Genomic DNA, 115,343 nt, shown 5'->3' with positions numbered 1-115,343 from the left:
TATTGCTGACACCAATCGCATTTGCGTTCAATATTCCATACATTATTCCAATCGCATTAGGTCTGGTTGCAACACCGATCAGTCTGGTAGCTGTAATTTGTGGAACGATTGTATATTATATGATGGCATATGTGAAGAAAGCAGCTCCGGGAATGGAAAGTTCCGGGAAAGCAAAAATGATGACAGAGATTACTGCTTATGTAAAGCAGGTGTTTCAGAATAAGGAAATGTGGATTGCAATTGCAGCATTTATCATCTGTTTGTTCCTTGTATATACGATTCACCGTCAGGCGGCAGATCATGCATGGAAGATTGCAATTGCTGCCGGAGCAGTAGCGAATATTATCGTGATTGCAATCGGAGATGTGGCACTGGGAGTTCATACTTCTTATGTAGGTTTGATCTTTGGCAATATATTTGCGGTGATCATTGGACTGATTCTTGAATTGTTTTTCTTCTCTGTGGATTATGCAAAAAGTGAGAATTTGCAATATGAAGATGACGAATACTATTATTATGTAAAAGCAGTTCCGAAGCTTTCAGTGGCAACACCGGAGAAGACCGTAAAACGGATCAATGAAAGACATGGAACGGAGATCATGGATACAAATAAGATCCGCAAGAACAGACAGCCTAAGAATGACAGAGCTGAAAAAGTACATCCGAATCAGAGGCAGAGCAATCAGGGACGGAAGAGACCGACAGCTAAAAAAGGTCCTTCTGCAAAGAAACATGATATTGATGAAGTAAATAAACTGCTTTTGACACAGAGTTTGAAAAAAGATCTTAATATGAAATAAAGAATGCGATAAAAAAAGAAGGAGGTGACAGAATGGAACAGCGTATTTCTCATTTTTTGCAGAAATATGTAACAGAGGTGTATTTTCCTAATATAAGGATTACAGATATTGTAGAAGTATTGATTCTTACATTTCTGATCTATCAGTTGATGATCTGGGTAAAGAATACAAAGGCATGGATGCTGATGAAAGGAATCCTTGTGCTGGCTGTGTTTATTCTTGTTGCCGCAATTTTCCAGATGCATACGATTTTGTTCCTTGCCAAGAACGCAGTTACGGTTATGGCGACGGCAGCAGTTGTCGTTTTCCAGCCGGAACTTCGTAGAGCTTTGGAAAAGCTGGGAGAAAAAAGTGTACTTTCTTCTATGGTTCCGTTTGATACGACAAGAGACAGAGTGCGGTTCAGCGAGGATACGATCACAAGTATTGTAGAAGCTTCTTATAGTATGGGAAGTGTGAAGACAGGTGCGCTGATCGTAGTAGAGCAGGCAATCCGTCTGACAGAGTACGAGAGTACAGGAATTCATTTGGACTGCCTGATTTCCAAACAGGTTCTGGAACAGATTTTTGAACATAATACACCACTTCATGACGGTGCGATTATTGTGCGTGGAGACAGAATTGTGTCGGCAACCTGTTATCTGCCGTTGTCGGACAACATGGAACTTAGCAAAGATCTGGGAACAAGACATCGTGCAGCTGTGGGGATGAGCGAAGTCAGTGATGCAGTGATCATTGTTGTTTCTGAGGAAACAGGTGCTGTTTCAGTTGCGCACAGTGGAAAACTTCTTCGTGATATTACACGAGAGGAATTAAGAGCGAGTCTGGAACAGATCCAGAACCGCAAGGTGGAGTCCGGTAAATGGTATTCTTTGCGGAAAGGAAGGCGTAAGAATGAGAACAAGACTGTCGAATAATTTTAGTCTTAAGATATTAGCCTTTCTGGCTGCAGGTTTGTTGTGGCTTATAGTGGTTAATATTGATGATCCGATCATGGATCAGAATTTCAGTAACATTCCTGTAACAGTGATCAATACAGAAGTGCTTGCTTCAGAGGATTCTCCAAAGACGTATCAGATTCTGGATGATACACAGAATGTTACAGTTACGGTAAAGGCAAAACGTTCTGTTTTGAGTAAATTAAGTGCAAATGATATCACTGCTGTTGCTGATATGAAGGAACTTACATTGGAGACACAGATACCGATTGAAGTTACGGTGAAAAATTATAAAGTAGCGGATGCATATGCGACACCACGCAATATGCAGGTGAAACTGGAAGATGAGGAGACAAAGAAATTCCCAATCGTTCCAAAGACAACAGGTACGGTACGTGATGGATATGTTTTAGGACAGATTGAGGCTATGCCGGAGAAAGTATCGATCCGTGGACCGAAAACCGTAATTGATAAGATCAGTAAAGTAGAAGCTACAGTCAGTGTGTCTGGTTTATCCAAGACATCAACGCTGGAATCTGAGCTGAAACTATATGATGAAGATAACAATGAGATTGACCAGAATCTCTTGAGCAATAATCTTGGTACAGAAGGTGTAGACATTCACGTTGAACTGCTTCGTACAAAAAACGTACCGTTGAATTTTGACACTTCAGCGATCCAGGCAGCAAATGGTTATGAATTTTCAAATATTAAATACGAACCGAAAGAGATCAGTGTGTCAGGAGATGTTGATAAGCTTCAGCAGCTATCAGAGATTCAGATTCCGGCGTCAGCGCTGGCAATGGAAAATCTGAAAGAAAAGACAGAAAAGGTTATAGATGTTTCGGAGTATCTTCCGGATGGAATCGTACTGGCTGATGAGAATGTAAATTCTGTGGCAGTAACGATCCTGATAGAAAAGGACGGAACAAAATCTTTCGAAATATCAGTAGGTTCTGTATCGGTTCTGAATCTTGACAGTGATTTGTCTATCAATTATGAATCCGCAGATGCACTGGATATTCAGATTCGTGGACCGGAAGATGCGCTCAATAAGATAAATATCGATGAAAGTGTAAGTATTGATCTGGCAAAATATACGGAACCCGGAACTTATAATGTTCCAATTCAGGTATCACTTCCGGAACATTGTACGTTGGAGAAGAGTATGAGCATTAAAGTAGTGCTTGAAAATAAAGCGAAGGCGAATGTCAAGGACGAAGAAAAAACGAAAGAAAACAATTAAGAGAAAGGCAACAATATGTTAAAGCAGGAAGTAACGATCAGTAATCCGACGGGGCTTCATCTGAGACCTGCGGGGGTATTCTGTAATACGGCGAGCTATTATAACTGCAAAGTGCTGTTTCAACATGAAGAGACAGTAGCAAATGCAAAAAGTGTGCTGAGTGTGCTTGGAGCATGTATAAAAAAAGGGGATAAGATTGTCTTAATCTGCGACGGCGAAGACGAAGCTGATGCAATGAAAGCGATGGTCAGCGCTGTAGAAGACGGATTGGGAGAGTAAAAGTAAAAACAGTTTTTCCAACAGGAAAAACTGTTTTTTGTTAAGGAACTCGGATATACAGAAGGGAGATAAATAATGGCTAAGGATATAGATGAATTGTATAATGAATTAGATCATTTGCCAAATCAGGAACGAAAATACAAGAGAAGCAGGAAAGGATACAGTGAAGATCTGTATGATGAATATAGCAGACGGTCTGGAAAACAGAGATATTGCGATACGGATCCGTATACAACAGGACGGAGATACCGTGATGCAGATCCGTATACAGCAAGATCCGGTAATCAGAAGAGAAGAAAACGTAAAAAACGCCGGGATGACTGGAGACCGGTAAAGATTGGTGCAGTTTCTCATTTGTTGTGGATTCTGCAGGTTCTTGCTTCCATTGCAGCTTTTGGTTCCATGATTATTCTTGGAATTTTACCGGTGCCATATATGGTGGGATTTGCAGCGATATTGCTGATATTTGCATGTATCGTTAAGATTATGCAGATGCGGGCTGTGCGTTACGGGAAACGCAGAGTGAATGGCAGATGGAAAAAGAAATCAACCGGAAAATGGATTTCTCTTGTGACGGCGGCGTTGATGTGTATTCTCTGTTTTTATGGATTAAAAGTTAATTCGGCGCTGGATACGATCGCAATTGGTGAAGAAAGCGGTAAATACACGGAAGAAAAATCAATTGATGTAATACAAAAGCCGTTCAACGTTTATATCAGCGGTATTGATGTTTATGGTAATATTAATAAAAAGAGCCGTAGTGATGTGAATCTGATTGCAACTGTGAATCCGCAGACACATAAGATTCTTCTTACGACAACACCGAGGGATTATTATGTGACGATTCCGGGGGTGTCCGGAACACAAAAGGACAAGCTTACGCATGCAGGAGTATATGGAATCGACACATCGATTGCAACTTTGGAAAATCTATATGATATAGAGATTCCGTTTTTTGTACGTGTAAACTTTTCTTCGGTAGAAAATATCGTGGATATTATGGGAGGAGTAGATGTAGAATCCAAGCTGGCATTTACAACAGGAAAAGAATCCGGAACAGTAGTGGATGTAAAAAAAGGAGCGAATCATTTTAATGGAAAGCAGGCGCTGGCGTTTGTAAGAGAACGACATGCCCTGGCAGCGGGAGATAATCAGAGGGGGAAAAACCAGCAGGCGCTTCTGACTGCACTGATTCATGAAGCGATGTCTCCGGAGATCGTCTTACATGCAAACAGTATAATCAACAGCGTGGCAGGAAGCGCAGATACGAATATGTCTGAGAATCAGATCAAGTCGCTGATCCGCATGCAGCTTGGCACAATGAAAGGCTGGGATGTTCAGTCTGTGGCGGCGGAAGGAGATTCCAGCGGAAAACAGTATTGCTATTCTTATAAAGGAAAAGCGTTATATGTAACTGTTCCATATGAAAGTTCTGTGTCAAAAATTAAAAAGAAAATGAGGAGGGCTTTGCAATGAAAAATAAGAAAATAAGGCAGATGTTTGCAATGACATTAACAGGTGTGATGCTGTGTACTTTGCCGGTCTGTGCGGCAGAGCCCGCAGAAAATACAGAAACGGCGGAAACTGCGGAAATGCAGAGCCCGGATTCGGCAAAGACGGAAACATCAGAAAAAACGGAAGAGCCTGCGAAGCAGGATGAAGAGACAAAAGAGCTGGTACAGGAGTATACAGGCTGGCTCAAGGAGAACAAAGCAAGAGCGGTGACAGGAACTTACAGCAGTGAACTGAAGAAATTTCCTGCTGATTATCAGAAGCTGCTTGCCACACTTCATAAAGCACATCCAAACTGGATGTTTATTGCGAAAAATACAGGGCAGGACTGGAATGAAGTCGTGGCTAAGGAAAGTATTTCTGGTGGAAAGAGCAGCACGAATAACAGTCTTCTGCCGAAGACAGCAGGAAGCCTTCTGCTCAGTAAAAAGAGTACAGATTATAATGCTTCTACAGGAGCCTACATAGGAAAGGATGGACCAAACTGGGTATCGGCAAGCAGACCGGCAGTTGCTTATTATGCAGATCCAAGGAATTTTCTGACGGATCGATATATTTTCATGTTTGAAGCGTTGAATTATAATTCCAAATATCATACATTGACTGGTGTGGAAAATATTTTAAAAGGGACAGATCTTTATAAAAAGAAGATCAGTTATCTGGACAAAAAAGGAAAAACATTTAATTTGAAACGGACGTATGGCGAGACGATTCTTGCTGCCGGTGCAAATGCGGGCGTCAGTCCACTGTTCCTGACATCCAAGATCCGGCAGGAGACAGGCGCTAAGCTGACAAATGGAAGTATTTCCGGCAAATATTCCTATGGCAGGAAATCTTACCGTGGATATTATAATTACTATAATATAGGTGCAGTGCCGGGAGGAGCTACCGGTTCAGCGGTTGCCAATGGTCTTATTTTTGCAAAGGGCGGATCGAGCGGGAAGAACACTTCCTATACAAGACCGTGGATGTCTCCGGTCAGTTCCATTACCGGAGGGGCGCAATGGATCGCAGAAAAATTCATCAAGCGCGGACAGAATACGATTTATTATGAACGCTTTAATACAATTGTAAAACCATATTACAGCCATCAGTATATGCAGAATCTGACGGGAGCGGCAGCGGAAGCAAATTCTACTTATAATACATATAACAATATGAATATTGTCAATGATGCTTATGTATTTTACATTCCGGTTTATAAAAATATGCCGTCACAGGGAGCGACCGTGACGATTTCCAAATCTGTGAAGAGTGGAACTGTTACAACGAATGTCACGCTACGCAAAGGCGTTTCGTCCAGTACGCCTTCACTTGGCACGATACCGAAAGGAAAGAAAGTGACAGTCAGTGGCGGAAAATATACGGACAAGAGTTTGGCGGTTTCCACGCAGGAGGCAAATCCGTACTGGATGAAAGTAACGTATGCCGGAAAGACAGGTTATGTATCCAGCCGTTATCTGCAGATGAATACGAACACGAAGATTGTGGCAGGTAATACAAAACAGCTTAGCGCAAAATCTTCAAAAGCAGGAAAGATTTATTATGAGACAAGTAATCCGGCAGTGGCAACTGTGAATGACAGTGGTAAAGTCACAGGAAAGAAAGCCGGAAAATGTATGATCTATGCAGTGACAAGTTCCGGAAAAGCAGTTGATGCTATTGGAATTGAAGTGACGAAAAAGAGCGGTTCTTCGAATGACAAACCAACGCCAAAACCAGATCCAAAGCCTGCACAGGCAAAAACATATTCAACATACCAAGCAACAACAAACGTTAACTACCGGACAGGAGCCGGAACAAAGTATGCGACGAAAGGAACACTGAAAAAAGGACAAAAGATCAATGTAGAAAACGGCTATTCCAAAAAGGCGGACGGTTATACGTGGTATCGCTTTAAGATGAACGGTAAAAAATATTATGTTGCTTCAAAATACCTGAAAAAGGTAACAGCGGCAAAGAAAACATATACAAAATATGTGACAACAACAAGTGTCAATTACCGGACAGGAGCCGGAACGAAGTATGCGACGAAGGGAACTTTGAAAAAAGGACAGAAGCTCAACGTAGAAAACGGCTATTCCAAAAAGGCAGATGGATATAAGTGGTATCGCTTTAAAATGAATAGCAAAAACTATTACATTGCGTCAAAGTATTTGAAAAAAGCATAAAAATATTTACATAAAAAAAGGAATGAAACGGCATCGTGTAATCCCATGGGAGAGCGCGGTGCCGTTTGTCGTGCCGATAAACCTTGAAATATCGTACATATTCGTATATAATGTTACAGGTATATTAAATATATGCGTATTTTGAGGTGGCTGAATGAAAAAACATTTGCATAAATTTGAGACAACATTGTGGTTATTTATAAAATTTATTTTCTATATATCTTTAATGATGGCGTTTGTCCGTATCATGGGAAGAGAGAGTATCGGACTGACCAGATTGTCCCGTACACTTGGAATTACTGTATCAACATTCGCGATTGTTGGATTGCTGTTCCTGTCTGTATACGGGAAATATGATGTGGGGCGCAGAAAGAGTAAGCCGATCATCTATTCACTGACACTTGCCGTGATCTGCACAGATATTGTTACTTATCTGCAGTTAATGATCATGAGAACCAATGTACCGAGCGTATGGCAATTCCGTCTGAACAGTCTGGGACTTTTAGGACTCGCTCTTTGTGTACAGCTTGTTCTCATTATCTTTTTTTCATATGCGGGAAACTGGTTGTTTTTCCTGATCCACAAGCCGGAACAGTGTTGCGTGATCACATCTTCACAGCGCAGGCTGGACGAGCTTGTATTTTCTATGCAAAAATTCAAAAAGCAATATCAGATTTCGTCTGTTGTGGATTATCGCAATCCGGATAAGCGAAAGTATATCAAAGAAGCGCAGACTGTATTCGTATATGATGTACCGGTAGAAGCGCGTACAGATATTATGCGCTGGTGCTATCAGTACAATGTGAATCTTTATTTCAATCCGGAGATCGAAGATATTATGGAACTGAATGCGGAACAATATGTGTTGAATGATGTATATCTGCTGAATAAGAATGTAAAAGCACTTACTATGGAGCAGAGAATTGTAAAACGGAGCATGGATATTGTTCTGTCGCTTGTGCTAGGAATTTTATCTTCCCCGTTCTGGATCCTTGGAAGTCTTGCAGTGAAACTTAATGATGGAGGGCCGGTTCTTTTTAAACAGGAGAGAGCGACCATTCACGGCAAGCGTTTTGAAGTGTATAAGCTTCGCACCATGAAGCCGAATAATGATAACCATTCCGTTACAAAGGATGATGACCGTATCACGAAGCCGGGCAAGTTTCTTCGCAGAACAAGAATTGATGAACTTCCACAGCTTTTAAATGTATTAAAAGGTGATATGACATTTGTTGGTCCGAGACCAGAGATGATCAAAAATGTAAAGGAATATACCGAAGAACTTCCGGAATTTGAGTACCGTCTCCGCATGAAAGCCGGTTTGACCGGGTATGCGCAGATCCGAGGCAAGTATAATACGACACCGAAAGATAAGCTGATCATGGATATGATGTATATTGAACAGTTCAGTATACTGAAAGATATCCAGCTTATTTTCCAGACGGCAATTGTATTACTGAAATCAGACAGTACAGAGGCGTTTGATAAGAACAACAAACACTGTCCGTATAAATTTGAAAAATGGAAAGAAAAAAAACATGGTAAAAATAATTAAAATAGGTACGGCAGGGCTGCAGCTTTTATATAATGGTATGAAATTATTGCCGACACAGAAAAAAATTGTCATGCTCAGCCGGCAGAGTAATGAGCCATCGGACGAATTCCGTATGGTGGAACATGAACTCTTAAAACAAAACAAAAGTGTTAAGGTTGTGTTGCTGTGTAAAACACTGGATGGGGGCGTGGATTCCAGCCTTTTCGGAAAGATTCGTTATGGTTTCCATATGCTGACGCAGATGTACCATCTTGCAACCGCACAGGTAGCGGTGCTGGATACTTACTGTATTCCGGTCAGCCTGCTAAAACATAAAAATTCGCTGACGGTTATCCAGATGTGGCATTCCATGGGAACAATGAAAAAGTTCGGCTATACAGCACTGGATACAGCAGAAGGCAGCAGACGCGAGATAGCCGAAGCAATGAAGATGCATCAGAATTATGATTATGTATTTGCGAGTGCAGATGCGTACAAGGATCATCTGGCAAAAGGATTCCGCTGTGAGATTGAAAAAATCGTCACTATGCCGCTTCCAAGACTGGATCTGCTAAACAGCAGGTCTTATCAGGAAAAGACAAAAGAGAAGATATATGCAAAATATCCGAAACTGAAAGAAAAGCCGGTGATTTTATACATTCCGACATTTCGGAAAGATGAGACAGCATTTGGTCCGGCACTTGAAAAATTGATTCATGCAGTCGATACAGACAGATATAATCTGGTTGTGAAATTACATCCGCTGTCGAAGATGAAGCTTCAGAATGAGACCATGAGCGCTGACGGATTTTCAAGTTTTGAGATGCTGTCCGTAGCAGATTATGTAGTCAGTGATTATTCCTGTATTATATACGAAGCAGCAGTACTCGGCATTCCGCTGTATTTCTATGATTTCGACATGGATTTTTATAAAAATGGCAGAGGACTTGCGATTGACTATGAAAACGAACTGCCGGGTGTGATATCCGAAGATGCAGCTGAGATCGTGCGTGCGATCGAAGAAGACTCTTATGATAAGAAAGCCTTAAAGCAGTTTGCAGATAAATATGTAACACCAACAGAACATGCAACAAAAGACATTGCAGATTTTATATTTCGATTTATTAAATAAACGGAGGAACGAAGATGAACAGAGTTTTAGAAGACGATTTAAAGACAATTATTGCAGAAGATCTTTCATGGGAGAAACTGAAAAATAAAACCGTAATGATTACCGGTGCAAGCGGTATGGTAGGTTCTTATATGTTATATGTACTCCTGATGCTCAACGATGAGAAGCATTATGGTATTAAAGTGGATGCTGTTATGAGAAATGTAAATAAACTTCCGGAAGAGATCAGAAACCGTGAAGATGTGAATGTTGTAGTAGCTGATGTGACAAAAGATATCCCGGATGTCGGAGATATTGATTATATTATCCATGCAGCAAGTCCGGCAAGTCCGCTTATTATGCAGAACCAGCCGGTGGAGACAATTGCCGCAAATACAATCGGAACATTTAAAACACTGGAACTTGCAAAAGAGAAAAATGCAGAAGGATATCTCTTTATTTCATCCAGAGAGATCTACGGACAGCCGGATGAAGGACAGGAATTCTTCTATGAGAATACTTACGGATTTGTAGACCAGTTGAATCCAAGATCCTGCTATTCCGAAGGAAAGAAAGCAGCAGAGACGATGTGCGTATGCTTCCATGAAGAGTATGGCTTGAATACAAAGATTGCCAGACTGGCACACACATACGGACCGGGAATGTCTATTTATGATGGACGTGTACAGGCAGATTTTCTGAAAAATGTATATCATAATGAAGACATTGTATTGAAGAGTGAAGGAACAGCAGTCAGAACTTATACTTATATTGCGGATGCTATCGCAGGTATGTACCGGATTCTGTTAGATTCGGAAGATATTGTATATAATATTGGTAATGAAGCAGGAAAAGTTTCCATCCGTGATCTGGCAGAGATTCTTGTAAGCATTTATCCGGAGAGAGGACTGAAACTTGTATTTGATATTCCGGAGGGCGGAACAAAGGGAACTGCGCCATATACACTGGGAATCTTAAGCAGTGAGAAGCTCAGAAAACTTGGATGGAACCCAAAGTATTCTGTAAAAGATGGATTCAAGAGAACTCTGGAATATCTGGAACTGGAAAACGTTGAATAGCTAATATAGAACAAAAAGAAAAACAACAGGTAAAATAAGGAGAAAAGACATGAGTAAAAATATTGCAATTGTATTCGCAGGTGGAGTGGGAGCCAGAATGGGTTCCGGACTTCCGAAACAGTTTATCGAAGTAAACGGAAAACCAATCATTATCCATACACTGGATATTTTTGAAGAGCATCCGGACATTGACGAGATTTACGTGGCATGTAAAGAAGAGTATATTCGCAAATTACAGAAGATGGTACAGCGCCATATGATCGACAAAGTGAAAAAAATCGTTCCGGGCGGCGCAACCGGACAGGATTCCATCTACAATGCATTACAGGCAGCAAGAGAGAACAATACACCGGATTCAATTGTACTCATCCATGATGGTGTACGTCCATGTATTTCAAAGGAAGTCATTGATGATGACCTGGCATGCGTAAAAGAACACGGAAATGCGATTACATGTACACCGTTATTTGAGACACCGGTCATCAGCGAGGATGGAAAAACAGTAGATGAAGTTCCACCGCGTTCCAAATTCTATACAGCCCAGGCACCACAGTGTTTTTATCTGGGTGATGTGCTGGAAGCACATGCACAGATGCGTATGAATAACCCGGGATATGAAGGCGTCGTAGATACATGCAGTATGATGAAAATGCTTGGAAAGAAGGTTTCACTTGTAGCCGGCCCAAGAGGTAATATTAAAGTTACAACGCCGGAAGATCTGTATACATTCCGCGCAATGATTCAATACAGAGAATCCGAACAGATTTTCGGATTTGCCAACAGAGAAGTTCCATCCGGATTAAAGAAATAAAGAAAGTTTTGACAAACGATACCTATTTGATTATAATAGGTGAGGTGTGCGTAAAAAGCACAGTGACATGAAAACGAAAATAGGGTCTAAATATCTAGGAGGAAAAACGGTGTTTACAAGTGTTAGATACGTGATAAGAGAGAATACGCAGAATATGTATCGTATTTTTTCTATCGCAAAATATGAGCTGCTGGCAGATATGCGTGACAGTAAGCTTGGATGGTTCTGGAATTTTGCCAATCCGGCGATTCAGGTAATGACTTATTGGTTTGTATTTGGTTATGTATTTAATAGAAAAAGCGTAGGGCATATTCCTTATTTGCTCTGGATGCTTGGCGGAATGGTTGTATGGTTTTTCATCAGCCCATGTATTACGGACGGATGTAATGCAGTCTTTAAAAAGATAGATGTAATTACGAAGATGAAGTTTCCGGTCAGTGTTCTGCCGATGACAGTTGTTTTACAGAAATTGTTTGATCATTTTTGCCTGATGATTATACTGATTGTAGTATTTGCATTATATGGTTATTATCCAACCTGGCACTGGATCGGGTTGATTTATTATCTGCTGTGTGCGATTATATTTGCAGTATCGCTTTCATTGACGACATCTGTATTAAATATGCTTGCACGTGACACGAGAAAACTGATTCTTGCATGCATGCGTCTGCTTTTGTATTTAACCCCTATTTTATGGGATATTGACAAATTAGGACATGGACGTTTGATGAAACTGATGACGTGTAATCCAATTTATTATGTAGTACAGGGATTCAGAGACTGCTTTTTCTACCACAAAGGTATTATGGCATATAGTTGGTCTATGGGATGGTTCTGGGGAATTACTTTAGTACTCTTCTTTTTTGGAAGCTATATGATGTATAAATTTAAAACACGTTTTATTGATCTGATCTAATTTACGAGGAGAATATAAGTGATGGGACAGCAGGATATTGCAATTGAATTTAAAAATGTATCAAAAATATATAAATTAAAACGAAAAGATAAAGAAGTAAAAAAGGATGAAAAGACACAGTTCTTCTATGCATTGAAGGACTTGTCTTTTCAGGTAAAAAAAGGACAGGTTCTCGGTATACTGGGAACGAACGGTTCCGGAAAATCTACAATGGCACTTGTTTTATCCGGAATTGCATCTCCGGATGAAGGAGAGATCATTGTCAATGGTGAACAGGCACTGGTCGCCATTAATACAGGACTTAATAAGCAGCTTACAGGTCTGGAAAATATAGAACTGAAAGGTGCTTTGCTTGGTTTATCAAAAAAAAGAGTGCAGGAAATTGTAGATGGAGTAATTGAATTCGCGGAGATTGGAGATTTCTTATACCAGCCTGTCAAGAAATATTCCAGTGGTATGAAATCCAGACTTGGATTTTCAATTAACCTTTGTCTGAATCCAGAGATTATGATTATAGACGAAGCATTGTCTGTTGGTGATAAATCTTTTGCTAAAAAATGTCTGGATCGTATGCAGGAATTAAAAGAAGATGGAAAGACAATTGTATTTATTTCACATTCACTTCCACAAGTGCAGGAATTTTGTGATTCAGCAATGTGGTTGGAAGGTGGAAAAATGAGAGAATATGGTGACATTGACACAGTGTGTGAACATTATGCTGAATACATTGAAACTTATAATACACTTACAAAGGCACAAAAAAAAGCAGAGCGAGATGAAAAGTTTAAGGAACGTATTATAAAAGACAGAAAGCCAGGATTATTTGACAGACTTTTTGGGTAATTTTATCTGTGTTATTTACATGGAAAATGGAGTGTAGGAGTAGGAAGAAATGAAGATAGGTATTATTTCGATTAATATGTTCTCGAAGGGATTAAATTTTGCTTGCCCTTTGCATAATTTTGCTTTTCAGCAGTTTTTGTTAAAAAATAAAATTGATAATACAATTATCAGTTATACACCTGTATATTTTAATGATTTTAATCTCAGACATCCATATGAGTATTATAAAAAAATATGCGATAATATGGAAAAAAACGGAAAAAAAGAATTGGATCCGGATAATTGGCAGCGTTTTACTGAATTAAGGGACGAATATCAGGCGCTATATAATGAACGTGAAAGAAGATATGATAAATTTCAGAATTTTATTGATACCAATTATATTAAAACAGATAAAATTTATGATGCAGATTTGTTAGAAGTGGAAGATCCGGGATTTGATTGTTATATCTGCTGTACAGATGTTATCTGGAAGAAAGAGCCGGGTTTTGGTTTTGATCGCGGTTTCTTTTTGGCGTGTTCTTCTTTGGAAAATAAATGGAAAATCTCCTATGCGGCGAGCAGAGGTGTATATCATAGTGAAAATGAAGAGGATGAAAAGACATTTCTTCATTATATTGACGACATTGATGCTGTTTCCGTCCGTGAAAAATTTCTGGCAGAATATTTAAGAAAGAATATAAGCCAGGATGTTACGGAAGTGCTGGATCCAGTACTGTTACATGAAAAAGAATTTTATTATGATTTTATGAAAAAACCGGAAGAAGAACATTATTTGTTCTTATATTATGTACAGGAAAAAGCAGAGGCTACGATTGAACAGGCTGTAAAATATGCCAGAGCACATAATTTAAAGATTGTCGAAATTACAGATCGTCCAATTAAAGGCGGACGTCTTCAGCAGTATACTGATGTAGAAGTTATTTATAATTATGACATGGGAATTGAAGAATGGCTGGGGTACATCCGCTATGCAGATGCCGTGTTTACAAATTCATTCCATTGCTGTTGTTTTAGTATTTTGTTTGAGAAAGAACTTTTCGTTGGCTTTCGTATGGGAGATAAAGTTACGCATGTATTAGAAATGTTTGACATGTTAGAACGTAAATTTGAAAGGGAAAGTGATTTGATTAATAATCCACTGCCTAAGACAGATTACGAAAAAGTAAAAAAAATTATGGCTGAAAAGAGAAAAGAATCATCTGAATTTATTTTAAATGCAATTCATGCGATGGAGAATAAAGAAAAGCAAAAAAAAGATTATGGATGGTGGAAGCGCAGACAAACATATCCAATTCATTATAACAGCGGCGTAAAAGATGAAGTAAAAGTTGGTACATTTGCTTCGGTACCGGGAGAAACCAGGAGATTTTCTTCGGGAAGTACAGAATTTACTCCTGAAAGATATGCAGAGAATGATGGAATGTTTAAATTACTTTTCAATGGATTCGGATATCATAATCACGTTCCTGCAGGATGGAGGATTCGTTTCCGAATAGGAAAACGCTGGTATTGGTACTTAGAAGATCATACGTATGTTGAAAGAACGGAATATAGTGAAAATAATGAAAAATATAGTCCATTAAAAATTTTCAGAGAAGGTGAACGGATTCCGTTTATCCCACTTAATGGAATAAAGGGAATTGTAGCAGAGGCAATCTGGGAAGAAGGAATGAATTCTTTTGATGTTGTTTATAACGGAGGCAGGAAATCCCGAAAATTACAATATCAGTTCGATGAGTCAAAAGGAACAGTATTTGCCAGAAATGATCTTTCTGTTGAATATCGAATGTCAGAAGCAGGCATTAATGATGGTACATCAGAACTCCTTAATGAACATTATTCTATCCCACATTATAAATGTTTAGGTAGAAAGATGCGTATAAAGGATAATGATAAATGGTATTGGTACATGGCGGATGGTTCTTTAAAATTAATTGAGCCAGGAACGCCGGAAACAGGTGAACGTTATATATTTAAAGAAGAGTCAAAGATTCCATACATTCCGGCAGGAAATGTAAGTGTTGTTGTATTTGAATCTATCTGGCAACCGTCTGTTTCAGCAAAATGCTGGCATAAAGTTAAGAAGCTGGTTCGTCCTGCGAAAGGAAAAGAAAATGAATAAGCCAGATGTATTTTTTGAAATTTGTAATTTAAAATGGGAAAGAATTTTCCTGTCACTTGAAGTGCAGACAAATTGTAAGGATAATGCTACATTCAGTCTGGAAAGAATTGGAAAAATTATACATGAAGAACAGGAAGGCACAGAGAGTGTCCGGGCGGAGGTTCTGGAAAAAATCCCGGTTTCCTATGAAAAGAAAGAGAATGGATGTTATTATTTTTTCTTGAATATTTCCGCGATGAATGACAATGCATTTCTCAATAATGGAAAATGGAGGATCGTGGCGCATACAGCAGATAGTGATTATGTATGTGTTACGTCTCATAAAACGGGGTATCTTTTAGACGATTATTCGAGAATATTCCGTTATGGAAAAGGAAAGTATGCATATAATATTTCGTTCAGCTCTTTGGAGGACGAAAAGAATTTCTGGTTTTTGATGAATTCTTATTTTATGATACAGAATAAGCATTGGAAAACCCGCCGTTATGTGCAGGAAGCGATGACTTTAAAGGGTAAATTCAAGCGTTTGAATATGTATACTGCGATTGTTCTGATGCGGGCATTTTACGTTGTATGGTCGCATATCTTTCCAAAGCGTGGAAAAAATATTCTGTTGATGAGTGAAACGAAAGATTATTTGTGGGGCAACCTGAAGTCAATAGATGAAAGGCTGCATGCAAGAGGACTGGATAAGCAATTTCATATTTCGTATTCATTCAGAAGAGCTGTTGGATCCCATATGAGCATACTTAGCTGGGCAGGGCTGATATTCAAGATCGCAAAACAGGATTATATTTTTGTTGATGATTATGTACCGGTATTCGGTTTTTTGAAATTATGTAAGAAAACGAAGTTGATTCAGGTGTGGCATGCAGGTGTAGGTTTCAAATCAGTTGGGTACAGCCGCTTTGGTAAAAGTGGCACACCGTTTCCGGCAGGTTCCTGCCATAAGCAATATGATTATGTACTGGTAGGTGCTCCAAAACTGGTTGAGGTATATGCGGAGGTATTTGGACTTCCGGAAAATCGTTTTCTCCCGGTTGGAATGCCGAGGCTGGACGGATTTTTAGATGAAAATAAGATCCGAAATTTCAAAAATGAATTTTATAAAGAATATCCAAATCTGCAGAGTAAGAAAATTATTCTGTTTGCACCGACATATCGTGGCGACGGACAGAAAACAGCAAATTATAATTATGACTGGCTGGATTTGAAAGAGATTTATGATTTTTGTGGAGAAGAATATGTATTTTTAGTAAAGATGCACCCGTTTGTAGATGATCCGATTCAGATTCCGCAGGAATATCAGAACCGAATCATAGATTTTGCATCTTATCCGAATATTAACGATCTGTATTATGTGACGGAGATTCTGATCACAGATTATTCTTCAAACTATTTTGAATATTCTTTAATGGAGCGCCCGATTTTGTTTTACACACCGGACAGAGAAGTTTATGAATTGTCACGCGGTGTGCACAGAAGTGTAAAGGAATGCGCACCTGGAAAAGTGTGTGATACATTTGAAGAAATGATGCGTGCACTTCGAAATAAGGATTATGAGATTGAAAAGGTACATCAGTTTGTAAAAGATAACTATGATGAATATGACGGTCATGCGGCAGATAAGGCAATTGATGCTATCTTATTAAAAAAGTAGAAAAAGAAATGACAGAGGACTGAAACCAAAAATCCTTTGTCATTTTTGATTTTCTAATGTATCTTAATATATAATTCATAAAGTTGGTGTGGAATACAGATGAGATTATGGTATAATCATAGTAATATGCATAAATTATTAAAAAGGAGAAGAAAAGATGCAGATGAAAAAACAATTAAAACGTATTTTAGCGTTTGTTATGGCGTTCACTTTCATAGTGTCTACACAGGTACACGCCGCAGATGGCGAAAGTAGCGCACTGATGGATATCAAATCTGATGGATATGAGATTCAGATTGCTGATTCCGCCAGTATCACATATACTGGTAAAGAAGTCACACCGGCGATTAAAGTTGTGAGAACAGATGAATCAAAAGAAGAAACAGTTCTTGATGAGAACAAATATGAGACTGCATATTCTGATAATGTGAATGCAGGAACTGCCAAAGTTACTGTAAAGGGAAAAGAAAATGAAGGCGTTACCGGAGAATTAACAAAAGAATTTACAATTTCTCCGGCATCTTTGAAAGATGCAGCGGTTACAGTGGCAAACAAGTCAGCTACATACACAGGAACAGCCGTGAAGCCTGCAGTTACAGTAGAACTTGGTGGTAAAGTGTTAAAAGAAAATACCGATTATAAAGTGTCTTATGCGAATAATAAGAATGTCGGAACTGCGGAGATAACCGTAACCGGAATCGGTAATTATACAGATACTGCCAAAGCAACATTTTCGATTGTAGTTGGAACTTCTGATATCAAGACAAGTTCTGTATACAATAAGGTTAGTCTTTCGTGGGGAAAGGTTACAGGAGCTTCCGGATACAAAATCTACCGCAGTACATCAAAAGACAGTGGATATAAAGCAATAAAAACAGTTAAATCCGGAGCAACAGTAAATTATAATGATACGAAGGTTACTTTTAATCAGACGTATTATTATAAAGTGCGTGCATATCGTATAGTTGGAGATAAAGCAGTATTTGGAGAGTATTCACCAGTTTCGAAGCAGAAAGTAAAAGTAGGAACTTCTTCAGTAAAGCGTACTGCATCTGCATCTACGACATCTTACAATGCAGTTACTGTAAAGTGGAGTAAAGTCAATGGTGCAAATGGCTATAAAGTATATAGAAGTACATCTGTAAATGGAACTTACAAGGCATTAAAAGTTATAGCAAATGCAACCTCATATACAGATAAGACAACAACATGTGGAACTACTTATTACTATAAGGTGCGTGCATATCGTCTTTCAGGAAAGACAAAATGTTACGGTGATTTATCAAAAGCAAAATTCGGTCGTGCACTTCCGGGAACAACAACGATTAAGGCAAGTTCTGAGTGCTTTCAGACAAAGGTTAATTTAAAGTGGGTAAAAGTATATGGCGCGAGTGGATATGAGATTTACAGATCTACGTCAAAATCAGGGAAATATACACTTGTAAAGAATATTAAAAGTGGACGTACTGTAAAATGGACTAATTCGGGACTGAAAAAAGGACAGTATTATTACTATAAGATTCGTGCATATCGTACAGTAAATGGCAAGAAATTATATGGCGGATATTCTAATCGTTTCCGTAAAGGAACGGCAGGATGGAAATATATAAACGGATTAAAATTATATTATGATGCGCAGGGAAAACTTGTAAAAGATGTCAGCAAGATTATCGGAAAACAGTCCTCTTATGTGATTAAAGTTAATAAAAAGATGAATGTTGTTACTGTTTATGCAAAAGACGGAGATAACGGCTATATTATTCCGGTAAAATCATTTGTATGTTCAGGCGGTGCGGCAACACCGGTAGGTACATTCTATACACCGGCAAAATATCGCTGGCAGACATTGATGGGACCATGCTATGGACAGTGGTGTACAAGAATTCATGGCGGTGTATTATTCCATTCTGTGTTCTACAGTACAAGAAGCAATTCTACATTAAGTGTGAATGCTTATAATAAACTGGGAACAACCTGTTCGCATGGATGTGTAAGATTAAGAGCGGGAGATGCAAAATGGATTTATGATAACTGCCGGTTGAGAACAAAGGTAATTATTTATAACAGCTCTTCGGTTGGTCCGTTTGGAAAACCGAAAGCAGCAAAACTTGCATCATGGCATACATGGGATCCGACAGATCCGACAGCAAGAAGCAAATGTAAAGCTCGTGGATGCCACTAAAAGAATCAAAGAAGAATATGAAAATGGCTACAGACTATTGAAAGTTTGTAGCCATTTATATTATAATACAAAAGTATGTGCAGAATCATTTCTAATGAGAAATAATTATAGAAATAACAGGAGATGCTTTATGAACGAAATAAGATATGAAATAATTATCACATTTCTTGAAAATGCAGATAAATTAAAGAAAACGGTACAAAGCTGTGAAAATCAGATATTAGAGAATGACAGAATTATAATTGTTGGAACCGGTAATCTGGAACAGATAAAATCATTAAAAGAGATTAAGAAATATAAAAAACAGATTACATTCAAACAGACAGCCACCGTTGCGGATGCTTATAATGAATGTGTGAGAGAAAGTGAGTCACAGTATACAATTTTCATGAAAGAAGGAGACTGGCTGGGTGAAGGGTTTCTGAAACATGCAGCCAGTGTAATGGAAGATGAAAAAGAACAGCAGATAGAAGAACCGGAAGCGGAATCAGAGTCACAAATTGAATCAGAGGATGAACATGAGGAAGAACATAAGACGAAAGGTGTAGTATTACAGAACGAAATCATGAATCCGGGAGAAGTATCTGTTCTGCTCCCTGTACAGTATTGTGATAATCTGCTGGTTTCTGAAAAGCCTAAAAAACATATTTTAAGTAAAAAAGTAATTAAAGGAACTTATGGAGTAGATATCACAAAGAATTACTGGGCACTGCAAACTGCTTTGCCAGGTGCGGTAATACGGACAGCATGTTTAAAAACATATACCTTTAATACTGAAATCATGTTTGAATATGACACGGATGTGTTGCTGCGCATTTTGAATAATGAAAAAAAATATCTGGTAACAGACAGGGCAGAGTATTATTATTTTGATCCGAAGGAAAATCAGGTATTATATCACATTCCTGCGCATTATTCACAGTGGTATGAAGAATCCGCAGAAAAATATTTATTGCCATTATTAAGGGATTCGGAAGATAGCCTGTTTATACAAAATTATGCGGTATATTATGTTCTGAACCGTTTCTTATGTAATCTTGATAATCGCAATAAAAAACAGCTTCTTGGAAAGAAGTTTGATAAATACTTAGAGGTAGTAAAAGAAATTTTCGGATTTGTTGATGATTATTATCTTACGAATCAGGATCTGCATAAATATTTATCAAAAAACCCGCAGATTTTATGTATGTTCCTTCGAATCAAATATGGAATTGATAATGTGAAATATGAGTATCGACAGGAGATTGATCCGGAGACAGAGGAAAAGGATCTTGTGATGTACTTTAATGGAAATCGTATTTCTTCTGTAAACAGTCATTATTTTTCAATCGGAATGATGAATTATGTAGATGGAAAAGTCTGGCTGGATGGTTCTCTGATCAGCATATTTGCGCAAGGAGGAATTGATTTTTATGCTGAATTTAACGGAAAGATGATAAAGGTAGAGGATACAGATTCTTATTCCCTTACAAAATATTTTGGAGTTCCGGCTTACAGAAGAATTACTTATCATCTGGAATTGCCGTTGAATCCAAATAAGAAAAATCAGGCAGTACGGTTTTATGCAAAAGATAAAAATGACAAATATCAGTTGAGAATTACATTTTCGGATCACTGGGCGAAATTAAGTAAAATACCAAGATATTCCTACTGGCATTTTAATAAATATTTATGCCATCATGCGGAAAATTCGATTGTATTTAAAAAAGCAAATATTGTAAATGTTTTGAAAAGAGAGATACAGTTCCAGTTGAATCTGCTGAAGATCAATTCTAAATACAGCCGCCATGCATTGGCACTCCGGTGGTTATATTGGATTACAAGACCATATTTTAAAAAGAAAAAAATCTGGTTGATGTTAGACAAATTATACAAAGGAGGAGACAGTTGCGAATATCTGTATCGCTATTCGGCAAAATTAGAAGATGGTGTTACAAGATATTATGTAATTGATAAGAAAACGCCGGATTATAAAAAATTGAAAAAAGACGGATATAAGCCATTGGCAACAAATTCGCTGATGCATCAGCTTGCATTTTTAAATGCAGATCTTGTATTGATCACAAATTCACATTTGTTCCCGTTTAATGGATTCCGTAAAGAAAAGTCCAAATATTTCAGAGGACTTTGCAATTTTTCATCTATGTGTCTGCAGCACGGATTATCTGTGCAGAAGTGTGCAATGGCACAGAGAAGGATTATTGATAATACGACAGGATATTTCCTGGCATCGAAATATGAATATGAAAATCTCTCCAAACATGCATATGGATATCAGAATTTTGATGTGTTGAAATTAACAGGAATCGGACGATATGATGGATTGATCAGTAATGATCAGAAACAGATTTTGCTTTCACCAACCTGGAGAATGTACAATGCACTTCCGGTAACAACGAGTGAAGGTGATCAGAGGGGATATAATCCGGAGTTTAAAAACTCTACATATTACCAGGTGTATAATAATCTGATCAATCATAAACGATTGATTGACTGTGCAAAGAAGACTGGATATAAGATTAAATTCTTACTGCATCCGATTTTGAGTTCACAGGCAGATGATTTTACACCGAATGAAGAAGTAGAAGTAATTCCATCTGTTGGAGATTTAAGCTATGAAAAGATATTGACAGAATCTAGTTTGATGGTTACGGATTATTCAGGAGTTCAGTTTGATTTCGCTTACATGAGAAAGCCGATTGTTTATTTCCACCCGGAAGAACTGCCACCACATTACGAAGATGGAATCTTCTTCTACGATACAATGGGATTCGGTGAGATTTGCACGAAGACAGAACAGCTTGTGGACCTGCTGTGTGAATATATGCAAAACAATTGTGTTATGAAAGAAAAGTATGTAAAGCGCGCAGATGATTTCTTTGTATATAAAGATCATAATAACTGTAAGAGAATTTACAAAGAGATAATGAAGAGTCAGAAACAGATTGATATAGACAAAATGCGAAAGTAACAGGTGTGTATTATGAAAAAACATTATTTTGCATATGAAATGTTCTCGAAATACAGAGGAGCAATTATGGGAATACAGATTTTATTGATTGTGTTTTTCCATTTTACAGAAGATTGCAAGGGATATAACGTCAGATATTCTGGTATAGTTTACTGGTTTTATAATTATGTTAAAAGTTCCGGAGTAGATATATTTCTTCTGGTATCAGGTTTAGGACTTTATTATTCCTGGAAGAAGAGGGCAGAGCTGAAATCGTTTTATCAGAGGAGATTTGTAAAAATACTGATTCCATATTTTCTGGTTGCGGTACCGGCATGGATATGGCTGGATCTGATTGAAGAACATAATGGATTAGTACAGATGTTTTCGGATCTATTTTTTCTTACATTCTTTGTTGGAAAAAATAAATGGTTCTGGTATATATTATTATGTGGTTTTTGTTACCTTATTTTTCCATATATATTCGATGTGATTGAGAAAGTCCGGGATCATACAGAAGCAAAGATGCGTGTACTTGTATTGTGCCTGACAGCTACAATTGTTACAATGATGTTGCAATTGTATGCAAAAGATCTGTATATGAATATCAGTATTGCAACAAAGAGGGTTCCGGCATTTATAATCGGTGTATATATTGGAAAATTAGCCTGGGAAAAGAAGGGAAAACCCATATGGAGCGTCTGGTTACAGCTGATACTTTTATGTTGGATGATGATTCCATTGCAGCTATATAACAAAAAGATAATGGGAGTATATTTACTTGCATTGATGAATTTGACAATCTGCGAGATTCTAATGTTGCTCTTTGAATGGACAGAGAATAAATCTTCTGTGATTTTAAAGTTGAGAAATGGTATTTTGGCAATATTAAACTGGTTTGGTAAATATACGATAGAGATTTATTTGATACATGTTGCATTCAGAAAAGTATTTAAGACTTTGGATTATCCTACATATCGATTAAAATATGAAGGAAGTATGCTTTTAATTTCATTTGTTCTTGCAGTTGCCTTGAAGTATTTGGATCTTTTCATGGAGAAAAGAGTACTTCTGAGTTTACAAAAAAAATAGCTTGAGAATTACGAAAGACTTTTTGACGAAAATTAATTGTCCAAAAAGTCTTTTTTGTCATAGCATCCGGAGGAAGCTGCCATTGGCAGGTTCTATAGGTTATAACCACAAAATGAGAATAAAAATATGTTAGAATATACTAACAGAAAATATTATTCTTAATATTTTCTGAAAATCAAAAAATATATAGAGGGTTTGTGTTAAAATGCTACAATGGATGTTTTAGGAGAAAGGAAAAGTGGAATGAGTAATTATAAAAAAATATTTTGTATGAGTGTTTATAAAATAATTACGATTATAACATTTTGCGTGTTGTTGATGATAGGGAGTGGAACGATTTTTCATGCTCATAACAGTGTGTTTATGTCTGTTTTACAGCCAGCGGTAAGGATAGCATTTTTAATAATATTAATTTTGACGGTTATAGGCAGTTATGTTTTATTGTTTCGTTTTTTTCAAAATGCTTCAAAAAAGTCAATTATAATAGCTACGCTGGTAATTGTATTCATGATGTTACTTGTGTATGGAATAATTCTGTATAATATTCAGCCATTTGCTTCATCGGATGCTTATAATGTACAGGATCTTGCACTTTATTTGGCGAAGACCGGGAAACACCGAGTGTCTGCGGATGCGCCTCATGCAATGGAATATTTTGGATATTATGCTAATAATTATTTTTTAACAATTTTATTAGCAAAATATTTCAGGATTTTGTTGTGGCTTGGAATTCAGGATATATATATTCCATTATATATATTAACAATTGGAGGGATGCTTGTTGGAACAATGTTCTTGTATTTGACAGGAGTATATGTGAAGGGAATTCGTGGTGGAGCAGAGATTTTGGCACTTTGTGCAGGTAATCCACTATATTATATATTGCCGCTGTGGGCATATACAAATGCACTTTCAGTACCATTTACTGCTGCTACAGTATACTTTGCTATTCGTCTGTTGCATGAAAAGGGAAGAAAGGGCAGAGGTATATCTGCAGCTTTATTTGCAGGAAGTCTTGCAGTTGGATATTATATACGACCGACCGTTGTGATACCGGCTATTGCTTTTTTAATATGCCTTATTGTAGAGCTGATTGCAGGAAAACGTCAGTGGAAAGAGGTAGGAGAATGTGTTGGAATTGTAATCGTGGTTTCAGCGATTACAATAGGTGGAATTTCAAAGATAAATCACAGATATTTTTCGGAGGTATCTGATCAGAATATTCCAATTACACACTGGATGATGATGGCATCTCATGGAACTGGTGAACTTGATATTGCAGATTATAAATATACGATACAGTTTCCGTCAAAAGAGGAGAAACAGAAGGCTGATTTAAAGCGGTTAAAAGAGAATTATGAAGCATATTCGCTATCGGAGCTGTTTGATTTTATAAATAAAAAATTAGATATTTCCTGGTGCTATGCTGATGGAAATGATCTTTTGGAAAAGGTTTCACAGAACCGGAAAAATACAGTTATTTACAACTGGATTCTTGGAAGTAAATCGGATTTATTCCGAACATATTGTTATGCTTTTCGTATTGCGAATATAGGGATGGTTCTGCTTGTATTATGGAAGATGCTGAAAAAAAGAAATCAGGATGTAAATCAGGTGTTTTATACATTATCATTTTTAGGTGGCGTATGTTTTTACAGTATATGGGAAATAAAAGCGTCTTATGGAATGCCATTTCTTATGTTTCTTTTGCTCCTTGGAAGTTATGGAATGGAATATTTAGCAGAGCAGATGAAAGAAAAAAAGAAAAAATGTATTTGTATAAATGAGGGAGGCAAAAACTTCTGGCAGAAAACAACAATAATTATATTTATCGTGAGTGTTTCAGTAATGATGTATGCAGAAATCAGTCAGTCTGTAACGGTACATAAAGAATGGGAAGTCCATTGTGCAGATATAGGATCTGTAAGAAAAATAAAAGGATATCAGAAACGATTTCGTCTGGAGCAGATTTTTTATGCGGACAGACCATATAACAGAATCGTTCTCATGGCTGGCGCAAAGGGAAAAGCCAAAGAGAATAATGCAAGTATATATGTGAAATTGACGGACACTTCCGGAAAATTGTTATATCGTGGAGAAATTGCAGCAAAAAATCTTTCCAGGCAGCAGGAAGTTGTATTAAAAATTCCGAAAGTTTTACCAGAAGGTAAAAGAAAATATAAATTAACAATATGGAAGAAAAGTGAGTACGCAGGAAATTTAAATATCTGGAAACGGAAAGAAGGTGTGCTCCATAGCTATAAAGGAGTAATGAAAATTTCCGGCGATAAAATGAAGTCAAAGCTGTATCTGGGTGTTTATCTGGAAAAGCAGGAAGCATGGTGTTCTGGAAGAACGGCTTTTGTTATATGCTTATGTTTTTGCGTGCTTGCATCTATGGTATTTTTGTGTTGCCCGGAAGCATGCCTGAATAAAGTGAAAGAAAACGGATAATGTTAAATGATTTGGGAGAAAAAGATTATGTCTGGAAACCGACATATAAATTAGAAAAATCTGAACATCCAAATGGATTGAGTTATTATAATTCATATATTTATTTAGATATTACTATTAATGTAATAAAAAGGGAACGGAACGATTAAGTCGCTCCCTTTTCCACAATTTCTGAAGATAATATTAAGAATTGTTGAAGCTTTACAGAAGATGGACATATAAATGGAAAAAGTGTGCTAGACTACGAAAAGAACAAATCATAGAGGTATAAAATACGAGAGTAGAAAGATATGCATACTTTTAGAATGAAATTACAATTGAATCTATATAAAGCCGTTATGGCATTGACTTTATTTTTTATTGTATTTATAGAAGCAGGGACAATCGTGACAGCACAAAGCCAGGTGTTTGCAGATATTTTGTCACCGGTAATGCGGTTGCTGCTTCCAATTCTTATTGCATTGTTGCTTGGCAGTTCTCTGCTCATCCTTTTCAGATGTTTGGACAAGATGGGAAAAAAGGGACTCTGGATATACACGGGTATATTATTTGTGATATTATTAGCTGGTTTCGGAGTTATTCTTAGTAATTTTCTTCCATTTTCGTCTACAGATGCATATAACATGCAGGATATGGCAATGTATCTCGCAAAGACAGGAGAAAAGCCGATTTCTGATACAGCACCGCATGCATCTTATTTCGGAATGTTTTCCAATAATTATTTCCTGACTGTTATATTTGCAAAATTTATCAATATGTTGTCCCGTGCCGGTATCACAGAAGTACAGTTTGCTCTGTTAGCTTTATCTGTGGCAGGAATGATTATTGCGACAATATTTTTATATTTGACAGGAATTCGTATCGGAGGTTTAAAAGGCGGAGCGAAAATTCTGACATTATGTGTGTTGAATCCGATTTATTATATTTTGCCAATGTGGATATATACCTGCTCATTTTCCATCCCTTTTACGGCGGCAGTAATCTATTTCGGAGTCAGACTTTTGAAAGAAGAGTCATGGAAAGACAGAGTTATTTCTGCAATATTGTTTGCTGTATTCGGAATAACCGGTTATTATATCCGTCCAACGGTAGTGATCCCGATGATTGCATTTGTTTTCTGTTATATTTTGGATCAGCTTATTGGAAAAAAGAAAATAAAAGAAAGTATACAGAGCTTTGGAATCGTACTGCTTATAGGAATTGTAGTTTCGCATGGCATATCGGGATTAAACCAGTCGTATTTTGAAACAGTCTCAGCACAGAATTATCCAATTACACATTGGTTAATGATGGCGTCACATGGAGACGGAGAGCACAATAAAGAAGATTATGCTTATACACATCAGTTCAGGACAAAAGAAGAGAAAACACAGGCGACAGTTGACCGGATGATAAAAAATTATAAAAGTTACAGTTTCAGTGAACTGATGGCTTTTGAACAGAAGAAACTTATGGTTTCGTGGTGTTATGCGGATGGAGGAGACCTGATAGAAAAAATTTCGCAGGATCAGAAGAATACACCGCTGTACACATGGATATTAGGAAGCAGATTCGATCTGTTCCGGGCATACTGCTATGGATTCAGGATCTCTAATATGGCTTTTCTGTGTCTGGCATTATGGAGACTGCTGAAAAGGAAAAAAGAAGATATCCTTCAGGTATTCTGGGCAGTATCTATATTAGGTGGAATTCTTTTTTATTGTATCTGGGAAATAAAAAGCTCTTACGGTATGCCATTTGTGATGCTGTTTCTATTATTGGGAATGGCAGGGATTGATGAGAGTAAGGAAAAGTTATTTCAGAAAAGGAATGAGAAATATGCATATAAATGTGGCTGGACAGAACTGGTGCTTCTTGTGTGTGTGATCTGTATCTGCCTTGTAAGTGGAGAACAGATGAGAAAATCTAAAATTCCTGTGTATCAGTGGAGTGTGCACTGTATTAATGGAACATCTGCAAAGAAGATGGAAGATGTAGGAAAAACAGTCCATATAAATCAGAAGTTTGAGGCATTACATTCATTTAACAGAATTGGATTGATCGTAAGTGCCGGAGACCGTGCAAAAGAGTTTAATGATATTTTGCAGGTACAATTAACAGATGAGAAGGGAAACCGGATTTACCGAGGAAAAATACAGGCTGATAAGGTGGGAGAGCATGGAAGTGTCATACTTAAATTTCCAAAAGTAACACCAACAAAAGAGAATAAGGATTATCATTTACGAATCTGGAATAAAAAACCTCATAAAGGCAAATTACGGGTGTGGTATAGAAAAGAGTTTTATATGCATAGTTATAAAGGAAAATTGGAAGTAGATGGAAGGAATCATTTTGAAAATTTGTATCTGCAAGTGTATAAAGAGACAAAAGAGCCGTGGTGTGACAAAAAACAGATGCTGGTAATAGCAGGAATCTTTTTACTGTGGACAGCAATTGTTCTGGTAATAATACCAAAAAAACGCTGCAATGAAAATGTTGAGAGAGGAGAGCGATAGCAGATGAGGGCAGAAACAAATATGGAGAACAATATAGAAATAAAGAATATCAGAGAGAAAACACCAACTCTTTATATTGTAATTCCGTGTTACAATGAAGAGGAAGTACTGCCGATTACCAGTAAGCAGTTTCTGGCAAAGATTCAGCAGTTAGTAACAGAAGAAAAGATTACAGATGACAGCCGGATATTATTTGTAAATGATGGATCAAAAGATTCAACATGGGATATTATCCGGAAACTCTCAGCAGAAGATCTGCATTATATTGGAATCTGCCAGAGCCGGAACCGAGGACATCAGAATGCTGTACTGGCAGGTCTTATGGAAGCAAAAGACCAGTGTGATATTACAATTTCGATTGATTGCGACGGACAAGATGATATTAACGCCATGGATCGTATGGTAGATGCGTATCTGGATGGCTGTGAAGTTGTGTATGGCGTACGTTCAAAACGAGATACGGATACAGTTTTTAAGCGGTTTACGGCAGAAGGGTTTTATAAGTTATTAAACTGGATGGGAGCGGAGGTTGTTTATAATCATGCAGATTATCGCCTGATTTCCAGTCGTGTATTACAGGAATTTGCGAATTATAAAGAAGTAAACATTTTCCTTCGTGGCATGGTTCCACTTGTTGGTTTTAAAAGTACGTCTGTATATTATGAAAGAGCAGAGCGTATCGCCGGAGAAAGCCATTATCCGTTAAAGAAAATGCTTGCGCTTGCCTTTGATGGAATTACCAGTCTGTCAGTAAAACCGATTCGTTTGATTACTTCCTTTGGGTTGCTTGTTGCAAGTCTGAGCTTTATCGGAATCCTTTGGGCAGTGATCGGTGCGCTGGTTGGAGAGACGGCACCGGGATGGGCGAGTGTAACCTGTATTGTATGTTTTATCGGAGGAATCCAGATGTTATTTCTTGGTGTGATTGGAGAATATATTGGAAAGATTTATCTGGAGACTAAGCATCGCCCACGTTATATTATCAGTGAGCGTACTTACAAAGATACAGATGCCAAGCAGGATATGGGAACTGATAAAAAGTAAAATGAGAGAAAATAAAAGGCAATAGAAAAAGAAAACAAAAGAGGGAAGAACGAAAATAAGATGAAGAAAGTAATTGATTGGGTAACAATAAAATTTTTGATCGTTGGAGTGATCAATACACTGGTGGGATCAGCGGTAATGTTTTTGCTGTATAATGGATTCCATACCGGATACTGGATTGCTTCCGCGTGCAATTATATTATAGGAAGTATTGTAAGTTATTTTCTGAATAAACATTTTACGTTCCGGAGTAAAGAAAAATCACTTCGCGAAGTGATAACATTTGCTGTAAATATTGTAATCTGTTATGTTCTGGCATATGGTATCGCAAAGCCATGTGTATATCAGATCTTCAGCGGGTATGGCACAAAGATACAAGATAATATTGCCATGTTTGCAGGAATGTGTCTGTTTGTGGGACTGAATTATTTTGGACAGAGATTTGTAGTTTTTAAAGGTGGAAAAGAATAAATTCCACCTTTTTCCTATAATTAAAATATTTTATAGAAAATGCCAATACAGCTTCCTGAAATTTGACAATAACCGCATTGTTACGGTATTCTGTTTTAGTAAAGCTATTATCTGAAAGAAATTGTTAGAAATAGTTTCTGCAGATGATTTGGGTGTAGGGAAATAGAACAGGAGATAATAAATATGAAGAAACGGAATATACTTGTAGCAATGATGACAGCACTGGCACTTTGTGTGGCCGCAGTTCCGGCATCTGTATATGCGCAGGATGCGACGGCAGAAACAACAGTAACACAGGAAACGGAAAATACAGAAGCTTCTAATGTGAACGGAGCAGACGATCCGGGAGCCGGAAGATTAGCCGGACATATTGCACCGGAATTTTTTGGTGGACAGTCAATGACAAGAACAACGGCGAACTATAAGCATGCAGATAAGTTCAAGAGCGGTTATACAATCCAGACCGGAGTCGATGTATCCAAATGGAATGGAAAGATTGACTGGGGCAGAGCGAAAAAAGCCGGTGTTCAGTTTGCGCTGGTGCGTATGGCTTACCGCGGATATGGCTCTGCCGGATCCATGGGAATCGATGAAACAGGTGTGACAAATCTGAAAAACGCGCTTGCAGCAGGAATTCCTGTAGGGGCATACATATTTTCACAGGCAACGACGGAAGCAGAGGCAAAAGCAGAAGCAGATCTTCTGATTTCCCAGGTAAAAGGATATAAGATTACACTGCCACTGGTGATGGATTTTGAATATTACAGTGATAGCGGAAAGAATGAAGGACGTCTCTATGATGCCAAATTAAGCAAATCAAAGGCAACTGCCATATGCAATGCATTTTGCGCGAGAGTGGCATCTAAAGGCTACACACCGATGGTATATGCAAATGCTGATATGTTGAAAAATAAGTTAAATGCATCCGATATCAGCAAAAACTATATGATCTGGCTTGCCAATTATACATCTAAAACGACGTATACCGGAGATTATAATTTCTGGCAATATTCTGCGGCCGGAGCTGTGGATGGAATCAGCGGAAGGGTGGATATGAACTTCCGCTACATAAAAAAAGATACTTCAGACACAACAGCATCCGGAACATTGAAGACTCCGGCTCTTAAAGCATCCGGAAAGAATTTTTATACGGTAAAATTATCCTGGAGTAAAGTGAACGGAGCAAGCGGTTATAAGATTCAAAAATACAATAGCTCAAAAAAAGCCTACGAGACAATAAAGACGATTAGCAATGGTTCTACAGTGTCCTACAATCATACAGGTTTAAATGCAGCAACGACATACAAATATCGTGTCCGTGCATATAAGAAAGCAAACGGAACAACAGTGTACAGTTCCTATACTTCGGCTGTGAAAGCGACTACGAAAAAAGCGGTTTCCGGAAAAATCAAAGGCAGCAATGTAAATTTCCGTAAAGGCGCATCAATTTCTAAAGCAAAGATCGCGCAGTTGAAAAAAGGAAAAAATGTTACTCTGACTGGGAAGAGCGGAAGCTGGTATAAAGTAAAAGCAAGTATAAACGGAAAGAGTAAAACAGGCTATATTTTAGATGATTATGTGAAGATCACATCGCGTCAGGCAAAAGTAAATGCAACGAATGTCAATGTGCGTAAAGGTCCGGGAACTTCTTATAAAAAAGTGAAAACTCTTACAAAAGGAACAGAGATTTCGGTGATAGGAACAAAGGGAAGCTGGTATAAAATCTCATTTTCTGTAAAAGGCAAGAAAAAGACAGGCTATATGTTGACAAGTTATGTAAGTATATTGTAAATTAAAAATTAGTTTAACTTTCATGGAATGACAGGCAATACCAGAATATGAGGAGATTATAAAAGGAGAATGAAAAAGAGAACAAGAATACTGGCGGCGCTTTTGACAATGTGTGTAAGTATTTCCATGCTTCCGTTTTGTACAAAAGCCGCAGAGATACCTGAAGATGGTGACCCGGGAGATTACCGTCTGAACGGAAAGATTGCACCGGAATTTTATGATACACCTGCTTCGGCAAAAGCAAGAGCAGTGATCAACAATTCGAAATATCAGCATGCGTCTAAGTTTAAAGACGGATATGAGATCCAGACCGGAATTGATGTATCTTATCATCAGGGGAATATTGATTGGAAGAAAGTAAAGGCTGCCGGTGTGCAGTTTGCGATCATCCGTGCGGGATACCGCTCTTACGGAGAAGGAAAATTATATCCGGACAAGCAGGTAGATAATTATATTCCGGCAGCGATCAATGCGGGCATCCCGGTTGGCGCTTATATTTTCTCACAGGCGATCACAGAGAAAGAAGCGAGAGAAGAAGCGGATTATATTATTTCAAAAGTCAGCAAATACAAATTAAAGCTTCCGATTGTCCTGGATTACGAATATGTAACGCCGACGCTGGGAAGACTGGCAACTGCGAAACTCAGCAGAACGAAGAAGACGAAGATCTGCAATGCGTTTTGCGCAAGAGTTGCATCCAAAGGCTACACACCGATGGTTTATGCGAATCGTTCGATGCTGACAAATGATATGTATGCAGATCAGATCGATAGTAAATATAAGATCTGGCTGGCACAGTATAATACGAAAGTTACTTATGGAAGAACATACGAATACTGGCAGTATAGCCCGACTGGAAGAATAAGCGGAATCAATGATAAGAATGTAGATATGAACTTCCGTTATGTAAAACAGCAGGAAACTTTGAAGATAAAAAAGACAACACAGGATAGTATTACGATACAGTGGGAGCCAATCGAGCATGCATCCGGCTATGAAGTTTTCAAGAAAAATATAGCAGATAAATATGTAAAGATTGCAACGATCGAAGATGCGGATGCAACAACTTATACAGATACCGGACTTGGAAAAGGCGAGGCGGGAACTTACAAAGTGCGTGCATTTTTAGAGAAAGATGCAGGGGAAGATTACAGTTCTTTCACACCGGTAGCTACAGGTGTAACCGGAATTGACGGCACCGCACTTTCAGCAAAAGGAACAGCACTGGATCGGATTTTACTTGGCTGGGAACAGGCAGCAGACGCAAGCGGATATATTATACAGCGTTATGATTCTGCGAAGAAGTCTTATACTACGATAAAGACCGTTACAAGTCCGAAGACGTTATCTTATACAGATGCGGATCTGGATGCTTCTAAGACCTATACATACCGGATTCGTGCATATAAATCGGTAAGTGGCGTAAAAGGATACAGCGGGTATACAGAAGCAAAAGCGGTAACGAAGAAAGCAGAGACAGGAAGAGTCAGCGTTTCAAGTGTGAATTTCCGCAAAGGACCATCTACTTCTTATAAGAGCCAGGGAACTCTTACAAGAGGAAAAACAGTATCGGTAACAGGAGCACGCAGCGGCTGGTATAAAGTTACAGCGAAGCTGAACGGAACGAAGAAGACGGGATATGTAATGAAAAGCTACATAAAGACCGGTGCGGGAGCACGCATTGGTTTTCCATCTCTTAAGACACAGGCCGTTTCAAGAAGTAAAATAAAACTAAGCTGGAAACAGATTATAGGTGCGGATGGGTATGAGATTGTCCGCTATAATACGAAGAAGAAAGCGTATAAGAAGATAAAAACGCTCACGAATCCAAAAACTGTTTCTTATACGGATAAAGGACTGAAAAAGCGTACAAAGTACAAGTATAAAATACGTGCATATCAGAAGAACGGGACGAAAAAGGTTTATGGATTTTACTCGAATCCGAAGAATGGCATGACAAGATAAATTTAAGAAGAAATGAGGTACAACATGGCAGGAAAGAGGCGCAGAAGACGCAGAAGAAGAGCAGGAAACTGGTTCTCGCGTCTAAGCATAGAAAAGAAGATTGCACTCTGTATGGGAAGTTTGGTGCTTTGTCTTGCGGCAAGCGGCGTGATATTTGTGGCAGCCAAGCTTGGCAAACTTGACACGGAGGAAATCGATGCGGCAGATATTCAGGTGAACAAAGAAGCAGAAGAGACCGGGGAAGGTTATACGAATGTAGCACTTTTCGGAATCGATTCCAGAAGCGGTGAGCTGGAAAAAGGAACCAGAACAGACTGTATTATTGTAGCAAGTCTGAATAATAAGACAAAAGAAGTACGTATGTCCAGTGTTTACAGAGATACTCTTCTGGACATCAAAGACGGACACCTGCAAAAATGTAATGCAGCATATAGTTTCGGTGGTCCGACACAGGCAATCAATATGCTGAATAAGAATCTGGATCTGGATATTGAAAAGTTTGCAACTGTGGATTTTGCAGCTATTTCAGAAACGATAGACTTACTTGGTGGTCTGGATATAAATGTGAAAAAAGAAGAGATCCAGTATCTGAATAAGTTTGTTGGTGAGACAGCCAGAGTTGCAAAGAAAAAGGCAAAGAAAGTTACCAAGCCTGGAAAACAGCATCTCAATGGCGTGCAGGCGACAACCTATGCACGTATCCGTTCAACAGCGGGCGGGGATTTCACACGAACGGAGAGACAGCGTCTCGTTATCCAGAAGATCGTTGAGAAGGCACAGAAATCAGATTTTGCTACGATCAACAAGATCATTGATAAATTACTTCCGACAATTAAGACAAACTTTTCAGCAGCAGAGATCCTCTCTTATGCGAAAGATTTTACAAAGTATAAGATCGGTGCCTCATCCGGATTCCCATTTGAAAAAACGACAGATACGATTTCCGGACTGGGAAGTATCGTTATTCCGGTAAAACTGGACAACAATGTAAAAGAACTGCATAAGTTTCTGTATGATGATGAAAATTACAAAACATCCAGTGAAGTGAAGACAATCAGCAATGCAGTTGTTGCAAGAGTCGGACAGAGACAGGCAGAAAGCAGTTCGACGTTGAACAGTAAGACATATAAGACAGCGCCGGAAGATAAGGCACAGGAGTCGAATAAGTATACACCGACAAGGTCTTATAAGAATAACAACAGCAGTTACCATAATAATACGAACAGTAATCGTAACAACGGAAACAGCGGTACAAACAGTAATAAAAATAACAACAGCAATAAGAATAACAATTCGGGAAATCATTCTGGAAATACCGGAGGCAGCACAGGTGGAAATACCGGAGGCAGTACAGGCGGAAACTCTGGAAGTAATACCGGAGATGGAAGCAGTGAATCCGGAGGCGGAAGCAGTGAATCCGGAGACGGCAATACCGGAGGCGGAAGCAGTGAAAACGAAGCAGAATAAGTAAAATAATAAGGAAAGGGTGTACATAATTGACATGTACATCCTTTTTTTGTTAGAATAAACACAAAAAAATGTAGAAAAACGGGTGGAAAAATGATGTATGATTATTTAATTGTCGGATCTGGTTTATTCGGATCCATTTTCGCGTATGAAGCGGGAAAAAAAGGAAAACAATGTCTGGTAGTGGAGAAAAGAGATCATATTGGTGGAAATATTTATACAAAAGAAGTTGAAGGAATTCAGGTTCACCAGTATGGAGCGCACATTTTCCATACAAGCAACAGAGAAGTCTGGGAGTATGTACAGCAGTTTGCAGAGTTCAACCGTTATACGAACAGTCCGGTAGCGAATTATAAAGGAGAAATCTATAATCTTCCATTTAATATGAACACATTCAATAAACTGTGGGGTGTTGTGACACCGGCAGAGGCAAAAGCGAAGATTGAAGAACAGGCAGCAGCTTATCGCACAGAGCATCCGGCGAATTTAGAAGAACAGGCACTCAACCTGGTCGGAAAAGATATTTATGAGAAACTGATCAAAGGATATACAGAGAAGCAGTGGGGGCATCGCGCAACAGAGCTTCCACCGGAGATTATTAAACGTCTGCCGGTGCGGTATATTTATGATAATAATTATTTTAATGATATTTATCAGGGAATCCCGATTGGTGGATATACAGCTATGATCGAGAAGATGCTTGCAAAGGCAGAAGTAAGACTTGGTGTGGATTACCTGGAACACAAAGACGAACTGGATGCACTTGCAGAGAAAGTAGTATATACCGGCCCGATCGATGCATATTATGGATATCAGTTCGGAGAACTGGAGTACCGCAGTGTTTCTTTTGAAACGGAAGTACTGGATCAGCCGAATTATCAGGGAAATGCAGTTGTAAATTATACGGAATACGAAGTACCGTACACAAGAATCATTGAACACAAGCATTTCGAGTTTGGCACACAGGATAAGACGGTCATCTCTAGAGAATATCCTGCAGCATGGAAGAAAGGTGATGAGCCTTACTATCCGGTAAATAATGAGAAGAATAATATGCTGTATCATTCTTATGAGGAACTTGCAAAGGAAGAAAAGAAAGTCATTTTTGGAGGAAGACTTGGAACATATAAATACATGGATATGCACCATGTCGTAGCAGAAGCTCTTCGGGTTACGAAAGAAGAGTTAATTTAGGTTGCACTTTTTGCGAAAATATAGTAATATATTGTAGTATTTTGTATAAAAAGAAAAGTGAGGCTTGATATGGCAAAGAAGAGGAATCAGAGAAACCTTAAAGCAGTGCAGGCTGCCAAGGCCAGAAAAAAGCGAAGGAACAGAAGAAGAAGGCGTGCAATCGTACTGGCAATCGAAGTGATCATATTGCTCGCATTGTCCGCAACAGCTTTTGTCATGGCGAAGTATGACAAGTTCCAGCGTGTAGAGATTAACTCAGATGATATTAAAATCAATTCCGGAGTGAAGAAGGAAGGATATACAACAGTAGCGTTATTCGGAGGCGACTCCAGAGAAGGAGAACTGGAAGCCGGTACGCGCACGGATACGATCATAGTTGTAGCGCTTGACCACAAAGAAGGTGTGATCCGTATGGCGTCCATTTACCGAGATACGCTTCTGCAGCAGGATGATAATACCTATAATAAAGCGAATCATGCATATTTTTCAGGCGGTCCGAAAGCAGCAATCAACATGCTGAACAAGAATCTGGACCTGGATATTCAGGATTATGCAACCGTCGATTTCAAAGCAATGTCTGATGTGGTAGATATGCTTGGCGGAATTAAGATACAGGTAACCGATCCGGAAGCGAAGATGCTGAATAAGTATGTCGGTGAGACAGCAAAAGCATCCAAGAAGAAGGCGCATAAGTTAAATGGCGGTGGTGTCTATACACTGGATGGACCGCAGGCTGTAACATATGCAAGACTTCGTAAGCTGGAAGGCGGAGATTACAAGCGTACAGAGAGACAGCGTCTTGTGATTAAGAAGTTGTACGAGAAAGGTATTAAAGCAGACATTGGTACACTTAATAAGATTGTGGATAAGATATTTCCGCAGGTATCTACGAGTTTTTCGCTGAAAGAAGTACTTTCGCTTGCGGCGAGTGCCTCAAGTTATAAGCTGGGTGACAGTCAGGGCTTCCCGTTTGAGAAGACGGATGGAATTATCTACAGGACTGCAGGAGATGTTGTTGTACCGCTTGGACTGGCTGAGAATGTAGAAGAATTGCATAAGTTCCTGTACCCGAACGAGACAAAAACGGTATCTTCTACAGTGCAGATGATTTCAACAGAGATTTCCAATCTGACGAATGTTGTACGTCCGGCGAATATGAATACAGAAGAAGAGACGAATACAGATAATAACAGTAATAGTAACAATAACAATAACAATAACAGTAATAAACCGGTGATTACAAACTCAACCAGTGACTCCGGAAATAGTAAAAGTAATAATAATACAACTGGTGGCGGGACAGAATAAAAGTTGATTTAGGAGGAATAGAAAGAACATGAAAGCATTTAAGAAACTCAGTGCAGCTTTATTGACTCTCTGTCTGTGCGTGTCTTGTTTTTCTTTCGTTGCACATGCAGCAGATGGAAGAATCTCTTTTACAGATCCAAGCACAGCAGTTGGAGATGAAGTAGAAGTGAAATGTGTAGTACGCTCCACAAGTTCAAGCCTTGGAAATATGGAAGTGAAGTTGAGCTATGATACGGCTTCATTGAAATTTGAATCTGGAGATGGTGTGAAGGAAAATGGCGGAGCACTGACTTATACAGGAACCGGCGGCTCTACAGAAACTTCTTTTACAATGAAGTTTCAGGCGTTAAAAGAAGGAAGCACCAAGGTTGAAGTTTCCGGCGCAACGATTGCGTCCGATGTCGGTACGACACTGACACTGGATCAGGGGAATTCAACAGTTAAGATTGCAGCGGGTGATCCATCCAAGATAAAAAGTGATTCCAAGAGCAGCAAAGCTGGAAATGCAGCAGATAAGACTGTAAAAGTAAATGGAAAGTCTTATACGCTGACAGATGAATTTTCAGATAATGATGTTCCGACGGGATATTCCAGAGTGACTGTTTCACTGGACGGAGAAGACCGTCAGATGGTGAAGAATGAAGACAGTGGCATTACACTTGGTTATTTGATGGACAGTGATAAAAAAGGTGACTTTTTCATGTATAATGAAGAAGATGCAACTTTTTCTCCATATGAGGAAGTCAGTATTTCTGACAGTACATCTATTGTTGTGCTGAGCGATACGTCCAAAGTAAAGCTTCCATCGAATTATCAGGAAGCAAAGCTGACTTTAAATGATAAAGAATTTCCGGTATGGCAGAATAGTGACAGTACAGATTATTATGTCCTGTATGCAATGAATGACAAAGGCGAGACCGGATATTATCAGTATGATTCCCAGGAGAATACTTACCAGAGAATGGATGATCCGTCTGAGACTTCTAAGACAGATACATCCAGTAAAACTACTTCCAACAAGCTTCCGGCATTTGTAAATGATCATTTACAGATGATTGTTCTTGCAGGAGGAATCGGAGCAGTTGTTCTTTTACTGATCCTTATTATTCTTGGTATCAAACTGCATAACCGTAACGCAGAGTTAGATGAGCTTTATGATGAGTACGGTATTGATGTGGAAGAAGAGCCGGTACCGGTAAAAAACAAAAAAGAAAAGAAGAATAAAAAAGAATCTCGTTTTGGTAAGAAAAAACAATCAGATGAAGATGATTTTGAAACTTACGACGGAGAAGATTTTGATAATGTAGATGATGGAGATGCATTTGAAGAAGCATATGTAGAAGATGATTATGATGCATATGATGCAGAAGACGCGTATGAAGATGCTTATGACGAAGATGATTTTGAAGACGAATACGATGCTTATGACGAAGACGAATTCGGAGAGATTACTTATGAAGAGGATGATTACGGCAATCTGGATAAAAATGTATTTGCCGGATATACTCCAAGAGAAGAACTTACGATTGATGATTTAGATGATCTTCTCGGAGAGACACCGAAAAAGAAGAGAGGGCATATGGAAGATGATGATACCTTTAAGGTGGATTTCATTGACCTTGATTAATTGTGAAGCTCTGGCTGTTCCTGGGTTTGGAAGAGCTGGAGCTTTTGAGCAATGTTAATATAACGGATGATATATTGTATGAAGGAGAGAAAATCATGAAATGGAATCAATTCCGATTAAAAACAACAACTGAAGCAGAAGATATTGTTAGCAGCATGCTGGCGGATCTTGGAATCGAAGGCGTGCAGATTGAAGATAAGATCCCGCTTACACAGCAGGACAAAGAGCAGATGTTTGTGGATATATTACCAGATATTCCGGAAGATGACGGAGTTGCCTATCTCACATTTTATCTTGACCCGGATCTGGATGCAGGAACGATCCTTGCACAGGTAAGGGAAGAAATGGAACAGATGCGTGCATATGTAGATGTAGGAGATGCAACGATTGAGGAATCCGAGACAGAAGATGTGGACTGGGTAAATAACTGGAAACAGTATTTCCATCAGTTCTATATTGATGATATCCTTGTAATTCCATCCTGGGAAGATGTAAAAGCAGAAGACAGTGATAAACTGGTGATCCACATTGATCCGGGTACAGCTTTTGGTACAGGAATGCATGAAACAACACAACTTTGTATCCGTGCGCTGAGAAAATATGTAAAAAATGGAGATCTTGTTCTGGATGTAGGATGCGGAAGTGGTATCCTGGGTATGCTTGCACTGAAGTTTGGTGCAGGACATTCCATCGGAACAGATCTTGATCCGTGTGCGCTTGATGCCACCCATGAAAATATGGAAGTAAACGGTATAGCAAAAGATCAATATGAAGTTATGATCGGTAATATTATTGATGATAAAGACGTGCAGGATGCTGTCGGATATGAAAAATACGACATTGTACTTGCTAACATCCTTGCGGATGTTCTGGAGTCACTGACTCCGGTAATCGTACACCAGATGAAACCGGGAGCTGTATATATTACAAGTGGTATCATTGAGGACAAAGAAACAGTTGTAACAGAGGCTGTAAAGGCGGCAGGACTGGAAGTCCTGGAAGTGAACCACCAGGGGGAATGGGTTTCTGTTGTCGCACGTAAAAATGCATAAATAAAAACAGGCAGCTCAGACAGGAGAAAAAAGATGCAGCATTTTTTTATTGAACCGTCCCAGGCAGAAGGTGAGTGGATACGTCTGAATGGTTCGGATGTGAATCATATGAAGAACGTTCTGCGTATGCATGCGGGGGAACGTGTGACAGTCAGTGACGGAGCCGGAAAGACATACCAGTGTGTGATTGATTCTTATGAAGATAAGGAGGCCGTACTTAAAATAGAATCGCAGGAAGAGAGCAGTACAGAACTTCCATCCAGAATTTATCTGTTCCAGGGACTGCCAAAGCAGGAAAAGATGGAGTGGATCGTGCAGAAGTCGGTAGAACTTGGAGCTTATCAGATTGTTCCGGTTTCCATGAAGCGCTGCGTTGTAAAATTGGATGCGAAAAAGGCAGCAAAGAAGCAGGAACGATGGCAGGAAATTTCCAAAAGTGCGGCAAAGCAGTCCGGTCGGAGTGTAATCCCGGAAGTTATACCGGTGTGTACATTTAAAGAAGCACTGGAACAGGCAAAGCAGCTGGATGTCATTCTCGTACCGTATGAATGTGCAGAAGGTATGAAAGAGACAAAAACACTTCTTGAGAAAATATGGCCGGGGCAGAGCGTTGGGATATTTATCGGACCGGAAGGCGGATTTGAAGAAGCAGAGATCGAACAGGCACTGGCGGCAGGCGCACATACGATCACACTGGGAAAGAGGATTTTAAGAACGGAGACAGCGGGACTTACAACGTTGTCGGTACTTATGTTCCATTTGGAAGAATGATACATAAGCTAATAGTGAAAATAAGCAGGAGAGAAGAACATGAAAGAAGTTTATCTGGACAATTCAGCAACAACCAGAGCTTACGACAGTGTCGGAAAACTGGTTGCGCATGTGATGTGCGAAGATTATGGCAATCCATCTTCTCTGCACAGAAAAGGCGTTGAAGCAGAACAATATATAAAAGATGCAAAAGAGACATTTGCCAGACTTTTAAAAGTACAGGAAAAAGAAATATTTTTCACATCTGGAGGAACAGAGAGTGATAATCTAGCGCTGATCGGAACAGCAATGGCAAACAGACGCGCAGGTAATCATCTGATCACGACAGGAATTGAACATCCTGCGATCATCAATACGATGCGCTATCTGGAAGAACAGGGATTCCGGGTTACATTTCTTCCGGTTGACCGTTATGGAAGAGTGCAGTTAGAGGCATTGAAGGAGGCACTCTGTGATGAAACGATACTGGTGTCTGTGATGTATGTAAATAATGAAGTTGGTTCTGTACAGCCGGTCGCAGAAGCGGCAAGTATTGTGAAAGCATATAATAAAAATATTCTGTTTCATGTAGATGCAGTACAGGGATTTGGCAAATACAGGATCCATCCGAAGAAACTGGGTGTAGATCTCTGCTCCATCAGCGGTCATAAGATTCATGGACCGAAAGGAACGGGAGTGCTGTATATTGACAGCAAAGTGAAGATCAAACCAATTCTGTTTGGAGGAGAACAGCAGAAGAATATCCGCTCCGGTACGGAAAACGTTCCGGGTATTGCAGGACTGTCTCTTGCAGCGAAGACAATTTACGAGGATCTGGATGAAAAAGTGCAGAAGATGCGTAAGCTGAAAGAGCATTTCATCGAAGGAATTGCCAGGATTGAAAATACGACGATCCATGGGCTTTATGATGAGACGAGTGCGCCGCATATTATCAGTGTCGGATTTGCAGGTATCCGAAGCGAAGTGCTCCTGCATGCACTGGAGGAAAAGGGAATCTATGTATCCTCCGGATCTGCCTGCGCTTCCAACCATCCGCAGGTGAGCGGCGTGTTAAAAGGAATCGGAGCAGGGCAGGAATTTTTAGATGCCACACTTCGCTTCAGTATGTCGGAATTTACTACATCAGAAGAGATTGACTATACTTTGGATACCCTTTATAATATAGTACCGGTGCTTAGAAAATATACCAGACACTAACCGGTCCGGAAGCGAAAAGGAGACATAAGATGAGATTTCATACTTTTTTGTTAAAATATGGAGAGATTGGAATTAAAGGAAAGAACCGTTATCTTTTTGAAGATGCACTTGTAAGACAGGTGCGTTACGCTTTAAAAGATGTAGAAGGAACTTTCACTGTTTATAAATCACAGGCACGTATTTATGTGGACTGTGAAGGTGAATATGATTATGATGATACAGTAGAGCATTTAAAAAGAGTGTTCGGACTGGTAGGTATCTGTCCGGTTGTCCGGATGGAAGATCAGGGCTTTGACCAGTTGAAAAAAGATGTTGTTGCATATATGGATGAAGTATATCCGGATAAGAAGCTTTCTTTCAAAGTGGAAGCAAGAAGAGCGAGAAAATCTTACCCGAAGACTTCCATGGAGATCAATTGTGATCTGGGAGAGGCAATTCTGGATGCATTCCCGGAGACACATGTAGATGTGCACAAACCAGATGTGATGCTGCATGTTGAAGTACGTAATGAGATTTATGTGTATTCACAGATCATTCCGGGAGCAGGCGGAATGCCGGTTGGAACAAATGGAAGTGCCATGCTTCTTCTGTCAGGCGGCATTGACAGCCCGGTTGCCGGCTATATGATCTCCAAACGTGGAGTTGGACTGGAAGCAACTTATTTCCATGCACCACCGTATACAAGTGAACGTGCAAAGCAGAAGGTTGTAGACCTTGCAAAGATTGTAGCAAGATATTCCGGACCGATCAAACTTCATGTGGTAAACTTTACAGATATCCAGCTCTATATTTATGATCAGTGTCCGCATGATGAGCTGACGATCATTATGCGTCGTTATATGATGCGGATTGCAGAACATTTTGCAAAAGCAGACGGATGTCTTGGAATGATCACAGGAGAGAGCATTGGTCAGGTCGCAAGTCAGACAATGCATAGCCTTGCAGCGACAAATGATGTATGCACACTTCCGGTATATCGTCCGGTCATTGGATTTGACAAACAGGAGATTGTAGATATTTCAGAGAAGATCGACACTTATGAGACATCGATTCAGCCGTACGAAGACTGCTGTACGATTTTTGTGGCTAAACATCCGGTTACAAAGCCGAATATAGAAGTGATTCGCAGATCAGAGGAGAAATTGGCTGAGAAGATCGATGCTATGGTTCAGGAAGCAATCGATACAGTAGAAGTGATTGAAGTAACACCGTAAAACAAAAAAGAATGTGCTCCGGCACATTCTTTTAAAGGTTAAAAATAATTACTCTACGATGTATGGTTTTAATGTTTCGAGGATCTTGTCGATTTCGTTGTCATCAGCATGGATGTTGAGGTCAATGCTCTTAGATAAATCCAGACTGAAGATACCCATGATGGATTTGGCATCGATCACGTATCTGCCGGATACTAAATCAAAATCATAATCATATTTTGTGATTTCATTTACGAAAGATTTTACTTTGTCAATGGAATTCAAAGAAATTTTAACTGTTTTCATTGAATATACCTCCTTGGTTTCATTTTTTCTACACGTTTATCTTAGTTTTTTGTAGTCAAAAAGTCAAGGAATAATTTGTAAAGAGAGGAAAAAAGAAAATTATGAAGAAAGCAGCATTGCATAATCTTGGATGTAAAGTAAATGCATATGAAACAGAAGCCATGCAGGAGCTTCTGGAAAAAAACGGTTATGAGATCGTGCCGTTCAAAGAAGGTGCAGATGTTTATGTAGTCAATACATGCACAGTTACAAACATTGCGGACCGTAAGTCCAGACAGATGCTGCACAAGGCAAGAAAGATGAATCCGGATGCAATCGTAGTGGCAACCGGCTGTTATGTGCAGACTGAGAATCAGGAAGTGGACGATTGCATTGATATTGTGATTGGTAATAATAAAAAGAAAGATATTGTGGAGATCCTCAAACAGTACGAAGAGGAGAGAGAAAGAACAACCGATCTTATTGATATCGGACATACAAAGGAGTATGAGAATCTTCATCTGAGCCGTACAGGAGAGCACACAAGAGCGTATATCAAAGTACAGGACGGATGTAATCAGTTCTGCTCTTACTGTATTATTCCGTATGCAAGAGGAAGAGTGCGAAGCCGTGCCAAAGAAGATGTGATCGAGGAAGTAAAGACACTTGCTGCAAATGGTTATAAGGAAGTCGTACTGACTGGAATTCATCTGAGCTCTTACGGAGTAGATATAGAGGATAGCCTGCTTTCTCTTATTCTGGCTGTACACGAAGTGGATGGAATCCACCGTATCCGTCTTGGCTCACTGGAACCGGGGATTATCACGGAAGAGTTTGTCCGGACGATTTCCGCACTGCCGAAGGTGTGCCCACATTTTCACCTGTCTCTGCAAAGCGGATGTAATGCGACACTTCGCAGAATGAATCGTAGATATACGGCAGAAGAATATGCTGCAAAATGTCAGCTCCTGCGCAAATATTTTGCACATCCGGCACTTACAACCGATGTGATCACTGGATTTCCGGGAGAGACACCGGAAGAATTTGAAGAGTCCAGGGCGTTTGTAGACAGCATGGATTTCTATGAGACACATATTTTTAAATATTCTAGAAGAGAAGGTACAAAAGCTGCCGTTATGCCGGATCAGGTACCGGAGCAGATCAAGGCAGAGCGAAGCAAAGTACTGATTGCATTAAGTGAAGAAAAACAGAGCCGCTTTGAGGAAGAACTGATCGAAACCACACAGGAAGTGCTGATGGAAGAAGCTATAGAGAGAGAAGACGGAATCTGGCAGATCGGGCATACGAAGGAATATGTAAAAATTGGATATAAAACAGAAAAAAATCTGGCAAATCAGCTCATAAATGTAGAAATTGAGAGCCGTTTGCAAATAATACATTGAATTTTCGGTGTTAATAAGTTAGAATAAAATGAAAAGTATTTTTGAAGGACGTGAGTATATGAAAGATTTAAGCAGTACACAGTTTTTCCAGGTAGAAAGCGGCCCGCAGATTCAGGCAAAAGATATTCTGGAAATTGTCTATCGGGCATTGGTTGAGAAGGGATACAATCCGGTCAACCAGATCGTTGGATATATTATGTCAGGAGATCCGACTTATATTACAAGTTATAACGGAGCCAGAAGCCTGATCATGAAGATGGAGCGGGACGAACTGGTGGAAGAGATGCTCAAGACGTATATTGAGCACAACAAGTGGGTATAATATCTATGAGAATAATGGGACTGGATTACGGCTCGAAGACGGTGGGCGTTGCAATCAGCGATCCACTTGGCATTACTGCGCAGGGAATTGAGACAATTACACGCAAAGATGAGAACAAGCTGCGTAAGACCTGTGCAAGAATTGAGGCTCTGATCGAAGAGTATCAAGTGGAGAAGATCGTCATCGGGTTGCCAAAGCATATGAACAATGACATTGGAATCAGAGCTGAGAAGTCAATGGAATTCGCAGAGATGTTAAAAAGACGGACAGGTCTGGAAGTGCAGATGTGGGACGAAAGACTTACAACAATGGAAGCGGAACGTACCCTGATCGAAAGCAATATCAGACGAGAGGACCGCAAAAAATATATCGATAAAATTGCTGCAGTATTTATTTTGCAGGGATACTTGGACTCGGTAAAGTCGTGAGGTGTTTTTTGTATGGAAAAAATAAGATTTACATCGGATGAACGGCAGGAAGAGACAGAATTCTTTGTGCTGGAACAGACGAAATTAAATGGAGTGTCTTACATTCTTGTGACGGATTCAGAAGAAGACGATGCAGAGTGTTTAATTTTAAAAGATACATCAGCGGAAGAAGAAAAAGAGAGCATTTATGAGATTGTAGAAGACGAGAAAGAATTGTCAGCAATTTTAAAAGTGTTCGAGGAGTTACTGGAAGATATTGAGATTGAAAGGTAAGAACTTTATGTCTATCAGTCAGGAAAAGTTTAAACAAATGCTGAAAGAAAAAGGTTTGAAAGTTACAAACCAGAGATTGCTCGTTCTGGAAGTCCTTGCCGCACATCGGGACAGACACATGACTGCGGAGGATATCTATGAACTTGTAAAAGAAGACTATCCGGAGATTGGACTGGCGACGATATACAGGACAGTGCAGCTTTTGCTCGAGATGCAGTTGGTGGATAAGATCAATCTGGATGACGGATGTGTGCGATATGAGATTGGTGAGGCAAATGACGGAGAGGGTGAGCCACACCATCATCACCATCATCTGATCTGTAAAACATGTGGAAAAGTGTTCCCTTTCAGGGACGATTTGCTGGACGGACTAGAACGTCATATTGAGGAAGAGACAGGATTCCATGTGTTGGACCATGAGCTGAAATTCTACGGACAGTGTAAAAAATGCCGGAAAAAGTAGTACGGAGAGGCACATGGAGGTGTTAAATTGAAAAGAGAAAACAACGGAAAATTGCGTATCATTCCGCTTGGAGGTCTGGAGAAGATCGGAATGAACATTACTGCCTTTGAGTTTGAAGACAGTATTATTGTTGTGGACTGCGGTCTTGCATTCCCAGAAGATGATATGCTCGGAATCGATCTCGTTATTCCGGATGTGACATATCTGAAAGAGAACATTCAGAAAGTAAAAGGATTTGTGATCACACATGGACACGAGGATCATATTGGAGCATTATCTTATGTACTTCGTGAGATGAATCTTCCGATTTATGCAACGAAACTGACAATGGGAATTATTGAGAAGAAGCTCTCAGAGCATAATCTTCTCCGCAGTACGCGCAGAAAAGTAGTCAGACATGGACAGTCTATTAATCTTGGCAAGTTCAGGATTGAATTTATTAAAACAAATCACAGCATTCAGGATGCAGCAGCGCTTGCAATTTACTCTCCGGCAGGTATTGTTGTGCATACTGGAGACTTCAAAGTAGACTATACGCCTGTATTCGGAGATGCAATCGATCTGCAGCGTTTCGCAGAGATTGGCAAAAAAGGCGTTCTGGCGCTGATGTCAGACAGTACGAATGCAGAGAGACCGGGATTTACTCAGTCAGAGCGTACGGTCGGAATTACATTTGACCATATTTTTGCAGAGCATCAGAATACGAGAATTATTATTGCTACATTCGCTTCAAATGTAGATCGTGTTCAGCAGATCATTAACTCTGCATGCAAATACAACCGTAAGGTTGTTGTAGAAGGACGAAGTATGGTAAATATCATTCAGGTTGCACAGGAATTAGGTTATCTGAATGTGCCGGACAAGACATTGATTGAGATTGATCAGCTGAAAAACTATCCACCGGAGAAGACGGTCCTGATCACGACAGGAAGTCAGGGAGAATCTATGGCAGCACTGTCGCGTATGGCGGCAGATGTGCATAAGAAGGTTACAATTATGCCGGGTGATACAGTTATTTTCAGTTCTAATCCGATTCCTGGAAATGAAAAATCTGTTTCCAAGGTTATTAATGAGCTTTCTTCCAAAGGTGCCAATGTTATTTTCCAGGATGCACATGTATCCGGGCATGCCTGCCAGGAAGAACTGAAGCTTATTTATTCTCTTGTAAAACCGAAATATGCGATTCCGGTTCATGGAGAATACCGTCATTTGAAGGCCAATGCGGGAGTAGCAAGATCCCTGGGTATTCCGAAGGAAAATATTTTCCTGTTACAGTCCGGAGATGTGCTGGAAGTCAGTGAGAATGAAGCAAAAGTTGTGGATAAGGTTCACACAGGCGAGATCCTTGTAGACGGACTTGGCGTTGGAGATGTTGGGAATATTGTGTTGAGAGACCGTCAGCACCTTGCTGAAGACGGAATTTTGATCGTTGTACTGACGCTTGAGAAAGGAAGTAATCAGTTGCTTGCGGGACCGGATATTGTATCCAGAGGATTTGTATATGTAAGAGAATCTGAAGGATTGATGGAAGAGGCACGCAATGTTCTGACAAATGCCGTGGAAGATTGTCTGACACATCAGAGAAATGCGGACTGGAGCAAGATTAAGCTTGTGATCCGTGATACAATGAATGAGTTTATCTGGAAGAGAACAAAACGTAAACCGATGATCCTTCCGATCATTATGGACGTATAGAAGAAAAAGGACGTAGTAGAGCAGTCTTTACTACGTCCTGTATTATGTCAGAAGGAGGAAGACTTTGTGATCGTAGATGACAGAATTACAACCTACCTACATTCTCTGGAAATGCCGGATATTCCGGTGATCGAAGAGATTGAAAAAGAAGCGCTGGAAGCTTATGTGCCGATCATCCGAAAAGAGACACAGAGTTTCCTGAAAGTATTATTGACGATACAGAAACCGAAAAGAATTCTGGAAGTAGGAACCGCAGTAGGTTTTTCGGCTGTCTTAATGAGCCATTATATGCCAAAGGACGGACATATTATCACGATTGAGAATTATGAAAAAAGAATCCCGGTTGCCAGAGCAAATTTTGCCAGAGCGGAGAAAGAAGATAAGATCACATTGCTGGAGGGAGATGCTCTTGAAGTGATGAAAACGCTGGAAGGACCGTATGATTTTATTTTTATGGACGCAGCGAAAGGACAGTATATTCATTATATGCCGGAAGTACTGCGTCTGTTGGCGCCGGAAGGAGTACTGATGTCAGACAATGTACTTCAAGACGGCGATATTACACAGTCAAGATTTGCTGTTGAAAGAAGGAATCGTACAATTCACAGTCGCATGCGGGAATACTTGTATGAACTGAAACACCACGAAGGACTTCAGACATCCATTCTTCCACTGGGAGACGGGGTGGCACTGAGTGTGAAAAAGGAGGAAGAAAAGTAAGATGAATGGTAGACGACCGGAATTATTAATTCCAGCAAGTAATCTGGAAGTACTCAAAGTGGCGGTTATGTTTGGAGCCGATGCTGTTTATATCGGAGGAGAGGCATTCGGATTACGTGCAAAAGCAAAGAATTTTTCAAAAGATGATATGGCTGCCGGAATCCGTTTTGCGCATGAACATGGTGTACGTGTGCATGTTACCGTAAATATTCTGGCACATAATGATGATCTGGAAGGCGTGCGGGAATATCTCTGCGAATTGAAGGAATTAAAACCAGATGCGCTGATCATTGCAGATCCGGCAATCTTTGAAATGGCAAAAGAAATCTGCCCGGACATTGAACGCCATGTCAGTACACAGGCGAATAATACAAATTATGGTACTTACAATTTCTGGTGGAAACAGGGAGCAAAAAGAGTAGTTTCGGCAAGAGAACTGTCCTTGAAAGAGATTTCTGAGATTCGTAAGCATATTCCGGAGGAGATGGAGATTGAAAGTTTTATTCACGGTGCAATGTGCATTTCTTATTCCGGAAGATGTCTGCTCAGCAATTTCTTTACCGGAAGAGATGCGAATCAGGGAGCCTGTACACACCCGTGCCGTTGGAAATATGCAGTTGTAGAGGAAAAAAGGCCGGGACAGTATATGCCAGTATATGAAAATGAAAGAGGAACTTACATTTTCAATTCCAAGGATCTTTGTATGATCGAGCACATTCCGGAGATGATCGAAGCAGGAATTGACAGTTTCAAGATTGAAGGACGTATGAAGACGGCGCTGTATGTCGCAACAGTTGCAAGAACATACCGCCTTGCGATTGATGACTATCTGAAAGATCCGAAGCTGTATGAAGAACATATGCTGTGGTATCTGGATCAGATTTCAAATTGCACATACCGGCAGTTTACAACTGGATTTTACTTTGGAAAACCGGATGAGACAAGTCAGATTTACGACAGCAACACTTATGTAAGAGAATACACATATCTTGGAATTATTGGCAAAGAGTCAGACGGAAGATACCGCATTGAGCAGAGAAATAAATTCTCGGTTGGCGAGACGATTGAGATTATGAAGCCGGATGGAAAAAACATAGAGACGGTTGTCCGGGCGATTATCAATGAAGACGGGGAAACACAGGAGAGTGCCCCGCATTCCAAACAGGTTCTCTATGTCGAACTGGATAAAAAAGCAGAGAAGTATGATATTTTAAGAAGAGCGGAAGACATAGAGGCTTAAAAACAGATGATTTGAGAATATGGGATGTCAGACAGAGAAACCTATTATATGCGGACGCTGTCTGGCATTCTTTTCTATGCCAGAAAACTTCGTCCTAAAGCGCTTTTATAAAAAATGATTGTATTTTCGGCAGAGATACAGTATACTATTAGCCACATAAGAAAGAGAGTCCGGCAGATCTTAACCGGAACATCTATAATCTGAAATTGTCACATATGCGTGATGGTTTTCATAAACAGATCTTATAATTTTTCAACAAAGACATAAACAGATACGATCCAACAAAATACCAGAAAAAGATCATAACAGATGGAAAAGCACAAAAAAGAATACTCTTACATAAACTATAAGCAAATACCCTGAGAGGTGCGTTCCTTGAAATCATTTCCGAAACCCCTCACTGCAGCAGAAGAAGCTTATTATATGCAAAAGTATACAGAGGGCGACCTGAAAGCAAAACATATTCTGATCGAACGGAATTTGCGCCTTGTTGCACATATTGTGAAAAAATATCCATCCAGAGAGGAGGATGTGGAAGATCTTTTGTCGATCGGGACAATCGGGCTTATTAAAGCAGTTGTAAGTTTTGATCCGGAAAAACGTGTGCGTCTGGGAACATATGCGGCGCGGTGCATTGAAAATGAGATATTGATGCATCTGCGTGCGAAGAAAAAAATGTCCCGGGAAATTTCACTGTACGAGCCGATCGGGACAGACAGGGAAGGCAATGAAATCCAGCTTTTTGATGTGATCGAAACAAAAGAAGAAGATGCGCACAGACATGCGGAATTAAAAGAATCGGTCCGGATTTTGTATGCAAAAATGGAGTCGGAATTATCTCAGAGAGAACGGCTAGTTCTGAAAATGCGATACGGACTTTATGGGGAAGAGGAGTATACGCAGAGGGAGATTGCCGGACAGCTTGGAATTTCTCGTTCTTATGTATCACGGATTGAGAAAAGTGCGATCGAAAAACTGCGTACATTTTTTTAGCTGTTATAGCAGCCGGAGGAAACTGTCGCTGGCGGAGTTTTGCAGGTACAGCAGTAAACGCATGGAATAAGCAGGAAGAAAGAGGTGGATACATGGGAGTTTGTATAGTAAATTCAGCAGTGATTCAGGGTGTTGAAGCGAAGATGATACAGGTGGAGGCAGATGTCAGCAATGGTCTGCCTGTGTTTCATATGGTGGGATATCTGTCCGGTGAGGTACGGGAGGCAGCAGAACGTGTGCGGACAGCGATCCGTAACAGTGGTATTGTGCTGCCTCCGAAGAAAATCATTGTAAATCTGGCGCCCGGCTCAATAAGGAAAAAAGGAACAGCGTTTGACCTTCCTATTGCATTAAGTATTATGGCAGCACTTGAAATATTTCCAGAAGAACGATTGCGAGATGTAATGGTTGCCGGTGAACTGGGGCTGGACGGAAGTGTACAAAAGGTCTCCGGAATTTTACCAATCGTACAGAAAGCAGGAAGAGAAGGCTTTAAATGCTGCATTGTACCGGAGCAGAATGCGGCGGAAGGTGCACTGGTAGAAAAGATCACGGTATATGGTGTGAATTCACTGGAGGAAGTGTGCAGTTATCTGAAAGGAGAAAAAAAGCTGGAACCGGCGATGTGCAAAGATGCCAGAGAATGTGGGAGACTGTTGGATTCGGAACTTTTGGATTACAGTGAGATACAGGGACAAGTAATTGTAAAAAGAGCTGCGACAGTGGCGGTTGCCGGTGGACATAACCTGCTGTTAGTTGGACCACCGGGAAGTGGAAAGACGATGGCTGCAAAGAGAATTCCAACCATTTTACCGAAGCCTTCATTGGAAGAATCGATGGAAGTTACAAGTCTCTACAGTGTCGTTGGAAAAGTGGAGGAAACCCATCCGTTGATGTTAGGAAGACCGTTCCGGGAGGTGCATCATACGGTTACAAAAGCGGCATTGATCGGTGGAGGGAATTACCCGGTTCCGGGAGAGATCAGTCTGGCACATGGAGGCGTCCTCTTCCTGGACGAGCTTGCGGAGTTTAAAAAGTCTGTTCTGGAAGTGCTCCGCCAGCCTTTGGAAGAGCAGAAGATCCATCTCGCCAGGAATCAGGCAAATTATACATTTCCGGCAGATTTCATGCTTGTTGCGGCAATGAACCCATGTCCCTGCGGAAATTATCCGGCTCAGACGTGTACATGCACACCACAGCAGATCCAGAATTATCTGGCAAGGATCAGTCAGCCGTTTTTAGACCGGTTGGATATCTGCATCGAAACACCGCGCGTGGATTATGCGGCACTCCATACACAGCAGAAGCAGGAACGCTCAGTAGATATACGTGCACGCGTGTGTGCAGCGAGAGAAATACAGAAAAAGAGATATGAAGGATTGCCGTTTTCGGTAAATGCAAGGCTGGGAGCAAAGGAAATCCGAAAACACTGTGTGCTAGACGCTGTGACGGAACAGATTATGGAGCAGGCATTCTGTACACTTGGTCTGACAGCGCGGACATATCATAAGATTCTGCGTGTGGCACGGACGATCGCAGATCTTGCCGGAAGTGAGGTGATCACTCCAGCACATATTAAAGAGGCAATCGGATACCGTACGGTAGATAAAAAATACTGGGGGAAAGGCTTATGATTTATGAATATTGGTATGCGGGGATTTCCGGGCTTAACTGTATGAAAAAGAAAAAACTGCGTGAAATTTTAAAGACAGCAGAAATGATTTATTATATAGAAGAAATAAAATTAACAGAACTGGGGATACTGACGGACAGAGAAATCCAGGCACTTATAAAAGCAAAAAAACAGCAGGATATAAAAGAAAAATGGGAGATGCTGGAAGAGAAAAATATCCGTTTTATTCCGTATTTTTCGGAAGAATATCCAGTGCGCCTTAAGAATATTCCGGCGCCTCCATATGCACTCTATGTGAGAGGCAGGCTGCCGGACAGTGACAGACCTGCGGCTGCTTTGGTGGGTGCAAGAAACTGTACGCATTATGGCGAGAGAATGGCATTAGAATATGGAGAAAAGCTGGCAGAAAACGGGATTAGTATTATCAGCGGGATGGCAAGAGGAATTGATGGCGCCGGACAAAGAGGTGCATTAAATGCCGGGGGAATGACATATGGTATATTAGGATGTGGCGTGGATATCTGTTATCCGGGAGAACATCGCGGACTATATCAGGATCTGATCAAAAAAGGCGGTGTGATTTCAGAACAGAGTCCGGGAAGCCCGCCTCTTGCCAGGTACTTTCCTGCGCGTAACCGTATCATCAGCGGGATGGCAGATATCGTACTTGTAATAGAAGCAAAAGAAAAAAGCGGCTCTCTTATTACGGCAGACCAGGCGCTGGAACAGGGGAAGGAAGTTTATGCACTTCCGGGACCTGTAACAAGCCTTTTAAGTCAGGGGTGTCACCGGCTGATCGCGCAGGGTGCAGGGATTTTGCTAAGTCCGGAAGACCTGATGGAAACGATGGGAATTTGTTTGTCAAAAAGCAGACAAAATAAATCATCGGAGAAAAAAGTACTTGAAAGTCCAGAAAATATGGTGTATAGTTGTGTCGGTTTGTTTCCAAAGGGACTTCAGGAGCTTGCGCAGGAGACAAAACTGGCTCCGGAGATACTTATGGAAGAGTTGATAACGCTTGAACTGCAAGGGTTTGTCAAAGAAATATCGAAGAATTATTATGTGAAAATGCGCTGAAAAGCGGGGCGGATTTTATGGAGGAAATCATATATGGCACGTTATCTTGTGATCGTGGAGTCACCGACGAAGGTGAAGACAATTAAAAAATTTTTAGGAAGTAATTATGTAGTCGTAGCGTCTAACGGACATGTGCGCGATCTGCCGAAGAGCCAGCTTGGTGTCGGACCTGAGAATGACTATGAACCAAAGTATATAACAATCCGTGGCAAGGGAGAGATTCTTGCAAATCTTCGAAAAGAAGTGAAAAAAGCAGATAAAGTATATCTTGCAACTGACCCGGACCGCGAAGGAGAAGCGATTTCCTGGCATTTATGCAAAGCCCTGAAACTGGAAAACAAGAAAACGTACCGAATCAGTTTTAATGAGATTACGAAAAACGCAGTCAAAGCATCTCTGAAAAATGCCAGAGAGATTGATATGGATCTGGTAGATGCCCAGCAGGCGAGACGTGTCCTTGACCGCGTGGTTGGATATAAAATCAGCCCGGTACTCTGGGCGAAAGTAAAAAGAGGTTTAAGTGCGGGACGCGTACAGTCTGTAGCACTTCGTATCATTGCTGACCGTGAAGAAGAGATCAATGCATTTATTCCGGAAGAATACTGGAGCCTGGATGCGAATCTGAAAGTCAAAGGTGAGAGAAAACTCCTGAATGCCAAGTTTTACGGAACAGATAAGAAAAAGATGACGATTTCATCCAAAGAGGAACTGGATAAGATTTTAAAAGAATTAGAAGGTGCATCTTATGAAGTCGCTGAGATTAAAAAAGGGGAACGTACAAAGAAAGCACCGGTTCCATTTACAACCAGTACATTACAGCAGGAAGCATCCAAAGCATTGAATTTTGCTACAGGAAAAACGATGCAGATCGCACAGCAGTTGTATGAAGGTGTCGATATCAAAGGAAATGGAACCGTCGGTCTGATCACGTATCTGCGTACCGATTCTACTCGTATTTCAGATGAAGCAGATGCAAATGTACGTGCTTATATCGGAGAACAGTACGGAGAAGAGTATGTTGCAGTTGGAGAAACAAAAGCAAAGACAGGCGGCAAGATCATCCAGGATGCGCATGAGGCGATCCGTCCGACAGATCCGGCAAGAACACCGGCGGCAATCAAAGAATCTCTGACAAGAGATCAGTTCCGTTTGTATCAGCTTATCTGGAAGCGTTTCCTTGCCAGCAGAATGCAGCCGGCAAAATATGAGACAACATCTGTGAAGATCAGTGCAGGAAAATATCGTTTTACAGTAGCTGCTTCCAAGATTGTATTCCAGGGATTCCGACTGGTTTATACAGAAGCAGGAGAAGAGAAAGAAGAAAAATCTGTATTGATGAAAGGGCTGGATATGGATTCAAAGCTCACAAAAGAAAGTTTTGATACGAAGCAGCACTTTACACAGCCACCGGCACATTATACAGAAGCAACACTTGTAAAAGCTCTTGAAGAACTGGGCATTGGACGTCCAAGCACGTATGCACCGACAATTTCAACGATTATTGCCAGAAGATATGTTGCAAAAGAGAACAAGAATCTGTATCTGACAGAACTGGGAGAAGTTGTAGATAATATCATGTTACAGTCCTTCCCAAGCATTGTAGATGTGAATTTTACAGCCAACATGGAAAGCTTGCTTGATGGTGTGGCAGAAGGTAAGGTAAAATGGAAGACGATTATCGAGAACTTCTATCCGGATATTGAAGCCGCAGTGGAAAAGGCACAGAAAGAATTAGAGACAGTCAAGATCGAAGATGAAGTGACTGACGTTGTCTGTGAACAGTGCGGACGCAACATGGTCATCAAATACGGTCCACACGGAAAATTCCTCGCATGTCCGGGATTCCCGGAGTGTAGAAATACAAAGCCTTATCTGGAAAAAATCGGTGTTTCCTGCCCGCTTTGTGGAAAAGATGTTGTGCTCCGTAAGACAAAGAAAGGCAGAAAATATTACGGATGTGAAGACAATCCGGACTGTGAATTTATGTCATGGCAGAAACCGGTTCAGAAAAAGTGTCCGAGATGTGGAAATTATATGGTCGAAAAGGGAAATAAGATCTGTTGTAGTGACGCTCAGTGCGGATATGTAGAAAATAAGAAAAATTCTGATAAATAACAATAATATTCGTTGAATTATAGTGAATTGTATGATAATATAACTTCATAGGATGGAGGAGTGCAAATGAGCGTACAATTATTAGACAAAACTAGAAAAATCAACAAGTTACTTCACAACAATAATTCAAGTAAAGTGGTCTTTAATGATATTTGTGAAGTTCTGACAGAGATTCTGTCATCGAATGTACTGGTGGTCAGCAAAAAAGGAAAAGTTCTCGGAGGAAGCAAATGTACAGGCGTTCCGTATATAGAAGAACTGATCCAGAAGGAAGTAGGCAGACATATTGATGATATGTTAAATGAACGTCTGCTCAGCATTCTTTCGACAAAGGAAAATGTGAATCTTGAGACTCTTGGATTTTCGGAAGAAGCCTCAAAAGGTTATCAGGCTATTATAACTCCAATCGATATCGCAGGAGAGAGACTCGGCACATTATTCATCTATAAGAAAGACGAAGTATATGAGATTGATGATATCATTTTAAGTGAATATGGAACAACAGTTGTTGGTCTTGAGATGCTTCGTTCTGTAAATGAAGAAAGTGCGGAGGAAACAAGAAAAGAACACATTGTACAGTCAGCCATCAGCACACTTTCTTATTCTGAACTGGAAGCGATCATTCATATTTTTGATGAACTGGATGGTACAGAAGGAATCCTGGTTGCAAGCAAGATTGCAGACCGTGTAGGAATCACTCGTTCTGTGATCGTGAATGCGCTTCGCAAGTTTGAGAGTGCCGGAGTTATTGAATCCAGATCTTCCGGTATGAAGGGAACTTATATCAAAGTTGTGAATGATTATGTATTTACGGAACTGGATAAGATCAAAGCAGAGCGCAACAATTAAGATGAAGTATAAGGGTATCGGGAGACTGGTACCCTTTTCTTTGATTGAAGATGAGATGAATTTTACTGGAGGATATAATGGAAAAATTTCAGGACGATACGGTGAAACTCGAGATGATAAAAACGATTCTTGACGGGGGATATTTTAACGATAATATCTATCTGTGTAAGATGATTAAGTATAATGAAGAAGAGGAATGCATATATCTGTTAACGGGGAAGACGGAACTGTCAGAATTTTCTTTGGACAGTATCTATGAGTGCACGATGACGGATGAGGAAGAAGAGGTCAAATGCAGAGGAAAGATTGTCGAACGGTACTGGGATAAGAGAGGAAAAGTACTTGTTTTCCATGTGGAAAATGGATTTTATAAAAATACTGTAAACTAAACAAAGGCGGTTGACAAAATATTAAGAGAGTGCTATTTTATATCTAGAGTTTCTTAGCACTCTCTTTTTTCGAGTGCTAACAAAATAAATAAGTATATCATTTAAGGAGGAATAAATATGAAATTAGTACCATTAGGAGACAGAGTTGTATTAAAACAGTTGGTTGCAGAAGAGACAACAAAATCAGGAATCGTAATTCCTGGACAGTCTAAAGAAAAACCACAGCAGGCAGAGATCGTTGCTGTAGGACCTGGTGGAACAGTTGACGGAAAAGAAGTGAAGATGAATGTCACTGTAGGACAGAAAGTTATTTATTCTAAATACGCAGGAACATCTGTAGAGCTTGATGATGAAGAATATATTATCGTAAAACAGGACGATATCCTTGCAATTTGTGAGTAAGATGTAGATGTAAGAAGAGAAACAAAGATTATAGGAGGCATTTGATCATGGCAAAGGAAATTAAATATGGCGCAGAAGCAAGAGCAGCATTAGAAGAAGGAGTTAATAAGCTGGCTGATACAGTCAGAGTTACGTTAGGACCAAAAGGACGTAACGTAGTTCTTGACAAATCTTTCGGAGCACCGCTTATTACTAATGATGGTGTTACAATTGCAAAAGAAATTGAATTAGAAGATGCATTTGAGAATATGGGTGCACAGCTTATCAAAGAAGTTGCATCTAAGACAAATGATGTTGCCGGAGATGGTACAACAACAGCTACAGTACTTGCACAGGCAATGGTACATGAAGGAATGAAGAACCTGGCAGCAGGAGCAAACCCGATCATCCTTAGAAAAGGAATGAAGAAAGCAACAGACAAAGCAGTTGAGACGATCGCTAAAATGTCCAGCAAAGTAAAAGACAAAGATCAGATCGCAAAAGTTGCAGCTATTTCTGCAAGTGATGAAGAAGTTGGAAAGATGGTTGCAGATGCAATGGAAAAAGTTTCCAATGACGGGGTTATCACAATTGAAGAATCCAAGACTATGAAGACAGAACTTGACCTTGTAGAAGGTATGCAGTTTGACCGTGGATATGTATCTGCATATATGGCTACAGATATGGATAAGATGGAAGCAAATCTGGATGATCCATATATCTTGATCACAGACAAGAAGATTTCTAACATTCAGGAGATCCTGCCAGTTCTGGAGCAGATCGTACAGTCCGGAGCAAGACTCCTGATCGTTGCAGAAGATATTGAAGGTGAGGCTCTTACAACACTGATTGTAAACAAACTGCGTGGAACATTCAATGTAGTAGGTGTTAAAGCGCCTGGATATGGTGACAGAAGAAAAGAGATGTTAAAAGATCTTGCAATTCTGACAGGCGGTCAGGTAATTTCAGAAGAACTCGGTATGGAATTGAAAGATACAACACTGGATCAGCTTGGACGTGCAAAATCTGTAAAAGTTCAGAAAGAAAATACAGTTATCGTTGATGGATGCGGAGACAAACAGGCAATCGCAGACCGTGTAGCACAGATCAAAGCACAGATTGAAGAGACAACATCTGATTTCGACAGAGAGAAACTGCAGGAGAGACTTGCAAAACTTGCAGGCGGTGTAGCAGTTATCCGTGTAGGTGCTGCAACTGAGACTGAGATGAAAGAAGCAAAACTTCGTATGGAAGATGCACTTGCAGCAACAAGAGCAGCCGTAGAAGAAGGAATCATTGCAGGTGGCGGATCTGCTTATATTCACTGTGCAAAAGAAGTTGCCAAGATCGTTGCTGATTTGGATGGTGATGAGAAGACAGGTGCGAATGTTGTACTGAAAGCTCTGGAAGCTCCACTGCTCCGCATCGCTGCAAATGCAGGACTGGAAGGCGCAGTAATCATTAATAAAGTATATGAGTCAGAACCAGGAATCGGATTTGATGCATTAGCTGAGGAATATGTAGACATGGTTGAACATGGTATCCTTGATCCGGCTAAGGTAACAAGAAGTGCTCTGCAGAATGCAACAAGTGTTGCATCTACACTGCTGACAACAGAGTCCGTTGTTGCTAATATCAAAGAAGAGACACCGGCTATGCCTGCAGGTGCAGGTGCCGGAATGGGCATGATGTAAGAAAAAGTTAAGAAAACTCCCTGCATGGGGAGTTTTCTTTTTTCTTGTTTTTGTGCTACAATAGACACATTGAGAAAAGCGGAGGATGTAAGACATGAATGACATATGTACAGAACAGCTTATTAAAAGGAAGAAAAGCAAAGGTCAGTGGTTTCTGGAAGGAATGGTGCTTGCAGCGACTTTACTGAGTGTATATGGTGTCGTACATTGTCTTTTTTTTATAGTGCTTACAGTTATATTACTTGTAATGGATATATATTTGTATCTGGAATTTGATGCAGAATATGAATATTTATTTGTGAATGGGGAACTGGATGTTGACAAGATCATACATAAGTCGAGAAGAAGACGAATCTGTACAATAAAGTTAGAAGAAATAGAGGTCCTGGCTCCATTTGGAACAGGTGAACTCAGACAGTACCAGCGGGCAAAGAAAAGCGATTATAGCTCGGGCAGACGCAATGATCAGACTTATGTGCTAGTTGTTTCCAGGGCAGGAGAATTAAGAAAAATTATTTTTGAACCGAATCAGACGATTGTAGACGGGTATGCCGGAATGATTCCGGGAAAAGTTACATACAAATCTGCAAAATAGTCAGAAAAATGTATTTTGTATGTATAAAAAAACAAGTTGACAAACGATAGCAAAGTTCGTTATGATACCAGTTAATTATAGGAAAGAGCAAAACGGAGTTTTTACCCCGATAAGCTATAAATAAGGATAAGAGTGAAAGGAGTTTACCATGGGAAAAATTATTGGAGAAGGAATTACATTTGATGACGTGCTGCTTGTACCGGCATATTCTGAGGTGATTCCAAATCAAGTAGATTTATCCACGTATTTAACAAAAAATATTAAATTGAATATACCGATGATGAGTGCAGGTATGGATACGGTTACAGAACACCGTATGGCAATTGCAATGGCTCGTCAGGGTGGAATTGGTATCATTCATAAGAATATGACGATCGAGCAGCAGGCAGAGGAAGTTGATAAAGTAAAACGTTCTGAGAACGGTGTTATCACGGATCCATTTTATCTGTCTCCGGAACATACGTTGGAAGATGCCAATAATTTAATGGCAAAATTCCGCATTTCAGGTGTACCAATTACAGAAAACGGAAAACTGGTAGGCATTATCACGAACCGTGATCTGAAATTTGAAGAAGATTTTACGAAGAAGATTAAAGAATCAATGACTTCTGAGGGACTTATTACAGCACAGGAAGGAATTACGCTGGAAGATGCAAAGAAGATTCTTGCAAAAGCCAGAAAAGAGAAATTACCGATCGTAGACAAAGATTTCAATTTGAAAGGTCTTATTACGATTAAAGATATTGAAAAACAGATCAAATATCCACTGTCAGCTAAAGATTCCCAGGGAAGACTGCTCTGTGGTGCAGCACTTGGAATTACCGCAAACTGCCTGGAACGTGCACGGGAACTTGTGAATGCACATGTAGACGTTGTTGTTATGGATTCTGCACATGGACATTCTGCTAATGTACTCCGTACCGTAGATATGGTCAAATCCAAATTCCCGGATCTGCAGGTTATCGCAGGAAACGTTGCAACAGGAACAGCAGCAGAAGCGCTGATCAAAGCAGGAGCAGATGCAGTAAAGGTTGGTATTGGACCTGGATCTATCTGTACAACACGTGTCGTTGCAGGTATCGGTGTTCCACAGATCACAGCAGTTATGAATTGTTATGAAGCGGCAGACAAATATGGAATTCCGATTATCGCAGATGGTGGTATCAAATATTCAGGAGATATGACAAAAGCAATTGCAGCCGGTGCGAATGTATGTATGATGGGATCAATCTTTGCAGGATGTGATGAGAGCCCGGGAACATTTGAATTATATCAGGGAAGAAAATACAAAGTATACCGTGGCATGGGATCGATTGCTGCAATGGAGAACGGAAGCAAAGACCGTTATTTCCAGACAGATGCGAAGAAGTTAGTACCGGAAGGTGTAGAAGGACGTGTAGCATACAAAGGAACTGTAGAAGATACTGTATTCCAGTTGATGGGAGGTCTTCGTTCCGGTATGGGTTACTGCGGAACTCCAACAATTGAAGAACTCAAACAGAGAGGACAGTTCGTAAAGATCTCATCTGCATCTCTGAAAGAAAGTCATCCGCACGACATTCACATTACGAAAGAAGCTCCAAACTACAGTGTAGATGAGTAAAAGAGAATAATACCAGAGAAATTTGGCGTTATAATAGACATTACAGCAGGAGGCAAGATATGAAGCGGGCATTTGGAACATTGAAAACAAAAGAAAAGGCAGAATTGTATCTGTTGAAGAATGAAAAAGGGATGGAAGTTGCTATTTCCGATTATGGCGCAACGATTGTAAATGTGATCGTACCAGATAAGGAAGGACATCCGACGGATGTTGTTCTCGGATATGACGATGTCAGTGGTTATGAAAAAGGCGACCGTGTATTTGGCGCATTTGTAGGACGTGTGGCAAACCGTATTGCAGGAGGTTCATTTACATTAAATGGTAAGACTTATGAACTGACAAAGAATGATGGGGATAATACACTACACGGTGGTAGAGATATGATGAATAAGCGTATGTGGAAAGTTGAAGAATCTACAGATAATAGCGTGACTTTATCACTTGACAGCCCAGATGGAGACCAGGGATTTCCAGGAAATCTTAAGCTGACAGTAACTTATACGGTTACACCGGAGAATGAACTGGAAATTGTTTATAGATCAACAGCAGATGCAGATACACTGCTGAATCTTACAAATCACAGTTATTTTAATCTCGCCGGACAGGGAAGTGGCGATGTACTGGATCAGAAAGTAACGATCAGTGCAGATTATTTTACTCTTGCAGATGCCCAGAGTATTCCGACAGGTGAACTGACACCTGTAAAGGGAACACCGATGGATTTTAATGAAGCAAAAGCGATCGGACAGGATATAGAAGCGGATTACCAGCCGTTGATCGATGGAAAAGGTTACGATCATAACTGGGTGATCAGAGGTGAAGGATTCCGCAAAGCTGCCTCCATGTATTCTGATAAGACAGGAATCCATATGGATGTATATACAGATCTTCCGGGTATGCAGTTGTATACAGCAAACTATGTTGATTATGAGAAAGGCAAAGGCGGAGCTGAATACCGTATCCGCAATGCTGCCTGCTTTGAAACACAGTTTTTCCCGGATGCCATTCATCATTCGGAGTTTGCGCAGCCGGTTATCAAGGCGAATGAACTATTTACATCCAAAACGGTATATCAGTTTTCTATTCAATAAGAATTTACAAAAGGCATAGAATATATGCCATATGAATAATGTGTAGTATGAAGAGAACAAAAAAGATTAAAAACAGAAAAAAATCATTCACAACTATACAACAGAAAAAACAGGCTCAGCGCAGGATGCGGCTGGGCCTGCTTTTATTGGTGATTGTTATGGTTCTGGCAGCAGGAATCAGGATTTTACATCCGGAATGGCTGTCTGGAAAATACAGTGAAATAGACAATGCACAGGTTGATGCATCTAAACCTGATATTACAGTGAAACTTCTGACGCCGAATCCGTATTCCAGACCGGGGATAAAAACCGGTAAGATTAAGGGAATTGTTGTGCATTATACGGCAAATCCGGGTGCAACAGCAATGGGAAACCGAAACTACTTTGAGGGGCTCAAAGACAGTCATGTGACAAAAACGAGCAGTAATTTTATTGTAGGGCTGGATGGAGAAATCGTGCAGTGTGTGCCGACATGGGAAGTGGCGTATGCTTCCAATAACCGGAATAAAGATACGGTATCGATTGAGTGTTGCCATCCGGATGAGACGGGGGAATTTAATAAAGCGACTTATCGCTCAGTGATACATTTGTGTGCCTGGCTTTGCCTGAAGTTTGCTCTGTCACCGGATGATATTATTCGGCATTATGATGTCACCGGAAAGAACTGTCCGAAATATTTTGTAGAACATGAAAATGCCTGGAAACAGTTCCGGAAAGATGTAAAAAAAGCACTGGAAAAATCAAAGTGATATTGTTATAATATATAAGCGTATGTATATTTATACATAATTAAGGAAGAAATCGTAAGGAAAACAGGAGAGGCAAACATGAACGACTTGGAACTGTACAGAGAGCAGTTAGCTCTGTGTGATGATAAAATTATTGATGCCCTTGTGGAAAGAAGCATGATCATAGAGAAAATCATGGCATACAAAGAAGAATATGGTATGCCGATCCTTCAGCCGGGACAGGAAGCAAAGCAGAAAAGAAGACTGGAAGAAAAGCTTTCGGATAATCGTTACAAGGATGAGATCTGTGACATTTTCCATTATATCCGCAAGAACAGCAAGCGGATTCAAGCAAGAAAACTGTTTGATTACAATATTGTACTCATTGGTTTTATGGGCGCAGGCAAATCTACGATCTCAGATTATTTAAGTACGATGTTTGCGATGGAAATCGTTGAGATGGATCAGGTTATCGCAGAGAGAGAAGAGATGAGTATTCCGGATATCTTTGAAACGTATGGAGAAGAATATTTCCGTAATCTGGAAACCAATCTTCTTGTGGAAATGCAGGAGAAGAAGAATACAGTTATTTCCTGCGGAGGAGGAGCTGCCCTTCGCAAGAATAATGTGCAGGAGATGAAGAAGAATGGTAGAGTTGTACTTCTGACAGCAAGTCCACAGGTAATCTATGAACGTGTAAAGGACAGCAATGACCGTCCGGTTCTGAACGGCCGCAAGAATGTTGAAGGCATTTCCGAACTGATGGAGCAGAGGCGTGAGAAATATGAAGCGGCTGCAGATATTGTTATCCAGACAGATAATAAGACTGTTCTGCAGATCTGTGAAGAATTGGTACAACGATTAATGGAGATGGATGAATAGACATGTTTGACAGATTTTTCCCGGATGCATATGTTGCATCTACTTATGTAATAGATTTTGAGAAACTGTATGAAGAAGGAATACGTGCCGTAATTTTTGATATTGACAATACGCTTGTTCCGCATGGTGCACCGGCAGATGACCGTGCGAAAGCACTTTTTGCGAGACTTAAAAAGATTGGTTATCAGTGCTGTCTGATCTCCAACAATCAGGAGCCACGTGTGAAGATGTTCAATCAGGATATCCAGGTGAATTATATCTGTGATGCGCATAAGCCTTCAACGAAAAATTACAAAAAAGCAATGGAGATTATGGGAACGGATGTTTCCAATACAGTATTTGTGGGAGATCAGCTTTTTACGGATGTCTGGGGAGCAAAAAGAGCCGGAATCAGAAATATTCTTGTGAAGCCGATCCATCCAAAAGAAGAGATACAGATTGTATTAAAACGTTACCTGGAGAAAATCGTTCTTTATTTTTATCAAAAAGAGCGAAAAGGACGGTAAAATGGGGCTGTACAGATAAAAAATAGTTGAAAAAAACGCTCAGATATTATAGAATGGAACAAGTGAGTAGAATTGATAAAGTGTGAAAACACATAATTTAAGGAGGATAAAAGTATGGCAACAAAGTCAGCAGGTGAATTTAGAAATGGTATGACACTGGAGATTGATGGTAAAGTATGTCAGGTTATTGATTTCATGCACGTTAAACCGGGAAAAGGTGCAGCATTCGTTCGTGTTAAATTAAAAGATATCATCAACGGTGGTGTAGTAGAGACAACATTCCGTCCTACAGAGTCTTTCCAGGAAGCATATATTGAGAGAAAGAAAATGCAGTATCTGTACAATGATGGAGATCTGTATTATTTCATGGATAATGAGACATTTGACCAGATCGCTGTAGGGACAGAAGATGTTGGTGATTCTCTGAAATTCGTAAAAGAGAACGAAGAAGTTACTGTAAGTTTATATCAGGAGAAACCTTTCGCAATCGAGCCACCGCTTACTGTTGAACTGGTTGTTACAGAGACGGAGCCTGGATTCAAAGGTAACACAGCTCAGGGAGCAAACAAACCGGCTATTGTTGAGACCGGTGCACAGGTTGCAGTTCCGTTATTTGTTGAGCAGGGAGAGAAGATTAAGATCGATACACGTTCCGGAGAGTACTTATCCAGAGCAAACTAATCTTTTCGAGTTAAAAGAATATTAAAAAAGCCTTGCATTTTCTGCAAGGCTTTTTTATAATAATAAAACCATAATATTTATTCTAAATTTCTACAAGATGTAAAAAGCGGATTTTCCCGCATCAATTTCCGGAAGATAACTACAACAATGGCCAAAGAGGAGAAATATGACTTATCATCAATTTACTGAGGCATTGGAAAAAAGTGTGAAAGAAATGGCAGGATGTCTTTTGTCTGTCGAATTATGCAACAATAAAAAGAATAATGGAATTATCCGGAGCGGTCTGGTGATTTCAGAACAGCGTGTGAATGTTTCGCCGACGATTTATCTGGAAGGTTATTATGAACAGTACCAGTCTGGAAGCCAGGTAGATGAGCTGGCAAAAGAAGTTCTAAATGTATATGAAAAAGTGAAATTTGATCAGTCATGGGAAGAGCCGGAGATTTTTAATTATGAAAAGATAAAGAATAAGATCGTATTCAGGCTTGTCCAGAGAAGTAGGAATGAAGAATTTTTGAAAGAAATTCCACATGTGCCGATTCTGGATCTGGAGATTATTTTCTACATACTTTTAGAGATAACCAAAGACGGCATGGCTTCCATGCAGATCAGCAATGAAACAATGGAAAAATGGAACGTAGATGAAAAGGAACTTCTTGCAATTGCAATGATGAATATGAAAAAACACCTTCCGGCAAGATTTCATTCAATACAGAATGTGCTTTCCGAAGAAGGAATTGCTGTAGATAAAGCTGCAAGAATGTATGTACTGACGAATGAAAAGAAAAGTTTCGGGGCAGCAACTATGATATATCCAGGATGTTTAAATCAGATTGGTACATATCTGAAGGAAAACTTTTACGTCTTGCCAAGCAGTGTGCATGAAGTGATCATTGTTCCCGAAAAGGAGACCGATGACTGCATGAATCTGAACGAAATGGTTGCAAGCATTAATGCAGCCTGTGTACTGCCGGAAGAAATTCTTGAAAATCATGCCTATTATTATGACAGAATAGAGGACCGGCTTGCAATATGCTGATATGAAGGCATAAAAGAATCCAATGTATAAATTGGCTGTAAAAAAACATTTATTAGTTGTTGAGATTGTAAAAAGAATCAGGAAAAGTAGAAATGATAAAGTAAAGGAAATGTACGAAATGTCTATAGCATTTCCTTTACTTTAAAAGAAAAATATGGTAGTATAAATAATGCAGTTTGAAGAAAATTGTCATGCACCCGTAGCTCAGGGGATAGAGCACCGCCCTCCGGAGGCGGGAGCGGCGGTTCGAATCCGCCCGGGTGTGTATTTTAAAAGTGCATAGTATGTGGAGGTACTCTTATGAAAGGTGCGTTAGGAGCGGGCTTCACAGACAGGAATATTCAGAAGAGAAAAAGCAGAAGATGCCTGCTTTTCTTATTTTTTATCCTGATCTTGTTGAGCACCGGAATCGGACTTACAGGAGATAACACACAGAAGAAAGCACAAAAGATAGTAAGAGAAAAGCGCAGAACAAGAAATATGGGATGTAAAGTTGAACAACTGAATCCTCTGCGTAAGAATAGATCGCCGGAATTAAGACAGGCGGTAAGAGATTATTACAGATGTATAGCAGAGAAGACGGACTTTGTAGAAACATACAATCATCTCCAGATTTATATAAAAGATGGAGAATATGCAGATACATATGTAGCATTTGTAATGTACCGGATGAAGATTAAGCAGGTCTATACAGAGCTTCCGGGAGTAGGGACCTTGTATATTACGGAAAAGGATGGAAAGAATTTCCAGGTCAGGGTGAAACAACTGGATAGGCAGGAGATTGACCATATAAAATTGCTTGCCGGACAACATGATGTGAAAGCACTGCTTGAAAAGAGCCGCCGACAATATCAGACGGCACTGAAGTCGGATGCATTACTTGAGGAATCGGTAAAGGAGTTACAGAAAGCACTGAATCATTCTTGATAGAGAGCGAGAAGCCAGATCTTTGCAAAAGGATCTGGCTTTATGTATAGCATTACAGTGCCGGAAGTTTACCTGTGTCTATACAACGAAGAAAACGGCATTTGGATACATAAGATGAAAAAGGAGCGAGCAATAAGATGAAAGGATACAGAGAGGCATACAAAAAAGCATTCCCATATACGATTCCGGTTTTGACCGGATATATATTTATCGGAGTAGCATTCGGAGTTATGTTTGCAGAAAAGGGATATTCATTTTTATGGGCTGCGCTTATGAGTATTCTTGTATATGCAGGTTCCGGACAGTATCTTGCTGTGAATTTTTTCGTTCCCGGAATATCAATTTTCCAGGTTGTCTTTATGACATTAATGGTTAACATCCGTCATGTTTTTTACGGAATTTCCTTATTGGAACGATTTAATGGCATGGGAAAGAAAAAATGGTATATGATTTTCAGCCTGACAGATGAAACATATTCCCTTTTGTGTACGACGAAGATTCCGGAAGGCATTGATGAAGGAAAATTCCTGTTTGCGATTGCTTCACTGGATCAGGTGTATTGGGTAGCTGGTTCGATCATTGGTGCAGTGGCGGGAAGTGTACTGCCATTTAATTCAGAGGGAATTGATTTTGCAATGACGGCATTGTTTGTTGTCATTTTTATTGAACAGTGGCTGGATAAAAAGAACCGGATTCCGGAAATTATCGGAGTGGCAGCAGCATTTATTGGATTGCAGATTTTCGGGGCATCCAGATTTGTACTGCCATCCATGTTATTAATTGTAATGATTTTATTTGTATCGAAAAAACAGCTTCAGAAGGAGGTGAACCTGTCATGCCAGTAAATGCAACGTTATCAGCAATTATTATTCTGGCAGTTGCATTGACAACTTTTGGAACAAGAGTATTTCCGTTTCTCTTGTTTCCAGAAGGAAAAGAAATACCGCCAGTGATCCAGTATCTGGGAAAAGTACTGACTCCGGCAGTGATCGGGATGTTAGTAGTTTACTGCCTAAAGAATACATCGGTTTTTGTATCGCCACATGGCATACCAGAATTTCTTGCTGTGGCAGTGACGGCAGGACTTCATGTATGGAAACGTAATAACCTGTTAAGTATTGGCGTTGGTACGGCATTATATATGTTTTTGATCCAGGTTGTTTTTTAAGGTTTAAACATAGTTTTATCACAGTTTAAACACAATTATAGATTAGACTACTTAGTATAAACGAAGTAGTGAAAGGAGTAATGATTTATGGAAAATCAATATACTTATTATACACCGGATCAGGATGATCAGAATCAAAATGGACAGGGAGGTTATCAGTATCAGCCGCAGGATGAGAAACCACCGAAAAAGAAAACATCACATTGGGTAAAAGCAGTATGTTTCGGACTGGCATTTGGTGTGGCAGCAAGTGCGGCTTTTCAGACAAGTAATCTTGTGGGTAGCAAGGTTTTCAGCACATCAGGCAGTAAGACAAAAGAAGTTGCAACTGTAAACAGTGCAAAGATTTCAACAAGTTCAGACAGTAGTTCAACAAGCTCAGATATTTCCAAAGTTGCAAGTAATGTAATGCCATCGGTTGTATCAATTACCAATTTAAGTGTACAGCAGGTTCAGAATTTCTTTGGTGGAGTGCAGGAGCAGGAAAGCAAGAGTGTAGGCTCTGGTATTATTATTTCCCAGACAGATTCAGAACTTCTGATTGCAACGAACAACCATGTAGTGGAAAGTAATAAAACGCTGACAGTTTCTTTTGTTGACAATAAGAGTGTGGAAGCACAGGTAAAGGGAACAGATTCTTCCAGAGACCTTGCAGTTATCGCTGTAAAGCTCAGTGATATCAAAGATTCTACATTAAATAAAATTAAAGTTGCAACGCTTGCAGATTCAGAAAAAGTGCAGGTCGGAGAGACGGCTATTGCAATTGGTAACGCACTTGGTTACGGTCAGTCTGTAACAACAGGTATTGTATCAGCAACCGGACGTACACTGGATGGAGTTAGTGGCAAACTTATCCAGACAGATGCAGCAATTAATCCGGGTAACAGTGGTGGCGCACTTCTGAATGCAAAGGGTGAAGTGATTGGTATTAATACTGCTAAGGTCGCGACAGATGCAGTAGAAGGCATGGGATATGCGATCCCAATTTCCAGCGCAAGTGATGTAATTAAAAATCTGATGAATCAGAAGACAAAAACAAAAGTAGCAGAAGGCAAACAGGGATATCTGGGAATTGAAGGCGTGGATGTGACTTCCGACAGTTCGCAGATGTATAATATGCCAACAGGTGTGTATGTATCTAATGTTATCTCTGGCGGAGGAGCAAAAAATGCAGGGATCACAAAGGGATGCGTGATCACAGAACTGGAAGGAACAACAGTGGACAGTATGTCTGCATTAAAAGAAGAACTGCAGTATTACAAAGTTGGCGAGAAAGTTAAAGTGACGATCCAGGTTCCAAATTCAAATGGAAGTTATAAAGAGCGTACCGTGAAAGTTACACTTGGAAAAAGCACACAATAAGTAAAATACACAGTAAGAGAAATGTTTTTGCCATTTTTTGTGATTTGTAGTATAATGCTAAGTAGATTACGATATGAGGAGGCAAAATATACCAATGAAGTGTCCGATTTGCGGCCAACAGCTCCGGCCGGGTAAAAAAGATCCAAATTACCTGTTATGTTATAATTGCAAGAAGAAGTTCAAAGTACCACAGAACAGGAAAGAACAGAAGCATGCTCCGGAAAGAAGAGAACCGGCAACGCAGGAAACATTGCACAGATCTATTAAGGAAGCATCTATGCAGCGTCAGGAAGAGGAAGAGCAGGAACAGAAGTATTCGAATATTCCACCAAAGAGCGTTCGTAAGAAACGTGAAGATGAGATGCGCAAAGCATATGATGAACTGTTAGCAGTAGAAGATGGCAGAAAGAAAAAGAAAAAAACTGCAAGAGTAGAAGAAGATTATGATTACGATGATGTTTATGAGGAAGAAGAGAAGCTTTCCAAAGCGCCTGTAATCATTCTTGGAATTGCAATCGTAGTTGTAGCAGCAGTAATTGTATATATGCTATTGAAATAATAAAAAGGATTTCCGGAATTTTTCCGGGAATCCTTTTTCTGTTTAGTTTTTGTTTTTGAAACATGCCCGGAGGTCAAATTCCGGGTTAAACGCATAGAAGTTTTTACTGTCCAGATGATCCTGTACGATGCGCAGACTTTCACCGAAACGTTGATAGTGTACGATTTCGCGTTCACGCAGGAAACGGATTGGTTCGCAGACTTCCGGATCTTTGACAAGGCGCAGAATGTTATCGTAGGTTGTACGTGCTTTTTGCTCCGCAGCCATATCTTCGCTTAAATCGGTGATGGGATCACCTTTGGACTGGAAAGTAGTGGCGCTCCAAGGAACACCGCCGGCAGACTGTGGCCAGAGTGCAAGCGTATGATCTACATAATATTTATCAAAACCGGATTTTTCTAATTCTTCCATTGTCATATTTTTTGTAAGTTGATAAACAATAGCACAGACGATTTCTAAGTGAGCCAGTTCTTGCGCCCATAAATGTTGTCGCTAATGAAAAAGCCCCTAAATACGCGGGATTCGGGGCTTTAAATTCAGTGTAAAAGTAGGATTATCCTTATCTCCCTTACGATTTCGCTTCGTTTTCGTGTATTCGACACTTTCCAGGAGCATTTTCAGAGCTTTGTTCCGGTCCTGGACGGATAAGTCCCAGTAGCAGGAAAGAAGTTCCTTGCAGGAAGGAATGAAGTTCTCTATGTTTGCTATTTTCTCTTTTTCATATTCCAGATCTTTTTTTAGAATTTCTATATGTGCTTCCGATTCTTTGATACGTTTCTGTAATTCGTGGGAACGTTCCAGAAAGATCTCGGTGGTGTAGACTCCCTGTTCCAACAGATCGTATAAGTTTCCATTTTGTTTTAGTAATAAATCGTGATTGCTGACAGCGGAAGAGAGAAGCTGTTCTTTTTCCGGAACTTTGTTCTCGACTTCGAGCGTTGGATCTAACTGGTATCCAGCTACCCAGTCGGATAACGCCTGTATGAGCTCACGCTCTACCAGATCAAGCGTTGAACCGATGGTGGGACAGCCTCTGGTATTACACATTAAAACGTCATAAGGACATCTTCCGGAGCCATCCTTAGAAGCCGGTCTTCGCTGCATTTTCTTTCCACAGCAGGAGCAGACCAGTATTCCGGCAAGAGGATTTTTAATTCCATAGGATTCCGGCAGCTTATGAGAGTTTTTGGAAAGATATTCCTGCGCTTCGAGGAATACATCATGATCAATCAATCGTGGCTGCAGCCCCGGGGCGGTAAAATCATAATCACTGTGAGGACGCACCTTACTGACAGAACCGTTCTGTACTTGCTTTACAACCTTTCTTCGCCCAATGCCGACTCGCTGATCATTGACAATGTTCCTTAAGATTCCCATAACGCTGCATTCCAGCCAGGCATCTCCGTTCCTTGGCTTGATTCCCCGGTTGTCCAGATATCTGCAGATGTGGGTAATTCCGATGCGATCGGGGCCGGTATAGAGCCGGAAGATAAGTTTCACGACCGGAGCTTCGTCCGGATCCGGAGCGAGAACCCATCCACGCCCATGTTCGAGCTTCACGCGCTGCCAGCCGTAGGGTGCCTGATTGAACGGCCATTTTCCTTCCTTCACGGCAGCAGTCACACCGGCGCGCATCCGGCGGCGGATTGTCTTGTATTCCCTCCGGCTCATGAAGAGTCCGAACTCAAAGTATTCTTCGTCAAATTCATTATTTGGATTATAGGTCTTTGTTGGAGTGATGATCTTCGTTCCGGAATACTGGAAAGCTCTTTGAACAATTCCCTGATCGACAGTATCACCTCTCGCCAGACGTTCCACTTCCATTACGAGTACACCTTCCCAACGTCCGGATTCAACTTCAGATAAAAGCTTCTGCATTTCCGGACGCGCGGATATAGACTCTCCGGAAACGACTTCACGGTAGATCCCGCCAATGGATAAGTTCATTCGTTTGGCAAGATCAAGTAAGATCTGCTCATGCCGTTCCAGGACATCCACGCCCATAGCTTCCAGAGAAGCATCACTTCGGGACTTCCGGAGATAGATAAGATATTCTTCGTATTGCATATGTATCACCTTTCCTTAGTATATGTGTGAGGTTGCTTAATTTTGCGTATAAAAATAACACCTATACGGTGCCGGATTTTTGTGATACAATAATCTTTGTGAGGGAGAGAATTGTACTGTGTTCCAAACACCCTATAGTTTTCTCGTTTTCCCTGGTGCTGGTAACACCGGGGATTTTTTTGTATTTTACTGTAATTCTAATAATTTGTTTGTAATGTTGTTGGTGAACTTGTTTTGTTGTGTAGCTGTTAATTTGGTTGAGGTTCGGATTACGATAGTACCTAAAACTTTGTGAGATCCGGAATTTAACATTCCTGCACCATCAAAGCTGGCAAGATACGAATCTCTCTTTTCGGCATCTTCTTCTGATGCATAAACTTCGATAGCTCCACCGCATTCAGTTCCTTTATCTACAATGTCATTTCCATATACACTAGATTGGTCGATAAGAGGAGTAGAAAAATAAACTGTGGAAGTGTAGCCTCCCTGTTTATTTAGATTTCCGTTTGGATCATGATCTTCTGTGACTGCCTGATATCCGGAAATATTTGGAATTCCCTTTAAGCGCTGAATAACGAAATCTTCATTAGGATTAGTGATTTGCTTCATCTGCAGAACGCTGTTCTGATAAGCTGTTTGTTTTTCAGAAATAGCATTAATTACAGAGGAGTAATCCAGTGGTTCAGAAAGCTTTTTCGTTTCAGCATTGATGTCTGCTGTCTTTTTTGGTAGATCTGGTATTTTGCGCTGTGCTGCTTTTGCATCGGAAAGAGCAGTAATAAAGGCTTCTTTAGTAGTGTTATCATAAACTGCTTCCTTTTTGTCCAATATTTTCTGAGCATCGTTCATTGCAGAGGTAAGTTCAGTATTCTTGGCTTCTACTTCTTTGACTGCAGCATTAAACTTTGTTTCTGCAAGATCATGAGGCTTTTTCACCTGAAAGTACCAAACACAAATACCGATGACAATGATCGCAATGGCAGCAATCAATCCTAGTAGTGTTTTTTTCTTTTTCATATGTCCTTTCCTTTCGTTTTTTTCAGAGTTTTTTTTTCAGAGTTCATTTATTCAATCAGATATCTCCGCCATATAAATACTTTCGTATCAAGAGGGCAGTGTATTTATGGTTAGAGATACTGGATGAATCGTTATTAAAGGACTTTCTGATTATTCATCTTTAATTTTGTTACTTTTGTTAGACGTTCTTTGAAACGTGTTAATTTGATAGAACGATCTGAACGGCTAGCAGGGACGTCATGTGTAAAAACATCAATTGCTGTTTCAAGAACACGGATTTCATTATCATAGTCTTTTTTCTTTCTGTAGATAATGGCAAGTCTATCATAAGGACAATTGCCGTCGAAACGATGGGATACATTCTTTTCGTAGAGCGTTATGGCAGTATCTACATCTCCCTGCTTTTCTAATTCCAGTGCTTTTAAGTTAATGTCGGCAGGATCTTTTAATTTACTTAAATCAGCATTATCTGATAAATTTACTTGAAAATTCGAATCATGTTTAACAATGACATCTTGATGAGTGTTAATTGCAAGCTCGCCTTTGTGGGTAGGCTTGGAATTTTCCAAATAACCGTTCTGAGTTAAGAACTCTTTTTCTTTATAAAAATCTATACCGTATTTATATTCGAAGTACGAGGGTACCCTTTTGTTGGTATATTTCTTTAGCCAGTACAACATATAAATATGACCAGGTAACAGACCATCTGGATAACGTTTCATCATAGCTTCAGATACGAGCGATTGATTAGGAAACATTTTTGATTGTTCAATCCAATTGGTATTAAATTCTCTGTCTTGAGAAATAAAAGGTTTTTCTGAATAGTCTTTGTAATACAAATCATAAATAGTTTGGCAATAAGTATCACTTGCTTTGAACTGTTGCATGGAATTTATCTGATTAGCAGGTATTTGATTTCTTGGCATACTTGCAGTGCGAGGAGCGCTCGTGTAAAGATAATTATAATATTCAATACAAGAATCAGGTAGTCGTGAGTCGTAATTAGAAAGAGAACTTTTGAAATTTTCAAAACAATTATTTTTCCCTTTTTCAGTTTTTAACTTTTGGGATTTAGAACAAGTGGAATCCCAATAACGTTTTATAAAAGTATTTATTTTATCAGCTTTTGCGGTTGGAGTATTTAGCTTTGAATATTTTTTTGCTATATTATCTCCTTTTACAACAACAATTTTACGTTTTTGGGCGTCAGCAAGTATAGATAGTTTTTCATAATATAAATCAAATCGAGAGAAAAATACATCAGGATTGACTGTTTTTTCAATTAAACTGGCGCAATCATTAAGTATTCGTAAGTCATTTTGTAATTCAATAACGGATAAAGAAGGTTTTTTGTTAAAAAAATTAAACAATCCCATATGATACCTCCATATTATATTAGTTCTGCAATTGTAAGGTGTGGAATAAAGTAGATTATATAATTATCTACAATAGTTAGTATGCCATATTTATCTCTATAGCACGCAATGCAGTTTTCTAAAAATTCTTCTGTAACATCCAAATACTCTGCAATTTCATATTTATCTTTACAACCATGTTCGTAGGCTCTGATCAGACCGAATAATCCGATACTGCGGTTGTATCCCCAAAGCCTTGCCTGCCGTTCCTGTTTTCGATTACCGGTATATTCCATGTCGATAATATTTCCAACAGAAGTATAATGATGACCGAGTTCTTCTGCCAGAACGCAGGCTTTTTCTGTGGTTGTAGCTATATTATCTCTGATAACGATAGTGCCATCACAGTATAATCCTTTAATTCTTTCGCTTTCAAAAGGATAATCAACAACTTCTATACCGTCTTTGCAGGCTTCGTCCTGTAGCTTCTCATATGTATTCATACAAACACCTCCCGCTTGAGTATATCAGATAAGCTGTCCTATAAATTACTTAGCTCGTTTGTTCTTTACAAATTCAGCAAACTGGCGAATTTCGTCAAGTTCGTCTTCTGTATATTCATCGCCATCGAAGTGGGCGGCAAGGGTAGTTGGCTCATCTATATCCCAGCCCATAAGGTAAGCAGGTGATACCTGTAATGCGTTTGCAATTTCTTCTAATTTATCTACGGGCATATTTTTTATATAGCCAGTTTCATATCTTTGGAGAGTAGATTTACTAATTCCTACCTTTTCAGAAAGAGTTTGGTATGACATATTAAGTTCTTCACGTCTGTTTCTCATTCGCTTCATAATATCTTGCATTTTTTCGCTTATTTCTTTTTCGCTCATATCAATACCTCCGTATAAGGTAATTATAAACTATTTTTTCATATTTGCAACAAATAATTAAAGAAAATTAAAAAAATGTTGCAAATATGGGTTGACAATAAGATTTAGCGAGCGTATTATATAAACATCCCAAATATGCAACGAAAGGAAGTGAGATAATGTCATTTGATAAATTGAAAGGGAAGATGACAGAGGCACATGTGTCGCAAGCTAAAATGTCGGAATATTTAGGCATTACAGTGCAATCTCTTAATGCTAAATTAAATGGAAGGACACAATTCACTTTAGAAGAAGCGGTTAAAATTACTGACTTTCTAATGTTGAATGATCCTATCGATATTTTTTTTAGACCAAGCGTCCCAAAAATGCAACGAAACAAACCGGACAAGACACAAACATAAAAGAGGACTTCTTGGACAAATCATTAGATTACTTATTCGCAACAGATGAAACAGGTTCAGAGAAAGGAGAGTGATGAAAGTGGATAAATATATAAAGGCTTTGAGAGGCATTTCATATTGTGAATGGGTTAAGTTGCGAGAAGGCATCGATTCTGAGTTTGATCGGCAAATCGGTGAATCAAAGAGAGGTCTTCAACTCACCGATTCTGAAAATGTAAAAAAAGCTATCCGTTCACGATTTGGAGGTAAATTGGATTAATTCTCCAATCATTACCTTTATAGCTAATATGAACATAATCTAGTCCATAAAAGCTATCAAGGAGATCAGAAGGACGTTTTCCAGGTGAATAAATGGAAGCGTTTTCTTCCCACCAAACACTAGGAGATTTCTTGTTTTCACCGATCGTGCAATCAGGATCATCGGTAAGACAAACCCAATCACCAGCGAGACAAGCATAAATTTTAAGCATACGCATACTCCTTTCTTTATTACTTAGGTACTGGCATACCCTGTAAGAAAAGTATAGGAGGACAAGGGAGAAAAGACAATGCCTGGATATAATTTAAATCATTTTACTGGAAAGACAAAAGGTAAAACTTCGAGAAAGAAAAAAATTCGAGTGAAACGAAATCATAAAAATAAGTATGAGAAATATTCCAATAACAGAGGAATAGTGAGGTAAGTATAAGAGTGAAGAAAATTATATTTGTATTATTTGCGTGCTTAATCCTCTTAACAGGGTGTAGTCAGAAAATAACAGAAGGAGAGATATATGAAAAAGAATTTCTTCCAGAAGAAACAAGAACAATTATAATACCGATGATTCATACGAATGGGAAATCATTATACACGACATATGTGCCGGTAACACATCATTATCCAGATAGATGGCGCATTTCTATTAAATCGATAGAGAAAAATGACGATGGCGATTATGATACAGCCGACTACTATACGACGGAAGAAGTATATAACAGCTGTGAAGTTGGAGATATGTTTTCCTACGATGAAAATAGGGACTGTGAAGAGGAACCGGTTGAGAAGAGTAAGTAATGTAGGAGGTGCAGAGTGCAAGGATATTACGATTCAGAACATAGCGGAAAAGGATTGGAAACGCCAACAGGACAATTAAATATTAACGTTAAAAATCTACCAGAGTTTAAAGAATTGGTAGAACAGGCAAAAGTATCAAGCCGACCAATTGCAACGAACAATTAATCAGCTTAGTTACTTTGAATTGAAAATCGATTTTAGCTGTGGTGAAGAAGTTACTTCGGAGTAATAGAAGATACACTCTTGGTGACTCATTTGATAGGAAAATTATACCAGAGAACCGCAACAAGTACAAACCATACCACATAAAATGCAATAAGAACACAGGAGGGCAGGAAGATGATTGTAGAAACAATGAACAACAATGGCTGCACCTGCCATATCTCCGATGATGCATACCGGGATAAGACACCGGAAGAGGTGAACCGGATTGTCCGGAGCTTTTCGGATTTCATCGTTGGAAGATTAAAGGACTTAAAAGAGAAAACCGCTTAGGCGGTTAAAGTAAGACAAGCTTTAAATAAGGTGATACAAGGTTTTAAACAAGATCTGTATAAGATCAGAAAGGAGATAGAGCATGAGAAGAAAGAGAAAAATGAGCGAAGCGACGCAGAGTGCACTGCTGATCTGTCTGTCCTGTTACGCGGCAGCAGTTTTGATGTTTCTCCACTGGCTCTTTATTGGGTACTGATGAAAACAATGAGAGAGCAGGGAATTAAAAGATACAAAAGAAGAAAGCAGATGGCGTACAAAGTATTCTGCTGGATTCTCGGAATCCTGGTGGCGCTGATTGGCGTGTCAGTAATTGGATTCTGGGTGGTGATATTTATGACATTTTATTAGAGAGAAGGTGAAAAAGTGCAGAGCATGAAAGAAAAATGGCTTGGATTTGCTACAGATGAAAATGTAGTCCGGGCGCTGAAAGATATCCGGAGAGTGGCTGCAAAGCATGGCATCCGGCATGTGTCGGTGCAGATTCTGGACGGTGATGTGTATGGATATACCAACGATGCAGCAGCCGGTCCGTACAATCTGGAGATCGGAACTTCCGGATTAAGAGTCGAAGCCGGACAGGCACAGTATTTTAAAAGCATATAAAAAGAGTGCCAGAAAGGGAAGAACCCGAATCCGGCACAAAAGAAATTAGTCAATTGTATTTTAAACGAAGAAAGGAAATTAGTCAAATATGAAAACACTGAAAATCACAACAGATAATAAAATCCGCATGATCGACATCAATATGAGTGATTATAAAGCCATCCAGAAAGAACTCGGAGGGCATTTCGAAACAGTACATACAAAGCTCATGTATGAGTATTATAAGGCGCCGGTGATCATGCTGGTGGATGAGGAAGGACTCTGGAAGCAGCTACCGTTAAATGTAGTCGGCAGCTACTTTTACGGTACACAGGAGCATGGCAATCCAATCGCGGGAGATGTCCTTCTTGCGCTGGTAGTCGGTGAGGATTTTACCGGATTTACGGAAAGTGATGCAAGGCAGTGGATGGATAAGCTTTTGAATGATTTTCCAATATTGGAGGAAGGAGAAGAATAAATGTATTACAATGAATGTCCTTTTTGCGGGGCGAATCTCGATCCGGGCGAAAAATGTGAGTGCCAGGAATGTAAAGAGCACAAGAAAGAATTACAGGTGAAAGGCAGATCAGGAAGCAAGCATGAATGATATTTTTAAGATCTACGATTTTGAAGATGAAGAACATTGGCTGAAAGGCAGAATGAATGGAATAGGCGGCAGTGATGCCAGTGCAGTTATGGGAAAGAATCCATATAAAAGTAATATCGATCTGTTTGAAGAAAAAACTGGAAGGACAGTACCGGAAGATATATCGGACAAGCCTTATGTGATTTATGGAAAAAAAGCGGAGGAGTATATACGTGAGCTTTTCAAACTGGATTATCCGGAATACGAAGTGGAGCATCACGAATTCCGGATATTGCAGAGTAAGAAATATCCATTCATGCAGGCTTCCTTAGATGGAGAGCTGACAGACCAGAACGGTCGAAAAGGAATATTAGAGATCAAGACCACCAATATTTTACGATCTACACAGTACGAGAAATGGAAAAAGCGTATCCCGGACAACTATTACACACAGGTACTGCATTATTTGCTAGTTACCGGCTGGCAGTTCGTAGTCTTAAGAGCACATTTGAATACAGACTGGGGCGGCGAAAGGCAGACCGCAGTCAGGCATTATTTTATAGAACGCTCAGAAGTGGAAGAGGATCTTGCCATGCTGCTTCGGGAAGAAAAGAAATTTTGGGGATTCGTGGAGAGCGACAGGATGCCTCCGCGGACCATCCCGATAATATAGGAGGTATTTTATGTTGGAATTAAAGATTTTAAGTCCGCAGGAAGATGGATTCGTGCGGGAAATCGAATGGAACCATGAGGAAATCAAAGCCGGAATCGCAACCATGATGGAAGACTACAGAGGACTTGTATTTACAGAGAACACTATCAAAGAAGCAAAACAGGACAGAGCAAACCTGAATAAGCTAAAGGCTGCATTTGAAGACGAGCGCAAGAGAGTCAAAAAGCTGTGTATGGAACCGTATAATCGGTTTGAAAAACAGTTAAAAGAAGTCACTGTACTGATCGATGAACCGGCTAAGCTGATTGATGTGCAGATTAAAGAAGTCGAGCAGATGAAACGGGAAGAAAAGCGAAAAGAAGTACAGGAATTATTTAAGACAATCGGTTTTCAGAATTTTGTAACAGTCGAAATGATCTGGGATGAAAAATGGCTGAATGCATCTGTGCCATTATCCAAGGTAGAAAGCCAGATGAAGGATATCATGTACCGGATCGGCGAAGAGGTTGGAACGATCAATCATCTGCAGGAGTTCAGCTTTGAAGCATTGGAAGTTTACAAGAAGACACTGGATCTTACGCAGGCAATTCGGAAAGGACAGGAGCTTGCAGATATCCAGAAGCGTAAAGAGGAAGCGCGTATTGCTAGAGAGAAAGCAGAGGAAGAAAGAAAAGCTGCAGAACTGGCGGAGCAGAATGCAGAGCCGGTTGAGACAGCAGGCGCAGCAGAAGCTACAGCAACAGAAGATACGGCACCGGGAGCCCCGGCAGTAAACACTGAGGAAGAAAATGTGATGTATTTGGACTTCCGTGTATGGGGAACAAAAGAGCAGTTAATGGCACTTCGCGATTATATGAAAGAAAATCATTTAAAATTTGGAAAGGTGGAATAAAAATATGGCAGTAAGTAACAGTTTGGTAAAGAAAACGGCAAAGACTGGCTTAACAGCTTATCTGACGCAGGATGCTGTTAAGAAGCAGATTAACAGTGTGGTTGGTGGAAAGAACGGAACAAGATTCATTTCCAGTATTGTATCTGCAGTCCAGACAACTCCGGCATTGCAGGAGTGTACGAATCCAAGTATTTTATCAGCAGCATTATTGGGAGAGGCCTTGAATCTTTCGCCGTCGCCACAGCTCGGACAGTTTTATATGGTGCCTTTTGACAATAAGAAAAAGGGATGCAAAGAAGCACAGTTTCAGTTAGGTTATAAAGGCTATATTCAGCTGGCTATCCGATCCGGATATTATAAAAAGCTGAACGTCCTGGCGATTAAAGAGGACGAGCTGGTACATTATGATCCGTTAGAGGAAACGGTCGAAGTGAACTTGATTGAAGATGATATCGTTCGAGAAGAAACGCCTACGGCCGGATATTATGCAATGTTTGAGTACGAGAATGGTTTCCGCAAAACGATGTACTGGTCTAAGAAGAGAATGCTGGCTCACGCTGAAAAGTATTCCTTCGCTTTTTACAAAAACGGTGGAGCAAAGTCTTTAGAATTATTAGAACAGGGGAAAATTCCGGAAAAAGATTTATGGAAGTATTCTTCCTTCTGGTTTAAAGATTTTGATGGCATGGCGCTTAAGACTATGCTCAGACAGCTGATCAGCAAGTGGGGAATCATGAGCATTGATCTTCAGAAAGCACTCGATAAGGACATGGCTGTTATTCAGGAAGACGGATCTGCAGATTATGTAGAAAATAATACAACCGATGTGGAAACAAACGATGTGGTTGCGGATCAGGATCTGCAGGAAGTACATATAGACGCAGAAGAGGAACAGGGAGAATCTTCCGATATTGAGTCGGAGTTTTTCAATAATTAATGCAGGAGGTAATAAGCAGTGAAACATGTAGATTTAGAAAAGTTTGCAAACGGAGCGTTTTCGGCGCAGGTAAATAGGGCTATTGAAGAAGTGACTGAAAATATCCAGAATCCAAATACGGATTCGGGAGCAACGAGAAAGATAACGGTTACGATTGCATTTAAGCCGAATGCAGAGCGGAATTTTGTAGCAACAGGGGTACAGACGAAGACAACGCTTGCTCCGGCACTTGGAGCTGTCACAGCATTTAGCATGGGTAAAAACCTGCAAACCGGAGAAGTAGAAGCCGTTGAAATGGGAAACCAGATTCCGGGGCAGATGTCTGTAAATGACGTGCCAGGAGTTGTTCCGGAGAATGTAGTAGAAGTGGATGGAAGTAAAGTAGACACCACTACAGGCGAGATTGTTGAAAATAAAGTTGTAGATTTGCGAAAGAAAGCATAGGGAGGAGTTAAAAAGATGATGGAAGGATTAAGAGACGCTTTACAGTATATTACAAGTCTGAAAGAAAAGAGTATGGAGCCGAAAATTGTGGAGATAGAAGGAAATACATATTGCACAAGGGAACTTACCAGATATCATAGATTTCCCATGGCGAGCAGCCTTTCAGTAAATACGTTGACAGCATTAGTGGACTACATTAAGGGAAAACCGGAAGAATTAAGGGAGACATCTATTCTCCACGTAGTAAGTCCAACCAGAGTGAGCTTGTATTCCGGATTAATCGATGAGAGGAAAAGAGAAAGTTTAATGGCTGCAGAAGCAATTGTAAATGAATTTGCGTTTGACAATTATTATGATCAGGAGCGCTTCCTAATAGAGTTGCAATCTAACTTTTTGCAGACAGCAGATTTACTTACCATTATGCAGGTGTCCGGAAACATCAAATCCGGAACAACCGCAAACTATTCAGATGATGGCGTATCGCAGAAGACAACGATTAAGGCAGGGGTGGAACTGAGTGATGTGATTGTGCCAAATCCGGTAAGACTTAGACCATATCGTACATTTGCCGAAATCGAACAGCCAGAGAGTTCTTATATATTCCGTATTAAAGATAGTGATAGAGGACCGGTATTTAAACTGGTAGAAGCCGACGGCGGTTTGTGGAAAAATACAGTTATGAAGAAAATCAAGAATTATCTTGAATATGAATTGAGCGATCAGATTAAGGAACGTAAAATCACGATAATTGCTTAAGCTTGCAACTTCCTATGGAAGTGTATCACAAAAGTAACTCGTAAATGAAGTAAAGTTCCTGCAGGTGTCGGGAAACATTCCGGTATCTGCAGGGAGAAAGGAGCAGCCAGTGAAGTCAGTAACATTTCATGTCCCGGGAAAGCCGCAGGGCAAGGCAAGGGCGAAGACAGTCCGGAATAAACATACCGGAAATACAATGTCTTACACGCCGGAGAAAGATCTGCTGTATGAAAATTATATTAAGAACCAGTTCTTAAATGCATGTGGCGGAATGTTCCTGGAACAGGGAAAGCCGGTAACACTTCGGATCGTAGCCAGATTCTCCCCTCCGAAGAGTACAAGCAAAAAGCGTGCTGCACTTATGTTGGAGGGAAAAGAACTTCCGCTTAAGAAGCCAGATGTGGACAACATCGTAAAGGTTGTAGCAGATGCGTTGAATGGCGTAGCTTACCACGATGACACGCAGATTGTTCTGGTGGCAGCTAAGAAAGCATATTCGGCAATAGAAGGACTGGATGTGACAGTGGAGGAATATGCGAATTAGGAAAGAAGGTGCGACATGGCGAGACCGAGACTAAAAGGCCTTCTTTACTTTCCATTTGATATAGATTTTTTTGAAGATAATAAGATTCGGATTTTGAAAGCAAGATACAAATCCGATGGAGTATTGATTTATTTATTCTTGCTGTGCGAGATCTATCGTCAGGGATATTACATCAAGGTGGATGATGATTTTGAATATATCATTTCCGATGAACTCGGGATAGATCAGAATAAGGTGAAGCAGGTCTTGAACTTCCTGCTAAAACGGTCACTGTTTGATAACACACTTTTTAGTTTGGACAAGGTCTTGACCTCTGCCGGGATACAGAGGCGGTATCAGCTTGGTATTAAAGAAAGAATGCGAAAGAGTAGAACGCCGTTAGAAGTAGGCAGGTACTGGCTTCTAAATGAAGAAGATACAGAACCTTTTATTAAGTGCACACTTTTTGAAGAAAATTCCGGAAAATACAAGGGTTTTTCCGGGAAAAACTCATTAAATTCCGAGAAAAATGACACAAAGAAAAGTAAAGTAAATAATAAAAATAATAATATAGCATTTCAACATCCAGAACTTGAACAGGCTTTTCAGATGTACCTTCTTGTCCGTGAACATAATTATGGAGAAATCCTTCCGGAACAGATACAGGCTCTGAGGGATGATCTGAAAACACTGAGCGACAAGGCAGAGGAACAGATCGCTATCGTTAAGAAGGCTACGGCGGGAGGATATAAAGGATTCTACGAACTGAAAACAGGAAAAAGAAAGCCCGGATCCAGACAGAAGAATAAGGCAAATAATTTTTCGGGGCGTGATTATAACATGGAGAAACTGGAAAGGGGACTGTTGGGTGTACCGGAGAAAGAAGGTGATGCAAAGTGAAAAACACGCAAAGACAGCCTTCCGAACTGCTGCAGGGATTCTTAAATTATATTGATCAGGTTAAGTCAGAGTATGAGATGGCTCGTGAAGCTGTTGGAAAAGAAGACAAGAGGCTGCAGGACTTTTTACACGAATTGGAGTTTGCAGAAGATAAGGCTGAAAGAAATAAAATCGCCACGAAGTTCCAGCGAAGTAGACAAGAGCGAAGACGACAAAAGGACGAGGTGCAACGGTTAGAGCTACTGGTAGAGTTCTTTAACAGCCAGAACCATAGGAATACATTCAACAAGATGCGGCAGTTGGTTGGAAACCAGAGGAAAAGAGAAGCGTATTTGAATGGAGAGCGGCACTATAACAAAAGAGTGGAGGAATAGAAAATGCATAATGGAAAAGAATATGCAGATAAAAGTTTAAAGGAAGCACTGCTTGCTTTTTCACAAGGGAAGAAAGTCCTGGTGCTTACTGAGTATGATGATGGAAGCATGAACATAGACAACATGGAAAAGTATTTTACAGAAAATACAACGTTTTTCGTGGAAGTTCCGGCAATTGAAAATCCAGAGTTCGCCAAAGCACTGGCGGATATGGTAGAAACAGGAAAGAGGCAGAGGCCAGTACCGGAGCTGAAAGATCTTCCGGAAGATGAACCAGAAGAGGATCTAGATGAAGAACCGGAAAAGAAGTCAGTCGATGTGGAAGAGCATGCTGATCCGGGAAAGGCATGCCCCCCCCCTGCAGAAGCCGGAAGACAGGATGGAAGAAAAAGAGGTAGATCTTCCGGCGGACAATATCGATGAGAAGAAAGAGAAAATCCGGAAACTGGTAGAGGAAGGATACACCAATCGTGAGATCGCTGATCAAACCGGTATCCCGTTCGGAACAGTCGGGTATCATGCAGCGAGATTCCGGAAGAAAGAAAAAGAGCCTACAGTAGACAATTCGGATCGGCATCTGTGTAAGAGTTGCAAGTTCCGGAGCAATCGACCGGAAGTAAATAATTGTGATTACGTGGCGATTACGAAACACAGCAGAGGATGCAAGGTAGAAGAGTGCACGAAGTACGAGAAGGGCAACAGGGTGCGAGCAAAGGATGTGGAGGAATAGATCATGGAAAGATTAACACATAAAAGAGAGAACGGTATAAAGCGAGGGTACTGGTCTCCGAATAAGAAACAGGAGCTGGTGGATAGACTGGCGATGTATGAGGACAGGGAAGATGCCAAGGACACAAATGTCCTTAGCAAATGGATTCCGATAAGCGAGAGATTGCCGGAAGGTGAAAACTACATATTGGTATCATTTGAGAATGCAACAATGCTGGATATCGCAAGATATGAAGAAAATGATGAAGGCGGTATATTCTATCCGGGAGATGATGAAAAACCATATTCAAGCTATGAAATATTTGTCAATGCATGGACGCCATTGCCGGAACCATACAAACAAAACGACGAAGGAGCTGAGAAATGATTGAACAGAGGAAGTACAAAGAAACAAAGACTAGAAGGTCAACAACATTATGATGAGCTGGAATCGGATATCGATAAAAAGGCAAGCGAGAGATTCCATACACCACCAGCTTATCGGAACTATACGGTGGATGATTATCTAAAGAAGGTGGGAGTAAATGTAAATAAGGAGGTTGATGCCGGTGGAGCAGATGACAAGGGAAAGACTTGCAATGTACCGGAACAATAAAGCAGAGATTCTGGAACTGGATTACATGCTTCAGAACCGATGGAAGTCCGATACGATGATCGGAAACAATGTGATCTTCGACTACAGCAAAGGCTATCCAATGCCGCAGAGTGTAGTCGGATTCGATCAGGAGAAATACGAGAGACTGCAGGACCGGGATCTTAAGAGAAAAGAGAAGTTAGAAGCAGAGTGTGAAGAAATCGAGCGTTTTGTGGAGAATATCAAAGACAGCCTGACGCACAGAATCTTCCGAATCTATTACATCGATGGAAGAAAAGATGTGACACAAAGGGAAGTTGCAAAACGGGTGCATCTGGATCGTAGTCGTGTGAGCAGAAAAATTGATGATTATTTGAAAAAAGCACAAAAAGCACAAAAAGCACATGTATAATAACACTTGAGCCAATGGCGAAAACCGGAGGCTCTCCATCCTACTTTAAAACCTAAAACTATGAGAAGGCGATCTGAGGTGTCAGGTCGTCTTTTCGTTGCGCAATGTCGAGAAATGGGATATTATGGGAGTAGGTTTTAAAGATGGAGGAAAAAGGGTATGAAAAAAACATCTGTATTAAATTTTAATCTAGTTTTTTATTCAGGAGATCGAGAGGAGCCATTATTAGAGCATTTGGATACAGTAGTTATGCCAGCTCTTACAGAAAATATTATACGTGGTGATGGTGATACAAAATATTTTCTTATGGATACAAAAATAAGAGAAGATTCAGATGGAGAATACATATTAACTGGGTTATTAATAAAAAAGACTATTTTAGAAGTTAAGTCAGATATTGATGAGCAAGGCAAACTAATCGAAAAAGATGATAAATATCCAACAGCACCTTTTTCTATGTTTATTATATATCTGAAAAATCACAGAATGCTATATATAGAAAATCAAAAAGGAAGTCCAGATGTAAGAAGTTTTAAAGCAACGATAAAGTATATATTAAATACATACGTGAAAAAAAGAAACAAAGAGTTAGAAAAAGTTAATAAAGAACTGCCAATACCTATATTAAATGTGACAGGAATTCCAATGCGGAGAAGGATTGATGAAGCATTAAAAGATGTAGAAAAAATAAATGAATTAAAGCTTAGATTTTATCCACTTAATGGTGATATCGATTATACTGGTCTTTTGGAAGGAGTAGCAACAGATTTAAGAAGAAAAGTAGGGTGTAAAAACGGAGAAATTATATTGAAATCACCGTCAAATATAAGTGGAGTAATAGAGGTATTGAGCAAGTCTGGAGGAACTGTAGATCCTATTTTTTCAGTTCGATATGCTGATAAGAAAAAAGGAAAAATAAAAAATGAGGAAATTTCTGAAAAAATGGAAATAGAACTTTCGGGGAATGATCCGAATGAGGAAATAGAAAATGCGATAGAGAAAGGAAAGAAGATTTCAAGTATAGCTTTTGTAAGTAAAGAAAATAATGATATATATGAAAAGAATACGAAAAAAATAATTTCTTTTGTAAAGAGAGATTAAGGGGTTAGAGTTAATGAAAGCAGAAATTAATATAGATGCCATATTAAGATTTTTAAAACCAGAATCATCAAATCAATTAATAAAGAGATCTTTAAGAGTATTTGAAATATCGAAGAAGAATAGAAAAAAGATAGTGTGTCTATACATTATTTCTGTATTTATAGCAACATTTGTTGGATTTTCCCCCAATACAGCATCTATTGTTTGTGATACGGCTCAAACTATGATAGATATAATGCTCGGAATGTTTGGAATAGTGTTTACGGGATATGCTCTTTTTCAAGCATTAATGAATAAACAATTATTAATTAGAATGCTTTCTAGCGATGAAAAAAATGGTAAGGATAAATCTAAAAGTAAATTGCAAGAAACTAATGAATCATTTGTGGAATATATGATGCTGAATTTAATTTCGATAATTGTAAGCTTGTTTTTAAAAATAATTGCAAGCAGTATACCTAATAAGGCAGTTCTCTTTTCAAAAATGTCAACAAATAATATAGTAGCCACATTATTAATATCATTATATTTTTATTTTATATTGATAATAATGTGGGAAGCGAAAAGTTTTATATTTAATGTTTTTCAAGTATTCAATATGCATGCAGGAACCAGAGTTTTGGAATTGCTTGGTGATGATGATAAAGACGACTAGTCAGAACTAATATTAGCACCCTCCGGGGTGCTTTTCTGATGCAATAAAACAGGAGGTGAGGTTATGGTAAAACGATGGGAAAACATTGAAAGAGCAGATTTTTTAGGCGTGGGAGAATATGACATACCTACAATCGAGCCGGTTGAATTTTCTGGAAATACAAAGTTTATCCCATTTAACTATGCTGCCTCCTGCAAGAAGAGAGAAGATAAAAGCATTCATTTCTTCGTGGATGATTATCAATTTACCAGATTGTGGAATGATCCAGACAGGTATATGCCTATGCTTAGAGAATATCAGTATGTACTGACGCCAGATTTCAGCGTCTACACTGATTTTCCAAAGGCATTACAGATTTACAACCATTATCGGAAACACTGGATTGGAGCATATATGCAGATGCATGGAATTAATGTCATCCCGACAATCGCATGGAGCACACCGGATTCGTATGAATGGTGCTTTGACGGAGAGCCGACGCATGGGACAGTTGCGATATCCAGCGTTGGAACACAGAAAGATAAAATCGCAAAAGAGTTATTCTTGAAAGGATACAAGGAGATGATCAGGCGGTTAGAGCCGGAAAGCATTATCTTTTACGGCAACGTACCGGAAGAGTGCAAAGGAAACATTATCAGAGTCAAAGCATTTCAGGAAAAATTCAGTGAGGCGAAGTGCGATGGGTGGTAGAGGATCGTCAAGCGGGATGAGTGACAGTGGGAAGAAATATGGAACGGAGTATACAACATTGTATCAATCTGGAAATATAAAATTTGTTAGGTATAATAATGGCGCTGCAACGACTCCGGCAGAAACAATGACGAAAGGTCGAGTATATGTTACGGTAAATGCTAAAGATAAAATAAAAAGCATAACCTATTATGACAAGCACAACAAACATTATAAACAGATTGATATAGGACATTCGCACAAAGTTCAGGGAATAAAGAAAGATCCTCATACTCATAAAGGATATATACATGATGAAAAAGGAACATATGATGTTAGTCCAAAAGAAAGAAAAATGATTGATAGGGCGCAAAAGGCATGGTATTATCATAATAACAGGTAGTAGTTTAGGAAGGAGAACGCGTAGCAATACGAGGCTCCGGTGGTCAATCCGGACACCTGTTTAGAAGAGATCTAGAAAAGGGTCTCTTTTTTGTATGCAATAAATACCCAGGATCATTAGTTCAGAGGTAGAACGTTCGCCTCATAAGCGAAATGTCACAGGTTCGATTCCTGTATGATCCATTAAGAATAAACCAGAAGTGGAGGTGAGTCTGAGTGACTGAAAAACAGAAAAGATTTTGTGATGAGTACCTGATTGATTGTAATGCCACTCGGGCTTACAAGGCAGTTTATAAAAATATAAAAAATGATGGAGTAGCAAGAAGGAATGGAAGTAGATTGCTGACAAATGCTGACATCAAAAAATATATAGATGCCCGAATGGAAGAACTTCACAATGAGAAGACGGCAGATGTTCAGGAAGTAATCGAGTATCTGTCTGCTGTCCTTCGCGGAGAGAGTACCGCACAGGAAATTGTAGTTGTGGGAACTGGTGACGGCTGTAGTAAAGCAAAGACTGTAGAGAAAGCGCCATCAGAAAAAGAACGATTAAAGGCTGCGGAGCTTCTTGGTAAGCGGTATGCGCTATTCACCGACAGGGTTGACATGGATACCGATATGGATCTGAATATCACAATTGATTATGGAGAAGAGGGAAATGAAGAAAAATAAATGGATTTATGTCCTTGGAACAAAATATGAAATTATAATTAACGCACCGGACAAGATGTTACCGCCGGGGGCAGATGGTGCAATGGATCACAGTACAAAAAAGATTATAATTGCTAAATTTAAACCGGATGAATACAGCGTCAAAGAACTTAAGAATTACAGGAAAAAGGTATTGCGGCATGAAATTGTTCACGCTTTTCTGTATGAATCAGGATTGTGGAATAACAGCGGAGATATATGTGCTTGGGCACAGAGTGAGGAAATCACAGATTGGATTGCCATTCAATCGCCAAAGCTTTTCCGTGCATTCAAAGAAGCTGATTGTCTATGAACATAAGCCTACAGGCAAATGCCGGTTTCAAAGAGGTTGATCGCAGTAAAAAACGCTACATCGTGATGAAAGGTTCTGCCGGATCCGGAAAGAGCGTAGACACGGCACAGAACTATATTCTAAGACTGATGAAAGACCCGGGAAGAAACCTTTTATGTGTACGAAAATCAGATGTAACGAACAGAGATAGCACTTTTGCAGAATTGCAGAGTTCTATTTTTCGTATGTTCGGCGATCACTACAAGAAGTACTGGTATATCAACAGCTCCAACATGATCCTGGAATGCAAGAGCAATCATAACCAGATCATCTTCCGCGGGGTAAATGACGAGAAGCAACGTGAGAAACTTAAGTCAATTACATTTAAGCGCGGGAAGCTTACCGATGTTTGGATAGAGGAAGCCACAGAGATTACACAGTCAGATTTTGAGATCATAGACGACCGACTCAGAGGCGAGCTTCCGGAAGGGCAGTTCTATCAGATCCGGTTGACATTCAATCCGGTGTCGGCGCATCACTGGATCAAGAAAGTGTTCTTTGATCGTGTCGATCCGGACGTACTGACGCATCAGTCCACCTATGAGAACAACCGTTTTATCGATGAAGCATACCACAGACGTATGCTCCGGCGTAAGGAAGTAGATCCAGAAGGATACAGAGTCTATGGTCTTGGTGAGTGGGGCGAAGTTGCCGGACTGATTCTTAAGAATTATGTTGTAGAAGAATTCGACCGTTCCCCGGAAAGATTCGATTACATGGTCAATGCACAGGACTTCGGATTCAACCATGCGGATTGCATTGGCGAGGTTGGCTTTAAAGACGGAGAACTGTTTCTGTGCCGGGAATTGTATGTGTATGAAATGGATACAGACGAGATTATCAAAGAAGCAGAAGGCAAATTCAGCAAGAAGCTCCGGATGTGGTGCGACTCCGCCGAGCCGGACCGAATCAAGATGTGGCAGAAAGCCGGATACCGGGCAAGGGGTGTCAATAAAGAGACGAACAGTGTCCATGCACAGATTGATTATTTAAAACAGCACAGGATTCACATCCATCCATCCTGTGTAAATACCATAAAGGAAATTCAGCAATGGAAGTGGAAGAAAGATGAGAAGACCAATACTTATCTGGAAGAGCCAGTTCCATTTTTTGATGATGCAATGGCGATGTTGCGTTACTCCATTGAGGAAGAGCGTAAAGTACGACCAAGATTGAACCGGAATGTGAAAGGAGGCATATAGGTGTACAGCTTATATAGATTACCGGCAACGGAAGAACTGACAGACAATAAACTAACAGAGTTCATAACGAAGCACAGTGCAGAGTGTTCTTTCCGCTATCAAAGATTAAAAGATGCATATGAGACAGATTATCCGATATTCCATGAGCCGCTTAAGCCGAAATGGAAGCCGGACAACCGTATTGCCGTGAATTTTGCGAAATATATGGTAGATACAATGAATGGGTTCTTTATCGGACATCCGATTAAGTTGCAGGCAGAAGACGGAAATGAGGATGTCCAGAAGTATATTGAGTTCGTGGATCAGTACAATGATCAAGACGATAACAATGCAGAACTTTCCAAGATATGCAGCATTTATGGCAGAGGGTACGAGATGTACTATGTGGACGAGCTTGGAAATATTGGTATCACGCATTTATCTCCAATGGATGCATTTATGATTTATGATGATTCCGTTCTGCAGCGGGAGCGGTTTTTCGTCCGCCTGTATATGGATTCTGACCAGGTCTTACACGGCAGCGTATCGGATGAAACAGAAGTGCGCTGGTTTGTCATGAAAGGAAAACTTATCTGGGAAGAAGAAAGCAAGATACATGGATTTGACGGCGTACCGGCTACAGAGTATTCGGAAAATAAAGAGCGCATCGGCATTTTCGAACCGGTACTTACGATGATTGACGCGTACAATAAAGCAATCAGCGAGAAAGCGAACGACGTTGATTATTTTGCTGATGCCTATCTGGAAATCTTAGGACCAAAGCTGGAAGATGATGATGTCACACACATTCGAGACAATAGAATCATTAACTTCGACGGTGACACGGAGAGAATGCTCGTTGACTTCTTACAAAAGCCGGATGGCGATACGACGCAAGAGCATCTGATTGAAAGGCTGGAAAAGTTAATATTCCAGATCAGCATGGTCGCCAATATCTCTGATGAGAGTTTTGGCACAAGCTCAGGTATTGCGATGAAGTACAAGCTGCAGGGAATGAGCAATCTGGAAAAGACTAAGGAAAGAAAGTTTACATCCGGCATGAACCGCAGATATCGCTTGATCTTTTCGAATCCCGTATCTGGTATGAAGAAAGATGACTGGGTAAAGATACATCCGCATTTCACACCGAACTTCCCGGCGAACCTGCAGGAAGAGGCAGAGATCGCAAAAAATCTTGAGGGTGTGGTAAGTCAGGAAACGCAGCTCGGCGTGCTATCAATCGTTGATAATGTTCAAGATGAAATCGACAAAATAGAATCCGAACAGGAAAAGCTGATAGTTGATCCAGTGGTAACAAAGATGTTTGACGGTGGAAGCGATGGTGATGTAATTGGCACAGAGCAATAATTACTGGCGCAGACGTGAAGAAGAGAACTTAAGAGCCAACAGAAAAACAGAAGCCGAGTATGAAAAGGCAATCAATGATACATACAAATATATGCTGGATCAGATCCAGAAGGAAATCAACGGGTTCTATGCGAAGTATGCAAGGGCAGAAGGAATAACCTTGTCAGAGGCAAAGCGAAGAGTATCAAAGATTAATATCGAGGAATATGGACGGAAAGCCGCGAGGTACGTCAAAACAAAGGATTTTTCCAAGCAGGCAAATGACGAGATGCGACTCTACAATGCAACGATGAAAATTAACAGGTTGGAACTTCTGAAAGCCAATATCGGTCTGGAGCTTGTAGCAGGATTTGATGAACTGCAGAAGTATTTTGAAGAAAAACTCACGAATCGAACAATGGATGAGTTCAAAAGACAGTCGGGAATCTTAGGAAGAACGGTGCAGAATAATGAAAAGGCAGCACATGCCATTGTAAATGCATCGTTCAAAAATGCCACGTATTCAGATCGTATCTGGATGTATCAAGGCATGCTCAAAGCAGAGCTGGACAGTCTTTTAAAAACAGGACTGATTCAGGGGAAGCATCCAACAGAGCTTGCAAGACATCTGCAGAAACGTTTTGGAGTAAGTGCTTACAATGCCAACCGCCTTATGACCACAGAGCTTGCAAGGGTGCAGACAGAAGCGCAAAAACAGTCGTTTATCCGGAATGGATTTGCGCAGTATACATTTCTGGCGATTGGAACAGCCTGTGAAGCGTGCCGCGCATTGAATGAGAAACACTTCGATATCGATAAGATGATGCCAGGCGAGAATGCTCCGCCGATGCATCCAAACTGTCGGTGTTCGGTAGCGGCATATATGGACAGTGAAGAGTATGAGGAATGGCTTGAGACGTATAAAGAGCATGGAATGAGCTATGAGGAGTGGAAACAGAGAAATTCTGTTGCAAAGCCAGGTGAAAATGATATAATAAAATCAAGAAATATATCTGAAAGACGTATGGCTAATGGACTAAGAACAAGCCCATACCATATTTTGTCAGATGAAGAAATTAAAAGCGTGAAGAAGGCTGCAAAAGAACTAAATATACCAGAGAATATTTTGAGATTCAATCAAGGAAATCAAACTGGTTTTTCAGATAGAAAAGAAATAATAAACATTCGAGGAGACATACTTCCGGACAAATCATCAAATAATTTGAGAGATATTTTATCGTCGAAAGCAGTGCTTGCACATGAATATTATGGACACTATAAAAATCATCCTTCACAGTTTAGAGTTGGTGATTGGCGTGATGAATTTAGAGCAAGTTATTGTGCTGCATTAAACGCCCCAAATTTAAGTGATGAAGAAAGAAGAATGTTAATGCTTGATGCGTATGATAGGGCGAGAGAAGCCGGAGTCAGCGTTAGGTACAATAAAAAAGCAAGGAGACTTATTTATGGTTACGATGAATGAGAATGATTATAAGGTGTTAGACGAAAAAATGAACAATCCAGATAAAAAAGTAATTTGCCCTCGTTGTGGAAATGAGATTATTTATGAAAAAAGAGGTAATTCTATAGCAGTTGAATGCAAGACCAAAGATTGTATTTATGGAGGAATTAGGGGATTTTAGTTACCACCAGTCGAGAGACCGGTGGTATTTTTGTACTCATTTTCAGGAAAGCAGGTGATGCATTTGATTGAAGTAACCGTCCGCAAGGATGAAATAAAGATATCCGGTCATGCGAATTATGCAGCATACGGGCAGGATATAATCTGCGCCGGAGTTACAGCTTTGGCACGAACACTGATCAAGTCCATCAAGGACTTAACCGAAGATAAAATGGAATATGAAATATCACCTGGATGGGTTGATATAAAATACGGGAATCTGTCAGAGAAAGCAAAAACTCTGGTGGATTCCTTTTTCATTGGGATCTGCATGATTGCCAATGAGTTTCCGGATTATGTCCGGATCGCGCAACTAATGTGACCGGAATGTCGTTAAACTACAACTATTCGATATGCAACGGTCTGGGCGACAAAGAATGGAACGGGGCGAAGAAAGGACGAATTATGAAACATATGAACAATGTGTATGCCGGTTGGAGAATTCCAATGGCGAACCTGCAGGTGTTTGCGGAAGGTGATGGAGACGATGGCGGAGCCGGAGACGGAAACGGTGATGGAGCCGGAACTGGAAGCAATGGTGCAGATGGAACAGTAACATTTGATGACTTTTTAAAAGGGGAAGGTAATCAGGCAGAGTTTGACCGGAGAGTCCAGAAGGCAGTCAACACCGCAGTGACCAATGCGCAGGCAAAGTGGAAGGCATTGACGGACGATAAGCTTTCAGAAGCTGAGAAGCTGGCACAGATGACCAAAGAAGAGAAAGCAGAATATAAGGCGAGCAAACTTGAAAAAGAACTGGAAGAGCTGAAACGTCAGAATGCCAGATCGGACATGGCGAAAACAGCGCGTAAAATGCTGGCAGATGAAGAAATCAATATTCCGGATGAGCTTCTGGTAAATCTTGTTGCGGAAGATGCAGATGGCACAAAGAAAGCGGTTGAAGCATTTTCCAAGATGTATAAAGGTGCAGTACAGGCTGCCGTAAAAGAGGCTTTAAAGGGAAATTCGCCAAAGGCCGGAACCGGAGGAAAAGGAACGATGACAAAGGAACAGATATTAGCGGTCAAGAATCCGACAGAGAGACAGAGGCTGATCGCTGAGAATCTGGAATTATTTCAGTAAGGAGAGTGTGAAATATGCATGATATTAGAAAATTAGGATTACAGGTGTTTGCAGCGCCGGATGGCATGACGGGAGAAGCACAGGTTCAGGTGAGGGCAAGAGAGATTGATTTTGTTACTTCTTTTGGTAAGAATCTGCAGGCATTACTGGATGTTATGGGCATTACCAGAATGATCAGAAAAGAAAACGGATCTGCGTTAAAAACGAAGACCGTAAAAGGCGAATTGAAATCCGGAGACGTAGGAGAGGGAGAAGAAATCCCGATGTCTCAGTACAAAGTAGAGGAAACTGTGTTCGATACAATCAAGATCGAGAAGTACAGAAAAGGCGTGTCCTTAGAGGCAATCGCAGAAAAGGGATACGAGGCGGCTGTACAGGATACAGACGAAGAGTTTAAATCTGATCTGCAGAATGTAGTTACAAGCAAATTTTACACTCAGTTAAAGGCGGGATCCTTAACCGGACATGAAACAGCTTGGCAGATGGCTGTTGCTATGGCTATCGGTAAAGTAGTAGCGAAGTTTCAGGAGATGAAAAGAACAGCTACAGGTGTTGCTGTATGGGTAAATACGCTGGATGTGTATAAATACCTTGGAGCTGCTGACATCACTCTGCAGACAGCGTTTGGATTTAAGTATATGACAGATTTCCTTGGAGCAGACGTTGTGTTTATTACATCCGAGATTCCGCAGAATGTTGTAGTTGCGACACCGCTCAACAACCTTGCTGCATACTATGTTGATCCGGGAGATTCAGAGTTCGCAAGAGCCGGCCTTGCATTTACAACGGATGCGGAGACAGGCTTTATCGGATTCCATACAGAGGGCACTTACGGACGTATGATTTCTGATAACTTTGCAATCATGGGCTTACGTCTTTTCTGTGAATATCTGGATGCAATTGCTTATATTTCAGTCGGTAGCTCTGATACACAGACATTAGGAACGCTGGATGTAACATCAGAAGCCGGTTCAGGAGCAGGACTGACAAAGCTGTCTGTGAAAGAACAGTTGATGTCTCCGAGAAATAGCTGGAAATATAAGGATGCGGCATCTGCTACAAATGTAACTTGCGGAATGGATGTGAAGAACTGGACTAAATGGGATGGCAAATCTGAGATCGCGTCAACTGCCTCTCATCACATCACTCTGGTTGAATGTGATCAAAATTACAAGGCAGTCCGTTCCGGGGATGCAGTTGTGAACGTAGGCGAGTAAAGATTGGAGGGACAGGCTATGCTGGATAATCTGAAAGCATTGCTCGGTCTGCCGGAAGAAGATGTAAGCCAGGACAAAAAGCTGCAGTTGATTTTAGATGCAGCAAAGAGCCGGCTGAAACTTTTGCTTGGCGGGATCGAACCTCCTGAAGAACTGAATTATATCATTCTGGATGTCGCAATCATACGATTCAACCGGATTGGATCAGAAGGGCTTTCTTCTCATACCGTAGAGGGAGAAAGCCTTTCCTGGTCTGATAATGATTTTGCCGGATATATGGATGATATTCGTTCATATCTGGACAGCCAGAAAGAGATAACGAAAGGCAAGGTGAGGTTTCTGTGAGATATGATACACCTATTTATATGCAGACAATCAGATCCGGAGATTACAATCCGGATACCGGCGATTATGAAGACGGACACGTTGATGAGGTTGAACAGATTGCATCTGTGATGGATACCGGAGCTGAGACAATGCAGTTAGTGTACGGTGGACTGAAACAGGGAAGCCTGACAGTCCACCTGCAGAATCATTACCATGATCCGTTTGACAGGATACGGATTGGAAAGAAGATTTATACAGTTGACATGAGCAGAAGACTGCGGACGAAGCAGTCTTTTGTCGTATCGGAGGTATTGTAGTGGCAGGAGTAAGGATAGACGGCTTTGACAAGCTGGAGGCAAAGCTTAAACGGAATATGAATCTTGGAGCAGTGCGAACAGTCGTAAGAAAGAACGGCGCAGATCTGCAGACCAAAGCACAAGAGAATGCGCCAGTGGGAACTCCACAAAGTACCGGAATACCGGGATACGTGGGAGGAACATTGAAGCGAAGCGTTGAACTGGATATTACAGACGGAGGTCTGACTGCGGAAGTAGAGCCTACGGCAGATTACGCAGCTTACGTTGAATACGGCACACGATTCATGGAAGCACAGCCTTATCTGAAGCCCGCTTACGATGAGCAGAAGAAGAAATTTGTCAAAGATTTAAATGAACTGGTGAGGTGAGAGAATGGATCCGCAGCAGGAAATATTCAGCGCACTGCTGATTGCGCTGAAAGAAAAATATAAAAATACGGAGATTGGTGTGTATGACACGTTTCTCCCGCCGGAAGGTACGGCATATCCATTCGTGTACATCGGCTCAACAATGCAGTCTGATCAGGACACTAAGGGCGCGATCATCGGGAAGGTGAGTCAGACGGTCCATGTTTGGCACGACAATCCAAGGAAGCGCGGTACGGTCTCTCAGATCATGCTGAGTATAAAAGAGTTGTGCCGGAGCTTAGAACACACACGGAACTTTAGCTGGTCAGTAAAGCTTGCTGAACAGAGGATCCTTCCGGACACCACTACGAAACAGGCACTCTTGCACGGTGTGCTGGAGTTTGAATTTAGTTTTTCATGAAAGGATGATGAAAATGAGAAGGAAAGAAATGCAGGGATTGCAGGTATTTTCAGAAAGTAACACAGAGGCGGTACAGGGTAAAAAAATCATTTACTTATACCGTCTGTTAAAAGAAGCGGCAACAGAGAGTGCGAAAGGAATCGCATTTACGACAGAAAACGGACGTACCAAGTCCAAGGATGCAGATACAACTGCCACAAAAGATGGAACGATCCGTACACCGGGCGCACTGGAAGTTGAAATCACTGCGACCAGTATTCTGGCAAAAGGGGATACAACCATTGATAAGCTGGAAGAGGCGCTGGACAACGATGAACTTCTGGAGATCTGGGAAGTGAATTTGCTTGAAAAAGGAACATCTTCAGATGCAGAAAAATTCAAAGCAAAATATTTCCAGGGGTATCTTACAGAACTGGAATATACATCCAATGCAGAAGACAATGTAGAAGTTTCACTTACATTCGGATGTAACGGAAAAGGCGAAGCTGGTTATGCGACAGTTACGAAGGAACAGCAGGAGCTTGCAAATTATGTATTTGCAGATACCCAGAAGACAGGTCCGTAATATATACGAGTAATATGCATGAGTAAGATAATATACATGAGGATACACATTGCGGTATCCTCATTTTTCGCGAAAGGAGTAAGACAATGGAAGAATTAGTAATCAATGGGCAGACATATGAGTTTAAGTTTGGTATTGGCTTTTTAAGAGATATGAATAAAATGATCGCAGTTCCGGTGAAAGAAGTTCCGGGCATGAAAAAGGACGTTGGATTCAATTATTATGCGGCAGAGATGCTCGGTGGTGACGTGGAAGCACTTGTAATGATTTTGAACACAGCGAACAAGGGGCAGAATCCGCGAATCACACCGGCGGCTCTGGAAGCTTATGTGGAAGATCCGGATACAGATATCGATGAACTGTTTGACAAGGTGAAGGATTTTTTATTAGGAGCCAATGTTACGAAGAAAGCAACGAAATTCCTTGTGGAACAGGTGGAGAAGGAACTGGCGGAAGCCGAGATGTAGAATTAGAAGATTTTGGAGAAAAGTATAAGGAGATCGCATTAAACTGCTTTCGCTATCTGGGCATGAAAAGCTTTGAGGAAGTAAATAAACTGACAATTCCCGAATACAACCTGTTAATGAAATCCGTTGAACTAAGAAGAGTGGATGAAGAGTACCGGCTGCATTTACAGGCATTTCTTAACTTCAAAGCGAAGGCGAAGAGGAAAGCCGGAAAAGACAAACTGCGACCGGTATATGCGAACTTTAAGAAGTTCTTCGATTATGAAAAAGAAGTGAACCGTGTTCTCGGAAAAAATAAGACGGACAGTCGTTTTGTTGGAATCGGTAAGCTTCTGAAAAAACAATAGGAGGTGCAATATGGCTGAAAGTTATTCAGTAAAGGCGATATTGTCTGCGAGCGACCGTGGATTTTCGTCTGCGTTCAAGAGTGCGCAAAGCAGTGCGGAACGTTTGAAAAGTACATTGACGTCCGGTCTGGGATTTGGAATCATGACCGGGATCGGTCAGAAAGCATTCTCTGCAATAACGAGTGGAATATCCGGAGTGACAGGGGAGTTAAATGAATCATCTGCGGCATGGAAGACATTTAACGGAAATATGCAGATGATCGGAAAAGGAACAAAATCCATCACGAAGACAAGAGATGAATTACAGGATTTTGCTACAAAGACAATCTATTCCGCTTCGGATATGGCAACGACCTACAGCCAGCTTGCTGCCGTTGGAACAAAGAACTGTACGAAACTGGTAAAAGGATTCGGAGGATTAGCTGCAGCTTCTGAAAATCCGACACAGGCAATGAAGACATTAAGCCAGCAGGCAACACAGGCGGCTGCAAAGCCAACGATCCAGTGGATGGACTTTAAATTGATGCTGGAACAGACACCGGCAGGTATTGCGGCTGTTGCTAAAGGCATGGGGAAAACGACATCACAGCTTGTACAGGATGTGCAGGATGGAAAAGTTAAGACAGAAGATTTCTTTAATGCGATAGCAAAGGTCGGAACAAATAAGTCCTTTACTAAACTTGCCACGTCGTACAAGACAGCAGGGCAGGCTATGGACGGTTTGAAGGAAACGCTTGGTGTAAAGCTGATGCCGACTTTTAATAAGGCATCGGATGTTGCGATTTCCGGTATTGAAAAAGTAATTGGACGTTTGGATAAAGTAGATCCGGACGGGCTGGCAAAGAAAGTAGAATCTGCGGTATCGGTTGTATCTCCGTACTGGAAAGCATTTTCAGATGCAACTTCCAAAGCCGGAAAAGCAATTATAAATGCCGTGGCGGCTGTTGGAAAGTCTTTCGGTGGACTGGCACAGAAGAAGAGCAGTCTGGATACGTTTACAAGTGTGGTAAGTGGCATATCAGATGCGATTGCGCATTTTGCACAGATTGTAGCGGATCACTCAGATGAAATAGCGTCTGCAGCGCCAAAGGTTTTAAAACTTCTTTTGGCGATAAAGGGCTATAAGATCATCCAGTCGATTATACCGGGAATCACCACATTTGCGGGTACGCTTTTGAAGTTAGGTGGAAAAGGCATTGCGGCGTTAGCTGGCAAGCTGTTTGGTGTTGCGGCAGGAGAGAAAGCTGTAGGAACGGCAAGCAAGGAGTCTTTCGGAAGCCTTATTCAGTCTGCTACGGCATTCCTGAAAATGGGAGCCGGAATCGCATTGATTGCAGCCGGATTTGCGTTGCTTACGCTTTCTGCGATTAATCTTGCAAAAGCCGGTCCTTTGGCGGCAGGCGTTATGCTTGGCATGGTCGTTGCAATCGGCGGGCTGCTGGTCGTTGCGAAAGAAGTTGCACCGGCTTTAACTGCCGGGGCAGCAGGCTTCATAGCTTTTGGCGCAGCAGTTGTCCTGGCGGGTGCAGGGATGTTATTACTTACAACAGCAGCAACGAATCTGGCATCTGCCGGACCGGTGGCAATTGGTGTGATGGTCGGCATGGTGGCAGCGGTTGCCTTGCTTGCAGCAGGAGCAGCGGTTCTGGCGCCGGCACTTACCGTTGGAGCAGTTGGTTTTATCGCCTTTGGAGCAGCGATTGTTCTGGCGGCAACAGGTGCATTGATAGCAGGAGCAGCGCTTAAGATTGTTGTCGGTGTCCTGCCGGCAGTTGTCCAGTATGGAGCGGCAGGAGCGATATCCATCGCAGCACTTGGTGCGGCTATGCTTGTATTTGGCGCGGGCGCAGCGGTTGCCGGAGCGGGATGCATTGTGCTTGGAGCAGGGCTTGTAGTAGTCGGAGCCGGTGCGACAGTTGCCGGAGCAGGACTTTTGGTACTCGGCACAGCGGTTCTTGTAGCAAGTGCAGGATTTACCGTGATTGGCAATACGATTACTAAAGTCGTGGATGCGATCAGCGGTGGTCTTACCAGTGTGCTGAATGGAATTGCCAAAGTGATCAATTCGGTTGGAACATCTGCAAAAAATGCTGGTCAGGGATTTAAGAGTGTGGCAAGTGGGATTAAGACGATCTCAGGGTTGTCAATCGGATCCATAGCGAAATCTCTCGGAGCAGTGTCGATCGGACTCGGAAAAATATCCAAAAAAGGAGCAGGCGTAGGACAGGCGGCAAGCGGGTTGAAAACGCTGGCGTCAGCATCTGTATCTGTAAATGCAAGTTTCGGGACGATGGGAGCAGTGGCGGCAAGTTCTCTGTCCGCTGTAAGTAAGTCCATGAGCAAGGTAGCATCTACCGCGAAATCCGCAGGTAAAAATGCGGGAAGTGGTTATGCATCTGCACTACGCAGTGGTCTTAGCAAAGCTGCATCCGCAGCATCGAAGGCAGCTACAAGTGTAAATACGAGATTGCGGTCCGGGCGCTCCGGTGCATACAGTGCCGGTTCATATGTTAGTCAGGGCTTCGCAAGTGGAATGAGTTCCTGCCTTGGGCAGATCGAAGCGGCGGCATCCAGAATGGTTTCGGCTGCGGACACAGCTATCCGGGCAAAAGCGAAGATCCACAGCCCTTCCAAACTCACGAAGAAGCATGGTGGATACATGAGTTTGGGATTTGGAAACGGAATTCTGAGCAAGATCAGTGAGGCGACAAAAGCGGCTAAGAAACTCGTGAGCGAGACAATGAAAGTATTTAAAACTGCGAAGAACAAAGGAAATTATGAGTCGCTTGGTGAAAAACTCAGTGATAAGTTCAAATCGCAGATGGAGAAGAAACGGGACAGTGCACTTAAGTCGGTCAAGAATATGATCAATGCGTATGTGAAGCCACTGAAAAAGCAGAATAAGAAGGCTTCCAGCAAGTATACGAAAGCCGGACGCTATCTGAACAGTGCATTTTCAAAATCATATAAAGCTGAAGTGAAGAAGCTGATCAAGGCAGCAGATTCCACATTTGATAAGCTCGGGAAGAAGTATCAGAAGAAATACGATGCAATTATCGATGCCAGAAAGTTCTTTATGGAGAACCTTGGAAATATCAGCAGTCTCTACACGGCGGATGATTATGGGAATATCGCATTGAAAGATTTTAATGCCGGCACAAAACAGATCAACGCTTATGCAAAGAATCTGGAAAAGCTGAAAAAGATTTTACCGGATGGACTGATGGAAGAAATTCTCGGACTCAGCACGGCAGAAGGTCTGGCTTACACGAATAATCTGCTTAAGATGTCTACGAAAGACCTGAAAGCTTATGGTGCAAGCTATACAAAGTTCCAGAACGCTGCAAAGAAAACAGCAACGAATTACTATGCACCGAAATTAAGTAGTCTTAAGAAGGATTTCTCTGCACAGGTGACGAAAGAAGCGAAGGCACTGAAAAAACGTATGACCACGATTGGCGCAAATGCGATGAGTGGATTTGTATCAGGAATGTCATCCAAGAAAAAGAGTCTGAGTAAGGAAAGCCGGATACTGGCAAATGAAGTGATAAAAGCATTCCGGAAGAAGCTTAAGATTCACAGTCCGTCAAGGGTGTTCGCTTCTCTGGCAACTTATACGGCAAAAGGATACATAAACCAGTTGGAGTCCATGCGGCATAAGATTGCCGATGTAGCGCAAAGCATCGTGACGATTCCGGATGTTGCATCTCCGAAGCTTGCAGGTGATTACACTGGCGATCTATCAACAGAGTATGAATATTACAGCAATGCGAAGTATACGATTGTTGTTCCGGTAGAAGTAGATGGACGTGAGGTGGCGAGAACGACTGCGCCGTATATGCAGAGCGAACTGGATTCGAGACAGAGCCGCGAGAACAGACGGCGTGGAAGGAAATAAGGAGGCAGTATGTATAGTTTTGTAGATACGACAGATTCTCAGGTGGGGCGCGATGTCCCATCTGAAGCTTTGATGATAAATGGAACATTGATCGAGGATGAAATCCCGGAGTATCGGACACTGCATGTCTCCGGACGGGAATTGTTAGAAACGGAAGTTACTACGCTGGACAGCACTGTGAATGACGGAACAAGATATCAGAGCAAAAGATATCCGGAAAGAACGATTACTGTAACGTTTCAATTGATTGCCGGAAATAATGCACGGTTTCGTGCGGCATTTAATGAACTGAATGCACTTCTGAATGTAGAAGAAGCACAATTAATCTTCATGGATGAACCCGACAAGTATTATATCGGAACAATGGAATCGGTGGATGATATCGATCCGGGGAAGAATGCCGTGACAGGTTCATTCAGTTTTAAATGTTCTGATCCATTTAAGTATTCCGTGAAAGAATACGAGGTAGAACCGACAGGTAATGCATTTGTGTTTGAATACGGCGGCACATATCGTGCATTTCCAAAGTTTGAAGTTGATTTTTACGATGATGAAAGCGGCGAAGAGAACGACAATGGAAGATGCGGTTATGTAGCTTTCTTCGATGATGAAGAACACATATTACAATTTGGCAATCCAGAGGAATTGTCGGAAGAGCAGATCGAGGTCGTTGAGCAGGAAACCAATACTTATCAGGTTCCTACAACGAAGGTGATGGTTAATCATTCATTCAAGAAATCATCCGCATGGAATACATTAAAGACGAAATATAAAAATAACAGTGGAGTGCTGTATGGAACAGTGACACAAAATGGAACGATGGGAGAGAAACATTCGCAGAATTCTACGAGTGAGGGAACGTATTATCTTACAGCATCAAGTTATGGATCGGGTTCCGGATGGCACGGTGCTGTAACGACATATTCTCTTTCGGAATCTGCTACAGATTTCCAGATGCAGTACGCACAGAAGATGTGCGTGGATAGTACGAGTGTAGGAAAGAGGCAGAAAGGGCGTTTTCAGATGATATTATCGGATGCGTCCGGGAAAATTGTAGCGGGCGTTGACATTTACAAGTCCGGTGACGGAACGAAAGGAAAGTACCGGATGATCGTGGATGGCAAGATCCGGAAAGAAGCAGAGATAGATCTGTCATTGCACAACAAGAGATTTGGAGAAAACCGGGCAGAGAATAAGAAGAAAAAAATAACAGCCATTAAGACTGCGAAGTCATCCTGCATTACAAAGAAAGGTTCAAGAATTTCATTTGACCTCGGCGGGATAAAAGCAAGCTTTACAGTAAAGAGCGTAGCAACGAAATCCGTAAGCAAGATCACGACCGGGTTCTTCCAGAAGCGTACGGCGGCAGCCATGAAATACAATGGCATGTATGAAATGAAGCTGGTAAAGAACTATAAGAAGACGGTGACGGAAACTATAGATAAGATCGTACTGGAATGGCATGATGTACAGAATAAATTCAATGCAAACGATGTCCTTTCGATTGACTGCGCAAGTGCATCCGTAAAGCTGAATGAACTGGACAGGCAGGATCTTGGTGCGCTCGGCAATAGCTGGGAAGAATTTTACCTGATGCCTGGAGTGAACCAGATCGGGTTTAGCTGGTCAGAGTGGGTAGAAGAGGCATATGCGCCGACATTTAAATTGAAATACAGGGAGGTCTTTTTATGATCGTGTATTTTGCTGACCGTCATATGAACATATTAGGGAATGCAAGCACAACGCTCCCGGAAGGCTTGCTGATTGTTGACGACGAAAAAACAGAAGAGATAGAAGCGGGCGTATCGGTTCTGGAACTGCATATTGCATACGATGCGCTTACGAGAAAAGAAGTGGAAAGATGTGCTGCAGTAGGAAATTATTTACTGTACCAGAGTGGTGATGAAAAATCTTTTTATACGATCATTGAAACGGAAGCAGATACAAAAAGCAGAGAAGTTATGATTTATGCGGAAGATGCGGGGCTGGATCTGCTGAATGAAATAGCACTTCCGTACACTGCGGATAAGGCATATGAGATCGAGCATTATGTGAATAAATTCGTAGAAGACAGCGGTTTTGAGATCGGACTTAACGAGGTATCAGGAGCAAAAAAACTTGCCTGGAATAACGAACAGACCGTGACGGAGCGGATATTAGATGTTGCCGGAGAGTTTGATGCGGAAATCGCCTTTTCTTTTGATGTAGAAGGAATGGCTGTAAAGCATAAGTATATTGATATTTACCAGAAGCGGGGGCAGGATGCAGGAGTACAGCTTCATCTGGACCGTGATATCGACAGGATGGTAATGAAGAAATCAATTGCGAATCTTGCCACGGCATTGCTGCCATACGGCTCCACGCCGGAAGACAGTGATATTGCGATCAATCTGAGGGATTATAAATATGATGACGGAGATTTTTACATTGATGGGAATCTTCTGAAATCCAGAACGGCATGGCAGAAGTGGAGCCGTTTTTTCGCAGACGGGCAGGGCGAAGGAGATATTGTAAAAACGTTTAATTTTGATACGGTAAGCCAGGAGCTTTTATGCAAGAAAGCGATAGAAGAGCTGAAGAAGATCCGAGAACCGGAAGTGAACTATGAGATTGATGTACTTGAACTGCCAAAGGGTACAAAAATTGGAGATACTGTAAATATTGTGGATGAATCCGGTGAAGTTTATTTTTCGGCAAGGATATTAAAAACAGAGATTTCAGAAACGGGCAGAAGCGTTAGCGTTACTATTGGAGATTATCTGATCAAAGATAACGGAATCTCGCAGCAGGTGCAGGATCTGGCAGGAAACTTTAAAAATCTGGCAGCCAATCGAACACTGTATACATGGACTGCTTACGCAGATGATGAATATGGTTCCGGCATTTCCTTGGACCCTTCTGGAAAATCATATCTCGGAACACGCGCGAATCAGACTGTGAGAGATCCGGATATTTCCAATCCAGAACTGTATAAATGGGTGAGAGTAAAAGGGGAAGAAGGAGAAGCGGCAGTATTGCTTCACATAGAATCCTCGAGGGGCAGTGTATTTAAGAATAATGCAGTGTCAACGGTATTGTCGGTTGTTATATATCACGGAAAGGAGCGGATAGAAGATGCAGAGACTCTGAGAAAGACATTTGGAAGCGGTGCATATATCCAGTGGAAATGGCAGCGCTTAGAGGAAGAGACTTATGGAATTATCTCTTCCGGTGATCCAAGAATCAGAAACGATGGATTTTCATTTGCATTATCACCAGATGATGTAGATGTAAAGGTAACTTTTTTATGTGAATTAATTGTTTAAAAACGAGGAGGATAATATTATGGCAATTAAAGCTGCAGATCAAATGACAATTTTAGATGTTACGGATGCGTATTCGGTAATGCTGACTTCGGAAGCATACACATTTATCGGAAATACCAGCGGTGCGACTCCCGGGCAGACGTGTTCTACAGAAGCAGTTGCATTCTGTGGAACAAATCAGTGCGCTTCACTGACGGTAGTGGCAGCAGAGATTACATGCCCGACCGGAATTAGTGCCACAGTAGAAAACAGTGGTACATCCAGAGTTAAAATTACATTTAAAACAACAGCAACGATCAGTGCTGCCTGTGAGGCAACGATCCCGGTTCATGTAGACGGTATTACGGTAAATAAGAAGTTTTCGTTTGCAGTTGCGAAGACAGGTGCAACAGGCGCAGCCGGAAGAGGCATTAAGGGTGAGCCGGTGGCAGAATATGTAGGATCTGCTTCTAATACAACAGTTCCGACAAGTGGATGGTCCACAACTATTCCACCGGTAACGCAGGGGCAGTATTTATGGACAAGAGTTACAACTACCTATACAGACAATACAACTTCTGTAAGCTATAGTGTAGCAAAGCAGGGCTCTACAGGTGCAACCGGAACAACAGGTTCCCAATGGTATTCAGGTACGGGCATTACAGGAACATCAACGACTGCGACAATTTTCTCTGGATCAGGTGTAGCAAATGCCCGTGTTAATGATATGTATCTCAATACATCTACTGGTAATACCTATAAGTGTACAGTTGCAGGTGCCGCGTCTGCTGCTAAATGGGTTTATGCCGGAAACATTAAAGGTATTCAGGGTGACAAAGGAAATACTGGAGCTACAGGCAATGGTGTTTCAAAAGCAGAAATTAGTTATGCTTCATCTTCATCTAATACATCTGCACCGACCAGTGGATGGCAGTCCACACCACCATCGGTAGCGGCCGGAAACTATCTTTGGACGAAGACGGTATTTACTTATACAAATGGATCTACCTCTGATCCGCAGTATAGCGTGGCAAAACAGGGCTCCACAGGTGCGGCGGGAGCAGATGCGATCAGTTTGACAATCACTTCATCTAATGGAACAGTATTTAAAAACAATTCCGGTTCGACAGTGCTTACAGCCCATGTCTGGAAAGGCTCGGTAGAGCAGAGCATTACAGATGCAGGAGTTTGTGGATCACTTGGCTCAATCAAATGGTATAAAACGGGAAGCGACACAGCAATTGCAACAGCTAAAACACTGACAATATCGGCAGCAGATGTTGCAAATGCACAGGCATATACATGTCAGCTTGAAGATTAAGGAGTGAGAGGATGGCAATTTTAGCAAAGGCAGATATTACGATATCGAGGATTATAGACGTGAAAGCAGTTACAACATATTACTTATTGCAATCCTCAACTGCCGCCAAGCCAAACAAACCGACAGCAATCCCACCCGGTGGAAATTGGAAGACAACGGAACCCACATACGAGTCAGGATCAACAAGCACCCTATACACTGTAATTTTGACTATAATGTCCAATGATACATACAGCTATTCGGATGTATCGAAGTCCAGCAGCTACGAAGCAGCCAAGGAAGCCTGGAATAAGGCAAATCGGGCGCAGACGGCTGCTGACGCTGCGGCGAAAGTTGCAACGAATTATATACAGGGAACGGATGGTGGCTTGATTGTAGGAAATATGGAAGCGGATACATTAGGAGCAAATGTAAAGGTAGATTCTGATTCTATGGAAATTCGAAACGGAGATACGGTGCTGGCGAAGTATGCGGCAGATAAAGTGGAGCTGGGGAAGAATAGTAAAGATGCTGTGGTGGAAATGTGTGGTGGAACAACATCGATTGTATCTTCTATACAGGAAAAAGATGGAGAAAGCGTAACATTTTCAAAAATAAAGGGAGCAGATGGAGTTGAAATTGATGCAGCTTCACATCTGAATATGTCCGGACCTGTAGCAATAAATCTTGATTCTACTAATTATTACGAAAATGACAATGGAATGGATACATCAGCATCAATACTTTCCTTGATGAGCCCGGAGGTTAATGCGGAAAATGATGCAGTAACTTTTCTTGAGTATCTGACAGAATATTACGGCACATCAGGGACGGGAGTTGGTAAGCAGATACAAAACTATATAGGTGTATTGGATTCTGGAATTTTATTGAGATCGCAAATCAGTCATCAGGGAGTCATGAGTGAGAATGATAAGATTGCGCTATTATTAAATAATGCAGATGGGCGTTTGCATGTCTACTCGAATGACGTGACTATTATTTCGCATAATTCAACTGGTAATGCCATAGGTGTTGGAGTTGGAACCGGAGGAGTAAACCGAGGGCTCCATGATGAAGTAGCCAGAAAATGGCAGTTGTATTCAGATGAGACAGATCTGTACTTGGGACCGCCGACCAGAGATACCTTTAAACCATATTACACAAAAGGCGATAAAATTCCATGTGAGATCAGCACTGGTGGTTACGTTAGCGGTGGCGGTAAACAGGTTATATTTTCAGTCCCATTGTCCAAGCCGCTTGTAGGAGCATCGGCAGTAACGGCAACTACGAACAATGGTTTCCGAGGAAGACAGGGCGGTAAATATACGCACGGTTCATCTGCGAGTACGTTTGTAAAGCCAGCTTCGTATTCATGCTATGTCAGAGAGTCATGGATAGAAGTAAGGATGACGATCAACAGCACAACTAACGTCACCAATAATGATGCCATTGGCATTGCATGGTCAGGATATTTAACATTTTCATAGGAGAATTTTACATGAACACCCCAAGAGCAAGACCGTAACGGTCTTATTTTATTTGCATAATTTAAGGAAAGCAGGAATAGAAAGTGAAAGAAATCATCTTACAGACATATGGAATCGTTCTGCCGATCGTGCTTGGGTATATCGTCTGGCTTTTGAAGGAGCAGAAGAAGAGACAGCAGAAGGATGCAATAGAGCGAAATAAGCGTATCGCTGACGAGAATGAGAAACGGGATGCAAACAGTGCCGGTACGATGCTGCTTCTTCGGGTGCAGCTAATCGAGTACCACGACAGGTATATGAAGATCGGTTATATTCCATCCTATGCTTATGAGAACTTCTGCCAGATGTACGAAGCGTATCACAGGCTTGGCGGAAATGGCATGGTTGAAAAAATGCATGACGAGATCCAGGAATTACATTTGAAACGAAAAGGAGATTAGATTATGGGAAAAGCAATGAGCGCAGAGCTTCTTCTGCAGTATATCAGTTACCTGCTGACCGGAATCGGCGTATTGGCATTTCTGGTCAGTGTGATCGTGCAGGCAGTGAAAGAGATGCCGGTATTTAAGAAGATACAGACCAGTGTTGTAGCACTGGCGGTGTCACTGATCTTGACGCCGATCAGTGTGATCGTCTTGTGTAATTATTACCGGATTGTGATTGAATGGTATTATATTTTCGCAGCAATCGTGGCTGCTTTTATTGTATATCTGGTAAGTACAGGCGGATGGGAACGAGTCGCGGGGATTTGGAATCGGAGTAAATATAAGAAATAAGGATGCTTAGAAAGGAAGGTTATCATGGCAAAATACAACATACACGCAGGACACTGCCCGCAGGGCAAAGGTGCTTCCGGGGCAGTAGGGTATTTGAAGGAGTCCGTAGAGGATAGAAAAGTGAAAGGCGAAGTGATTCGGCTCCTGCGGGCAGCAGGACACACGGCATACGACTGCACCTGCGATAAGAAGACGGACCAGAACGATTGTCTTAGATATATCGTAGCAAAATGCAATGCGCACACAGTAGCGCGGGATGTCAGCATCCACTTAAATTCCGGTGGCGGTACCGGAGTGGAAGTTTTGGTTGTATCAAAAAATTCCAAAGCATACAAAGAAGCAACACGGATTTCGGCGAAGATTGCCAGAGCATTAGGTATCCGCGACCGTGGCGTGAAGATTCGTCCGGAGCTTTATGTTCTCCGGCACACGAACGCGCCGGCACTTCTGGTGGAGTGCTGCTTCGTTGACAATAAAACCGATTATCATGCATGGGATTATAAGAAATGCGCCAGAGCGATTGCGGAAGGTCTGATCGGAAAGAAGATAGAAGAGAAGCCGGCAGCGAAGAAAGCTGCGGATAAATCTTTCAAGGTAAAGACCAAACAGGCACTTAATATTTACAAGAGCCCCGGCAAAGATTACACTGGAAAGAAAGCACCGGAATCGGTCTATACGATCACGGAAACGAAGACCGTGGAAAAGATGCCGTATGGCAGATTAAAGTCCAGCGAGGGCTGGATTAAGATATCCAGTAAATACGCAGAAACGCTGTAAAAACGCATTATAATAAGGAAGAAAAATAAGCGAGAACGTTTTTGGGCGTGTTCTTCCGTACCGATATCCGTAAGGATACCGGTGACCTCGTTGTAAGGCATTGTGTATCGCTGGGAGAGATACCGCATGGATGCACCCAGTTCACCATCAGGACCACCGAACTGGGATATGATCACCTGAGCTATCTTTGGATTTGTCTGGGTGATTTTTACCGGATGTTGCAGACGCTTTTCATAATTCCACATAGATTAACAGCCTCCTTCCTGCCATGGCCATCTCTGTGTGCTCCACTGCCAGCGTTCACATGGAGTGGCAGTTGCAGTATCGATCGTGAGCGGCCCATAATTTCTGGAATATTCCTGAAGTGCGCGTGTGCGCTGCGTACGAAATTCCTCAAAATACTCTAATGCTTCTGCGTCATCAGGGTGTGTGTCGAGAAATAAAGTCACATCATTGACTGCAAAGCTGACGGCATTGATCCATTGTAAGAGTTCTTGACGGGATAATCTTTTATCATTATTCATCGAAGAACACCTCCTGTTCCAAGAAATGGTTTATCGAGTTCGGCAAAAATAGTACCTGCATGCAGCCCTTTCGGCGGATCGTACAGGCACTGGAATTTCTGGATGGGAACATATGCCATAGCAAGAACCTGCATGGAAATATTGGAAGTGTTATCGGAGCAGGCATGCTCATGACAGCCGGAGCCTGAAGGAACACCAAGGGAAACGTTCCGCATGGAGTTGCCGCAGCAATTAGAAGCTTGATAGCGATAATTAGGCATTTTTAGAAACCTTCCTTTTCAATTATTTGCATTATTATAATATGAAAGAAGTCAAAAAGAGGTGCAAAGACCGGAATTTTTAGTTGTTTTTAGAATCATATCTGAGTATAATGAATACGATTGGAGTGTAAATAAAATGACAAGGACAGTGAAAAGAGAAATTACAGAACAAAGGAAAAAAACAATCCCATATTTTGATTATAGTCTGGTCGCAATTCTTATATGCCTTGTATGTTTCGGGCTGGTAATGTTATACAGCACCAGTGCATACAGTTCCATGAAGATCACCGGACAGAAAAGCAGTATATTTTATTTGAAGAAACAGATAATTTTCTGTCTGGCTGGTTTTTTTGTGATGTGGTTCATCTGCCGCTTTATTGATTACCACTGGTACATTAAGCGCGCAAAACTGCTATATTGGGTATCCATAATACTGATGGCACTTGTACAAAGCCCAATCGGAAAAGGAGCCAAGGGAGCCAAGAGATGGATCATGTTACCTGGAATCGGACAGTTTCAGCCATCGGAGGTTGCAAAGATTGCGGTGATACTATTTATCCCGGTAGTGATCTGCAAGCTTGGAAAGAAGATTAATACAAAAGAAGGATTTATCCATGTAATGGTCTGGGGACTGTTATCCGCAGCATGTGTATATTTTTTGACAGATAATTTAAGTACAGCGATTATCGTAATGGGCATCAGCATTATTATGATTTTTATTGTTCACCGGAAGACAAAGATCTTCTTTGCAGCTGCAGGTGGCGGTCTTGCAGCGATACTGGTGGGCGTGAAGATCTTGGGTATGGTACTTACGACAAGTAAGAGTTTCCGGATGCGACGGGTTCTTGTATGGCTGAATCCGGAAAATTATGCATCAGAAGGCGGATACCAGATCATGCAGGCGTTATATGCGATTGGTTCCGGAGGCTTTTTTGGAAAAGGTCTTGGAAACAGCGCACAGAAGACAATCATTCCGGAAGTGCAGAATGATATGATCCTTTCTATTATATGTGAAGAACTTGGCGTGTTTGGAGCAATTCTCGTTCTGACACTGTTTGGCTTATTATTATACCGTCTGCTGTTTATTGCACAGAATGCGCCGGATTTGTATGGTTCACTGATTGTGACGGGAATATTTGCTCACATGGCTTTACAGGTATTTTTAAATGTGGGAGTTGTGACAAATCTGATTCCGACAACAGGTATTACATTACCATTTATCAGTTATGGGGGAACAGCAATTCTGTTCCTTTCTATAGAAATGGGAATTGCGCTAAGTGTTTCAAAACAAATAAAAATAGAACAATAACGGAATAAAAGTCTTTCTTTTCCGATGTGAATGTGCTATGATATTAAACGTAGTATTAAAAACTACATTTAATGGAAATAAAAAGTTTACCGGGAGGAAGACATGAGTTATAAAATAGTTGTAGATAGTTGTGGTGAATTAACGGAAGAGATGAAACAGTCAGAGCATTTCGTGACCGCATCACTGGAGATAGAAGTAGATGGTTATCATATCATTGACGATGCAACATTTGATCAGAAGGATTTTTTGAGAAGAGTTGCAACGGCTCCGGAGTGTCCGAAGTCCTCCTGCCCATCACCGGAACGTTATATGGAGATGTATCACTGTGATGCTGAGCATGTATATGCAGTTACATTATCGGCTGAGCTGAGTGGTTCTTACAATAGTGCAGAGTTGGGGAAGAACCTTTATAAAGAAGAATATGGAGAGAAACAGATCCATGTATTTAATTCTAAGTCTGCTTCAGTTGGAGAGACTCTAATCGCACTGAAGATTGCAGAGTGTGAAGAAAAGCAGATGAGCTTTGAAGAGATTATTAAGACAGTGGATGCTTATATAGAAGAGCAGCACACGTATTTTGTACTGGAGACATTGGAGACATTGAAAAAGAACGGAAGACTGACTGGTATTAAAGCGATGATGGCAACTGCGCTTAATATCAAGCCGGTAATGGGTTCTACACCGATTGGAAGTATCTGTCAGCTGGGTCAGGGAAGAGGTATGAAGAAAGCAATCGAGAAGATGGTTGCGCAGGTGAAGAAAGATGCGATACGACCAGAAGAGAAGATTCTTGCGATTACACACTGCAATTGCCCGGAGCGTGCTGAAGACATGAAGAAAATGGTTCAGGAACAGATGAAGGTAAAAGACATCATCGTCCTGGATACGGCGGGGATCAGCAGTATGTATGCAGCAGACGGTGGAGTGATTCTGGTTGTCTAATCCGGAAAGGTGTGATAGAATAACGGTAGTTATTCGATAAGAAGGAGACAGATACCTGATGAGTCAGACCAAAGTTGATAATTATAAAGAAGAAAAAGCAAACCGGCGAAGATTACGCCGGAAGCACAGATTATATAATCTGATGCGCAAGTGTCTGGTAGTATTTGTAGGAGTGATCTTACTTGGCTGGATTACTTATTCGGCGCATCATACTTATGAAGCGAAGCAGTCAAGACCGGAAGTAGAGATTGATTACAGTGCTTTGCAGAATTTTCAGAGCAATCTGGATAAAGCAGAAGAATAAAATAAATAATAAGAATCAAAGAGAGTTGATGTTCAAAAGCGTAGGCTTGCGAGTGTCAACTCTCTTTATATGTATACGATGAGTCAAGTCACATTCTATGTTGATTTCACAAAAAACACACAAAAAAGGCTTGAAATCACTGAAAAAGTGTTTTACAATTAGTTCAAGTGGTAGAAAGTGGTGAGAAGTGGAGAAAAGTGGTGCGAAAGTGGTGGACCACTTTGGAAGAAGGTGAGTTCATTATGCTAAGGGGATTAAAAGGAGAATACAGTCATAACATAGACGCCAAAGGGCGACTGATCATTCCGGCTAAGTTCCGTGACGATTTAGGGGAGCATTTCGTCATAACAAAAGGAATGGAAAACTGCCTGTATGTATACCCGGAAGCAGAATGGATCGCTTTTGAAGAGAAACTGAACAACTTACCGACGACCACAGACAAAAAAGCCCGCGCATTTGCATATTTCTTCCAGGGAAGTGCAATTGACGGCGACCTTGACAAACAAGGCAGAACTCTTATTTCAGCCCCACTCAGAGACTTCGCCGGACTAGGAAAAGAAGTTGTATTTGTCGGCATGGGGAAGCGTGCCGAGATCTGGGATAAGGCAAAATGGGAAGCTAAGAATGCTGAGGTGGAAATGAATATTGAGGATATTGCATCCGATATGGAAGCAAGCGGGTTCAGTATCTAGAGGGAGAAGATATGGAATTCGTACACAAATCAGTATTATTGAAAGAAACAATTGATGGATTAAAGATTAAACCGGACGGTATCTATGTAGATGGAACGCTCGGTGGAGGCGGACATGCCAGTGAAGTGGCAAGACGTCTCAGTGACAAGGGGAGTATTATAGGAATAGACCAGGATGCCGCTGCAATTGAAGCAGCCGGGATCCGCTTAAAAGACTTCGGAGAGAAAGTCACAATAGTAAGAAGTAACTATTGTGATATGAAGTCACAGCTAGGTAAGTTAGGCATTGACAAGGTCGATGGGATCGTGCTCGATCTGGGCGTATCATCTTATCAGTTAGATACGGCAGAGCGGGGATTCTCTTATCGCGAAGATGCACCTCTCGATATGCGGATGGACAGACGTCAGAAGATGACAGCGAGAGACATCGTCAATGACTATGAAGAACGGGAACTTTATCGTGTGATCCGTGATTATGGCGAAGATAAGTTTGCCAAGAACATTGCAAAGCATATTGTGGCTGCGCGTCAGAAAGCACCGATTGAGACAACGGGACAACTGACAGAGATCATACGTGCATCA

The 115,343-nt window shown here is 40.7% G+C and carries 123 protein-coding genes, 2 tRNA genes and 2 pseudogenes (2 of these 127 cut by a window edge); 116 read left to right on the top strand and 11 right to left on the bottom strand.

The features are described from left to right. The 31 genes from DWY31_RS04820 to thiI form a co-directional block, all read left to right on the top strand. Positions 1-800 carry the 3' portion of a hypothetical protein gene (locus DWY31_RS04820; RefSeq protein ID WP_021861644.1) on the top strand. Its footprint begins 340 nt before the window's first position, so the window shows 800 of its 1,140 coding nt (coding positions 341-1,140); its start codon lies beyond the left edge, outside the window; its stop codon occupies positions 798-800. A gap of 32 nt (positions 801-832) precedes the next feature. Further along, a complete protein-coding gene (gene cdaA / locus DWY31_RS04815) occupies positions 833-1,717 on the top strand; it encodes a diadenylate cyclase CdaA (RefSeq protein WP_021861643.1) in 885 nt (294 codons plus the stop codon). Beyond that, entirely contained in the window at positions 1,695-2,984 is a 1,290-nt protein-coding gene (locus tag DWY31_RS04810) for a CdaR family protein (RefSeq protein ID WP_118519672.1), read from the top strand. The genes cdaA and DWY31_RS04810 overlap by 23 nt, the downstream gene beginning before the upstream one ends. A gap of 15 nt (positions 2,985-2,999) precedes the next feature. After that, on the top strand, positions 3,000-3,263 hold the full coding sequence (locus DWY31_RS04805) for an HPr family phosphocarrier protein (protein ID WP_021861641.1): 264 nt from the start codon (positions 3,000-3,002) through the stop codon (positions 3,261-3,263). 75 nt (positions 3,264-3,338) lie between these two features. After that, positions 3,339-4,739: an LCP family protein gene (locus DWY31_RS04800; RefSeq protein WP_118519671.1), complete on the top strand. Its 1,401-nt coding sequence runs from the start codon at positions 3,339-3,341 to the stop codon at positions 4,737-4,739. Beyond that, on the top strand, positions 4,736-6,946 hold the full coding sequence (locus tag DWY31_RS04795; protein ID WP_117538129.1) for an SH3 domain-containing protein: 2,211 nt from the start codon (positions 4,736-4,738) through the stop codon (positions 6,944-6,946). Before DWY31_RS04800 ends, DWY31_RS04795 begins: the two co-directional genes overlap by 4 nt. Before the next feature lie 154 nt (positions 6,947-7,100). Beyond that, positions 7,101-8,501 (top strand): sugar transferase, encoded by a 1,401-nt coding sequence (locus tag DWY31_RS04790; protein ID WP_021861638.1) that lies wholly within the window; start codon positions 7,101-7,103, stop codon positions 8,499-8,501. Further along, entirely contained in the window at positions 8,485-9,612 is a 1,128-nt protein-coding gene (locus DWY31_RS04785) for a CDP-glycerol glycerophosphotransferase family protein (RefSeq protein ID WP_021861637.1), read from the top strand. Before DWY31_RS04790 ends, DWY31_RS04785 begins: the two co-directional genes overlap by 17 nt. A 14-nt stretch (positions 9,613-9,626) precedes the next feature. Continuing rightward, on the top strand, positions 9,627-10,670 hold the full coding sequence (locus DWY31_RS04780; protein WP_021861636.1) for an NAD-dependent epimerase/dehydratase family protein: 1,044 nt from the start codon (positions 9,627-9,629) through the stop codon (positions 10,668-10,670). Positions 10,671-10,719: 49 nt separating this feature from the next. Further along, positions 10,720-11,481, top strand: coding sequence for a 2-C-methyl-D-erythritol 4-phosphate cytidylyltransferase (gene ispD / locus DWY31_RS04775; RefSeq protein ID WP_021861635.1), 762 nt, complete (start codon positions 10,720-10,722; stop codon positions 11,479-11,481). Positions 11,482-11,590: 109 nt separating this feature from the next. Next, a complete protein-coding gene (locus tag DWY31_RS04770) occupies positions 11,591-12,397 on the top strand; it encodes an ABC transporter permease (RefSeq protein WP_021861634.1) in 807 nt (268 codons plus the stop codon). 21 nt (positions 12,398-12,418) lie between these two features. Next, positions 12,419-13,240: an ABC transporter ATP-binding protein gene (locus DWY31_RS04765; protein ID WP_021861633.1), complete on the top strand. Its 822-nt coding sequence runs from the start codon at positions 12,419-12,421 to the stop codon at positions 13,238-13,240. Positions 13,241-13,289: 49 nt separating this feature from the next. Then, positions 13,290-15,365 (top strand): polysaccharide pyruvyl transferase family protein, encoded by a 2,076-nt coding sequence (locus tag DWY31_RS04760; protein ID WP_118519670.1) that lies wholly within the window; start codon positions 13,290-13,292, stop codon positions 15,363-15,365. Beyond that, on the top strand, positions 15,358-17,025 hold the full coding sequence (locus DWY31_RS04755; RefSeq protein WP_118519669.1) for a CDP-glycerol glycerophosphotransferase family protein: 1,668 nt from the start codon (positions 15,358-15,360) through the stop codon (positions 17,023-17,025). Before DWY31_RS04760 ends, DWY31_RS04755 begins: the two co-directional genes overlap by 8 nt. A gap of 157 nt (positions 17,026-17,182) precedes the next feature. Beyond that, positions 17,183-19,207 (top strand): L,D-transpeptidase family protein, encoded by a 2,025-nt coding sequence (locus DWY31_RS04750; RefSeq protein ID WP_243060413.1) that lies wholly within the window; start codon positions 17,183-17,185, stop codon positions 19,205-19,207. Between the two features lie 130 nt (positions 19,208-19,337). Further along, on the top strand, positions 19,338-22,178 hold the full coding sequence (locus DWY31_RS04745; RefSeq protein WP_243060411.1) for a CDP-glycerol glycerophosphotransferase family protein: 2,841 nt from the start codon (positions 19,338-19,340) through the stop codon (positions 22,176-22,178). A 12-nt stretch (positions 22,179-22,190) separates the two neighbouring features. After that, a complete protein-coding gene (locus tag DWY31_RS04740) occupies positions 22,191-23,249 on the top strand; it encodes an acyltransferase family protein (RefSeq protein WP_118519668.1) in 1,059 nt (352 codons plus the stop codon). Positions 23,250-23,768: 519 nt separating this feature from the next. Further along, on the top strand, positions 23,769-25,703 hold the full coding sequence (locus tag DWY31_RS04735) for a hypothetical protein (protein WP_147323699.1): 1,935 nt from the start codon (positions 23,769-23,771) through the stop codon (positions 25,701-25,703). A 290-nt stretch (positions 25,704-25,993) separates the two neighbouring features. Next, positions 25,994-28,198: a hypothetical protein gene (locus DWY31_RS04730; RefSeq protein ID WP_117538134.1), complete on the top strand. Its 2,205-nt coding sequence runs from the start codon at positions 25,994-25,996 to the stop codon at positions 28,196-28,198. 21 nt (positions 28,199-28,219) lie between these two features. Then, on the top strand, positions 28,220-29,242 hold the full coding sequence (locus DWY31_RS04725; RefSeq protein WP_117538186.1) for a glycosyltransferase family 2 protein: 1,023 nt from the start codon (positions 28,220-28,222) through the stop codon (positions 29,240-29,242). 60 nt (positions 29,243-29,302) lie between these two features. Beyond that, a complete protein-coding gene (locus DWY31_RS04720) occupies positions 29,303-29,713 on the top strand; it encodes a GtrA family protein (RefSeq protein ID WP_021861623.1) in 411 nt (136 codons plus the stop codon). A 183-nt stretch (positions 29,714-29,896) separates the two neighbouring features. Further along, complete coding sequence (locus tag DWY31_RS04715) at positions 29,897-31,504, top strand: GH25 family lysozyme (RefSeq protein WP_118519667.1); 1,608 nt, start codon at positions 29,897-29,899, stop codon at positions 31,502-31,504. Positions 31,505-31,573: 69 nt separating this feature from the next. Continuing rightward, positions 31,574-33,469 carry a GH25 family lysozyme gene (locus DWY31_RS04710; RefSeq protein WP_118519666.1) on the top strand — a complete coding sequence of 632 codons (1,896 nt, stop codon included), beginning with the start codon at positions 31,574-31,576 and terminating at the stop codon, positions 33,467-33,469. Between the two features lie 24 nt (positions 33,470-33,493). Further along, positions 33,494-34,936, top strand: a complete 1,443-nt coding sequence (locus tag DWY31_RS04705) for an LCP family protein (RefSeq protein ID WP_118519665.1) — start codon at positions 33,494-33,496, stop codon at positions 34,934-34,936. A 96-nt stretch (positions 34,937-35,032) separates the two neighbouring features. Next, positions 35,033-36,130 carry a UDP-galactopyranose mutase gene (gene glf / locus DWY31_RS04700; protein ID WP_118287752.1) on the top strand — a complete coding sequence of 366 codons (1,098 nt, stop codon included), beginning with the start codon at positions 35,033-35,035 and terminating at the stop codon, positions 36,128-36,130. Between the two features lie 69 nt (positions 36,131-36,199). After that, positions 36,200-37,438 (top strand): LCP family protein, encoded by a 1,239-nt coding sequence (locus tag DWY31_RS04695; protein ID WP_199537837.1) that lies wholly within the window; start codon positions 36,200-36,202, stop codon positions 37,436-37,438. 28 nt (positions 37,439-37,466) lie between these two features. Then, complete coding sequence (locus tag DWY31_RS04690; protein ID WP_118519664.1) at positions 37,467-39,065, top strand: cohesin domain-containing protein; 1,599 nt, start codon at positions 37,467-37,469, stop codon at positions 39,063-39,065. Between the two features lie 95 nt (positions 39,066-39,160). Further along, positions 39,161-40,117 (top strand): 50S ribosomal protein L11 methyltransferase, encoded by a 957-nt coding sequence (gene prmA, locus DWY31_RS04685; protein ID WP_118519711.1) that lies wholly within the window; start codon positions 39,161-39,163, stop codon positions 40,115-40,117. A gap of 33 nt (positions 40,118-40,150) precedes the next feature. Then, positions 40,151-40,888 carry a 16S rRNA (uracil(1498)-N(3))-methyltransferase gene (locus DWY31_RS04680; RefSeq protein WP_118519663.1) on the top strand — a complete coding sequence of 246 codons (738 nt, stop codon included), beginning with the start codon at positions 40,151-40,153 and terminating at the stop codon, positions 40,886-40,888. Positions 40,889-40,927: 39 nt separating this feature from the next. After that, complete coding sequence (locus DWY31_RS04675) at positions 40,928-42,085, top strand: cysteine desulfurase family protein (RefSeq protein ID WP_117538141.1); 1,158 nt, start codon at positions 40,928-40,930, stop codon at positions 42,083-42,085. A 29-nt stretch (positions 42,086-42,114) separates the two neighbouring features. Continuing rightward, the gene (gene thiI / locus DWY31_RS04670) at positions 42,115-43,299 is read left to right on the top strand and encodes a tRNA uracil 4-sulfurtransferase ThiI (RefSeq protein ID WP_021861613.1); all 1,185 of its coding nucleotides are present in this window, start codon (positions 42,115-42,117) and stop codon (positions 43,297-43,299) included. Between the two features lie 48 nt (positions 43,300-43,347). On the opposite strand, the gene DWY31_RS04665 is transcribed toward thiI, so the two are convergent. Beyond that, entirely contained in the window at positions 43,348-43,584 is a 237-nt protein-coding gene (locus tag DWY31_RS04665; protein ID WP_118287757.1) for an HPr family phosphocarrier protein, read from the bottom strand. A 101-nt stretch (positions 43,585-43,685) separates the two neighbouring features. On the opposite strand from DWY31_RS04665, the gene mtaB reads away from it, so the two are divergent. The 30 genes from mtaB to DWY31_RS04515 all read left to right on the top strand — a co-directional run bounded on the left by mtaB (position 43,686) and on the right by DWY31_RS04515 (position 70,379). Beyond that, a complete protein-coding gene (mtaB, locus tag DWY31_RS04660; protein WP_118519662.1) occupies positions 43,686-44,966 on the top strand; it encodes a tRNA (N(6)-L-threonylcarbamoyladenosine(37)-C(2))-methylthiotransferase MtaB in 1,281 nt (426 codons plus the stop codon). Positions 44,967-45,024: 58 nt separating this feature from the next. Continuing rightward, on the top strand, positions 45,025-45,288 hold the full coding sequence (locus DWY31_RS04655; protein ID WP_021861610.1) for an IreB family regulatory phosphoprotein: 264 nt from the start codon (positions 45,025-45,027) through the stop codon (positions 45,286-45,288). Between the two features lie 5 nt (positions 45,289-45,293). Then, complete coding sequence (ruvX, locus tag DWY31_RS04650; RefSeq protein WP_117538144.1) at positions 45,294-45,716, top strand: Holliday junction resolvase RuvX; 423 nt, start codon at positions 45,294-45,296, stop codon at positions 45,714-45,716. Between the two features lie 12 nt (positions 45,717-45,728). Next, a complete protein-coding gene (locus DWY31_RS04645; RefSeq protein WP_021861608.1) occupies positions 45,729-45,989 on the top strand; it encodes a DUF1292 domain-containing protein in 261 nt (86 codons plus the stop codon). Positions 45,990-45,996: 7 nt separating this feature from the next. Then, positions 45,997-46,452, top strand: coding sequence for a Fur family transcriptional regulator (locus tag DWY31_RS04640; protein ID WP_021861607.1), 456 nt, complete (start codon positions 45,997-45,999; stop codon positions 46,450-46,452). A gap of 27 nt (positions 46,453-46,479) precedes the next feature. Next, complete coding sequence (locus DWY31_RS04635) at positions 46,480-48,147, top strand: ribonuclease J (RefSeq protein ID WP_021861606.1); 1,668 nt, start codon at positions 46,480-46,482, stop codon at positions 48,145-48,147. A 66-nt stretch (positions 48,148-48,213) separates the two neighbouring features. Then, positions 48,214-48,867 carry an O-methyltransferase gene (locus DWY31_RS04630; protein WP_118287759.1) on the top strand — a complete coding sequence of 218 codons (654 nt, stop codon included), beginning with the start codon at positions 48,214-48,216 and terminating at the stop codon, positions 48,865-48,867. Position 48,868: 1 nt separating this feature from the next. Next, entirely contained in the window at positions 48,869-50,107 is a 1,239-nt protein-coding gene (locus DWY31_RS04625; protein WP_118519661.1) for a peptidase U32 family protein, read from the top strand. A gap of 375 nt (positions 50,108-50,482) precedes the next feature. Continuing rightward, positions 50,483-51,100 (top strand): RNA polymerase sporulation sigma factor SigK, encoded by a 618-nt coding sequence (gene sigK / locus DWY31_RS04620; RefSeq protein ID WP_117538148.1) that lies wholly within the window; start codon positions 50,483-50,485, stop codon positions 51,098-51,100. Between the two features lie 92 nt (positions 51,101-51,192). Next, positions 51,193-52,734, top strand: coding sequence for a YifB family Mg chelatase-like AAA ATPase (locus DWY31_RS04615; RefSeq protein WP_118519660.1), 1,542 nt, complete (start codon positions 51,193-51,195; stop codon positions 52,732-52,734). Further along, positions 52,731-53,810 carry a DNA-processing protein DprA gene (dprA, locus tag DWY31_RS04610; RefSeq protein WP_021861601.1) on the top strand — a complete coding sequence of 360 codons (1,080 nt, stop codon included), beginning with the start codon at positions 52,731-52,733 and terminating at the stop codon, positions 53,808-53,810. Before DWY31_RS04615 ends, dprA begins: the two co-directional genes overlap by 4 nt. A gap of 33 nt (positions 53,811-53,843) precedes the next feature. Next, positions 53,844-55,925, top strand: a complete 2,082-nt coding sequence (gene topA / locus DWY31_RS04605; RefSeq protein WP_118287761.1) for a type I DNA topoisomerase — start codon at positions 53,844-53,846, stop codon at positions 55,923-55,925. Positions 55,926-55,991: 66 nt separating this feature from the next. Next, positions 55,992-56,774 carry a GTP-sensing pleiotropic transcriptional regulator CodY gene (gene codY / locus DWY31_RS04600; RefSeq protein WP_021861599.1) on the top strand — a complete coding sequence of 261 codons (783 nt, stop codon included), beginning with the start codon at positions 55,992-55,994 and terminating at the stop codon, positions 56,772-56,774. Positions 56,775-56,851: 77 nt separating this feature from the next. Next, entirely contained in the window at positions 56,852-57,163 is a 312-nt protein-coding gene (locus tag DWY31_RS04595) for a hypothetical protein (protein ID WP_021861598.1), read from the top strand. A 117-nt stretch (positions 57,164-57,280) separates the two neighbouring features. Then, the gene (locus DWY31_RS04590) at positions 57,281-57,565 is read left to right on the top strand and encodes a co-chaperone GroES (protein WP_117538150.1); all 285 of its coding nucleotides are present in this window, start codon (positions 57,281-57,283) and stop codon (positions 57,563-57,565) included. Positions 57,566-57,612: 47 nt separating this feature from the next. Beyond that, positions 57,613-59,238 carry a chaperonin GroEL gene (groL, locus tag DWY31_RS04585; protein WP_021861596.1) on the top strand — a complete coding sequence of 542 codons (1,626 nt, stop codon included), beginning with the start codon at positions 57,613-57,615 and terminating at the stop codon, positions 59,236-59,238. Positions 59,239-59,332: 94 nt separating this feature from the next. After that, on the top strand, positions 59,333-59,833 hold the full coding sequence (locus DWY31_RS04580; RefSeq protein ID WP_021861595.1) for a DUF6106 family protein: 501 nt from the start codon (positions 59,333-59,335) through the stop codon (positions 59,831-59,833). Between the two features lie 148 nt (positions 59,834-59,981). Beyond that, positions 59,982-61,436, top strand: a complete 1,455-nt coding sequence (gene guaB / locus DWY31_RS04575) for an IMP dehydrogenase (protein WP_118287762.1) — start codon at positions 59,982-59,984, stop codon at positions 61,434-61,436. Positions 61,437-61,495: 59 nt separating this feature from the next. Then, positions 61,496-62,527: an aldose epimerase family protein gene (locus tag DWY31_RS04570; protein WP_118519659.1), complete on the top strand. Its 1,032-nt coding sequence runs from the start codon at positions 61,496-61,498 to the stop codon at positions 62,525-62,527. Positions 62,528-62,565: 38 nt separating this feature from the next. After that, positions 62,566-63,276 carry a peptidoglycan recognition protein family protein gene (locus DWY31_RS04565; RefSeq protein WP_442873161.1) on the top strand — a complete coding sequence of 237 codons (711 nt, stop codon included), beginning with the start codon at positions 62,566-62,568 and terminating at the stop codon, positions 63,274-63,276. Positions 63,277-63,354: 78 nt separating this feature from the next. After that, the gene (locus DWY31_RS04560) at positions 63,355-64,137 is read left to right on the top strand and encodes a shikimate kinase (RefSeq protein ID WP_118519657.1); all 783 of its coding nucleotides are present in this window, start codon (positions 63,355-63,357) and stop codon (positions 64,135-64,137) included. A gap of 2 nt (positions 64,138-64,139) precedes the next feature. Continuing rightward, entirely contained in the window at positions 64,140-64,643 is a 504-nt protein-coding gene (locus DWY31_RS04555; protein ID WP_117538153.1) for a YqeG family HAD IIIA-type phosphatase, read from the top strand. 114 nt (positions 64,644-64,757) lie between these two features. Continuing rightward, on the top strand, positions 64,758-65,324 hold the full coding sequence (gene efp, locus DWY31_RS04550; protein ID WP_021861589.1) for an elongation factor P: 567 nt from the start codon (positions 64,758-64,760) through the stop codon (positions 65,322-65,324). A gap of 166 nt (positions 65,325-65,490) precedes the next feature. Beyond that, the gene (locus DWY31_RS04545) at positions 65,491-66,363 is read left to right on the top strand and encodes a DUF5688 family protein (RefSeq protein ID WP_118287764.1); all 873 of its coding nucleotides are present in this window, start codon (positions 65,491-65,493) and stop codon (positions 66,361-66,363) included. 193 nt (positions 66,364-66,556) lie between these two features. Beyond that, positions 66,557-66,628, top strand: a tRNA-Arg gene (locus DWY31_RS04540). A gap of 35 nt (positions 66,629-66,663) precedes the next feature. Continuing rightward, positions 66,664-67,290, top strand: coding sequence for a hypothetical protein (locus tag DWY31_RS04535; protein ID WP_021861587.1), 627 nt, complete (start codon positions 66,664-66,666; stop codon positions 67,288-67,290). A 137-nt stretch (positions 67,291-67,427) separates the two neighbouring features. Continuing rightward, positions 67,428-68,135, top strand: coding sequence for an AzlC family ABC transporter permease (locus DWY31_RS04530; protein ID WP_021861586.1), 708 nt, complete (start codon positions 67,428-67,430; stop codon positions 68,133-68,135). Further along, positions 68,126-68,458: a branched-chain amino acid transporter permease gene (locus DWY31_RS04525; protein WP_118519656.1), complete on the top strand. Its 333-nt coding sequence runs from the start codon at positions 68,126-68,128 to the stop codon at positions 68,456-68,458. Before DWY31_RS04530 ends, DWY31_RS04525 begins: the two co-directional genes overlap by 10 nt. An 87-nt stretch (positions 68,459-68,545) precedes the next feature. After that, a complete protein-coding gene (locus tag DWY31_RS04520) occupies positions 68,546-69,820 on the top strand; it encodes a S1C family serine protease (protein WP_118519655.1) in 1,275 nt (424 codons plus the stop codon). 94 nt (positions 69,821-69,914) lie between these two features. Then, complete coding sequence (locus DWY31_RS04515) at positions 69,915-70,379, top strand: hypothetical protein (RefSeq protein ID WP_021861584.1); 465 nt, start codon at positions 69,915-69,917, stop codon at positions 70,377-70,379. A gap of 42 nt (positions 70,380-70,421) precedes the next feature. Here the strand turns inward: DWY31_RS04515 and DWY31_RS04510 are convergent. The 6 genes and pseudogenes from DWY31_RS04510 to DWY31_RS04485 all read right to left on the bottom strand — a co-directional run. Further along, positions 70,422-70,853, bottom strand: a pseudogene (locus DWY31_RS04510) (manganese catalase family protein); the annotation flags it as partial. Between the two features lie 33 nt (positions 70,854-70,886). Continuing rightward, complete coding sequence (locus DWY31_RS04505; protein WP_118519654.1) at positions 70,887-72,446, bottom strand: recombinase family protein; 1,560 nt, start codon at positions 72,444-72,446, stop codon at positions 70,887-70,889. Positions 72,447-72,632: 186 nt separating this feature from the next. Beyond that, positions 72,633-73,463: a hypothetical protein gene (locus DWY31_RS04500; RefSeq protein ID WP_118519653.1), complete on the bottom strand. Its 831-nt coding sequence runs from the start codon at positions 73,461-73,463 to the stop codon at positions 72,633-72,635. 134 nt (positions 73,464-73,597) lie between these two features. Beyond that, on the bottom strand, positions 73,598-74,839 hold the full coding sequence (locus DWY31_RS14005) for a tetratricopeptide repeat protein (RefSeq protein WP_199671922.1): 1,242 nt from the start codon (positions 74,837-74,839) through the stop codon (positions 73,598-73,600). A gap of 14 nt (positions 74,840-74,853) precedes the next feature. Further along, on the bottom strand, positions 74,854-75,321 hold the full coding sequence (locus tag DWY31_RS04490; protein WP_118519652.1) for an ImmA/IrrE family metallo-endopeptidase: 468 nt from the start codon (positions 75,319-75,321) through the stop codon (positions 74,854-74,856). A 45-nt stretch (positions 75,322-75,366) separates the two neighbouring features. Next, entirely contained in the window at positions 75,367-75,708 is a 342-nt protein-coding gene (locus DWY31_RS04485; RefSeq protein ID WP_118519651.1) for a helix-turn-helix domain-containing protein, read from the bottom strand. A 158-nt stretch (positions 75,709-75,866) separates the two neighbouring features. On the opposite strand from DWY31_RS04485, the gene DWY31_RS04480 reads away from it, so the two are divergent. Continuing rightward, complete coding sequence (locus tag DWY31_RS04480; RefSeq protein WP_118519650.1) at positions 75,867-76,109, top strand: helix-turn-helix domain-containing protein; 243 nt, start codon at positions 75,867-75,869, stop codon at positions 76,107-76,109. A 224-nt stretch (positions 76,110-76,333) separates the two neighbouring features. Here the strand turns inward: DWY31_RS04480 and DWY31_RS04470 are convergent, their stop codons facing one another. Next, on the bottom strand, positions 76,334-76,579 hold the full coding sequence (locus DWY31_RS04470; RefSeq protein WP_118519648.1) for a hypothetical protein: 246 nt from the start codon (positions 76,577-76,579) through the stop codon (positions 76,334-76,336). Positions 76,580-76,800: 221 nt separating this feature from the next. On the opposite strand from DWY31_RS04470, the gene DWY31_RS13900 reads away from it, so the two are divergent. The 49 genes from DWY31_RS13900 (at position 76,801) to DWY31_RS04245 (ending at position 110,731) form a co-directional block, all read left to right on the top strand. Then, the gene (locus DWY31_RS13900) at positions 76,801-77,163 is read left to right on the top strand and encodes a membrane lipoprotein lipid attachment site-containing protein (RefSeq protein ID WP_118519647.1); all 363 of its coding nucleotides are present in this window, start codon (positions 76,801-76,803) and stop codon (positions 77,161-77,163) included. A 15-nt stretch (positions 77,164-77,178) separates the two neighbouring features. Beyond that, the gene (locus DWY31_RS13895; protein WP_158575485.1) at positions 77,179-77,328 is read left to right on the top strand and encodes a hypothetical protein; all 150 of its coding nucleotides are present in this window, start codon (positions 77,179-77,181) and stop codon (positions 77,326-77,328) included. 174 nt (positions 77,329-77,502) lie between these two features. Continuing rightward, positions 77,503-77,658, top strand: a complete 156-nt coding sequence (locus tag DWY31_RS13890) for a hypothetical protein (protein WP_158549919.1) — start codon at positions 77,503-77,505, stop codon at positions 77,656-77,658. 30 nt (positions 77,659-77,688) lie between these two features. Then, positions 77,689-78,006, top strand: a complete 318-nt coding sequence (locus DWY31_RS04460) for a hypothetical protein (protein ID WP_118519646.1) — start codon at positions 77,689-77,691, stop codon at positions 78,004-78,006. 15 nt (positions 78,007-78,021) lie between these two features. Next, a complete protein-coding gene (locus DWY31_RS04455; RefSeq protein WP_118519645.1) occupies positions 78,022-78,261 on the top strand; it encodes a hypothetical protein in 240 nt (79 codons plus the stop codon). A gap of 88 nt (positions 78,262-78,349) precedes the next feature. After that, on the top strand, positions 78,350-78,718 hold the full coding sequence (locus tag DWY31_RS04450; protein WP_118519644.1) for a DUF3846 domain-containing protein: 369 nt from the start codon (positions 78,350-78,352) through the stop codon (positions 78,716-78,718). Continuing rightward, positions 78,719-78,847: a hypothetical protein gene (locus DWY31_RS14245; RefSeq protein ID WP_279220062.1), complete on the top strand. Its 129-nt coding sequence runs from the start codon at positions 78,719-78,721 to the stop codon at positions 78,845-78,847. It abuts the gene before it with no gap. Continuing rightward, positions 78,840-79,499, top strand: a complete 660-nt coding sequence (locus DWY31_RS04445; protein ID WP_118519643.1) for a YqaJ viral recombinase family protein — start codon at positions 78,840-78,842, stop codon at positions 79,497-79,499. Before DWY31_RS14245 ends, DWY31_RS04445 begins: the two co-directional genes overlap by 8 nt. A 10-nt stretch (positions 79,500-79,509) precedes the next feature. Then, positions 79,510-80,391: a DUF1351 domain-containing protein gene (locus DWY31_RS04440; protein ID WP_118519642.1), complete on the top strand. Its 882-nt coding sequence runs from the start codon at positions 79,510-79,512 to the stop codon at positions 80,389-80,391. Between the two features lie 4 nt (positions 80,392-80,395). Beyond that, entirely contained in the window at positions 80,396-81,328 is a 933-nt protein-coding gene (locus DWY31_RS04435) for a recombinase RecT (RefSeq protein WP_118519641.1), read from the top strand. An 18-nt stretch (positions 81,329-81,346) separates the two neighbouring features. Continuing rightward, a complete protein-coding gene (locus DWY31_RS04430) occupies positions 81,347-81,772 on the top strand; it encodes a hypothetical protein (RefSeq protein WP_118519640.1) in 426 nt (141 codons plus the stop codon). A gap of 15 nt (positions 81,773-81,787) precedes the next feature. After that, on the top strand, positions 81,788-82,528 hold the full coding sequence (locus DWY31_RS04425) for a hypothetical protein (protein WP_118519639.1): 741 nt from the start codon (positions 81,788-81,790) through the stop codon (positions 82,526-82,528). Between the two features lie 109 nt (positions 82,529-82,637). Beyond that, positions 82,638-83,072: a RusA family crossover junction endodeoxyribonuclease gene (locus tag DWY31_RS04420; protein WP_118519709.1), complete on the top strand. Its 435-nt coding sequence runs from the start codon at positions 82,638-82,640 to the stop codon at positions 83,070-83,072. A 15-nt stretch (positions 83,073-83,087) separates the two neighbouring features. Then, positions 83,088-83,951, top strand: a complete 864-nt coding sequence (locus DWY31_RS04415) for a DUF4373 domain-containing protein (protein WP_118519638.1) — start codon at positions 83,088-83,090, stop codon at positions 83,949-83,951. Beyond that, a complete protein-coding gene (locus DWY31_RS04410; RefSeq protein ID WP_118519637.1) occupies positions 83,948-84,325 on the top strand; it encodes a hypothetical protein in 378 nt (125 codons plus the stop codon). Before DWY31_RS04415 ends, DWY31_RS04410 begins: the two co-directional genes overlap by 4 nt. A gap of 3 nt (positions 84,326-84,328) precedes the next feature. After that, a complete protein-coding gene (locus DWY31_RS04405; RefSeq protein ID WP_118519636.1) occupies positions 84,329-84,748 on the top strand; it encodes a hypothetical protein in 420 nt (139 codons plus the stop codon). Further along, a complete protein-coding gene (locus DWY31_RS04400) occupies positions 84,705-85,055 on the top strand; it encodes a hypothetical protein (RefSeq protein ID WP_118519635.1) in 351 nt (116 codons plus the stop codon). The genes DWY31_RS04405 and DWY31_RS04400 overlap by 44 nt, the downstream gene beginning before the upstream one ends. Positions 85,056-85,058: 3 nt before the next feature. Next, on the top strand, positions 85,059-85,421 hold the full coding sequence (locus DWY31_RS04395) for a DUF551 domain-containing protein (protein WP_243060396.1): 363 nt from the start codon (positions 85,059-85,061) through the stop codon (positions 85,419-85,421). After that, positions 85,422-85,649, top strand: a complete 228-nt coding sequence (locus DWY31_RS04390; protein WP_118519634.1) for a hypothetical protein — start codon at positions 85,422-85,424, stop codon at positions 85,647-85,649. Further along, positions 85,612-86,040 (top strand): hypothetical protein, encoded by a 429-nt coding sequence (locus DWY31_RS04385; protein ID WP_442873162.1) that lies wholly within the window; start codon positions 85,612-85,614, stop codon positions 86,038-86,040. The genes DWY31_RS04390 and DWY31_RS04385 overlap by 38 nt, the downstream gene beginning before the upstream one ends. Before the next feature lie 159 nt (positions 86,041-86,199). After that, complete coding sequence (locus DWY31_RS04380) at positions 86,200-87,141, top strand: hypothetical protein (RefSeq protein WP_118519632.1); 942 nt, start codon at positions 86,200-86,202, stop codon at positions 87,139-87,141. A 13-nt stretch (positions 87,142-87,154) separates the two neighbouring features. Continuing rightward, a complete protein-coding gene (locus tag DWY31_RS04375) occupies positions 87,155-87,796 on the top strand; it encodes a hypothetical protein (RefSeq protein ID WP_118519631.1) in 642 nt (213 codons plus the stop codon). Between the two features lie 63 nt (positions 87,797-87,859). After that, the gene (locus DWY31_RS04370; RefSeq protein ID WP_118519630.1) at positions 87,860-88,486 is read left to right on the top strand and encodes a DUF4417 domain-containing protein; all 627 of its coding nucleotides are present in this window, start codon (positions 87,860-87,862) and stop codon (positions 88,484-88,486) included. Further along, a complete protein-coding gene (locus tag DWY31_RS04365; RefSeq protein ID WP_199671921.1) occupies positions 88,476-88,868 on the top strand; it encodes a hypothetical protein in 393 nt (130 codons plus the stop codon). The genes DWY31_RS04370 and DWY31_RS04365 overlap by 11 nt, the downstream gene beginning before the upstream one ends. A 110-nt stretch (positions 88,869-88,978) precedes the next feature. After that, a tRNA-Met gene (locus DWY31_RS04360) sits at positions 88,979-89,050 on the top strand. Positions 89,051-89,083: 33 nt separating this feature from the next. Further along, positions 89,084-89,539 (top strand): terminase small subunit, encoded by a 456-nt coding sequence (locus tag DWY31_RS04355; protein WP_118519629.1) that lies wholly within the window; start codon positions 89,084-89,086, stop codon positions 89,537-89,539. Further along, positions 89,526-89,870, top strand: a complete 345-nt coding sequence (locus DWY31_RS04350; RefSeq protein ID WP_243060395.1) for a hypothetical protein — start codon at positions 89,526-89,528, stop codon at positions 89,868-89,870. Before DWY31_RS04355 ends, DWY31_RS04350 begins: the two co-directional genes overlap by 14 nt. Continuing rightward, the gene (locus tag DWY31_RS04345; protein WP_118519627.1) at positions 89,867-91,111 is read left to right on the top strand and encodes a PBSX family phage terminase large subunit; all 1,245 of its coding nucleotides are present in this window, start codon (positions 89,867-89,869) and stop codon (positions 91,109-91,111) included. The genes DWY31_RS04350 and DWY31_RS04345 overlap by 4 nt, the downstream gene beginning before the upstream one ends. Beyond that, complete coding sequence (locus tag DWY31_RS04340) at positions 91,112-92,458, top strand: phage portal protein (RefSeq protein WP_199671920.1); 1,347 nt, start codon at positions 91,112-91,114, stop codon at positions 92,456-92,458. It abuts the gene before it with no gap. Continuing rightward, complete coding sequence (locus DWY31_RS04335) at positions 92,442-93,920, top strand: minor capsid protein (protein WP_118519626.1); 1,479 nt, start codon at positions 92,442-92,444, stop codon at positions 93,918-93,920. Before DWY31_RS04340 ends, DWY31_RS04335 begins: the two co-directional genes overlap by 17 nt. Then, the gene (locus tag DWY31_RS13885; protein ID WP_158575484.1) at positions 93,904-94,080 is read left to right on the top strand and encodes a hypothetical protein; all 177 of its coding nucleotides are present in this window, start codon (positions 93,904-93,906) and stop codon (positions 94,078-94,080) included. The genes DWY31_RS04335 and DWY31_RS13885 overlap by 17 nt, the downstream gene beginning before the upstream one ends. A gap of 57 nt (positions 94,081-94,137) precedes the next feature. Then, on the top strand, positions 94,138-94,440 hold the full coding sequence (locus tag DWY31_RS04330) for a ribosomal-processing cysteine protease Prp (RefSeq protein ID WP_243060393.1): 303 nt from the start codon (positions 94,138-94,140) through the stop codon (positions 94,438-94,440). Between the two features lie 5 nt (positions 94,441-94,445). Next, positions 94,446-95,201 (top strand): DUF4355 domain-containing protein, encoded by a 756-nt coding sequence (locus DWY31_RS04325; protein WP_243060391.1) that lies wholly within the window; start codon positions 94,446-94,448, stop codon positions 95,199-95,201. A gap of 14 nt (positions 95,202-95,215) precedes the next feature. Beyond that, complete coding sequence (locus DWY31_RS04320) at positions 95,216-96,418, top strand: hypothetical protein (RefSeq protein ID WP_243060390.1); 1,203 nt, start codon at positions 95,216-95,218, stop codon at positions 96,416-96,418. A gap of 18 nt (positions 96,419-96,436) precedes the next feature. Next, entirely contained in the window at positions 96,437-96,763 is a 327-nt protein-coding gene (locus tag DWY31_RS04315) for a phage head-tail connector protein (protein WP_118287806.1), read from the top strand. Then, positions 96,760-97,062 (top strand): hypothetical protein, encoded by a 303-nt coding sequence (locus tag DWY31_RS04310; protein ID WP_118287807.1) that lies wholly within the window; start codon positions 96,760-96,762, stop codon positions 97,060-97,062. Before DWY31_RS04315 ends, DWY31_RS04310 begins: the two co-directional genes overlap by 4 nt. After that, the gene (locus DWY31_RS04305; protein WP_118287808.1) at positions 97,062-97,430 is read left to right on the top strand and encodes an HK97-gp10 family putative phage morphogenesis protein; all 369 of its coding nucleotides are present in this window, start codon (positions 97,062-97,064) and stop codon (positions 97,428-97,430) included. Before DWY31_RS04310 ends, DWY31_RS04305 begins: the two co-directional genes overlap by 1 nt. A gap of 4 nt (positions 97,431-97,434) precedes the next feature. Beyond that, on the top strand, positions 97,435-97,830 hold the full coding sequence (locus DWY31_RS04300; RefSeq protein ID WP_118287809.1) for a DUF3168 domain-containing protein: 396 nt from the start codon (positions 97,435-97,437) through the stop codon (positions 97,828-97,830). Positions 97,831-97,843: 13 nt separating this feature from the next. Continuing rightward, positions 97,844-98,395: a phage major tail protein, TP901-1 family gene (locus DWY31_RS04295; protein WP_118287810.1), complete on the top strand. Its 552-nt coding sequence runs from the start codon at positions 97,844-97,846 to the stop codon at positions 98,393-98,395. Positions 98,396-98,481: 86 nt separating this feature from the next. Continuing rightward, entirely contained in the window at positions 98,482-98,862 is a 381-nt protein-coding gene (locus DWY31_RS04290) for a tail assembly chaperone (RefSeq protein ID WP_118519625.1), read from the top strand. Between the two features lie 62 nt (positions 98,863-98,924). Next, the gene (locus tag DWY31_RS04285) at positions 98,925-99,209 is read left to right on the top strand and encodes a hypothetical protein (RefSeq protein ID WP_199671918.1); all 285 of its coding nucleotides are present in this window, start codon (positions 98,925-98,927) and stop codon (positions 99,207-99,209) included. A gap of 10 nt (positions 99,210-99,219) precedes the next feature. Next, positions 99,220-103,107 (top strand): tape measure protein, encoded by a 3,888-nt coding sequence (locus DWY31_RS04280; RefSeq protein WP_118519624.1) that lies wholly within the window; start codon positions 99,220-99,222, stop codon positions 103,105-103,107. 9 nt (positions 103,108-103,116) lie between these two features. Then, the gene (locus DWY31_RS04275) at positions 103,117-104,799 is read left to right on the top strand and encodes a distal tail protein Dit (RefSeq protein WP_118519623.1); all 1,683 of its coding nucleotides are present in this window, start codon (positions 103,117-103,119) and stop codon (positions 104,797-104,799) included. Continuing rightward, complete coding sequence (locus tag DWY31_RS04270) at positions 104,796-106,412, top strand: phage tail spike protein (protein WP_118519622.1); 1,617 nt, start codon at positions 104,796-104,798, stop codon at positions 106,410-106,412. Before DWY31_RS04275 ends, DWY31_RS04270 begins: the two co-directional genes overlap by 4 nt. Positions 106,413-106,431: 19 nt before the next feature. Then, positions 106,432-107,712, top strand: a complete 1,281-nt coding sequence (locus DWY31_RS14000) for a hypothetical protein (RefSeq protein ID WP_199671917.1) — start codon at positions 106,432-106,434, stop codon at positions 107,710-107,712. An 11-nt stretch (positions 107,713-107,723) separates the two neighbouring features. Then, entirely contained in the window at positions 107,724-109,178 is a 1,455-nt protein-coding gene (locus DWY31_RS04260) for a hypothetical protein (protein WP_118287814.1), read from the top strand. 83 nt (positions 109,179-109,261) lie between these two features. Next, positions 109,262-109,618 (top strand): hypothetical protein, encoded by a 357-nt coding sequence (locus tag DWY31_RS04255; protein ID WP_118519621.1) that lies wholly within the window; start codon positions 109,262-109,264, stop codon positions 109,616-109,618. A 3-nt stretch (positions 109,619-109,621) separates the two neighbouring features. After that, positions 109,622-109,954, top strand: a complete 333-nt coding sequence (locus DWY31_RS04250; RefSeq protein WP_226976389.1) for a ribonuclease — start codon at positions 109,622-109,624, stop codon at positions 109,952-109,954. A gap of 24 nt (positions 109,955-109,978) precedes the next feature. Next, positions 109,979-110,731, top strand: a complete 753-nt coding sequence (locus tag DWY31_RS04245) for an N-acetylmuramoyl-L-alanine amidase (RefSeq protein WP_118519620.1) — start codon at positions 109,979-109,981, stop codon at positions 110,729-110,731. A gap of 44 nt (positions 110,732-110,775) precedes the next feature. Here DWY31_RS04245 and DWY31_RS14455 read toward each other — a convergent pair. From DWY31_RS14455 to DWY31_RS04230, 3 genes and pseudogenes are all read right to left on the bottom strand, one after another. Beyond that, a pseudogene (locus DWY31_RS14455) lies at positions 110,776-110,976 on the bottom strand (manganese catalase family protein); the annotation flags it as partial. A gap of 3 nt (positions 110,977-110,979) precedes the next feature. Beyond that, a complete protein-coding gene (locus tag DWY31_RS04235; protein WP_118519619.1) occupies positions 110,980-111,255 on the bottom strand; it encodes a spore coat protein CotJB in 276 nt (91 codons plus the stop codon). After that, entirely contained in the window at positions 111,252-111,515 is a 264-nt protein-coding gene (locus DWY31_RS04230) for a spore coat associated protein CotJA (RefSeq protein WP_021861581.1), read from the bottom strand. Before DWY31_RS04230 ends, DWY31_RS04235 begins: the two co-directional genes overlap by 4 nt. A gap of 136 nt (positions 111,516-111,651) precedes the next feature. Between DWY31_RS04230 and DWY31_RS04225 the strand changes: the two genes are divergently transcribed. The 5 genes from DWY31_RS04225 to rsmH form a co-directional block, all read left to right on the top strand. After that, on the top strand, positions 111,652-112,824 hold the full coding sequence (locus DWY31_RS04225) for an FtsW/RodA/SpoVE family cell cycle protein (protein WP_118287816.1): 1,173 nt from the start codon (positions 111,652-111,654) through the stop codon (positions 112,822-112,824). A 102-nt stretch (positions 112,825-112,926) separates the two neighbouring features. Continuing rightward, positions 112,927-113,766, top strand: coding sequence for a DegV family protein (locus DWY31_RS04220; protein WP_118519618.1), 840 nt, complete (start codon positions 112,927-112,929; stop codon positions 113,764-113,766). A gap of 58 nt (positions 113,767-113,824) precedes the next feature. Next, complete coding sequence (locus DWY31_RS04215; RefSeq protein WP_118519617.1) at positions 113,825-114,070, top strand: hypothetical protein; 246 nt, start codon at positions 113,825-113,827, stop codon at positions 114,068-114,070. 242 nt (positions 114,071-114,312) lie between these two features. Then, positions 114,313-114,762: a division/cell wall cluster transcriptional repressor MraZ gene (gene mraZ / locus DWY31_RS04210; RefSeq protein ID WP_117538353.1), complete on the top strand. Its 450-nt coding sequence runs from the start codon at positions 114,313-114,315 to the stop codon at positions 114,760-114,762. Positions 114,763-114,773: 11 nt separating this feature from the next. Beyond that, positions 114,774-115,343, top strand: partial view of a 16S rRNA (cytosine(1402)-N(4))-methyltransferase RsmH gene (rsmH, locus tag DWY31_RS04205; protein WP_118287818.1) — the 5' portion only. 366 nt of this gene lie beyond the right edge of the window; the window shows 570 of its 936 coding nt (coding positions 1-570); its start codon is at positions 114,774-114,776; the stop codon falls past the right edge of the window.

The organism is Dorea sp. AF24-7LB, from assembly GCF_003478575.1.
Taxonomy (GTDB): Bacteria; Bacillota; Clostridia; order Lachnospirales; family Lachnospiraceae; genus Dorea_D; species Dorea_D hominis.
Note: the sequence above shows the minus strand (reverse complement) of the source record. Positions and strands in the feature narration are given on the sequence as shown.

Excerpts from the sequence above, each read along its gene's own strand:
- DWY31_RS04225 (WP_118287816.1), top strand. The coding sequence starts at position 111,652 with ATGACAAGGACAGTGAAAAGAGAAATTACAGAACAAAGGAAAAAAACA.
- DWY31_RS04330 (WP_243060393.1), top strand. The coding sequence starts at position 94,138 with ATGCATTTGATTGAAGTAACCGTCCGCAAGGATGAAATAAAGATATCC.
- DWY31_RS04230 (WP_021861581.1), bottom strand. The coding sequence starts at position 111,515 with ATGCCTAATTATCGCTATCAAGCTTCTAATTGCTGCGGCAACTCCATG.
- DWY31_RS04560 (WP_118519657.1), top strand. The coding sequence starts at position 63,355 with ATGAACGACTTGGAACTGTACAGAGAGCAGTTAGCTCTGTGTGATGAT.
- DWY31_RS04220 (WP_118519618.1), top strand. The coding sequence starts at position 112,927 with ATGAGTTATAAAATAGTTGTAGATAGTTGTGGTGAATTAACGGAAGAG.
- DWY31_RS14245 (WP_279220062.1), top strand. The coding sequence starts at position 78,719 with ATGTATTACAATGAATGTCCTTTTTGCGGGGCGAATCTCGATCCGGGC.
- guaB (WP_118287762.1), top strand. The coding sequence starts at position 59,982 with ATGGGAAAAATTATTGGAGAAGGAATTACATTTGATGACGTGCTGCTT.
- DWY31_RS04385 (WP_442873162.1), top strand. The coding sequence starts at position 85,612 with ATGACAAGGGAAAGACTTGCAATGTACCGGAACAATAAAGCAGAGATT.
- DWY31_RS04740 (WP_118519668.1), top strand. The coding sequence starts at position 22,191 with ATGAAAAAACATTATTTTGCATATGAAATGTTCTCGAAATACAGAGGA.
- DWY31_RS04535 (WP_021861587.1), top strand. The coding sequence starts at position 66,664 with ATGAAAGGTGCGTTAGGAGCGGGCTTCACAGACAGGAATATTCAGAAG.
- DWY31_RS14000 (WP_199671917.1), top strand. The coding sequence starts at position 106,432 with ATGGCAATTAAAGCTGCAGATCAAATGACAATTTTAGATGTTACGGAT.
- DWY31_RS04320 (WP_243060390.1), top strand. The coding sequence starts at position 95,216 with ATGCATGATATTAGAAAATTAGGATTACAGGTGTTTGCAGCGCCGGAT.
- DWY31_RS13885 (WP_158575484.1), top strand. The coding sequence starts at position 93,904 with ATGGTTACGATGAATGAGAATGATTATAAGGTGTTAGACGAAAAAATG.
- DWY31_RS04245 (WP_118519620.1), top strand. The coding sequence starts at position 109,979 with ATGGCAAAATACAACATACACGCAGGACACTGCCCGCAGGGCAAAGGT.
- DWY31_RS04375 (WP_118519631.1), top strand. The coding sequence starts at position 87,155 with ATGAAAGCAGAAATTAATATAGATGCCATATTAAGATTTTTAAAACCA.
- DWY31_RS04730 (WP_117538134.1), top strand. The coding sequence starts at position 25,994 with ATGCATACTTTTAGAATGAAATTACAATTGAATCTATATAAAGCCGTT.
- DWY31_RS04350 (WP_243060395.1), top strand. The coding sequence starts at position 89,526 with ATGAAGAAAAATAAATGGATTTATGTCCTTGGAACAAAATATGAAATT.
- DWY31_RS04745 (WP_243060411.1), top strand. The coding sequence starts at position 19,338 with ATGAACGAAATAAGATATGAAATAATTATCACATTTCTTGAAAATGCA.
- DWY31_RS04705 (WP_118519665.1), top strand. The coding sequence starts at position 33,494 with ATGGCAGGAAAGAGGCGCAGAAGACGCAGAAGAAGAGCAGGAAACTGG.
- DWY31_RS04425 (WP_118519639.1), top strand. The coding sequence starts at position 81,788 with ATGATGGAAGGATTAAGAGACGCTTTACAGTATATTACAAGTCTGAAA.
- DWY31_RS04760 (WP_118519670.1), top strand. The coding sequence starts at position 13,290 with ATGAAGATAGGTATTATTTCGATTAATATGTTCTCGAAGGGATTAAAT.
- DWY31_RS13890 (WP_158549919.1), top strand. The coding sequence starts at position 77,503 with ATGATTGTAGAAACAATGAACAACAATGGCTGCACCTGCCATATCTCC.
- DWY31_RS04485 (WP_118519651.1), bottom strand. The coding sequence starts at position 75,708 with ATGAGCGAAAAAGAAATAAGCGAAAAAATGCAAGATATTATGAAGCGA.
- DWY31_RS04365 (WP_199671921.1), top strand. The coding sequence starts at position 88,476 with ATGGGTGGTAGAGGATCGTCAAGCGGGATGAGTGACAGTGGGAAGAAA.
- DWY31_RS04795 (WP_117538129.1), top strand. The coding sequence starts at position 4,736 with ATGAAAAATAAGAAAATAAGGCAGATGTTTGCAATGACATTAACAGGT.
- DWY31_RS04395 (WP_243060396.1), top strand. The coding sequence starts at position 85,059 with ATGGAAAGATTAACACATAAAAGAGAGAACGGTATAAAGCGAGGGTAC.
- DWY31_RS04640 (WP_021861607.1), top strand. The coding sequence starts at position 45,997 with ATGTCTATCAGTCAGGAAAAGTTTAAACAAATGCTGAAAGAAAAAGGT.
- DWY31_RS04450 (WP_118519644.1), top strand. The coding sequence starts at position 78,350 with ATGAAAACACTGAAAATCACAACAGATAATAAAATCCGCATGATCGAC.
- DWY31_RS04380 (WP_118519632.1), top strand. The coding sequence starts at position 86,200 with ATGAAAAAAACATCTGTATTAAATTTTAATCTAGTTTTTTATTCAGGA.
- codY (WP_021861599.1), top strand. The coding sequence starts at position 55,992 with ATGAGCGTACAATTATTAGACAAAACTAGAAAAATCAACAAGTTACTT.
- DWY31_RS04690 (WP_118519664.1), top strand. The coding sequence starts at position 37,467 with ATGAAAGCATTTAAGAAACTCAGTGCAGCTTTATTGACTCTCTGTCTG.
- DWY31_RS04235 (WP_118519619.1), bottom strand. The coding sequence starts at position 111,255 with ATGAATAATGATAAAAGATTATCCCGTCAAGAACTCTTACAATGGATC.
- DWY31_RS04545 (WP_118287764.1), top strand. The coding sequence starts at position 65,491 with ATGACTTATCATCAATTTACTGAGGCATTGGAAAAAAGTGTGAAAGAA.
- DWY31_RS04440 (WP_118519642.1), top strand. The coding sequence starts at position 79,510 with ATGTTGGAATTAAAGATTTTAAGTCCGCAGGAAGATGGATTCGTGCGG.
- DWY31_RS04530 (WP_021861586.1), top strand. The coding sequence starts at position 67,428 with ATGAAAGGATACAGAGAGGCATACAAAAAAGCATTCCCATATACGATT.
- DWY31_RS04415 (WP_118519638.1), top strand. The coding sequence starts at position 83,088 with ATGGCGAGACCGAGACTAAAAGGCCTTCTTTACTTTCCATTTGATATA.
- ruvX (WP_117538144.1), top strand. The coding sequence starts at position 45,294 with ATGAGAATAATGGGACTGGATTACGGCTCGAAGACGGTGGGCGTTGCA.
- DWY31_RS04725 (WP_117538186.1), top strand. The coding sequence starts at position 28,220 with ATGGAGAACAATATAGAAATAAAGAATATCAGAGAGAAAACACCAACT.
- DWY31_RS04250 (WP_226976389.1), top strand. The coding sequence starts at position 109,622 with ATGGGAAAAGCAATGAGCGCAGAGCTTCTTCTGCAGTATATCAGTTAC.
- DWY31_RS04275 (WP_118519623.1), top strand. The coding sequence starts at position 103,117 with ATGTATAGTTTTGTAGATACGACAGATTCTCAGGTGGGGCGCGATGTC.
- DWY31_RS04680 (WP_118519663.1), top strand. The coding sequence starts at position 40,151 with ATGCAGCATTTTTTTATTGAACCGTCCCAGGCAGAAGGTGAGTGGATA.
- DWY31_RS04435 (WP_118519641.1), top strand. The coding sequence starts at position 80,396 with ATGGCAGTAAGTAACAGTTTGGTAAAGAAAACGGCAAAGACTGGCTTA.
- DWY31_RS04720 (WP_021861623.1), top strand. The coding sequence starts at position 29,303 with ATGAAGAAAGTAATTGATTGGGTAACAATAAAATTTTTGATCGTTGGA.
- DWY31_RS04565 (WP_442873161.1), top strand. The coding sequence starts at position 62,566 with ATGTGTAGTATGAAGAGAACAAAAAAGATTAAAAACAGAAAAAAATCA.
- DWY31_RS04285 (WP_199671918.1), top strand. The coding sequence starts at position 98,925 with ATGAAAAGCTTTGAGGAAGTAAATAAACTGACAATTCCCGAATACAAC.
- DWY31_RS04595 (WP_021861598.1), top strand. The coding sequence starts at position 56,852 with ATGGAAAAATTTCAGGACGATACGGTGAAACTCGAGATGATAAAAACG.
- groL (WP_021861596.1), top strand. The coding sequence starts at position 57,613 with ATGGCAAAGGAAATTAAATATGGCGCAGAAGCAAGAGCAGCATTAGAA.
- DWY31_RS14005 (WP_199671922.1), bottom strand. The coding sequence starts at position 74,839 with ATGGGATTGTTTAATTTTTTTAACAAAAAACCTTCTTTATCCGTTATT.
- DWY31_RS04810 (WP_118519672.1), top strand. The coding sequence starts at position 1,695 with ATGAGAACAAGACTGTCGAATAATTTTAGTCTTAAGATATTAGCCTTT.
- DWY31_RS04270 (WP_118519622.1), top strand. The coding sequence starts at position 104,796 with ATGATCGTGTATTTTGCTGACCGTCATATGAACATATTAGGGAATGCA.
- prmA (WP_118519711.1), top strand. The coding sequence starts at position 39,161 with ATGAAATGGAATCAATTCCGATTAAAAACAACAACTGAAGCAGAAGAT.
- DWY31_RS04615 (WP_118519660.1), top strand. The coding sequence starts at position 51,193 with ATGGGAGTTTGTATAGTAAATTCAGCAGTGATTCAGGGTGTTGAAGCG.
- ispD (WP_021861635.1), top strand. The coding sequence starts at position 10,720 with ATGAGTAAAAATATTGCAATTGTATTCGCAGGTGGAGTGGGAGCCAGA.
- DWY31_RS04280 (WP_118519624.1), top strand. The coding sequence starts at position 99,220 with ATGGCTGAAAGTTATTCAGTAAAGGCGATATTGTCTGCGAGCGACCGT.
- DWY31_RS04655 (WP_021861610.1), top strand. The coding sequence starts at position 45,025 with ATGAAAGATTTAAGCAGTACACAGTTTTTCCAGGTAGAAAGCGGCCCG.
- DWY31_RS04555 (WP_117538153.1), top strand. The coding sequence starts at position 64,140 with ATGTTTGACAGATTTTTCCCGGATGCATATGTTGCATCTACTTATGTA.
- thiI (WP_021861613.1), top strand. The coding sequence starts at position 42,115 with ATGAGATTTCATACTTTTTTGTTAAAATATGGAGAGATTGGAATTAAA.
- DWY31_RS04500 (WP_118519653.1), bottom strand. The coding sequence starts at position 73,463 with ATGAAAAAGAAAAAAACACTACTAGGATTGATTGCTGCCATTGCGATC.
- DWY31_RS04470 (WP_118519648.1), bottom strand. The coding sequence starts at position 76,579 with ATGCTTAAAATTTATGCTTGTCTCGCTGGTGATTGGGTTTGTCTTACC.
- DWY31_RS04805 (WP_021861641.1), top strand. The coding sequence starts at position 3,000 with ATGTTAAAGCAGGAAGTAACGATCAGTAATCCGACGGGGCTTCATCTG.
- DWY31_RS04675 (WP_117538141.1), top strand. The coding sequence starts at position 40,928 with ATGAAAGAAGTTTATCTGGACAATTCAGCAACAACCAGAGCTTACGAC.
- DWY31_RS04765 (WP_021861633.1), top strand. The coding sequence starts at position 12,419 with ATGGGACAGCAGGATATTGCAATTGAATTTAAAAATGTATCAAAAATA.
- DWY31_RS04480 (WP_118519650.1), top strand. The coding sequence starts at position 75,867 with ATGTCATTTGATAAATTGAAAGGGAAGATGACAGAGGCACATGTGTCG.
- DWY31_RS04790 (WP_021861638.1), top strand. The coding sequence starts at position 7,101 with ATGAAAAAACATTTGCATAAATTTGAGACAACATTGTGGTTATTTATA.
- DWY31_RS04750 (WP_243060413.1), top strand. The coding sequence starts at position 17,183 with ATGCAGATGAAAAAACAATTAAAACGTATTTTAGCGTTTGTTATGGCG.
- dprA (WP_021861601.1), top strand. The coding sequence starts at position 52,731 with ATGATTTATGAATATTGGTATGCGGGGATTTCCGGGCTTAACTGTATG.
- DWY31_RS04295 (WP_118287810.1), top strand. The coding sequence starts at position 97,844 with ATGAGAAGGAAAGAAATGCAGGGATTGCAGGTATTTTCAGAAAGTAAC.
- DWY31_RS04315 (WP_118287806.1), top strand. The coding sequence starts at position 96,437 with ATGCTGGATAATCTGAAAGCATTGCTCGGTCTGCCGGAAGAAGATGTA.
- glf (WP_118287752.1), top strand. The coding sequence starts at position 35,033 with ATGTATGATTATTTAATTGTCGGATCTGGTTTATTCGGATCCATTTTC.
- DWY31_RS04325 (WP_243060391.1), top strand. The coding sequence starts at position 94,446 with ATGTCGTTAAACTACAACTATTCGATATGCAACGGTCTGGGCGACAAA.
- mraZ (WP_117538353.1), top strand. The coding sequence starts at position 114,313 with ATGCTAAGGGGATTAAAAGGAGAATACAGTCATAACATAGACGCCAAA.
- DWY31_RS04625 (WP_118519661.1), top strand. The coding sequence starts at position 48,869 with ATGAATGGTAGACGACCGGAATTATTAATTCCAGCAAGTAATCTGGAA.
- DWY31_RS04445 (WP_118519643.1), top strand. The coding sequence starts at position 78,840 with ATGAATGATATTTTTAAGATCTACGATTTTGAAGATGAAGAACATTGG.
- DWY31_RS04755 (WP_118519669.1), top strand. The coding sequence starts at position 15,358 with ATGAATAAGCCAGATGTATTTTTTGAAATTTGTAATTTAAAATGGGAA.
- topA (WP_118287761.1), top strand. The coding sequence starts at position 53,844 with ATGGCACGTTATCTTGTGATCGTGGAGTCACCGACGAAGGTGAAGACA.
- DWY31_RS04260 (WP_118287814.1), top strand. The coding sequence starts at position 107,724 with ATGGCAATTTTAGCAAAGGCAGATATTACGATATCGAGGATTATAGAC.
- DWY31_RS04590 (WP_117538150.1), top strand. The coding sequence starts at position 57,281 with ATGAAATTAGTACCATTAGGAGACAGAGTTGTATTAAAACAGTTGGTT.
- DWY31_RS04515 (WP_021861584.1), top strand. The coding sequence starts at position 69,915 with ATGAAGTGTCCGATTTGCGGCCAACAGCTCCGGCCGGGTAAAAAAGAT.
- DWY31_RS04525 (WP_118519656.1), top strand. The coding sequence starts at position 68,126 with ATGCCAGTAAATGCAACGTTATCAGCAATTATTATTCTGGCAGTTGCA.
- DWY31_RS04780 (WP_021861636.1), top strand. The coding sequence starts at position 9,627 with ATGAACAGAGTTTTAGAAGACGATTTAAAGACAATTATTGCAGAAGAT.
- efp (WP_021861589.1), top strand. The coding sequence starts at position 64,758 with ATGGCAACAAAGTCAGCAGGTGAATTTAGAAATGGTATGACACTGGAG.
- DWY31_RS04370 (WP_118519630.1), top strand. The coding sequence starts at position 87,860 with ATGGTAAAACGATGGGAAAACATTGAAAGAGCAGATTTTTTAGGCGTG.
- DWY31_RS04695 (WP_199537837.1), top strand. The coding sequence starts at position 36,200 with ATGGCAAAGAAGAGGAATCAGAGAAACCTTAAAGCAGTGCAGGCTGCC.
- DWY31_RS04405 (WP_118519636.1), top strand. The coding sequence starts at position 84,329 with ATGCATAATGGAAAAGAATATGCAGATAAAAGTTTAAAGGAAGCACTG.
- DWY31_RS04785 (WP_021861637.1), top strand. The coding sequence starts at position 8,485 with ATGGTAAAAATAATTAAAATAGGTACGGCAGGGCTGCAGCTTTTATAT.
- DWY31_RS04645 (WP_021861608.1), top strand. The coding sequence starts at position 45,729 with ATGGAAAAAATAAGATTTACATCGGATGAACGGCAGGAAGAGACAGAA.
- DWY31_RS04505 (WP_118519654.1), bottom strand. The coding sequence starts at position 72,446 with ATGCAATACGAAGAATATCTTATCTATCTCCGGAAGTCCCGAAGTGAT.
- DWY31_RS04710 (WP_118519666.1), top strand. The coding sequence starts at position 31,574 with ATGAAAAAGAGAACAAGAATACTGGCGGCGCTTTTGACAATGTGTGTA.
- DWY31_RS04490 (WP_118519652.1), bottom strand. The coding sequence starts at position 75,321 with ATGAATACATATGAGAAGCTACAGGACGAAGCCTGCAAAGACGGTATA.
- DWY31_RS04580 (WP_021861595.1), top strand. The coding sequence starts at position 59,333 with ATGAATGACATATGTACAGAACAGCTTATTAAAAGGAAGAAAAGCAAA.
- DWY31_RS04290 (WP_118519625.1), top strand. The coding sequence starts at position 98,482 with ATGGAAGAATTAGTAATCAATGGGCAGACATATGAGTTTAAGTTTGGT.
- DWY31_RS04520 (WP_118519655.1), top strand. The coding sequence starts at position 68,546 with ATGGAAAATCAATATACTTATTATACACCGGATCAGGATGATCAGAAT.
- DWY31_RS04400 (WP_118519635.1), top strand. The coding sequence starts at position 84,705 with ATGGAAGAAAAAGAGGTAGATCTTCCGGCGGACAATATCGATGAGAAG.
- DWY31_RS04665 (WP_118287757.1), bottom strand. The coding sequence starts at position 43,584 with ATGAAAACAGTTAAAATTTCTTTGAATTCCATTGACAAAGTAAAATCT.
- DWY31_RS04215 (WP_118519617.1), top strand. The coding sequence starts at position 113,825 with ATGAGTCAGACCAAAGTTGATAATTATAAAGAAGAAAAAGCAAACCGG.
- mtaB (WP_118519662.1), top strand. The coding sequence starts at position 43,686 with ATGAAGAAAGCAGCATTGCATAATCTTGGATGTAAAGTAAATGCATAT.
- DWY31_RS04300 (WP_118287809.1), top strand. The coding sequence starts at position 97,435 with ATGGATCCGCAGCAGGAAATATTCAGCGCACTGCTGATTGCGCTGAAA.
- DWY31_RS04345 (WP_118519627.1), top strand. The coding sequence starts at position 89,867 with ATGAACATAAGCCTACAGGCAAATGCCGGTTTCAAAGAGGTTGATCGC.
- DWY31_RS04715 (WP_118519667.1), top strand. The coding sequence starts at position 29,897 with ATGAAGAAACGGAATATACTTGTAGCAATGATGACAGCACTGGCACTT.
- DWY31_RS04800 (WP_118519671.1), top strand. The coding sequence starts at position 3,339 with ATGGCTAAGGATATAGATGAATTGTATAATGAATTAGATCATTTGCCA.
- cdaA (WP_021861643.1), top strand. The coding sequence starts at position 833 with ATGGAACAGCGTATTTCTCATTTTTTGCAGAAATATGTAACAGAGGTG.
- DWY31_RS04570 (WP_118519659.1), top strand. The coding sequence starts at position 61,496 with ATGAAGCGGGCATTTGGAACATTGAAAACAAAAGAAAAGGCAGAATTG.